General features: G+C 60.9%; 112 protein-coding genes, 4 tRNA genes and 1 riboswitch (2 of these 117 cut by a window edge). Of the genes, 61 read left to right on the plus strand and 55 right to left on the minus strand.

Annotation, left to right across the window (positions count from 1 at the left end; genetic code table 11):
• From J5M73_RS04110 to J5M73_RS04125, 4 genes are all read left to right on the plus strand, one after another.
• Window positions 1-82 carry the final stretch of a hypothetical protein gene (locus J5M73_RS04110; RefSeq protein ID WP_102860812.1) on the plus strand. Its footprint begins 239 nt before the window's first position, so the window shows 82 of its 321 coding nt (coding positions 240-321); its start codon lies beyond the left edge, outside the window; it ends in the stop codon at window positions 80-82.
• 74 nt (window positions 83-156) lie between these two features.
• On the plus strand, window positions 157-714 hold the full coding sequence (locus J5M73_RS04115) for a Smr/MutS family protein (protein ID WP_060840489.1): 558 nt from the start codon (window positions 157-159) through the stop codon (window positions 712-714).
• Window positions 715-791: 77 nt separating this feature from the next.
• Entirely contained in the window at window positions 792-1,337 is a 546-nt protein-coding gene (gene folE, locus J5M73_RS04120; RefSeq protein WP_011062625.1) for a GTP cyclohydrolase I FolE, read from the plus strand.
• Window positions 1,338-1,438: 101 nt separating this feature from the next.
• Complete coding sequence (locus J5M73_RS04125; RefSeq protein WP_102860811.1) at window positions 1,439-1,810, plus strand: glutathione S-transferase N-terminal domain-containing protein; 372 nt, start codon at window positions 1,439-1,441, stop codon at window positions 1,808-1,810.
• A 55-nt stretch (window positions 1,811-1,865) separates the two neighbouring features.
• Here the strand turns inward: J5M73_RS04125 and J5M73_RS04130 are convergent, their stop codons facing one another.
• Both J5M73_RS04130 and J5M73_RS04135 read right to left on the minus strand, forming a co-directional pair.
• Entirely contained in the window at window positions 1,866-2,468 is a 603-nt protein-coding gene (locus tag J5M73_RS04130; RefSeq protein ID WP_102860810.1) for a glutathione S-transferase family protein, read from the minus strand.
• Window positions 2,469-2,478: 10 nt separating this feature from the next.
• Window positions 2,479-3,645: a PLP-dependent aminotransferase family protein gene (locus tag J5M73_RS04135; protein WP_102860809.1), complete on the minus strand. Its 1,167-nt coding sequence runs from the start codon at window positions 3,643-3,645 to the stop codon at window positions 2,479-2,481.
• Between the two features lie 82 nt (window positions 3,646-3,727).
• On the opposite strand from J5M73_RS04135, the gene J5M73_RS04140 reads away from it, so the two are divergent.
• From J5M73_RS04140 to J5M73_RS04150, 3 genes are all read left to right on the plus strand, one after another.
• The gene (locus J5M73_RS04140; protein WP_102860808.1) at window positions 3,728-4,171 is read left to right on the plus strand and encodes a MarR family transcriptional regulator; all 444 of its coding nucleotides are present in this window, start codon (window positions 3,728-3,730) and stop codon (window positions 4,169-4,171) included.
• A 292-nt stretch (window positions 4,172-4,463) separates the two neighbouring features.
• Window positions 4,464-5,813, plus strand: coding sequence for an NCS2 family permease (locus J5M73_RS04145; RefSeq protein ID WP_102860807.1), 1,350 nt, complete (start codon window positions 4,464-4,466; stop codon window positions 5,811-5,813).
• Between the two features lie 63 nt (window positions 5,814-5,876).
• Window positions 5,877-6,503 (plus strand): LysE family translocator, encoded by a 627-nt coding sequence (locus tag J5M73_RS04150; RefSeq protein WP_102860806.1) that lies wholly within the window; start codon window positions 5,877-5,879, stop codon window positions 6,501-6,503.
• A 146-nt stretch (window positions 6,504-6,649) separates the two neighbouring features.
• Here the strand turns inward: J5M73_RS04150 and uraH are convergent, their stop codons facing one another.
• Complete coding sequence (gene uraH / locus J5M73_RS04155; protein ID WP_102860805.1) at window positions 6,650-7,003, minus strand: hydroxyisourate hydrolase; 354 nt, start codon at window positions 7,001-7,003, stop codon at window positions 6,650-6,652.
• A 425-nt stretch (window positions 7,004-7,428) separates the two neighbouring features.
• On the opposite strand from uraH, the gene puuE reads away from it, so the two are divergent.
• From puuE to J5M73_RS04190, 7 genes are all read left to right on the plus strand, one after another.
• On the plus strand, window positions 7,429-8,355 hold the full coding sequence (puuE, locus tag J5M73_RS04160; RefSeq protein WP_102860804.1) for an allantoinase PuuE: 927 nt from the start codon (window positions 7,429-7,431) through the stop codon (window positions 8,353-8,355).
• On the plus strand, window positions 8,352-8,867 hold the full coding sequence (gene uraD / locus J5M73_RS04165) for a 2-oxo-4-hydroxy-4-carboxy-5-ureidoimidazoline decarboxylase (protein WP_102860803.1): 516 nt from the start codon (window positions 8,352-8,354) through the stop codon (window positions 8,865-8,867). The genes puuE and uraD overlap by 4 nt, the downstream gene beginning before the upstream one ends.
• Before the next feature lie 100 nt (window positions 8,868-8,967).
• Window positions 8,968-9,963, plus strand: a complete 996-nt coding sequence (alc, locus tag J5M73_RS04170; protein WP_102860802.1) for an allantoicase — start codon at window positions 8,968-8,970, stop codon at window positions 9,961-9,963.
• A 96-nt stretch (window positions 9,964-10,059) separates the two neighbouring features.
• Window positions 10,060-10,563, plus strand: a complete 504-nt coding sequence (locus J5M73_RS04175) for an ureidoglycolate lyase (RefSeq protein ID WP_102860801.1) — start codon at window positions 10,060-10,062, stop codon at window positions 10,561-10,563.
• A gap of 51 nt (window positions 10,564-10,614) precedes the next feature.
• Window positions 10,615-11,928: a urate hydroxylase PuuD gene (locus J5M73_RS04180; protein WP_102860800.1), complete on the plus strand. Its 1,314-nt coding sequence runs from the start codon at window positions 10,615-10,617 to the stop codon at window positions 11,926-11,928.
• Window positions 11,929-12,100: 172 nt separating this feature from the next.
• Window positions 12,101-13,459: a nucleobase:cation symporter-2 family protein gene (locus J5M73_RS04185; RefSeq protein ID WP_102860799.1), complete on the plus strand. Its 1,359-nt coding sequence runs from the start codon at window positions 12,101-12,103 to the stop codon at window positions 13,457-13,459.
• Between the two features lie 637 nt (window positions 13,460-14,096).
• On the plus strand, window positions 14,097-14,882 hold the full coding sequence (locus J5M73_RS04190; RefSeq protein ID WP_102860798.1) for an outer membrane protein OmpK: 786 nt from the start codon (window positions 14,097-14,099) through the stop codon (window positions 14,880-14,882).
• Window positions 14,883-14,960: 78 nt separating this feature from the next.
• Here the strand turns inward: J5M73_RS04190 and J5M73_RS04195 are convergent, their stop codons facing one another.
• On the minus strand, window positions 14,961-15,746 hold the full coding sequence (locus J5M73_RS04195) for a FadR/GntR family transcriptional regulator (RefSeq protein ID WP_102861001.1): 786 nt from the start codon (window positions 15,744-15,746) through the stop codon (window positions 14,961-14,963).
• Between the two features lie 161 nt (window positions 15,747-15,907).
• Between J5M73_RS04195 and J5M73_RS04200 the strand changes: the two genes are divergently transcribed.
• Both J5M73_RS04200 and denD read left to right on the plus strand, forming a co-directional pair.
• The gene (locus tag J5M73_RS04200; RefSeq protein WP_102860797.1) at window positions 15,908-17,218 is read left to right on the plus strand and encodes an MFS transporter; all 1,311 of its coding nucleotides are present in this window, start codon (window positions 15,908-15,910) and stop codon (window positions 17,216-17,218) included.
• Window positions 17,219-17,234: 16 nt separating this feature from the next.
• A complete protein-coding gene (gene denD, locus J5M73_RS04205) occupies window positions 17,235-18,209 on the plus strand; it encodes a D-erythronate dehydrogenase (RefSeq protein ID WP_102860796.1) in 975 nt (324 codons plus the stop codon).
• Between the two features lie 44 nt (window positions 18,210-18,253).
• Here denD and J5M73_RS04210 read toward each other — a convergent pair whose 3' ends face one another.
• Together J5M73_RS04210 and J5M73_RS04215 are read right to left on the minus strand one after the other, a co-directional pair.
• Window positions 18,254-19,411 carry a patatin-like phospholipase family protein gene (locus tag J5M73_RS04210; RefSeq protein WP_102860795.1) on the minus strand — a complete coding sequence of 386 codons (1,158 nt, stop codon included), beginning with the start codon at window positions 19,409-19,411 and terminating at the stop codon, window positions 18,254-18,256.
• Between the two features lie 50 nt (window positions 19,412-19,461).
• Window positions 19,462-20,394: a lipid A biosynthesis lauroyl acyltransferase gene (locus tag J5M73_RS04215; protein WP_102860794.1), complete on the minus strand. Its 933-nt coding sequence runs from the start codon at window positions 20,392-20,394 to the stop codon at window positions 19,462-19,464.
• A 122-nt stretch (window positions 20,395-20,516) separates the two neighbouring features.
• Here J5M73_RS04215 and minC point away from each other — a divergent pair, with 122 nt between their 5' ends.
• The 7 genes from minC to J5M73_RS04250 all read left to right on the plus strand — a co-directional run bounded on the left by minC (window position 20,517) and on the right by J5M73_RS04250 (window position 27,205).
• Window positions 20,517-21,254, plus strand: coding sequence for a septum site-determining protein MinC (gene minC / locus J5M73_RS04220; RefSeq protein WP_102860793.1), 738 nt, complete (start codon window positions 20,517-20,519; stop codon window positions 21,252-21,254).
• 200 nt (window positions 21,255-21,454) lie between these two features.
• Window positions 21,455-22,267: a septum site-determining protein MinD gene (gene minD / locus J5M73_RS04225; RefSeq protein WP_011062650.1), complete on the plus strand. Its 813-nt coding sequence runs from the start codon at window positions 21,455-21,457 to the stop codon at window positions 22,265-22,267.
• Window positions 22,267-22,521 carry a cell division topological specificity factor MinE gene (gene minE / locus J5M73_RS04230; protein WP_007898843.1) on the plus strand — a complete coding sequence of 85 codons (255 nt, stop codon included), beginning with the start codon at window positions 22,267-22,269 and terminating at the stop codon, window positions 22,519-22,521. Before minD ends, minE begins: the two co-directional genes overlap by 1 nt.
• A gap of 92 nt (window positions 22,522-22,613) precedes the next feature.
• Window positions 22,614-23,249 (plus strand): RluA family pseudouridine synthase, encoded by a 636-nt coding sequence (locus J5M73_RS04235; protein ID WP_102860792.1) that lies wholly within the window; start codon window positions 22,614-22,616, stop codon window positions 23,247-23,249.
• Between the two features lie 140 nt (window positions 23,250-23,389).
• Window positions 23,390-24,679: a M18 family aminopeptidase gene (locus tag J5M73_RS04240; RefSeq protein WP_102860791.1), complete on the plus strand. Its 1,290-nt coding sequence runs from the start codon at window positions 23,390-23,392 to the stop codon at window positions 24,677-24,679.
• Between the two features lie 83 nt (window positions 24,680-24,762).
• The gene (locus J5M73_RS04245) at window positions 24,763-24,969 is read left to right on the plus strand and encodes a hypothetical protein (protein WP_102860790.1); all 207 of its coding nucleotides are present in this window, start codon (window positions 24,763-24,765) and stop codon (window positions 24,967-24,969) included.
• A 79-nt stretch (window positions 24,970-25,048) separates the two neighbouring features.
• Window positions 25,049-27,205, plus strand: a complete 2,157-nt coding sequence (locus J5M73_RS04250; protein WP_102860789.1) for a mechanosensitive ion channel domain-containing protein — start codon at window positions 25,049-25,051, stop codon at window positions 27,203-27,205.
• Window positions 27,206-27,244: 39 nt separating this feature from the next.
• Here J5M73_RS04250 and J5M73_RS04255 read toward each other — a convergent pair whose 3' ends face one another.
• The gene (locus tag J5M73_RS04255; RefSeq protein WP_102860788.1) at window positions 27,245-27,958 is read right to left on the minus strand and encodes a UTRA domain-containing protein; all 714 of its coding nucleotides are present in this window, start codon (window positions 27,956-27,958) and stop codon (window positions 27,245-27,247) included.
• Between the two features lie 363 nt (window positions 27,959-28,321).
• Between J5M73_RS04255 and J5M73_RS04260 the strand changes: the two genes are divergently transcribed.
• From J5M73_RS04260 to J5M73_RS04285, 6 genes are all read left to right on the plus strand, one after another.
• Window positions 28,322-29,389 (plus strand): ABC transporter substrate-binding protein, encoded by a 1,068-nt coding sequence (locus J5M73_RS04260; RefSeq protein ID WP_102860787.1) that lies wholly within the window; start codon window positions 28,322-28,324, stop codon window positions 29,387-29,389.
• Window positions 29,390-29,525: 136 nt separating this feature from the next.
• The gene (locus tag J5M73_RS04265; protein WP_102860786.1) at window positions 29,526-30,332 is read left to right on the plus strand and encodes an alkaline phosphatase family protein; all 807 of its coding nucleotides are present in this window, start codon (window positions 29,526-29,528) and stop codon (window positions 30,330-30,332) included.
• Window positions 30,329-31,174, plus strand: coding sequence for an ABC transporter permease subunit (locus J5M73_RS04270; RefSeq protein WP_102860785.1), 846 nt, complete (start codon window positions 30,329-30,331; stop codon window positions 31,172-31,174). Before J5M73_RS04265 ends, J5M73_RS04270 begins: the two co-directional genes overlap by 4 nt.
• Window positions 31,161-31,961: an ABC transporter permease gene (locus J5M73_RS04275; protein ID WP_102860784.1), complete on the plus strand. Its 801-nt coding sequence runs from the start codon at window positions 31,161-31,163 to the stop codon at window positions 31,959-31,961. The genes J5M73_RS04270 and J5M73_RS04275 overlap by 14 nt, the downstream gene beginning before the upstream one ends.
• Window positions 31,958-32,947, plus strand: coding sequence for an ABC transporter ATP-binding protein (locus tag J5M73_RS04280; RefSeq protein ID WP_102860783.1), 990 nt, complete (start codon window positions 31,958-31,960; stop codon window positions 32,945-32,947). Before J5M73_RS04275 ends, J5M73_RS04280 begins: the two co-directional genes overlap by 4 nt.
• Window positions 32,948-32,987: 40 nt before the next feature.
• The gene (locus tag J5M73_RS04285; protein WP_102860782.1) at window positions 32,988-33,641 is read left to right on the plus strand and encodes an HAD family hydrolase; all 654 of its coding nucleotides are present in this window, start codon (window positions 32,988-32,990) and stop codon (window positions 33,639-33,641) included.
• Window positions 33,642-33,763: 122 nt separating this feature from the next.
• Here the strand turns inward: J5M73_RS04285 and J5M73_RS04290 are convergent, their stop codons facing one another.
• A complete protein-coding gene (locus tag J5M73_RS04290; RefSeq protein WP_102860781.1) occupies window positions 33,764-34,726 on the minus strand; it encodes a zinc-binding dehydrogenase in 963 nt (320 codons plus the stop codon).
• Between the two features lie 138 nt (window positions 34,727-34,864).
• Here J5M73_RS04290 and J5M73_RS04295 point away from each other — a divergent pair, with 138 nt between their 5' ends.
• Together J5M73_RS04295 and J5M73_RS04300 are read left to right on the plus strand one after the other, a co-directional pair.
• A complete protein-coding gene (locus J5M73_RS04295; RefSeq protein ID WP_180988513.1) occupies window positions 34,865-36,949 on the plus strand; it encodes a carboxy terminal-processing peptidase in 2,085 nt (694 codons plus the stop codon).
• 135 nt (window positions 36,950-37,084) lie between these two features.
• Entirely contained in the window at window positions 37,085-38,917 is a 1,833-nt protein-coding gene (locus tag J5M73_RS04300) for a bifunctional diguanylate cyclase/phosphodiesterase (RefSeq protein WP_207815060.1), read from the plus strand.
• Here J5M73_RS04300 and J5M73_RS04305 read toward each other — a convergent pair.
• The 5 genes from J5M73_RS04305 to J5M73_RS04325 all read right to left on the minus strand — a co-directional run bounded on the left by J5M73_RS04305 (window position 38,862) and on the right by J5M73_RS04325 (window position 41,569).
• Window positions 38,862-39,284, minus strand: a complete 423-nt coding sequence (locus J5M73_RS04305) for a sel1 repeat family protein (RefSeq protein WP_102860778.1) — start codon at window positions 39,282-39,284, stop codon at window positions 38,862-38,864. The genes J5M73_RS04300 and J5M73_RS04305 overlap by 56 nt on opposite strands.
• Window positions 39,285-39,656 (minus strand): hypothetical protein, encoded by a 372-nt coding sequence (locus J5M73_RS04310; RefSeq protein ID WP_003179080.1) that lies wholly within the window; start codon window positions 39,654-39,656, stop codon window positions 39,285-39,287.
• A complete protein-coding gene (locus J5M73_RS04315; protein ID WP_102860777.1) occupies window positions 39,653-39,994 on the minus strand; it encodes a helix-turn-helix transcriptional regulator in 342 nt (113 codons plus the stop codon). Before J5M73_RS04315 ends, J5M73_RS04310 begins: the two co-directional genes overlap by 4 nt.
• A 114-nt stretch (window positions 39,995-40,108) precedes the next feature.
• Window positions 40,109-40,564, minus strand: a complete 456-nt coding sequence (locus J5M73_RS04320; protein ID WP_102860776.1) for a YkvA family protein — start codon at window positions 40,562-40,564, stop codon at window positions 40,109-40,111.
• Between the two features lie 291 nt (window positions 40,565-40,855).
• Complete coding sequence (locus J5M73_RS04325; RefSeq protein WP_102860775.1) at window positions 40,856-41,569, minus strand: FKBP-type peptidyl-prolyl cis-trans isomerase; 714 nt, start codon at window positions 41,567-41,569, stop codon at window positions 40,856-40,858.
• 267 nt (window positions 41,570-41,836) lie between these two features.
• Here J5M73_RS04325 and J5M73_RS04330 point away from each other — a divergent pair, with 267 nt between their 5' ends.
• Both J5M73_RS04330 and J5M73_RS04335 read left to right on the plus strand, forming a co-directional pair.
• Window positions 41,837-43,645: a di-heme-cytochrome C peroxidase gene (locus J5M73_RS04330; RefSeq protein WP_102860774.1), complete on the plus strand. Its 1,809-nt coding sequence runs from the start codon at window positions 41,837-41,839 to the stop codon at window positions 43,643-43,645.
• Window positions 43,642-44,811 (plus strand): catalase family protein, encoded by a 1,170-nt coding sequence (locus J5M73_RS04335; protein ID WP_102860773.1) that lies wholly within the window; start codon window positions 43,642-43,644, stop codon window positions 44,809-44,811. The genes J5M73_RS04330 and J5M73_RS04335 overlap by 4 nt, the downstream gene beginning before the upstream one ends.
• Window positions 44,812-44,951: 140 nt before the next feature.
• On the opposite strand, the gene J5M73_RS04340 is transcribed toward J5M73_RS04335, so the two are convergent.
• The 4 genes from J5M73_RS04340 to J5M73_RS04355 form a co-directional block, all read right to left on the minus strand.
• Window positions 44,952-45,028: transfer RNA gene (locus tag J5M73_RS04340), tRNA-Asp, on the minus strand.
• Window positions 45,029-45,047: 19 nt separating this feature from the next.
• Window positions 45,048-45,123: transfer RNA gene (locus J5M73_RS04345), tRNA-Val, on the minus strand.
• A 187-nt stretch (window positions 45,124-45,310) separates the two neighbouring features.
• Window positions 45,311-45,387, minus strand: a tRNA-Asp gene (locus J5M73_RS04350).
• Window positions 45,388-45,406: 19 nt separating this feature from the next.
• A tRNA-Val gene (locus J5M73_RS04355) sits at window positions 45,407-45,482 on the minus strand.
• Between the two features lie 160 nt (window positions 45,483-45,642).
• Between J5M73_RS04355 and rdgC the strand changes: the two genes are divergently transcribed.
• From rdgC to sugE, 3 genes are all read left to right on the plus strand, one after another.
• Window positions 45,643-46,563 carry a recombination-associated protein RdgC gene (gene rdgC / locus J5M73_RS04360; RefSeq protein WP_016967448.1) on the plus strand — a complete coding sequence of 307 codons (921 nt, stop codon included), beginning with the start codon at window positions 45,643-45,645 and terminating at the stop codon, window positions 46,561-46,563.
• A gap of 75 nt (window positions 46,564-46,638) precedes the next feature.
• A complete protein-coding gene (locus J5M73_RS04365; protein ID WP_102860772.1) occupies window positions 46,639-47,616 on the plus strand; it encodes a bile acid:sodium symporter family protein in 978 nt (325 codons plus the stop codon).
• Between the two features lie 106 nt (window positions 47,617-47,722).
• Window positions 47,723-48,040 carry a quaternary ammonium compound efflux SMR transporter SugE gene (sugE, locus tag J5M73_RS04370; RefSeq protein WP_016967450.1) on the plus strand — a complete coding sequence of 106 codons (318 nt, stop codon included), beginning with the start codon at window positions 47,723-47,725 and terminating at the stop codon, window positions 48,038-48,040.
• A gap of 63 nt (window positions 48,041-48,103) precedes the next feature.
• Here the strand turns inward: sugE and J5M73_RS04375 are convergent, their stop codons facing one another.
• The 3 genes from J5M73_RS04375 to J5M73_RS04385 all read right to left on the minus strand — a co-directional run bounded on the left by J5M73_RS04375 (window position 48,104) and on the right by J5M73_RS04385 (window position 51,631).
• Window positions 48,104-49,978: an MFS transporter gene (locus tag J5M73_RS04375; protein ID WP_102860771.1), complete on the minus strand. Its 1,875-nt coding sequence runs from the start codon at window positions 49,976-49,978 to the stop codon at window positions 48,104-48,106.
• A gap of 83 nt (window positions 49,979-50,061) precedes the next feature.
• The gene (locus J5M73_RS04380; protein ID WP_102860770.1) at window positions 50,062-51,213 is read right to left on the minus strand and encodes a TDT family transporter; all 1,152 of its coding nucleotides are present in this window, start codon (window positions 51,211-51,213) and stop codon (window positions 50,062-50,064) included.
• 106 nt (window positions 51,214-51,319) lie between these two features.
• Window positions 51,320-51,631: a cupin gene (locus J5M73_RS04385; RefSeq protein WP_102860769.1), complete on the minus strand. Its 312-nt coding sequence runs from the start codon at window positions 51,629-51,631 to the stop codon at window positions 51,320-51,322.
• Between the two features lie 272 nt (window positions 51,632-51,903).
• On the opposite strand from J5M73_RS04385, the gene J5M73_RS04390 reads away from it, so the two are divergent.
• Together J5M73_RS04390 and J5M73_RS04395 are read left to right on the plus strand one after the other, a co-directional pair.
• Window positions 51,904-52,053: a hypothetical protein gene (locus J5M73_RS04390; protein ID WP_180988512.1), complete on the plus strand. Its 150-nt coding sequence runs from the start codon at window positions 51,904-51,906 to the stop codon at window positions 52,051-52,053.
• Window positions 52,054-52,186: 133 nt separating this feature from the next.
• Window positions 52,187-55,660 carry a PAS domain-containing hybrid sensor histidine kinase/response regulator gene (locus tag J5M73_RS04395; protein WP_207815064.1) on the plus strand — a complete coding sequence of 1,158 codons (3,474 nt, stop codon included), beginning with the start codon at window positions 52,187-52,189 and terminating at the stop codon, window positions 55,658-55,660.
• A gap of 12 nt (window positions 55,661-55,672) precedes the next feature.
• Here J5M73_RS04395 and rmuC read toward each other — a convergent pair whose 3' ends face one another.
• The gene (gene rmuC, locus J5M73_RS04400; RefSeq protein ID WP_170001972.1) at window positions 55,673-57,040 is read right to left on the minus strand and encodes a DNA recombination protein RmuC; all 1,368 of its coding nucleotides are present in this window, start codon (window positions 57,038-57,040) and stop codon (window positions 55,673-55,675) included.
• A gap of 176 nt (window positions 57,041-57,216) precedes the next feature.
• On the minus strand, window positions 57,217-57,540 hold the full coding sequence (locus J5M73_RS04405; RefSeq protein WP_102880537.1) for a sel1 repeat family protein: 324 nt from the start codon (window positions 57,538-57,540) through the stop codon (window positions 57,217-57,219).
• A gap of 880 nt (window positions 57,541-58,420) precedes the next feature.
• On the opposite strand from J5M73_RS04405, the gene J5M73_RS04410 reads away from it, so the two are divergent.
• From J5M73_RS04410 to J5M73_RS04420, 3 genes are all read left to right on the plus strand, one after another.
• Entirely contained in the window at window positions 58,421-58,645 is a 225-nt protein-coding gene (locus tag J5M73_RS04410) for a hypothetical protein (protein WP_102860765.1), read from the plus strand.
• 271 nt (window positions 58,646-58,916) lie between these two features.
• Window positions 58,917-59,399 carry a hypothetical protein gene (locus J5M73_RS04415; protein ID WP_102860764.1) on the plus strand — a complete coding sequence of 161 codons (483 nt, stop codon included), beginning with the start codon at window positions 58,917-58,919 and terminating at the stop codon, window positions 59,397-59,399.
• A gap of 144 nt (window positions 59,400-59,543) precedes the next feature.
• Window positions 59,544-60,830, plus strand: a complete 1,287-nt coding sequence (locus tag J5M73_RS04420) for an outer membrane protein transport protein (protein WP_102860763.1) — start codon at window positions 59,544-59,546, stop codon at window positions 60,828-60,830.
• Window positions 60,831-60,918: 88 nt separating this feature from the next.
• Here J5M73_RS04420 and J5M73_RS04425 read toward each other — a convergent pair whose 3' ends face one another.
• The 14 genes from J5M73_RS04425 to cobO form a co-directional block, all read right to left on the minus strand.
• The gene (locus tag J5M73_RS04425) at window positions 60,919-61,470 is read right to left on the minus strand and encodes a redoxin domain-containing protein (RefSeq protein ID WP_102860762.1); all 552 of its coding nucleotides are present in this window, start codon (window positions 61,468-61,470) and stop codon (window positions 60,919-60,921) included.
• A gap of 55 nt (window positions 61,471-61,525) precedes the next feature.
• On the minus strand, window positions 61,526-61,648 hold the full coding sequence (locus tag J5M73_RS32035) for a hypothetical protein (protein WP_258008952.1): 123 nt from the start codon (window positions 61,646-61,648) through the stop codon (window positions 61,526-61,528).
• Complete coding sequence (locus J5M73_RS04430; RefSeq protein ID WP_102860761.1) at window positions 61,645-62,847, minus strand: MFS transporter; 1,203 nt, start codon at window positions 62,845-62,847, stop codon at window positions 61,645-61,647. Before J5M73_RS04430 ends, J5M73_RS32035 begins: the two co-directional genes overlap by 4 nt.
• 52 nt (window positions 62,848-62,899) lie before the next feature.
• Window positions 62,900-63,304: a MarR family winged helix-turn-helix transcriptional regulator gene (locus tag J5M73_RS04435; protein ID WP_102860760.1), complete on the minus strand. Its 405-nt coding sequence runs from the start codon at window positions 63,302-63,304 to the stop codon at window positions 62,900-62,902.
• Between the two features lie 70 nt (window positions 63,305-63,374).
• Entirely contained in the window at window positions 63,375-64,106 is a 732-nt protein-coding gene (locus J5M73_RS04440; RefSeq protein ID WP_102860759.1) for an adenosylcobinamide-GDP ribazoletransferase, read from the minus strand.
• A gap of 1 nt (window position 64,107) precedes the next feature.
• Window positions 64,108-64,683, minus strand: coding sequence for an alpha-ribazole phosphatase family protein (gene cobC / locus J5M73_RS04445; RefSeq protein WP_102860758.1), 576 nt, complete (start codon window positions 64,681-64,683; stop codon window positions 64,108-64,110).
• Window positions 64,680-65,735 carry a nicotinate-nucleotide--dimethylbenzimidazole phosphoribosyltransferase gene (gene cobT / locus J5M73_RS04450; RefSeq protein ID WP_102860757.1) on the minus strand — a complete coding sequence of 352 codons (1,056 nt, stop codon included), beginning with the start codon at window positions 65,733-65,735 and terminating at the stop codon, window positions 64,680-64,682. Before cobT ends, cobC begins: the two co-directional genes overlap by 4 nt.
• A complete protein-coding gene (gene cobU, locus J5M73_RS04455) occupies window positions 65,732-66,253 on the minus strand; it encodes a bifunctional adenosylcobinamide kinase/adenosylcobinamide-phosphate guanylyltransferase (RefSeq protein ID WP_102860756.1) in 522 nt (173 codons plus the stop codon). Before cobU ends, cobT begins: the two co-directional genes overlap by 4 nt.
• A gap of 35 nt (window positions 66,254-66,288) precedes the next feature.
• Window positions 66,289-67,740, minus strand: coding sequence for a cobyric acid synthase (locus J5M73_RS04460; RefSeq protein WP_102860755.1), 1,452 nt, complete (start codon window positions 67,738-67,740; stop codon window positions 66,289-66,291).
• The gene (cobD, locus tag J5M73_RS04465; RefSeq protein WP_102860754.1) at window positions 67,737-68,729 is read right to left on the minus strand and encodes a threonine-phosphate decarboxylase CobD; all 993 of its coding nucleotides are present in this window, start codon (window positions 68,727-68,729) and stop codon (window positions 67,737-67,739) included. Before cobD ends, J5M73_RS04460 begins: the two co-directional genes overlap by 4 nt.
• Window positions 68,722-69,630, minus strand: coding sequence for an adenosylcobinamide-phosphate synthase CbiB (gene cbiB / locus J5M73_RS04470; RefSeq protein ID WP_102860753.1), 909 nt, complete (start codon window positions 69,628-69,630; stop codon window positions 68,722-68,724). The genes cobD and cbiB overlap by 8 nt, the downstream gene beginning before the upstream one ends.
• The gene (gene bluB / locus J5M73_RS04475; RefSeq protein ID WP_102860752.1) at window positions 69,627-70,277 is read right to left on the minus strand and encodes a 5,6-dimethylbenzimidazole synthase; all 651 of its coding nucleotides are present in this window, start codon (window positions 70,275-70,277) and stop codon (window positions 69,627-69,629) included. Before bluB ends, cbiB begins: the two co-directional genes overlap by 4 nt.
• Window positions 70,270-71,610, minus strand: a complete 1,341-nt coding sequence (locus J5M73_RS04480; RefSeq protein ID WP_102860751.1) for a cobyrinate a,c-diamide synthase — start codon at window positions 71,608-71,610, stop codon at window positions 70,270-70,272. The genes bluB and J5M73_RS04480 overlap by 8 nt, the downstream gene beginning before the upstream one ends.
• Window positions 71,611-71,620: 10 nt before the next feature.
• The gene (gene cobO, locus J5M73_RS04485) at window positions 71,621-72,232 is read right to left on the minus strand and encodes a cob(I)yrinic acid a,c-diamide adenosyltransferase (protein ID WP_102860750.1); all 612 of its coding nucleotides are present in this window, start codon (window positions 72,230-72,232) and stop codon (window positions 71,621-71,623) included.
• A gap of 79 nt (window positions 72,233-72,311) precedes the next feature.
• A riboswitch (cobalamin riboswitch) is annotated at window positions 72,312-72,545 on the minus strand.
• A gap of 170 nt (window positions 72,546-72,715) precedes the next feature.
• On the opposite strand from cobO, the gene J5M73_RS04490 reads away from it, so the two are divergent.
• Both J5M73_RS04490 and J5M73_RS04495 read left to right on the plus strand, forming a co-directional pair.
• Entirely contained in the window at window positions 72,716-73,297 is a 582-nt protein-coding gene (locus tag J5M73_RS04490; RefSeq protein WP_102860749.1) for a hypothetical protein, read from the plus strand.
• 70 nt (window positions 73,298-73,367) lie between these two features.
• The gene (locus J5M73_RS04495) at window positions 73,368-74,687 is read left to right on the plus strand and encodes a sorbosone dehydrogenase family protein (RefSeq protein ID WP_102860748.1); all 1,320 of its coding nucleotides are present in this window, start codon (window positions 73,368-73,370) and stop codon (window positions 74,685-74,687) included.
• Window positions 74,688-74,689: 2 nt separating this feature from the next.
• On the opposite strand, the gene J5M73_RS04500 is transcribed toward J5M73_RS04495, so the two are convergent.
• The 6 genes from J5M73_RS04500 to J5M73_RS04525 all read right to left on the minus strand — a co-directional run bounded on the left by J5M73_RS04500 (window position 74,690) and on the right by J5M73_RS04525 (window position 79,998).
• Window positions 74,690-75,352 (minus strand): class I SAM-dependent methyltransferase, encoded by a 663-nt coding sequence (locus J5M73_RS04500; protein WP_102860747.1) that lies wholly within the window; start codon window positions 75,350-75,352, stop codon window positions 74,690-74,692.
• Window positions 75,353-75,374: 22 nt separating this feature from the next.
• Window positions 75,375-75,908, minus strand: a complete 534-nt coding sequence (locus tag J5M73_RS04505; protein WP_092311761.1) for a C40 family peptidase — start codon at window positions 75,906-75,908, stop codon at window positions 75,375-75,377.
• Window positions 75,909-76,072: 164 nt separating this feature from the next.
• Entirely contained in the window at window positions 76,073-76,693 is a 621-nt protein-coding gene (locus J5M73_RS04510) for an NlpC/P60 family protein (RefSeq protein WP_102860746.1), read from the minus strand.
• 223 nt (window positions 76,694-76,916) lie between these two features.
• On the minus strand, window positions 76,917-77,621 hold the full coding sequence (hda, locus tag J5M73_RS04515) for a DnaA regulatory inactivator Hda (RefSeq protein WP_007898944.1): 705 nt from the start codon (window positions 77,619-77,621) through the stop codon (window positions 76,917-76,919).
• Between the two features lie 215 nt (window positions 77,622-77,836).
• Window positions 77,837-78,910 carry an AI-2E family transporter gene (locus J5M73_RS04520; protein WP_102860745.1) on the minus strand — a complete coding sequence of 358 codons (1,074 nt, stop codon included), beginning with the start codon at window positions 78,908-78,910 and terminating at the stop codon, window positions 77,837-77,839.
• A 38-nt stretch (window positions 78,911-78,948) separates the two neighbouring features.
• A complete protein-coding gene (locus J5M73_RS04525; protein ID WP_102860744.1) occupies window positions 78,949-79,998 on the minus strand; it encodes a DUF2066 domain-containing protein in 1,050 nt (349 codons plus the stop codon).
• Between the two features lie 369 nt (window positions 79,999-80,367).
• Between J5M73_RS04525 and purM the strand changes: the two genes are divergently transcribed.
• The 4 genes from purM (at window position 80,368) to J5M73_RS04545 (ending at window position 83,283) form a co-directional block, all read left to right on the plus strand.
• Complete coding sequence (gene purM, locus J5M73_RS04530; protein WP_102860743.1) at window positions 80,368-81,426, plus strand: phosphoribosylformylglycinamidine cyclo-ligase; 1,059 nt, start codon at window positions 80,368-80,370, stop codon at window positions 81,424-81,426.
• Between the two features lie 11 nt (window positions 81,427-81,437).
• The gene (gene purN, locus J5M73_RS04535; protein WP_102861000.1) at window positions 81,438-82,088 is read left to right on the plus strand and encodes a phosphoribosylglycinamide formyltransferase; all 651 of its coding nucleotides are present in this window, start codon (window positions 81,438-81,440) and stop codon (window positions 82,086-82,088) included.
• An 8-nt stretch (window positions 82,089-82,096) separates the two neighbouring features.
• A complete protein-coding gene (locus tag J5M73_RS04540; RefSeq protein WP_102860742.1) occupies window positions 82,097-82,810 on the plus strand; it encodes a DUF3108 domain-containing protein in 714 nt (237 codons plus the stop codon).
• A gap of 284 nt (window positions 82,811-83,094) precedes the next feature.
• Window positions 83,095-83,283: a hypothetical protein gene (locus tag J5M73_RS04545; protein ID WP_011062706.1), complete on the plus strand. Its 189-nt coding sequence runs from the start codon at window positions 83,095-83,097 to the stop codon at window positions 83,281-83,283.
• 102 nt (window positions 83,284-83,385) lie between these two features.
• On the opposite strand, the gene J5M73_RS04550 is transcribed toward J5M73_RS04545, so the two are convergent.
• The 7 genes from J5M73_RS04550 to J5M73_RS04580 all read right to left on the minus strand — a co-directional run bounded on the left by J5M73_RS04550 (window position 83,386) and on the right by J5M73_RS04580 (window position 91,611).
• On the minus strand, window positions 83,386-83,925 hold the full coding sequence (locus J5M73_RS04550) for a DUF2058 domain-containing protein (protein WP_060840548.1): 540 nt from the start codon (window positions 83,923-83,925) through the stop codon (window positions 83,386-83,388).
• 26 nt (window positions 83,926-83,951) lie between these two features.
• The gene (gene mazG / locus J5M73_RS04555; RefSeq protein WP_102860999.1) at window positions 83,952-84,785 is read right to left on the minus strand and encodes a nucleoside triphosphate pyrophosphohydrolase; all 834 of its coding nucleotides are present in this window, start codon (window positions 84,783-84,785) and stop codon (window positions 83,952-83,954) included.
• 24 nt (window positions 84,786-84,809) lie between these two features.
• Window positions 84,810-87,053: a GTP diphosphokinase gene (gene relA / locus J5M73_RS04560; RefSeq protein ID WP_102860741.1), complete on the minus strand. Its 2,244-nt coding sequence runs from the start codon at window positions 87,051-87,053 to the stop codon at window positions 84,810-84,812.
• A 122-nt stretch (window positions 87,054-87,175) separates the two neighbouring features.
• Entirely contained in the window at window positions 87,176-88,528 is a 1,353-nt protein-coding gene (gene rlmD, locus J5M73_RS04565) for a 23S rRNA (uracil(1939)-C(5))-methyltransferase RlmD (protein ID WP_102860740.1), read from the minus strand.
• Window positions 88,528-89,430, minus strand: coding sequence for a cysteine synthase CysM (gene cysM, locus J5M73_RS04570; protein WP_102880559.1), 903 nt, complete (start codon window positions 89,428-89,430; stop codon window positions 88,528-88,530). The genes rlmD and cysM overlap by 1 nt, the downstream gene beginning before the upstream one ends.
• A gap of 116 nt (window positions 89,431-89,546) precedes the next feature.
• Window positions 89,547-90,902, minus strand: coding sequence for a sensor histidine kinase (locus J5M73_RS04575; protein WP_102860738.1), 1,356 nt, complete (start codon window positions 90,900-90,902; stop codon window positions 89,547-89,549).
• Window positions 90,889-91,611: a response regulator transcription factor gene (locus J5M73_RS04580; RefSeq protein ID WP_102860737.1), complete on the minus strand. Its 723-nt coding sequence runs from the start codon at window positions 91,609-91,611 to the stop codon at window positions 90,889-90,891. The genes J5M73_RS04575 and J5M73_RS04580 overlap by 14 nt, the downstream gene beginning before the upstream one ends.
• Before the next feature lie 218 nt (window positions 91,612-91,829).
• Here J5M73_RS04580 and J5M73_RS04585 point away from each other — a divergent pair, with 218 nt between their 5' ends.
• The 4 genes from J5M73_RS04585 to J5M73_RS04600 all read left to right on the plus strand — a co-directional run bounded on the left by J5M73_RS04585 (window position 91,830) and on the right by J5M73_RS04600 (window position 96,565).
• A complete protein-coding gene (locus J5M73_RS04585) occupies window positions 91,830-94,583 on the plus strand; it encodes a response regulator (RefSeq protein ID WP_102860736.1) in 2,754 nt (917 codons plus the stop codon).
• A gap of 63 nt (window positions 94,584-94,646) precedes the next feature.
• Window positions 94,647-95,636 (plus strand): 2-hydroxyacid dehydrogenase, encoded by a 990-nt coding sequence (locus tag J5M73_RS04590; protein ID WP_102860735.1) that lies wholly within the window; start codon window positions 94,647-94,649, stop codon window positions 95,634-95,636.
• 90 nt (window positions 95,637-95,726) lie between these two features.
• Window positions 95,727-96,164, plus strand: a complete 438-nt coding sequence (locus tag J5M73_RS04595; RefSeq protein ID WP_102860734.1) for a hypothetical protein — start codon at window positions 95,727-95,729, stop codon at window positions 96,162-96,164.
• On the plus strand, window positions 96,161-96,565 hold the full coding sequence (locus tag J5M73_RS04600; RefSeq protein WP_102860733.1) for an META domain-containing protein: 405 nt from the start codon (window positions 96,161-96,163) through the stop codon (window positions 96,563-96,565). Before J5M73_RS04595 ends, J5M73_RS04600 begins: the two co-directional genes overlap by 4 nt.
• Before the next feature lie 71 nt (window positions 96,566-96,636).
• Here the strand turns inward: J5M73_RS04600 and J5M73_RS04605 are convergent, their stop codons facing one another.
• On the minus strand, window positions 96,637-97,101 hold the full coding sequence (locus J5M73_RS04605) for a TlpA disulfide reductase family protein (RefSeq protein ID WP_102860732.1): 465 nt from the start codon (window positions 97,099-97,101) through the stop codon (window positions 96,637-96,639).
• A gap of 139 nt (window positions 97,102-97,240) precedes the next feature.
• Between J5M73_RS04605 and arsC the strand changes: the two genes are divergently transcribed.
• The 7 genes from arsC to J5M73_RS04640 all read left to right on the plus strand — a co-directional run bounded on the left by arsC (window position 97,241) and on the right by J5M73_RS04640 (window position 104,140).
• On the plus strand, window positions 97,241-97,594 hold the full coding sequence (gene arsC / locus J5M73_RS04610) for an arsenate reductase (glutaredoxin) (protein ID WP_102860731.1): 354 nt from the start codon (window positions 97,241-97,243) through the stop codon (window positions 97,592-97,594).
• Complete coding sequence (wrbA, locus tag J5M73_RS04615) at window positions 97,591-98,196, plus strand: NAD(P)H:quinone oxidoreductase (protein ID WP_102860730.1); 606 nt, start codon at window positions 97,591-97,593, stop codon at window positions 98,194-98,196. The genes arsC and wrbA overlap by 4 nt, the downstream gene beginning before the upstream one ends.
• The gene (locus J5M73_RS04620; protein ID WP_102860729.1) at window positions 98,189-98,611 is read left to right on the plus strand and encodes a DUF2069 domain-containing protein; all 423 of its coding nucleotides are present in this window, start codon (window positions 98,189-98,191) and stop codon (window positions 98,609-98,611) included. Before wrbA ends, J5M73_RS04620 begins: the two co-directional genes overlap by 8 nt.
• A gap of 125 nt (window positions 98,612-98,736) precedes the next feature.
• A complete protein-coding gene (locus tag J5M73_RS04625; RefSeq protein ID WP_102860728.1) occupies window positions 98,737-99,408 on the plus strand; it encodes a DNA-3-methyladenine glycosylase I in 672 nt (223 codons plus the stop codon).
• 433 nt (window positions 99,409-99,841) lie between these two features.
• Complete coding sequence (locus J5M73_RS04630) at window positions 99,842-100,507, plus strand: histidine phosphatase family protein (RefSeq protein ID WP_102860727.1); 666 nt, start codon at window positions 99,842-99,844, stop codon at window positions 100,505-100,507.
• A 242-nt stretch (window positions 100,508-100,749) separates the two neighbouring features.
• Window positions 100,750-102,501: a lipid IV(A) 4-amino-4-deoxy-L-arabinosyltransferase gene (arnT, locus tag J5M73_RS04635; RefSeq protein WP_102860726.1), complete on the plus strand. Its 1,752-nt coding sequence runs from the start codon at window positions 100,750-100,752 to the stop codon at window positions 102,499-102,501.
• A gap of 103 nt (window positions 102,502-102,604) precedes the next feature.
• Window positions 102,605-104,140, plus strand: coding sequence for a glycosyltransferase family 39 protein (locus J5M73_RS04640; protein WP_102860725.1), 1,536 nt, complete (start codon window positions 102,605-102,607; stop codon window positions 104,138-104,140).
• A 59-nt stretch (window positions 104,141-104,199) separates the two neighbouring features.
• Here the strand turns inward: J5M73_RS04640 and ttcA are convergent, their stop codons facing one another.
• Window positions 104,200-105,024, minus strand: a complete 825-nt coding sequence (gene ttcA, locus J5M73_RS04645) for a tRNA 2-thiocytidine(32) synthetase TtcA (RefSeq protein WP_102860724.1) — start codon at window positions 105,022-105,024, stop codon at window positions 104,200-104,202.
• Window positions 105,025-105,318: 294 nt separating this feature from the next.
• On the opposite strand from ttcA, the gene J5M73_RS04650 reads away from it, so the two are divergent.
• Window positions 105,319-105,921 carry a Yip1 family protein gene (locus tag J5M73_RS04650; protein ID WP_102860723.1) on the plus strand — a complete coding sequence of 201 codons (603 nt, stop codon included), beginning with the start codon at window positions 105,319-105,321 and terminating at the stop codon, window positions 105,919-105,921.
• Window positions 105,922-106,070: 149 nt separating this feature from the next.
• On the plus strand, window positions 106,071-106,565 hold the full coding sequence (locus J5M73_RS04655) for a SprT family zinc-dependent metalloprotease (RefSeq protein WP_102860722.1): 495 nt from the start codon (window positions 106,071-106,073) through the stop codon (window positions 106,563-106,565).
• A gap of 33 nt (window positions 106,566-106,598) precedes the next feature.
• Here the strand turns inward: J5M73_RS04655 and J5M73_RS04660 are convergent, their stop codons facing one another.
• A complete protein-coding gene (locus tag J5M73_RS04660; protein WP_102860721.1) occupies window positions 106,599-107,780 on the minus strand; it encodes a CaiB/BaiF CoA-transferase family protein in 1,182 nt (393 codons plus the stop codon).
• A gap of 147 nt (window positions 107,781-107,927) precedes the next feature.
• Window positions 107,928-109,259, minus strand: coding sequence for a dicarboxylate/amino acid:cation symporter (locus J5M73_RS04665; RefSeq protein WP_115580697.1), 1,332 nt, complete (start codon window positions 109,257-109,259; stop codon window positions 107,928-107,930).
• Between the two features lie 333 nt (window positions 109,260-109,592).
• On the opposite strand from J5M73_RS04665, the gene J5M73_RS04670 reads away from it, so the two are divergent.
• The gene (locus J5M73_RS04670) at window positions 109,593-110,591 is read left to right on the plus strand and encodes an AraC family transcriptional regulator (RefSeq protein ID WP_102860719.1); all 999 of its coding nucleotides are present in this window, start codon (window positions 109,593-109,595) and stop codon (window positions 110,589-110,591) included.
• A gap of 12 nt (window positions 110,592-110,603) precedes the next feature.
• Here J5M73_RS04670 and J5M73_RS04675 read toward each other — a convergent pair whose 3' ends face one another.
• Window positions 110,604-111,950: an ATP-binding protein gene (locus J5M73_RS04675; RefSeq protein ID WP_102860718.1), complete on the minus strand. Its 1,347-nt coding sequence runs from the start codon at window positions 111,948-111,950 to the stop codon at window positions 110,604-110,606.
• Window positions 111,947-112,487, minus strand: the 3' portion of a protein-coding gene (locus J5M73_RS04680; protein WP_102860717.1) for a response regulator. 137 nt of this gene lie beyond the right edge of the window; 541 of the gene's 678 nt are visible here — the last part of the coding sequence; the start codon falls outside the window, past its right edge — the gene reads right to left on this strand; the stop codon is at window positions 111,947-111,949. Before J5M73_RS04680 ends, J5M73_RS04675 begins: the two co-directional genes overlap by 4 nt.

The following is a 112,487-nucleotide window of genomic DNA, read 5'->3' on the forward strand; positions in this document are numbered from 1 at the left end:
CCTGTGGCGGCGTTGCCGGCGCCGAATGCGCCAGCCCCTGGCACTGAACATGGCGCCACACCTGATGAAAAAACACGACTGACGACCCTGGGCGCGATTTGCGCGCCTTAAGGTGTTCCGAGTTGGGTAAACTAGCCGCCCTTCGCGGAGGCTGACATGCAAGACGACGATTTTTCCCTGTTCAAAAACGAGATCCGCGGCGTCAAGCCGATCAAGCACGATCGGGCCGACACAGGCAAACCCAAGGCCGACCGCGCACAGATCGCCAAGCTGCGCCAGGCTGCCACAGTGCGTAGCGAGACCACGACGGTGGACGGGCTGTCCGATCAGTTCGTCATCGATGTGGGACCTGAAGATGAGCTGATGTGGGCCCGCGACGGGGTTCAGGAAAGCCAGATGCGCAAGCTGAAAATCGGCCAGATTCCCTTTGAAGGCAGCCTCGACCTGCATGGCATGACCGTGGAAAAGGCCCGCGAAACCCTCTGGGCGTTTCTCGCCGAAGCCACCCGATTCGAGATCCGCTGTGTACGCGTCACCCACGGCAAGGCCGTGCGCCTGGACGGCAAGCGCCCCATGATCAAAAGCCACGTCAACACCTGGCTGCGCCAGCATCCACAAGTGCTGGGCTTCACCTCCTGCCAGGCTAAACATGGCGGCACCGGCGCGCTGTACGTAATGCTCAAACGCACCATGATGGAAGGCCGCGACGAATAAAGCCGCTGCACTAAGCTTGCAGCGCCGTGTCTGCCACCGTACCCTTGCCCTTTGCGTAAAATCCCACAGGTAGTTTCATGTCCCTGGAACAGAATTACACCGCGATCCTCGGCCAACTGGGCGAGGACGTCTCCCGCGAGGGCCTGCTCGATACGCCCAAGCGCGCCGCCAAAGCCATGCAGTACCTTTGCCGCGGTTATGCCCAAACCCTGGAAGAAGTCACCAACGGTGCCTTGTTCAGCTCTGACAACAGCGAAATGGTGCTGGTCAAGGACATCGAGCTCTACTCGCTGTGCGAACACCATCTGCTGCCATTCATCGGCAAGGCTCACGTTGCCTACATTCCCAGCGGCAAGGTCCTGGGGCTGTCGAAAGTCGCGCGCATCGTCGACATGTATGCCCGTCGCCTGCAGATCCAGGAAAACCTCAGCCGGCAAATCGCCGACGCCGTTCAGCAAGTGACCGGCGCTCTGGGGGTTGCAGTGGTGATCGAGGCCAAGCACATGTGCATGATGATGCGCGGTGTGGAAAAGCAGAATTCGTCGATGATCACTTCAGTGATGCTGGGCGAGTTCCGCGAAAATGCCGCGACTCGCAGCGAGTTCCTCAGCCTGATCAAGTAACAGGCCCTGAGTGAAAAAACCGGCGTTGATCGCCGGTTTTTTTCGTCCGGCAAAAATCAGGTAAGCTGCCGCCCCTTCATTCATGGGCAAGAGGCAATACCGTGATCGTCAAAGCGCTGCGAGTCGGCCTGGGCCAACTCATCATTTTCATCGACTTCATCACCCGCCCGCGCAAGCAGAAGCGCGCTGCCGCCGCTCAAGCGCAGGTCGAGCAGGCCGCCAAGGGCCTGACCCTGTATCAGTTCCACGCCTGCCCGTTCTGCGTGAAGACCCGCCGTACCCTGCACCGCCTGAACGTACCGGTGGCCCTGCGCGACGCCAAGAACAACGAGCAGGATCGCCAGACCCTGCTGGAGCAGGGCGGCAAGATCAAGGTGCCATGCCTGCGTATCGAAGAGAACGGCCAGACCACCTGGATGTATGAATCCAAGGTGATCATCGATTACCTGAACCAGCGCTTCTCGGCGGCCTGAAGCCTCTCCCCGGGACGATGCTGTCCCGGGTCAGTTGCCCCCTCGGAAAATCCGCTCAATCGAACATCCCGACATGCCGCGGATGGCTCTGTACGCGCTGGACCCAGGCCTGGATACCCGGATAGCGGGTCAGATCGAAACCGCCTTCATGGGCCACATGGGTGTAGGCATACAGCGCGATATCGGCAATGGAATAGTGCTCGCCCACCAGATACGGCGTGCGGCTCAATTGTTTTTCCATCACATCCAGCGCCTTGTAGCCACGCTTGTGCAGCTTCAGGTATTCGTCCCGGCGCTCTTCGGGCAAGCCCTCGTACTGTTCAATGAAGCGCGCCACCGCGATGTAAGGCTCGTGACTGTACTGTTCGAAGAACTGCCATTGCAGGACCTGGGTGCGCAGGCGCGGTTCGCTGGGCAGGAATTCGCTGCCGTCGGCCAGAAAGTTGAGAATCGCGTTGGACTCCCACAGGCAGGTGCCGTCTTCCAGTTCCAGTACCGGTATCTTGCCGTTGGGATTCTTTGCCAGGAAGGCTTCGGTCTGGGTATCGCCTCCGAGAATGTCCACCGCCTGCCACTCATAAGGCAGCCCCAGAAGACTGAGCATCAGCTTGATCTTGTAGCAGTTGCCCGAACGGTAATCGCCATAAACCTTGTACATGGCCCTCCCCTTAGGCTGCCTGTGCAGCCTGTGCTTGACGTATCACGGTGGCCAGCCGCTTGAGGCCTTCGTCCAGCCGTGCCGGATCGATATGGCTGAAATTCAACCGCAGATGCCCATGATTGCGCTCCGGTTCAGAGAAGAACGGTTCGCCGGGCATAAAAGTCACGTCTTGTTCCAACGCGGACTTGAGCAAAGTGCGGGTATCCAGGGGTTGTTTCAAGCTCAACCAGAAAAACAGACCTCCCTGGGGCACCTGCCAGTCCGCCAGATCGGCGAAATGAGTCTGCAGCGCGATCTGAAAGGCATCACGGCGCAGACGGTAGAAACTGCGCAGTTCACCCAGGTGCTGCTGGAACTGATCGCTGCCGATCCATTGCATGGCCTGCCACTGGCCGACGCGGTTGGTGTGCAAGTCCGCGGACTGTTTCAGGCGCAGCAGATGAGGGAACAGGTCCGGACTGGCGATCAAGTAGCCAACCCGCAATCCCGGGAGCAGGGTTTTCGACACGGTGCCGGTGTAGATCCAACTGGCCTTTTTCAGGCGGCTGACAATGGGGGTCGCGCTGCCACCGTCGAAGGTCAGCTCGCGATAGGGCTCGTCCTCGATCAGGGTCACGCCGAACTCGTCCAGAAGGGCCGCCACCGCCTCGCGCTTGGCTTCGCTGTAGCGCACCGCCGAAGGATTCTGGAAGGTCGGAATCAGGTAGACGAAGGCTGGACGATGCTGTTCCAGGCGAGCGCGCATCTGCGCCAGATCCGGACCGTCCGCCTCCAATGGCACAGTCAGGCAGTCGGCACCGAACAACTGGAAGATCTGCAGGGCAGCCAGATAGGTCGGAGCCTCCAACAGGATCTGGGTGCCCTTGTCGATGTACAGCTTGGCCGCCAGGTCAAGGGTCTGCTGGGAGCCGCTGACCACCAGGACCTGGCTCGCCTCGCAAGGCACGCCGAGCTTGCGCGCCTCGGCAGCCAGGGCTTCACGCAACGACGGCTCGCCTTCACTCATGCCGTATTGCCCCATGGACAAGGGCATGTCTTGCCACTGCACCTTGGGCAGCATCACCTCGGCCGGCAGCCCGCCTGCGAACGACATCACTTCCGGGCGCTGGGCCGCGGCAAGGATTTCACGGATCAAGGAGCTTTTGAGGCGCGATACACGTTCGGAGAAGGCCATGGAGGTCACCGCTAGCAAAGGTCGGAGGAAATACGTCAAACTGCTTGACCGAAATTACGCCGACTCTCGCAGATACGTCAATATGCTTGACCTTAAAAACCAGACCTCGCAACAAGCCGCCATGGAAGCCTTCTTCTTTGGCTATCAGGCCTTTACCGCCAAGGCCGACGAAATGCTCGAACGCCGAGGCTTGAGTCGCGTGCACCAGCGCATCGTGTTTTTCATTGCCCGTTACCCCGGCCTGAGTGTGAAAGAACTGCTCACGCTGCTGGGGGTGAGCAAGCAGGCACTGAATACGCCTTTGCGCCAACTCATGGAAATGCACCTGGTAGACAGCATCGCCCCAGCCAGCGACAAACGAAAACGCCTGTTGCAACTGACCGACGATGGCGCGCGCTTTGAACACTCCCTGCGTCGCGAACAGGTAAAACTGCTGCAACGGGCCTTCGCCGAAGCCGGAGAAAGTGCGGTCAATGGCTGGCTGGCCGTAAACCAGGCCCTGGCGGGAAAACCTGCAGACGACTGATAGCCCCTTCCTCTCGGCGCGCCCTCCCAGACCGCCGAACAGACTCTGACCAACCCTCCGCACTGCCCGGCATAAAGGGCGATGGTGATATAGCCAAGTCCTCAGATTTTTCGCACACAAAACCAAAAACATTATTTGCTTTCTTTGTATACAAAAGCATAATTCGCCACGTGTGAGTTCTTGACCCAAAGGTCAACAAACCCCACAAGCCCTGCCTGCCTCAAAGAGCCGCTGCCCACCCTCCCGTGCCCGGTTCTGGAAAAAACAATAAAACTCTTGAGGAGTACTCGCTGTGGAAAGCCGCAAATCCGAAGCCTCTCCGCTGGACCTCTCGCCCTCGCTGAACAGCGGCTGGCTGGAGCGCATCTTCAAACTCAGGTTGCATGGCACCACGGTGAAGACCGAGCTGATTGCCGGTGTGACAACCTTCATCACCATGGCTTACATCATCTTCGTCAATCCCAACATCATGGCCGACGCCGGCATCGACCACGGCGCCGCCTTCGTTGCCACCTGCATCGCTGCTGCCCTGGGCTGCCTGCTAATGGGCCTGTACGCCAACTGGCCAGTGGGCCTGGCCCCGGGCATGGGTCTCAACGCCTTCTTCACCTACACCGTGGTCGGCACCATGGGCTACAACTGGGAAACCGCCCTCGGCGCGGTATTCATCTCCGGTGTGCTGTTCATGATCCTGACCTTGTCGCGGATTCGTGAATGGCTGCTCAACAGCATTCCGGTGAGCTTGCGCTTCGCCATGGGAGCGGGTGTCGGGCTGTTTCTCGGACTGATCGGGTTGAAAACGGCGGGCATCATCGTCGACAGCCCGGCCACCCTGCTCAAGCTCGGCTCCCTGCGTGAACCGGGTCCGCTGCTGGCGGCCATCTGCTTTCTGATGATCGCAGTACTCAGCTACCACCGAGTGTTCGGCGCAATCCTCATCAGCATCATCGCCGTGACCCTGGCCGGCTGGGGCCTGGGGCTGGTGCACTACAACGGCATCCTGTCCACCCCGCCGAGCCTGGCGCCCACCTGGATGGCCATGGATGTTGCCGGGGTGTTCAACATCAGCATGATCAGCGTGGTACTGGCCTTCCTCTTCGTGCACATGTTCGACACCGCCGGCACCCTGATGGGCGTGGCCCAGCGTGCCGGCCTGGTGAAGGCCGACGGCAAGATCGAGAATCTCTCGCGCGCCCTCAAGGCCGACAGTGCTTCAAGCGTCTTCGGCGCAGTAGTCGGGGTGCCGCCGGTGACCAGCTACGTGGAAAGTGCCGCCGGTGTGGCCGCGGGCGGGCGGACTGGCCTTACCGCCGTCACCGTAGGTGTGCTATTTGTTGCCGCCATGTTTTTTGCGCCGCTGGCAGGCATGATCCCTGCTTACGCCACAGCAGGTGCCTTGATCTATGTTGCGATGCTGATGATGGGCGGCATGGCCCATATCAACTGGGACGAAGCCACCGACAGCATTCCGGCGATTGTCACGGCAATCATGATGCCCCTGACCTTTTCCGTCGCCGATGGCATTGCCCTGGGTTTCATCACCTACGTGGTACTGAAGGCAGGAACGGGCAAGCACAAGGAAATTTCCATCAGCCTGTATGTGCTGTGCGCGATCTTCATCGCCAAGTTCATTTTCTTGTAAGCCACACCTGCTCTCACCCGCCCCATCCCTTCGGATGGGGTTTTTGTGTATTGGGAGAATGCAATGAGTCTGGAAACCTGGCTGCTGTTCAGTGGCGCTACCTTGGTAGTGATCCTGATTCCGGGTCCCTTGTCGTTGCTGATGATCAGCAACAGCCTGAACTATGGCCTGCGCCGCTCATACCCGGCTTTTCTCGGCGGGGTCCTGGCCTCGATCTGCCTGTTGAGCGCATCCGCGCTGGGCCTGGGCGCACTGCTACTGGCTTCGAAGCAACTGTTCAGCGCCCTGAAGATCGTCGGCGCCCTCTATCTGTTCTACCTCGCCTGGCAGAGCTGGCAGCAATCGCGGCAGCTTTCCCACGGCGCGGTGGTACCGGAAGTCGCACTGAAACCGCGCTTTCGTGCACTGTTCGGACGCGCTTTTGTCCTGGGGGCCAGCAACCCGAAGGACATTCTGTTCTTCGCCGCGTTCCTGCCGCAGTTTCTCAATGCCCAGCAGCCTTTCCTGCCCCAACTGCTGACCATGATCGCTACCTGGACCCTGCTGGACCTGAGCTGCAAGTTGGCCTACGGCTTCAGTGCCCATGGCGCCGCGCGTTACTTGCGCAGCGGCAAGGGCCAAAGCTGGTTCAATCGCATCAGTGCCGGGCTGTTCACAGGGGCTGGAGCCGCATCCCTGTTGAGCCGTTAAGCGCTTCGCCGACAAGCCGGCTCCTGCAGCACTCAGCCAGGAACCGACTTGCCAGCGACGACTTTATAACCGGCGAAAAAAAGCCCGCAGTGTGAGCGGGCAAGGACCAAAGAAGCTATTTGCGCAGGATTCTTGGGGGGAAAGTCCTAGCTTCCTCTGTAGGTCGAATAGCTGTACGGCGAGATCAGCAGCGGCACGTGGTAATGCTCCTGCTCGGCACTGATACCGAACCGCAGCACGACTACATCAAGGAACGCCGGCTGTGGCAGTTGTACACCCCGGGCGCGGTAGTAATCGCCAGCGTGGAAATGCAGTTGGTAAACCCCGGAACGGTAGTCATCGCCCTGCAGCAGCGGCGCATCGCAACGGCCATCGCTGTTGGTCAGGGTGCTGGCGACCAATTCCATCTGCGCCCCGTCAACCCGATACAGCTCAACCTTGATAGCGCTGCCAGGGCAGCCATGTGCGGCGTCCAAAACGTGTGTAGTCAAACGTCCCATTGATTCTGCGTGCCTGTCACAACTGGTGCGCCCAGGCCTCGCGCCTCCCGGAGTCAGTGATTGAAAGGGGGCCACAGCATTTCGGCGGGTGAAAAGCTGCGGCGAGGTCACGATTAAGACACTTTTCAAAAAAATTGTACACAATAATAATCACAAATATTCACTCCGGCAGCGCTGTACCCACAAGCCTGTGGATTGACCTCAACACCACAGCAGCAGACGACTTGCGATCCATTAGCTGACCATATAGGCAAGTTTCTTGCAGGTGCAGGCCATAGCGACAAAAGCAGAAAAATGCAAAAAATCAGGCTTACAAAGTGAATATAAACTTGTATACAATCAGCCCATCGCAGTGACGCTCACCTGGCTTTCCGGCTTCAGGTTCCGCCACGCCACCGTTATCACGAACAAGAAGGAAGACTGCAGTGAGCGCTGACTACCCTCGCGACCTGATCGGTTATGGCTCTACCCCCCCTCATCCTCACTGGCCAGGCAATGCTCGTGTCGCCCTGTCCTTCGTGCTCAATTACGAAGAAGGCGGCGAACGCAACATCCTTCATGGCGATAAGGAATCGGAAGCTTTCCTCTCGGAAATGGTTTCGGCGCAGCCGCTGCAGGGCGAGCGCAACATGAGCATGGAGTCGCTGTACGAATATGGCAGCCGCGCCGGCGTCTGGCGGATCCTCAAGCTGTTCAAGGAATTCGACATTCCGCTGACCATCTTTGCCGTAGCCATGGCTGCTCAGCGCCATCCGGACGTGATCCGCGCCATGGTCGAGGCCGGCCATGAGATCTGCAGCCACGGCTACCGCTGGATCGACTACCAGTACATGGACGAAGCGCAGGAACGCGAGCACATGCTCGAGGCGATCCGCATCCTTACCGAGATCACCGGTGAACGCCCACTGGGCTGGTATACCGGCCGTACCGGCCCGAACACCCGACGCCTGGTAATGGAGGAAGGCGGCTTCCTCTATGACTGCGATACCTACGACGACGACCTGCCCTACTGGGAACCCAACAACCCCACCGGCAAGGCGCATCTGGTCATCCCCTACACCCTGGATACCAACGACATGCGTTTCACTCAGGTCCAGGGCTTCAACAAGGGCGACGACTTCTTCCATTACCTCAAAGATGCCTTCGATGTGCTCTACGCCGAAGGTGCCGAAGCCCCGAAGATGCTGTCCATCGGCCTGCACTGTCGACTGATCGGTCGCCCGGCCCGCCTGGCATCCCTCAGGCGCTTCATCGAATACGTCAAAGGCCATGAACAGGTGTGGTTCACCCGTCGTGTCGATATCGCCCGCCACTGGCAACAGACCCATCCTTACCAGGGAGCGGCGAAATGACTGCTTTCCAGAGCCTCAAGCCATCGACCCTGAGCCGTGAAGCCTTCGTCGAGGCTTTCGCCGATATCTATGAACATTCGCCATGGGTGGCTGAAAGAGCCTACGACCTGGGTGTTGACGCCTCCGTCGACCAGATTGAAGGCCTGCATCAGCGCATGAGCGATATCCTGCTGAGCGCCGATCACGCCAGCCAGTTGGCACTGATCAACGCTCACCCGGATCTGGCCGGCAAAGCCGCCGTCCAGGGCCAGTTGACCGAAGCCAGCACCAACGAACAGGCTGGCGCCGGTATTCACCAATGCACAGCCGAAGAGTTCCAACGGTTCACCGAGCTGAACGATGCCTACAAGGCCAAGTTCAAGTTTCCCTTCATCATGGCGGTGAAAGGCAGCAACCGGCACCAGATTCTCGCCGCGTTCGAAACCCGCATCCACAACTCAGTGGACACTGAGTTCAAGTGCGCACTGGCGGAGATCAACAAGATTGCATTGTTCAGATTGCTGACCCTGTAGCGACCCGCTCCTGAGGATAGCCCCGAGAACCTGGATGCCCCCGCGCCACTCCCGGTTCTACGTGCATCCCAAGCCACCTATTTCAAGGCAGACAAGAAGAATGAAAGCTTACGCCGCCCCTTTCGAGAAGTTCGTCAACCTGGCCGACGCGCGCCTGGGCACCAAGATCATCTCGGTCACCGATGACTGGTTCGCTGACGCGAACCGGCTGTTCCAGCCAACCCCGGCTGTCTGGAAGGAAGGCGTGTTCGATGACAACGGCAAGTGGATGGATGGCTGGGAATCCCGTCGCAAGCGCTTCGAAGGCTACGACAGCGCAGTGATCCGCCTGGGCGTGCCAGGCTCGATCAAGGGCGTGGACATCGACACCTCGTTCTTCACCGGCAACTTCCCGCCATCGGCGTCCCTGGAAGCCTGCTTCCTCAGCGAAGGCGAACCTGGCGAAGACACCCAGTGGGTCGAAGTGCTGTCTGCTGTCGAGCTGCAAGGCAACAGCCATCACTACCACGAGATCAACAACGATCAGCCCTTCAGTCACCTGCGCTTCAATATCTATCCGGATGGCGGTGTAGCGCGCCTGCGGGTCTACGGTACGCCGTACCGCGACTGGTCGGCCATCGCTGACAACGAACAAGTCGACCTGGCTGCGGCCCTAAACGGCGGTCGTGCCCTGGCCTGCTCCGACGAACACTTCGGACGCATGGGCAACCTCCTCAACCCGGGCCGCGGCATCAACATGGGCGACGGCTGGGAAACGGCCCGCCGTCGCACTCCCGGCAATGACTGGGTGATCGTCGCCCTGGGCCATGCCGGCGAAATCGAGAAGATCATCGTCGACACCCTGCACTTCAAGGGCAACTACCCGGACAGCTGCTCGATCCAGGGCGCATTCGTCAAGGGTGGCACCGACAGCCAGATCGAAACCCAGAGCCTGTTCTGGCGTGAACTGCTACCCAGCCAAAAGCTGGAAATGCATGCCGAGCACAGCTTTGTCGAGCAGATCAAAGCCCTGGGGCCGATCACCCATATCCGCCTGAACGTGTTTCCGGACGGTGGCGTCAGCCGCTTGCGTCTCCTGGGCAAGGTCGCGAAATAGACGTCCCCCATCGCAGGCCAGCCCGCACCTGTTGGAGCAAACTGGCTCGCGATGACCGCAAAACAGACAAAACACACTCAAGATAAGAAGAACAGCATGCGCACATTGATGATTGAACCCCTGAGCAAAGAAGCCTTCGCCCCTTTCGGTGACGTGATCGAAACCGACGGCAGTGATCACTTCATGATCAACAATGGTTCGACCATGCGCTTCCACCGCCTGGCAACGGTTGAAACCGCCCAGCCGGAGGACCAGGCGATCATCAGCATCTTCCGCGCCGACGCGCTGGAAATGCCGTTGACCGTCCGCATGCTGGAACGCCATCCGCTGGGCAGCCAGGCCTTCATTCCGCTGCTCGGCAACCCCTTTCTGATCGTGGTCGCGCCACTTGGCGATGAACCTGTATCAGGCTTGGTCCGCGCCTTCGTCAGTAATGGCAGGCAGGGCATCAATTACCATCGCGGCGTCTGGCACCACCCGGTGCTGACGATCGAAAAGCGGGATGACTTCCTGGTGGTTGATCGCAGTGGCAAAGGCAATAACTGCGATGAGCATTTCTTCAAAGAGGATGAGTGTTTGATCCTCGCCCCCCACCAATAAGAGAAGGTCTGATCACCCGACAACAAGGGTGACAGGCAAGAGGTAAAGACTGTGGAAGCACATCTGTTGGAATGGCTCAACCTGAGCGTGCGTTGGGTACATATGATCACTGGTGTGGCCTGGATCGGCGCATCGTTCTATTTCGTCTGGCTGGAGAACAACCTCAATCGCGTCAACCCCAAGGACGGCCTGTCCGGCGACCTCTGGGCGATTCACGGTGGCGGTATCTATCACCTGGAAAAATACAAACTGGCCCCGCCCTCGATGCCGGAGAACCTGCACTGGTTCAAGTGGGAAGCCTACTTCACCTGGCTGTCGGGGATTGCCCTGCTGTGCCTGGTGTTCTACTACAACCCGATGCTCTACCTGGTTGCCCCCGGCAGCGGCCTGACCGGCCCTGAAGGCGTGGCCATCGGTATCGGCGCGTTGATTGCCGGCTGGTTCGTCTACGACTTCCTCTGCGATTCGCCATTGGGCAAGAAACCTGCCCTGCTCGGCTTCATCCTGTTCGTTCTGCTGATTGCCGCCGCTTACGGCTTCAGCAAAGTGTTCAGCGGCCGTGGCGCATACCTGCATGTGGGCGCCATCATCGGCACCATCATGGTGGGCAACGTGTTCCGCATCATCATGCCGGCCCAGCGCGCACTGGTGGCGGCGATCGCGGAAAACCGCACACCGGACCCGACCCTGCCGGCCAAGGGCCTGCTGCGTTCGCGTCACAACAACTACTTCACCCTGCCTGTGCTGTTCATCATGATCAGCAACCACTTCCCGAGCACCTACGGTAGCCAGTACAACTGGTTGATCCTGGCCGGGATCGCGGTCCTGGCGGTGCTGGTACGTCACTACTTCAACACCCGGCATGACAGCCACAAGTTCGCCTGGACCCTGCCCGTTGCTGCACTGGGCATGATCTGCCTGGCTTACGTGACTGGTCCGACGCCAGCTCCCAGCGCCCCCGAAGTAGCCAAGGCCGCCGGCCAGATCGAGTACCAGCCCCTGCCGGAAACTGCACTGGGCGGTGGCGCCAAACCCGCGGCGCCAGCCAGCGCAGAAGCCCCGGCGGCTCCAGCGGCAAGTCCGGCACAGGCATCCAGTGTCGGGCCATCCTTCGACAAGGTGCATAACGTGATCCAGGAGCGCTGCACGGTTTGCCATTCGGCCAAGCCCACCAGCCCCCTGTTCAGCACGGCACCGGCCGGGGTGATGTTCGATACCCCGGAACAGATCCGCCTGCAAGCCGCACGTATCCAGGCCCAGTCCGTCGCCAGTCAGATCATGCCATTGGGCAACATCACGCAGATGACCCAACAGGAACGTGAACTGATCGGTGCCTGGATTGCCCAGGGCGCCCAGACCAACTGATCAGCGCCTGTCGCCGGGCCGATTCGCGAGCAAGCTCGCCCCTACAGAACCGGATTCATCTGTAGGGGCGGGCTTGATTGCCATCAGCCGCTCAAGCTTCGCCCGTTGCAGACACGCTGCGCGTAAAGACGCAGCGGTTAAATCACAAGAATAAAAAGATCCGAGGTGTTGCATGTCCGATTCATCCGAACAGTGCGTCCCCGATGCGCCCGCCATTCAGCGTCTGCCCTTCTTGCAACTGATCCTGGTCGGTCTGCAACACGTTCTGCTGATGTACGGCGGTGCAATTGCGGTGCCGCTGATCATCGGACAGGCCGCGGGCCTGAGTCGTGAAGAAATCGCCTTCCTGATCAATGCCGACCTGCTGGTAGCGGGGATCGCCACCATCGTCCAGTCACTGGGCATCGGCCCCATGGGCATTCGCATGCCGGTGATGATGGGGGCCAGCTTCGCCGCCGTCGGCAGCATGGTGGCCATGGCCGGCATGCCCGGGATCGGCATGCAGGGGATTTTCGGTGCGACCATCGCCGCAGGGTTCTTCGGCATGCTGATTGCGCCGTTCATGTCCAAGGTGGTGCGTTTCTTCCCGCCCCTGGTCACTGGGACGGTCATCACCTCGATCGGTTTGTCACTGTTTCCAGTGGCGGTGAACTGGGCCGGCGGCGGCAGCGCTGCCGCGCAATTCGGGTCACCCATCTACCTGGCTATCGCCGCGCTGGTGCTGGGCACTATCCTGTTGATCCATCGCTTCATGCGTGGCTTCTGGGTCAATATTTCCGTGCTGATCGGCATGGGCCTGGGCTACATCCTCTGCGGCCTGATCGGCATGGTTGACCTCAGTGGCATGGCCCAGGCGCCCTGGCTGCAGGTGGTCACGCCGCTGCACTTCGGCATGCCGCAGTTCCATCTTGCCCCCATCCTGTCCATGTGCCTGGTGGTGGTGATCATCTTCGTCGAGTCCACCGGGATGTTCCTGGCCCTGGGCAAGATCACCGGCCAGGAGGTCACCCCGCGCATGCTGCGCCGCGGCCTGCTGTGTGATGCCGGGGCGTCGTTCTTCGCCGGTTTCCTCAACACCTTCACCCACTCTTCCTTCGCCCAGAACATCGGCCTGGTGCAGATGACCGGGGTGCGCTGCCGTTCCGTGACCATCGTCGCCGGTGGCCTGCTGATCATCCTCAGCCTGCTGCCCAAAGCAGCGTTCCTGGTGGCCTCGATTCCTCCAGCGGTACTGGGCGGCGCAGCCATCGCCATGTTCGGCATGGTGGCCGCCACCGGGATCAAGATCCTCCAGGAAGCCGACATCGCTGACCGCCGCAATCAGTTGCTGGTGGCTGTGAGCATCGGAATGGGCCTAATTCCCGTGGTCCGCCCGGAGTTCTTTGCCCACCTGCCGCTGTGGATGAGCCCCATCACCCACAGCGGCATTGCCATGGCGACCTTGAGCGCCCTGGTGCTGAACCTGCTGTTCAACATCCTCGGCGGCAGCGAGCGCGCGGCCAACAGCGCACACCACGCTCATCAGCATTGAGTCGCCCCCCCGGGCGCCGGTTCGGCGCCCGGGGGCTGCTACACCGTTCACGCTTGAATGCAGCGCTCGGCCCCCAGGACCGAGCGCCGCCCACAGACGCCGCGCCTTGACAATAAAAACAAACAGGGAGCACTCCTATGCAGCCTGCCCAGGCCCCTCTGGCGGTGGCCGCTCCATGGCCATTGGCGCCGGCCCATCGCCCCGATGGCCAGCGATCATTGCCCGGCTATTGCCCTTCATTGCGGATACCTGCCTGATATGGCCGGCCTGCCTGCCCCAAAGTGGTTGCAAGTGCGCCGTTGCGGCGCACTTGAGCCCTGCCGTGAGAGCCAGTATTCTCCGCGGCCGCGCAAATCTGGTCTAAAAAAAAGCCCGGATGAAAAACCTGACCCAAGAGCCAACTTATCCCGGCCTGGACAGGTAACAAGGCGCCCGAAAATATCGCGAAAACACTCTCGCCCGGCTGTATCGCTACAGCTGGACGGGAGTTTTTTGCTTTTTTTCGGCCTTGGCTCAGCTCTTGCTAAAAGCAACAAAGCTGACCGATCGGATGGTTTTTTTACAGCAAAGAAAAAAGGCGCCACACCAGAGCGTCAAGCCAAAAAAAACGTGGAACTACCTACTTGGGAGCAACCGAATGAAATCGATGTGCAAGAGCCTGATGTTGGCCACCAGTCTGCTGGCCGGGGGGCAGGCCGTGGCTGGCGACCTGTTGCAATGGCAGAACAACAGCCTGACTTACTTGTATGGCAAGAACTTCGAAGTCAACCCGCAGATTCAACAGACGGTCACCTTCGAACACGCCGACGCCTGGAAGTACGGGGACAACTTCTTTTTCCTCGACCGCATCTTCTACAACGGCAAGGAAGACGGCAATGTCGGCCCGGACACCTACTACGGCGAGTTCTCGCCACGCTTGTCGTTCGGCAAGATCTTCGACCAGAAACTGGAATTCGGCCCGATCAAGGACGTGCTCCTGGCGTTCACTTACGAATTCGGCGAAGGCGACAATGAGTCCTACCTGATCGGCCCGGGCTTCGACCTGGCAGTACCGGGCTTCGACTACTTCCAGCTGAACTTCTACCAGCGCCACACCGAAGGCAGCCGCCCGGGTGACAACGTCTGGCAGATCACTCCGGTGTGGTCCTACACCATTCCCGTGGGCCGCTCGGACATCCTGATCGACGGTTTCATGGACTGGGTGGTGGACAACGACCAGAACGCCAAAGGCACCTACCACGCCAACCTGCACTTCAACCCACAGATCAAATATGACCTGGGCAAGGCACTGAACTGGGGCGCCAAGCAGCTGTACGTCGGTTTCGAGTACGACTACTGGAAGAACAAATACGGCATCAAGGATTCGCGTAACTTCGAGACCAACCAGGACACCGCCAGCCTGTTGGTCAAATACCACTTCTGATACCCCCTGAGACGGCCGGCCCTCATGTTCCGATGAGAGCCGGCCACTCAGACTGATGGGCCAGCGCGACGCTGCCTATCAGGCAAGACGTGATCCGGAGTCCCGCCAGAATCCTGGATCGGCACTCTTGAGCCGCTCCACCGCATTGTGGATGTGGCTCAGCGCTGCTTGCCGCGCCCCTTCGACATCACGCGCGGCGATGGCCCCATAGACCGCGAAATGCTCATCGCGCACCGAGTGCGCCAGGTCCCGGCGCCGCTCCTCATTGGAACGGGTAATGCGGATCGCCTCCTTGATGAACTGGGCAATGAACTCATGCAATGAGGGATACAGCGGATTGCCGGTGGCCTGGGAAATCGACAAGTGAAACGCCAGGTCCTGCTCCACGCCGTCCTGGCCGGCCTGCTCGGCCACATCGATGGCCAGCAATGCCTGATGGATCGCCTGCAGTTGCTCGGGGGTGTGCCGCTGCGCCGCCAGCGCTGCCGCCTCGCCCTCGATACCACGTCGCAGTTCAGTCACCCGCAGAACCGCCTCGATCGACCCGCGTACATCCAGATCGATAGTGAAGGCCTTGATATGCGCGCCCTCGCTGACCACGGTGCCGCTACCTTGGCGCACCTCCACCAGCCCGGCCGACTTCAAGCGCGAAATCGCCTCGCGGATGACCGTACGGCTGACCCCGAAACGCTCGCACATGACCGGCTCGGTGGGCAGCCGCGAACCCGGCAGGGCCTCGCCACTGGCGATATGCGCCTTGAGTGCCGCAGTCACTTGATCCGCCAGGGTGCCCTTGGCCGCATCCTTGAGCGTCGCCAGGGAGTCGACAGCGAGGGAAGAGTTGTCAGGCTTGGACATGGGTATCTCTGTATTCAAAGTGGCTAACGGTACTGCATTTCATGCACGCCGTCCCGCTCGGTATCCGGCCGTTGAATTCGTATGATGTATTATGATATCTAAGACACCTCAGCAAGTCCGATAAAAACAAAATCACCCAAATACAAGAAAAAAGGATGGGTAAAGACATGACTGAATCACTGTCGCAAACTGCCGCCCGCTCCCCCACCGCTTCCTTTGAAGACCTGGCTTATCGCAAAGTCGCCTGGCGCATCCTGCCGTTGCTGCTGCTGTGCTACCTGGTGGCCTACCTGGATCGAGTCAACGTCGGCTTCGCCAAGTTGCAGATGTCCGAAGACCTGCAATTTTCCGAAGCGGTCTACGGGCTGGGCGCGGGGATTTTCTTCATCGCCTACTTTCTGGTGGAAATTCCCAGCAACCTGATCCTGCATCGGGTCGGTGCGCGCCTGTGGATCGCTCGCATCATGATCAGTTGGGGCATCATTTCCTCGTGCATGGCTTTCGTCAGCACCCCTACCTCTTTCTATGTGATGCGCTTTCTGTTGGGCATCGCCGAGGCCGGGTTCTATCCGGGGGTCATCCTCTATCTGTCGTACTGGTTCCCTTCCAACCGCCGCGGCAAGATGTACGCCCTGTTCGCTACCGCAGTACCGCTTTCGGGGTTGATTGGCGCGCCGCTGTCCGGTTGGATCATGAGTGCCCTCAATGGCCACCAGGGCTTTGCAGGCTGGCAATGGATGTTCTTCCTCGAAGGCTTGCCGTCGATCCTGGTGGGCGGCCTGGTGATCTACTGCCTCAGCGACCGTATCGCCGACGCGGGCTGGTTGACCCGCCAAGAAAAAAACCTGCTGCAGGCCCGAATCGAGGCCGAGGCCGACGGCCATCAGGTTCACAGCGTCAGGCAAGTGTTCGGGCAACCCCGGATCTGGCTGCTGACCGCCATCTATTTCTGCATGATCGCCGGCTTCTACACCGTTGGCTTCTGGCTGCCCTCGCTGATTCGCCAGGCCGGCGTCAGCGACGTGTTCGAGGTCGGCATGCTCACGGCGATTCCCTATGCCGCGGCAGCGCTGACCATGGTGCTGATCTCCCGCAGCGCCGACCGCTTGCGCGAACGCCGTTGGCATCTGGCGCTGACCGCCGTGCTTGGCGGTATCGGCCTGATGATTTCCGCCACCTGGAGTGACAACTTCACGGTATCGATGATCGGCCTGACCCTGGGGGCCATGGGCGCCTTCAGCACCCTGCCGCTGTTCTGGAGCCTGCCCACGGCCTTTCTCGGCGGCACCGCGGCCGCCGCCGGCATTGCCCTGATCAACTCCTGGGGCAACCTCGCCGGCTTTGTCTCGCCCTACCTGATGGGCTTTCTCAAAGACCTGACCCAAAGCACCACCATCGGCATGTACGTCATGGCCAGCGCGTTGTTCATCGGCGCCCTGCTGGTCTTCAAGATTCCCGGAAAACTCGTCAATCGCTGAACACTTGGAGCCACTCATGAATATTCTTGTCACCGGCGCGGCCGGCTTTCTCGGACGGCGGTTGATCGAAGCCTTGCTGCAACGGGGCACACTCACCGACCGTCACGGCCAATTGCAGCCCATCAAGCGCATTACCGCATTTGACCGCGAGCCCGTGCAGGGCCTCGATGACCCACGGGTGCAGGTCAAGGAAGGAGACATTAGCGATGAACAGGTGCTGGCCAAACTGATCGACGCCGACACCGATAGCATCTTTCACCTGGCCGCCGTGGTCTCCAGCCAGGCGGAAGGCGATTTCGAACTGGGCATGCGGGTCAACTTCAGTGCGACCCAAGGTCTGCTGGAACGGGTGCGTCAGCTGGGCTCCTGCCCAAAGTGGGTGATGACCAGTTCTGTGGCCGTCTTCGGTGGGCAACTGCCGGAGAACGTCGACGATGATCAGGTCTGGGCTCCGCAAAGCTCCTACGGGACCCAGAAAGCCATGAATGACCTGCTGCTCGCCGATTACAGCCGACGCGGCTTCGTCGATGGTCGCAGCCTGCGCATGCCCACCATCGTGGTGCGACCAGGCAAACCGAACCTGGCGGCGTCCAGCTTCGCCAGCGGTATCATCCGCGAACCCCTCAATGGCCAGGCCAGTGTCTGCCCGGTGGCCCCGGATACCCGACTCTGGTTGATGTCTCCAGCCCGGGCCATTGCCAACCTGATCCATGGTCATGAACTGGCCGCAGAGCGCTTGAGTCAGGGCCGAGTGATCAACATGCCCGGTCTGTCGCTGACCGTGGCGCAGATGATCGACGCGCTGCGGGAAGTGGCCGGAGACGAAGTTGCCCAGCGTATTCAGCTACGCCCGGACGCCAGGATCGAACGCATCGTCGGCTCCTGGCCGGGAGCCTTCAGTGCCAGATATGCCAGCGAGCTGGGTTTTACCGCGGACGAGGATTTTATCGGTGTGATCCGCCAGTTCATCCAGGACTACCTGCCTCACTGACCTCAGGCTGGGAAAATCCCGGGCTCATCGGCTGAGCCCGGGCTTCAACCCTTAAGGCCCAGAAACCGCGCCAACTCCTCGCCCTTGGCCAGGGCGTCACTGCGCCCCAGTTCGATCAACTCGCTGCAATACGACGCCTCGAACAGCAAATAGCTCAGGACCCCGGCACCACTGGTCCGGGTTGCCCCCGGTCCGCGCAGGAACAAGCGCAGTGCCGCTGGCAACTCCTGCCGGTGCCGCGCCGCTATTTCGTCGATCGGCTGACTCGGGGCAATCACCAGCACTTCCACCGGCGCAATACCCAAGCCGCGATCCGCCGCACTGCCAGGTAACAGTCGACTGAAATGATTGAGCCGCTCCAGCAGTTCGATATCGCTTTCCAGGCTGTCAATGAAGGTGCTGTTGAGCATATGGCCACCAATCTGCGCCAGAGTCGGCTGCTGCCCGGTGTAAGAACGCTGCCGGGTGGCGTCTGGATCATTGCCCCGCGGGTTGCCACTGACCCCCACCACCAGCACGCGGCTGGCCCCCAGGTGCAACGCCGGGCTGATGGGCGCCGACTGGCGCACGGCACCGTCGCCGAAATACTCCTGGTCAAGCTTCACTGGCGCGAACAGCAAGGGGATCGCCGCGCTGGCCAGCAGGTGGTCCACCGTCAGCTGCGTGGGAACGCCGATGCGCCGATGACGCAACCAGGGATCGATGACCCCACCACCTTGATAAAAAGTCACCGCCTGTCCGGATTCGTAGCCGAAGGCCGTCACCGCTACCGCATGCAGTTGGCCTTGGGAAATGGCCTGGTTGATGCCCGAAAGATGCATGTGCTGATTGAGCAGGTCGCGTAGCGGCGAGTTGTTGATCAGCGCCACCGGCACCTGTGCACCGAGCCCCAACAGGCTATGGCCGACAAAACGACTGGCCTGGCGAATCACTCCCGGCCAATCGCTGCGCATCACCTGATCGCTGCGAAAGCTGCGCCAGAATGCCGTGAGGCGTTCGATTGCCGCGGGAAAATCCGTGGCCCCACTGGCCAGGCTGACCGCATTGATAGCCCCGGCAGAGGTACCAACGATCACCGGAAACGGATTGCGCGCCCCAGGCCCCAACAGCTCGGCAATCGCCGCCAGCACGCCCACCTGATAGGCGGCCCGGGCACCACCGCCGGAAAGAATCAAACCTGTGATCGGTTGCGCAACACTCATCAACTCACTCCATCCGTGGCGCACAAGGTCCGGCAATCAATGCCAGGTGGTCAACCGCGCTTCTTGTAAAGCTTGGGCTCGCCCGGTGGCCGGCTCTTGAAGCGTCGATGGGCCCAGAGGTACTGCTCGGGACAGGCGCGCAACGCACTTTCCACCCACTGATTGATCCGCAGGCAATCCTCTTCTTCAGTGGCACCGGGAAAATCCGTCAGGGGTGCATGAATCACCAGGCGATACCCACTGCCATCGGCCAGGCGCTCCTGGGTGAAAGGCACGACCAGCGCCTTGCCCAGGCGGGCGAACTTGCTGGTGGCGGTCACGGTAGCCGCCTGGATGCCGAACAACGGCACGAACAGGCTCTGCTTGGCGCCATAGTCCTGGTCCGGTGCATACCAGATGGCCCGACCGGAACGCAGCAGCTTGAGCATGCCGCGCACGTCCTCTCGCTCCACGGCCAGGGAATCCAGGTTGTGTCGCTCGCGGCCACGACGCTGAATGAAATCGAACAGCGGGTTCTTGTGCTCGCGGTACATGCCATCGATGGTGTGCTGCTGCCCCAGCAGCGCCGCGCCAATTTCCAGGGTGGTGAAGTGCAGGGCCATGAGAATCACCCCGTGACCTTCGCGCTGGGCCTGCTTGAGGTGTTCCAGGCCTTCGACATGGGCCAGGCGCGCCAGACGCTGCCTGGACCACCACCAGCTCATGGCCATTTCGAAGAAGGCGATCCCGGTGGAGGCGAAGTTTTCCTTGAGCAGGCGCTTGCGCTCTGCGGCGGTTTTTTCCGGGAAACACAGTTCCAGATTGCGTCGGGCGATAGACCGTCGATCGCCAGCTACTCGGTACATCAACGCCCCCAGGGCGCGACCGATTTGCAGGAGCACGGGATAAGGCAGCTGGACGATCAGCCATAACACGCCAAGTCCCAGCCACAGCGGCCAGAAACGTGGAGACAAGAATGCAGCTCGAAAACGCGGGCGATCCATTACAGATTCCGGGACAGACAACAAGGTCGCGCATTCTACATCGGTTCGACCTGGCTTGCGGGGCGCGGGCGATCTCGTTATAAGTCTCGGCACTTTTAGTGACAAGCCGCCTTCTGCAGACCATGAGCCAAACCGAATCGCTAGACCAAGATCCTGTGTTCCAGTTAAAGGGCAGCATGCTCGCCATCACGGTGCTGGAACTGGCCCGCAACGACCTTGAAGGCCTCGATCGCCAACTGGCCGCGAAGGTCGCCCAGGCGCCAAACTTCTTCAGCAACGCGCCACTGGTACTGGCGCTGGACAAGCTGCCTGCTGCCGAGGGCTCGGTGGATCTGCCCGGGCTCATGCGTGTCTGCCGCCAGCACGGTCTGCGTACCCTGGCGATCCGCGCCAGCCGGATTGAAGACATTGCAGCGGCCATCGCCGTCGATCTGCCAGTACTGCCACCTTCCGGTGCTCGGGAGCGCCCACTCGATCCGCCGGAAAGCGAGGTCAAGAAAGTACCGGAAAAGCCGCCTGAACCAACCGTCAAACCGACCCGCATCATCACTTCGCCAGTACGCGGCGGACAGCAGATCTATGCCCAAGGTGGCGATCTGGTGGTGGTGTCCTCGGTCAGCCCCGGCGCGGAACTTCTCGCCGATGGCAATATCCATGTATACGGCCCAATGCGTGGTCGGGCGCTGGCTGGCGTCAAAGGTGACACCAAGGCACGGATTTTCTGTCAGCAATTGAGCGCTGAACTGATCTCCATCGCCGGTCAGTACAAGGTTTCCGAAGACCTGCGGCGCGACCCTTTGTGGGGCTCTGGAGTCCAGGTCAGCCTGTCGGGTGACGTGTTGAACATCACACGTCTTTAACGGATACTGCCGCATTTTCCAAGCATCTCTAAAACGTAGCGATTACGGCTCAAACGAAGTAGGAAATTGGCAATCAGCAGAGTTTATCGACGATAAACCCTGCCGCTGACCGAGCTCCAGCCAAGGCTGTCCGACTGCAGTAGTTTTCAAGAGATGTTTTTCAGGGGCTAAAAGTCCTTTTTCCTTAGGGGTGAAACACCTTGGCCAAGATTCTCGTGGTTACATCCGGCAAGGGTGGTGTGGGTAAAACCACCACCAGCGCCGCTATCGGTACCGGCCTCGCTCTGCGTGGTCACAAAACAGTCATCGTCGACTTCGACGTCGGCCTGCGTAACCTCGACCTGATCATGGGTTGCGAGCGTCGCGTGGTGTATGACTTCGTCAACGTGGTCAATGGCGAAGCCAACCTGCAGCAAGCCCTGATCAAAGACAAGCGCCTGGAAAACCTCTACGTACTGGCCGCCAGCCAGACCCGCGACAAAGACGCGCTGACCCTGGAAGGCGTGGAAAAAGTCCTGATGGAACTCAAGGAAACTTTCGAGTTCGTGGTCTGCGACTCCCCAGCCGGTATCGAGAAAGGCGCCCACTTGGCCATGTACTTCGCCGACGAAGCGATTGTCGTGACCAACCCTGAAGTCTCCTCGGTCCGCGACTCCGACCGTATGCTCGGCCTGCTGGCCAGCAAGTCCCGCCGCGCCGAAAAAGGCGAAGACGCGATCAAGGAGCACCTGCTGTTGACCCGTTACAACCCGGAGCGCGTCAGCAATGGCGAAATGCTTGGCGTTGAAGACGTCAAAGAAATTCTCGCAGTGACCCTGCTGGGCGTGATTCCAGAATCCCAGGCCGTGCTCAAGGCTTCCAACCAGGGCGTGCCGGTGATTCTCGACGACCAGAGCGATGCGGGCCAGGCCTACAGCGACGCGGTCGATCGTTTGCTGGGCAAAACCGTGGAACACCGGTTCCTTGATGTCGAGAAGAAGGGATTCTTCGAGCGCCTGTTTGGAGGTAGATAATGAATCTTTTTGACTTCTTTCGTGCCAGCAAAAAGGTCAGCACCGCGTCGGTAGCGAAAGAGCGTCTACAGATCATCGTGGCGCATGAACGCGGCCAGCGCAGCACCCCTGATTACTTGCCCGCCTTGCAGAAGGAACTGGTGGAAGTGATCCGCAAGTACGTCAATATCGGGTCCGACGACGTGCACGTCGCTCTGGAAAACCAGGGCAGTTGCTCGATCCTGGAACTCAATATCACCCTGCCTGATCGCTGATTGATCCGACGGGAGCCACGGCGGCTCGCTGACTTCATGCACAGCATTGAGGTCGGCGAGCCGCCGTTGGCGTTTGTTACGAGGCTGTTTTAATGCCGTTGTCGAATATCCACATCCTGCATCAGGACCCCGCCGTCCTGGTGGTGAACAAACCCACCCTGCTGCTTTCAGTCCCCGGTCGCGCCGACGACAACAAGGACTGCCTGATCACTCGCCTGCAGGAAAACGGCTACCCCGAAGCCCGTATCGTCCACCGACTGGATTGGGAAACCTCAGGGATCATTCTCCTGGCCCGGGACGCAGACACCCATCGCGAACTGTCGCGACAGTTTCATGACCGCGAAACCGAAAAAGCCTACACCGCCCTGTGCTGGGGCCAGCCGGAACTGGACAGCGGCAGCATCGATCTGCCCTTGCGCTATGACCCGCCAACCAAACCCCGGCATGTGGTGGACCACGAATTCGGCAAGCACGCCCTGACCTTCTGGCGAGTGCTGGAGCGCTGCGGCGACTGGTGCCGGGTCGAGCTGACCCCCATCACCGGCCGCTCTCATCAGTTGCGGGTACACATGCTGTCCATCGGGCACCCACTACTGGGCGATGGCCTCTACGCCCACCCGCAGGCCTTGGCCGCCTGGCCAAGGCTGTGCCTGCATGCCAGCATGCTCAGTTTCACTCATCCCCAGACCGGTGAGCGCCTGCGCTTCGATTGCCCCGCGCCCTTCTGACAGCGTTCTGCAGGAGCGGGTTTTCCGGCGAAGGCCCCCTGACGACCATCCCCCAGGTCGACAACCGCTTCGCCGGCAAGCCGGCTCCTACAGTGCCCTGCTATACGTTAAACTCGCGCCACTGCTGTCTGGAGCTACTTATGCGCGAAGAGTTGAACCAAGGCCTGATCGACTTCCTCAAGGCCTCCCCTACCCCTTTCCATGCCACTGCCAGCCTTGTTCAACGTCTGGAAGCGGCAGGTTACCAGCGCCTCGACGAGCGCGAGCCGTGGACCACCGAAGCCAACGGCCGCTACTACGTCACCCGCAACGACTCCTCCATCGTCGCCTTCAAGCTGGGCCGGCATTCGCCCCTGCAAGGCGGCATCCGCCTGGTGGGCGCCCACACCGACAGCCCCTGCCTGCGGGTCAAGCCTCAGCCTGAACTGCAGCGCCAGGGTTTCTGGCAACTGGGTGTGGAAGTCTATGGCGGCGCACTGCTGGCTCCCTGGTTCGACCGTGACCTGTCACTGGCCGGCCGCGTAACCTTCCGCCGCGATGGCAAGGTGGAAAGCCAACTGATCGACTTCAAGGCCCCCATCGCGATCATTCCCAACCTGGCCATCCACCTCAACCGTGAAGCCAATCAGGGCTGGGCGATCAACGCGCAGAACGAATTGCCGCCGATCCTTGCCCAGTTTGCCGGTGACGAACGTGTGGATTTCCGCGCGGTCCTGACCGACCAACTGGCCCGCGAACACGGTCTGAACGCCGATGTGGTGCTGGACTACGAGCTGAGTTTCTACGACACCCAGAACGCCGCGGTGATCGGCCTGCACGGTGACTTCATTGCCGGTGCACGCCTGGACAACCTGCTGTCCTGCTACGCCGGGCTGCAGGCCCTGTTGACAGCCGACAGCGAGGAAACCTGCGTACTGGTGTGCAACGACCATGAAGAAGTCGGCTCCTGCTCGGCTTGCGGCGCCGATGGCCCGATGCTCGAACAGACCCTGCGCCGCCTGCTGCCCGAAGGCGACGAGTTCGTCCGTACCATCCAGAAATCGCTGCTGATTTCCGCAGACAACGCTCACGGCGTGCACCCCAACTACGCTGACAAGCACGACGCCAATCACGGCCCGAAACTCAATGCCGGCCCGGTGATCAAGGTCAACAGCAACCAGCGCTACGCCACCAACAGCGAAACCGCCGGTTTCTTCCGCCATCTGTGCATGGCCGAGGAAGTCCCGGTGCAGAGCTTCGTGGTGCGTAGCGACATGGGTTGCGGCTCGACCATCGGCCCGATCACCGCCAGCCACCTGGGCGTGCGCACTGTCGACATCGGCTTGCCGACCTTCGCCATGCACTCGATCCGTGAACTCTGTGGCAGCCATGACCTGGCCCACCTGGTAAAGGTGCTGAGCGCCTTCTACGCCAGCCACGAACTGCCCTGAGTTGTCACCGCGGGCGCCCCTCAGGGGGCACCGCCGGTTTCTGATACACATCAACCCGGGGCGCGGTAAAGCGACCTAGACTTATGAGTACTCTTCCTGACAAGGCCGTCGCCATGATCTCGATGTCTGCGTTCCACTCCATGCTCATCCCGATTCTCACGGGCATGATTCTCCTGGCCATCGGCTTCAACTTCCGGGACAAGAACCTCGGTGTGTTCAGCATGTGGATCGGCATGCTGCTGATTCTCGGCACTGTGGTTTACAAAATCCTCGCCAAACTGGCGGAATAAATGCCGCGCTCGCCCTCGCATTGAATTTGGCGGCCTCGTACACTCGGTTGATCCGATTTTCTCCGAGGTTGACCGCCCAGTGTTCGCTCGTCTTTTCGCCCTGCCCTGCTTTGCGCTTGTCTGCCTGCTGACCCTCCTGCCCCTGAGCAGTGCGCAGGCGGTTGGCCTGCCGGGCCTGCTGGGCAACCAGAGCAAACCGCAACCACAGGCCGAAGAGCCCCTGGGGCAGTCTTTGGACGAGGTGATCAAGTCCCTGGAAAACGACCAGCAACGCGCCAAGCTGCTGGCTGATCTGAAAAAGCTCCGGGACGCCACGAAAAAAGCCCAGCCCGCCACTGAAGAAGGCGTGCTCGGCCTGATCGGCGGCACTCTGTCGAGCCTGGAGAAACAGTTCTCCGGCGCTGATAGCCCCTTGAACCGCTGGACCGACGAGTTCGATCAAGCCCAGGAAGAACTGTCGGCGTTGATGCTGCCAGCCAGCCAATGGCTACCGATCATTTTTGCCTTTGCCCTGATTCTCATGGTCTGGAGTCTGCTGGCGGCGGCGCTGATCTGGCTCAGCCACCGGGTGCGCCTGCGTTTCGGTCTCACCGAGGAACTGCCCCAGCACCCCAAGACCTGGGACTTGCTGCGCTTCGCCCTGCGCAAGCTCGGCCCCTGGCTGATCGCTCTGCTGATCACCGTCTACATGACCTACTCCCTGCCCTCGTCATTGGGCAAGGACCTGGCCATGGTCCTGGCCTACGCCCTGGTGGTGGGCACCTGTTTTTCGGCGATCTGTGTGGTGGCGTTTTCCGTCCTCGATGGTCCGCATCGTCATCGTGCCCTGTATATCCTGCGCCGCCAGGCGTTCCGACCACTGTGGTGGATCGGCAGCTTCGCCGCGTTCGGCGAGGCCCTGAGCGACCCTCGGATGGTGGCCAGCCTCGGCCAACACCTGGCCCATACCGCAGCGACTTTCGCCAATGTCATGGCGGCGCTGTCCACCGGGGTATTCATCCTGCGCTTTCGCCGGCCGATCGCGCACCTGATCCGCAACCAACCGTTGTCCCGGCGCCTGACCCGCCGCGCCTTGAGCGACACCATCGAAATCATTGGCACCTTCTGGTATCTCCCCGCCCTGGTGCTGGTGGGCATTTCGCTGTTCGCCACCTTCGTTTCCGCCGGCGACACCAGCACGGCCCTGCGCCAGTCACTGTTGTGCACGGTGCTGCTGGTGCTGTGCATGGTGATCAACGGCCTGGTGCGGCGCCACGCCCTCAAGCCCCAGCGTGGGCACAAGCGCCATGCGCTGTATTCCGAACGGTTGAAAAGCTTCTTCTATACCCTGGCCCATCTGGCGGTGTGGCTGGCGTTCATCGAACTGGGCCTGCGGGTGTGGGGCATGTCGCTGATCCGCTTCACCGAAGGCGACGGCCATGAAGTCAGCGTCAAGCTGTTCAGCCTCGCAGGCACCCTGATCTTCGCCTGGCTGATCTGGATCTTGAGCGACACCGCGGTGCATCACGCCCTGACCCGCTCGCGCAAGGGCCTGGCCAACGCCCGCGCACAGACCATGATGCCGCTGATCCGCAACGTGCTGTTCGTGGCGATTTTCATCATCGCCACCATCGTCGCCCTGGCCAACATGGGCATGAACGTCACACCGCTGCTGGCCGGTGCCGGTGTCATCGGTCTGGCCATCGGTTTCGGCGCCCAGTCGCTGGTGGCAGACTTGATTACCGGTCTGTTCATCATCATCGAGGACTCCCTGGCCATCGACGATTACGTGGATGTCGGCGGTCACCTGGGCACCGTCGAGGGCCTGACCATCCGTACCGTGCGCCTGCGGGACATCGACGGCATCGTGCACACCATCCCGTTCAGCGAAATCAAGAGCATCAAGAACTACTCCCGGGAGTTCGGCTACGCGATCTTTCGCGTGGCGATTCCCTACAACATGGAGATCGACGACGCAATCAAGCTGATGCGCGATGTGGGCCAGAAGATGCGTACCGATCCCTTGCAACGACGCAACATCTGGTCGCCTCTGGAGATCCAGGGAGTGGAGAGTTTCGAGTCCGGCAGCGCCATCCTACGGGCCCGTTTCAAGACCGCGCCGATCAAGCAATGGGAAGTGTCCCGGGCGTTCAACCTGTCCCTCAAGCGTCACCTGGACGAAGCCGGACTGGACCTGGCCACCCCGCGCATGAGCATCCAGGTGATCACCCCCGGCAGCGCCCCGGAAAAGCAATGACCCCGTAGGCGCCGTCTTGCCGGCCAACGGCACTGGCGTCTAAAGAACGTCAACGCCCACGTGAATTGCGTCATGCCGCCAGAATTCCAGATCACAGTCGATCAGCCGCTCGTGCTGGTCATAGTTGACCCGGGCGATGCGCAGCCCGGGGCTGCCCACCGACACCTTCAGGGCCGCCGCCGCTTCCGGCTGCAATGAGGTGGGCACGATCTCGAAGCGCACCCGCCCGTAATGCAGGTCGTAATGCCGGGCATAGAGCTCGGTGATCGACTGGTTCAAATCCAGGTCGAGAATGTGTGGAAAGTACTTGGGGTTCAGGTAGTGCTCCACATACAGCACCAGCCGGTCATCGATGCGCCGCGCTCGACAGATCTGGATCACGCTGGACAGTGCCGGTAATTGCAGCCAGGCGCAGACCGCCGCCGACGCCGGTTGCAGGCGCGCCGAGATCACCTCAGTGGAAGGCACTCGCCCCTGGGCGCTGACCATGGCGTGAAAGTGACTGCGCTGCATCAGGTTGTAGGCCAGCCGCGGCGGCGAAACGAACCAGCCCCGGCGCTCCTCGCGGTAGATCTGCCCCTGGGCCTCCAATTGCAGCAGGGCCTCACGCACGGTGATGCGGGTGGTGGCGAACAACTCGCTGAGCTTGCGCTCGGCCGGCAGCTTGCTGCCGGGTGCCAACAGACCATGGGCGATCTGCTCCTGCAGAACCTGGCCGATGGCTGTCACCGCTTTGGTTGCATCAATACGCATCAACGTTACCTATCTGGACTAGACCAGCACTGTTTCAGGGCAGCGCAGTGGTCGGGACAGCGCTCTGCAGCCGTGTCCAAAGCCTAGGCAATGCATATGACTGATAGATGACAACGCCGCTGAGCGAGCCTCTGGTGAACCTGCAAATTGCCCGCCAGAACCTTGCAGAACGGGTGTTTGGGCATGGTCTACGCTTATTTCGCAGCGCCGAACCTGCGCCCGAATCCATGCGCCGACCGTTGGCACCGACATCAAAGTGTCATCCAACACGCCTAAATTGGCTCAGGTATTGCTGACCTAGACCAACCCACCGCAAGACCGTCGATAACAACGCAGCGTTGAACACGCCCAAAGGAGCTTCGGATGAAACAGCTTTTCCTGGCATCACTGTTAGGTTCGACCATTGCCCTGTGCACCGCCGCCATGGCTGCTGACAACGATTTGAAAACCCTGGAAGCCGCTGCGAAAGCAGAAGGCGCGGTGAACAGCGTCGGCATGCCCGACGACTGGGCCAACTGGAAAGGCACCTGGGAGGACCTGGCGAAAATCTACGGCCTCAAGCACATCGACACCGACATGAGTTCGGCCCAGGAGATCGCCAAGTTCGCTGCGGAAAAAGACAACGCCAGCGCCGACATCGGCGACGTCGGCGCCGCCTTCGGCCCCATCGCAGTCAAGCAGGGTGTGGCCCAACCCTACAAACCCAGCACCTGGGCCCAGGTCCCGGACTGGGCCAAGGACAAAGACGGCAACTGGGCGCTGGCCTATACCGGCACCATCGCCTTCATCATCAATAAAAAGCTGCTGCACGGGTCTGAGGCGCCGAAGAGCTGGGCAGATCTGGAGAAAGGCAAGTACAAAGTCTCCATCGGTGACGTGAGCACCGCAGCCCAAGCCGCCAACGGCGTGCTGGCCGCGGCCATCGCCAAGGGCGGCGACGAAAAGAACATCCAGCCGGCGCTGCTGATGTTCGCCGAGATCGCCAAGCAGGGGCGCCTGTCCCTGGCCAACCCGACCATCGCCACCATGGAGAAAGGTGAAGTGGAAGTGGGCGTGGTCTGGGATTTCAACGGCCTGAGCTACCGCAACAAGATGGTCAACAAGGATGACTACGAAGTGCTGATCCCATCCGACGGCTCGGTCATCTCCGGCTACACCACCATCATCAACAAATACGCCAAGCATCCCAACGCCGCCAAGCTGACCCGCGAGTACATCTTCAGCGATGCCGGCCAGACCAACCTGGCTCGCGGCAATGCGCGCCCGATCCGGGCCGAGCATCTGACTCTGCCGGCGGACGTCCAGGCCAACCTGCTGCCCAACGAGCAATACAAGCACGTAACCCCAATCAAGGACGCCGATGCCTGGGAGAAAACCTCCAAGTCCCTGCCGCAGAAGTGGCAGGAAGAAGTGATCATCAACATGCCGTAATACTGCATCAGTCGTAGGAGTCGGCTTGCCGGCGAAGGCCTGTACGAGCGTGCAGGCACCTTCGCCGGCAAGGGCAATGCCGTCCGGCCGCTCCTACAGGTTCCATGCGTTGCCTGATCCCGGAGTTCCCCCGTTCATGAAGCACAACGTCATCCTTGTGGTGCTCGACGGCCTCAACCACGAAGTTGCCCGACACGCCATGGGCCACCTGCAAGCCTACGTCGGCGCAGGCCGCAGCGCCCTGTACAAGCTGCAATGCGAATTGCCGGCCCTGTCCCGGCCGCTGTACGAGTGCATCCTCACCGGTGTCGCGCCGATCGACAGCGGTATCGTCCACAACCAGGTCTCGCGCCTGTCCACCCAGCGCAGCATTTTCCACTACGCCCGCGAGGCCGGCCGCTCCACTGCCGCCGCGGCCTATCATTGGGTCAGCGAGCTGTACAACCGCAGTCCCTTCAATGCACCACGGGACCGGCACACCGCCAATCCCGAGTTGCCGATCCAGCACGGCCATTTCTATTGGAACGATCACTATCCCGACTCCCATCTCTTCGCCGATGCGGAGAGCCTGCGCCTGCGGCACCAACCGGATTTTCTCCTGGTGCACCCGATGAACATCGATGACGCCGGGCACAAGCACGGCCTCGACAGCACCCAGTACCGCAACAGCGCGCGTTCGGCAGACATCATCCTCGCCGACTATCTGCAAGGCTGGCTCGATGCTGGCTACCAGGTGTTGGTGACCGCCGACCACGGCATGAACAACGACCGCTCCCACAACGGTCTCTTGGCCGAGGAGCGGGAAGTTCCGTTGTTCGTTCTCGGCAATGCCTTCAGTCTCGACCCAGGTGCCACGCCAAAGCAGACCGAACTGTGCGGCACCATCTGCCAACTACTGGGCGTGGCCCATGACAAACCCTTCTGCCGGGAGCTGTTGCAGTGAATTCAGTCACCCGCGGCAAATGGCTGGCGGCACTCTGTCTGGTGCCTTTTGCCCTGTTCTTCATCGTGTTCCAGATCGCCCCGCTGGTGTGGGTGCTGATCAACAGCCTGCAGTCGGAAGAGCTCGGCTGGGGCCTGGCCAACTTCAGCAAGATCTTCAGCTCGAAGTTCTACCTGCAGGCCATCCAGCACAGCCTGGAGATCAGTTTCTGGTCCAGCGTGTTCGGCATCATCATTGCGGTGCTGGGCAGTTACTCCTTGCGCAGGGTGGACTCCAAACTGCGCAACTTCGTCAACGCCTTCGCCAACATGACCAGCAATTTCTCCGGCGTGCCCCTGGCCTTTGCCTTCATCATCCTCCTGGGCTTCAACGGCACCATCACCATCATGCTCAAGCAGTCGGGGATCATTCAGGACTTCAACCTGTACTCCAAGACCGGGCTGATCATTCTCTACACCTACTTCCAGATTCCCCTGGGGGTGCTGTTGCTGTACCCGGCCTTCGACGCCCTGCGCGAAGACTGGCGTGAATCCGCCGCGCTGCTGGGCGCCAACGGCTGGCAGTTCTGGCGCCACATCGGGCTGCCCGTGCTGACCCCGGCATTGCTGGGCACCTTCGTCATCCTGCTGGCCAATGCCCTGGGCGCCTATGCCACGGTCTACGCCCTGACCACCGGCAACTTCAACGTGCTGCCGATCCGCATTGCCGCCATGGTTTCCGGGGACATCTCACTGGACCCGAACATGGCCAGCGCCCTGGCCGTGGTGCTGGTAGCGCTGATGACCCTGGTCACCATCGTCCATCAGCTGCTGTTGAAGAGGAGCTACCATGTCTCGCGCTGAACCCGGCTCCGCCGCCCTGTACCACCGGGTGGTGGTCTACCTGCTGTTCGCCATCCTGTTGCTGCCGCTGCTGGGGACCCTTGTCTACTCCATCGCCAGCAGTTGGTCGGCCACCATCCTGCCCAGCGGTTTCACCTTCAAGTGGTACCTGCAGCTGTGGAGCGACCCGCGCTTCCTCAATGCTTTCGGCCAGTCGCTGCTGGTCTGCGTCGGCGCGCTGGTGCTGTCGGTGGTGCTGATCCTGCCGCTGCTGTTTGTGGTGCACTACCACTTTCCCAAGCTCGACGCCTTGATGAACATCCTGATCCTGCTGCCCTTCGCGGTGCCGCCAGTGGTGTCCTCGGTGGGCCTGCTGCAGCTCTATGGCTCAGGGCCCTTCGCCATGGTTGGCACGCCCTGGATCCTCATCGGCTGCTACTTCACCGTGGCGCTGCCGTTCATGTACCGGGCCATCACCAACAACCTGCAAGCGATCAACCTGCGCGACCTGATGGACGCCGCCCAACTGCTCGGCGCCAGCACCTGGCAGGCAGCCTTCCTGGTGGTCCTGCCCAACCTGCGCAAAGGCCTGATGGTGGCGTTGCTGCTGTCCTTCTCGTTCCTGTTCGGCGAGTTCGTGTTCGCCAACATCCTGGTGGGCACCCGCTATGAAACCCTGCAGGTCTACCTGAACAACATGCGTAACAGCAGCGGCCACTTCACCAGCGCCCTGGTGATCTCCTACTTCTTCTTTGTGCTGGTTCTGACCTGGGCCGCCAACATCTTGAACAAGGACAAAAGCCAATGAGCTTCGTCAGCGTCCAACACCTGCAAAAGAACTACGCAGGCACCACGGTGTTCAGCGATATCAATTGCGAAATCCAGAAAGGCGAGTTCGTCACCCTGCTGGGCCCGTCCGGCTGCGGCAAGTCCACCCTGCTGCGCTGCATCGCCGGACTGACCCCCGTGGACGGTGGCAAGATCCTTCTCGATGGCCAGGACATCGTGCCCTTGAGCCCACAGAAACGCGGGATCGGCATGGTGTTCCAGAGCTATGCATTGTTTCCCAACATGACCGTGGAACAGAACGTCGCCTTCGGCCTGCGTATGCAGAAGGTCAACGCCGACGACAGCCGCAAGCGGGTCCTTGAAGCCTTGCAACTGGTGGAGCTCAATGACTTTGCCAGTCGTTATCCACACCAACTGTCCGGCGGCCAGTGCCAGCGGGTGGCTCTGGCCCGCTCCCTGGTGACCCGGCCGCGCTTGCTGTTGCTGGACGAGCCGTTGTCGGCCCTGGATGCACGTATCCGCAAGCACCTGCGTGAACAGATCCGCAACATCCAGCGGGAACTGGGCCTGACTACCATCTTCGTCACCCACGACCAGGAAGAAGCGCTGACCATGTCCGACCGGATCTTCCTGATGAACCAGGGCAGGATCGTCCAGAGCGGCGATGCTGAAACGCTCTACACCGCACCGGTGGATGTATTCGCGGCGGGTTTTATCGGCAACTACAACCTGCTGGACGCCGAAAGCGCCAGCAAGCTGCTGCAGCGCCCGGTCAGCGGGCGTATCGCCATTCGCCCGGAAGCCATCGAACTCGGCAGAGAGGGCCAGCTTGATGCGCTGGTCCGCAGCCACAGCCTGCTGGGCAATGTGATTCGCTACCGGGTCGAGGCTCGCGGCGTGGAGCTGGTGGTGGATGTACTCAACCGTTCGGCCGATGACCTGCACGCTGACGGCCAACGTCTGGCGCTGACCATCGATCCTGCCGCCCTGTGTGAGGTAGCCTGATGGCTTTCACGCAATTGATCCTGAAGAGAGAGCTGTACTGATGGCCTTGGCAATTTTTGATCTGGACGAAACCCTGATCCACGGCGACTGCGCCACCCTCTGGAGCGCACAGATGGGCCGCCTTGGCTGGGTCGACAGCGAGTCGTTCATGCGTCGCAACAACGAACTGATGGACGCTTACAGTCACGGCAAGCTGGCCATGGAAGAGTTCATGAGCTTCAGCCTGGAACCCATGGCAGGGCGTACCCCGGAGGAGGTGGCGCACCTGGTGGAGCCTTGGGTGGAAGAGGTGATCGAGCCGATCATTTTCAGCGACGCCTGCAAGACTATCGCCGCTCACCGCCAGGCCGGCGACCGGATCCTGGTGATTTCCGCCTCGGGCACCCATCTGGTGAAGCCGATTGCCGCCCGCCTGGGCATCGACGAAGTGCTGGGCATTGAGCTGGAAGTACTGCACGGCGTATATAGCGGCAATACCCTTGGCACTCTGACCTACCGCGAAGGCAAGATCACCCGCCTGCTGGAATGGCTGGACGCCGAGGAAGAAAACCTGGAAGGCGCGACGTTCTACTCCGACTCGCGCAATGACCTGCCGCTGCTACTGCGGGTAGACCATCCCCAGGTGGTGAACCCGGACCCGATACTGCGCGAACATGCAGAGAAGTCCGGTTGGCCGATCCACCACTGGAAGTAACCCTTGGCCCTGAAATGCCCGGACAGCCAGCTTCTATAGAAGCTGGCTGGTGTAGGAGCCAACTTGCCAGCCAAGCGGATTGCAACACCCTTTCGCCGGCCAGCCGGCTCCTACGCCAGCAATCACGTCAGGCTGGAGTCGATCACCAGCACCAGCTTGCCCGAGACCTGATTGGTCGCCAGCTCGGCAAATGCCGCTTCGGCGTCCCTGATCGCAAAGGTTTTGGCCAACTGTGGGCTCAGGCGTCCTTCAGCGAACAGCGGCCAGACGTTCTGCCCGAGGTCACGGAAAAGGTCAGCCTTGAACTGTTCGTTGCGGCTACGCAGGGTCGAGCCCAACAGCTGGATACGCTTGGCCAGCACCTGAGCCAGGTCCAGTTGCGCTTCACGCCCGCCCATCAGACCAATCAGCACCCAGCGCCCATCAACGGCCAGCAGCTTGAGGTTGCTGACCGCGTAATTGGCCCCTACAGGATCGAGGATCACGTCAAATGGACCGAAGTCCCGCAGCGCTTCCAGCCCCTCAGTCCGCACCACACCGCCTTGGGCGCCGAGACTTTCGCAATAGGCCAGGCGATCGGCGGAGCCGACACTCACCCAGCATGGATTGCCAAACGCCTTGCACAGCTGGATCGCGGCCGAACCGACACCACTGGCTCCCGCGTGCAACAGCACCTTCTCGCCAGGCTTGAGCGCCGCCAGTTGGAACAGATTGAGCCAGGCCGTGCTGTAGACCTCGGGCAACGCCGCAGCTTCGGCCGAGGACAACCCCTCGGGCACCGGCAGCACATGACGTGCATCAACCACCACTTCCTCGGCCATGCCGCCACCGGCCAGCAGCGCGCACACCCGGTCACCGATCTGCCAGGAAGAACCCGGCCCCACTTCGCTGATAATCCCGGAACACTCCAGGCCCAGGATCGGGCTGGCTCCCGGAGGGGGCGGATAGAGCCCTGCACGCTGTAACAGGTCGGCCCGATTGAGACCCGCAGCCGCCACCCGAATGCGAACCTGCCCTACATCACAGGCAGGGCTTGGCTCTTCAACCCACTCCACATGACCTTCAACGCCTTGCAATGCTTTCACAGTGCCTCCATAGTGAGTCTGGACTGAGCCCGGAGCGGTAGCACCGGGCTTTTTGCATTATGCGACCGGTCCTTATGGAACCGGCGACTTCAAAGACGGCCTAATATGCGTTATCAATTGCCCCCGCGTCGAATCAGCATGAAGCATTTGTTCCCCAGCACCGCCCTCGCCCTTTTCATTGGTTTCGGCCTTCTGCCGATGTCGAGCAATACGTTCGCAGCCAATAGCTGGGATCAACTTCAGCCCGATCGCGATGAGGTAATTGCCAGCCTCAATGTTGTAGAACTGCTCAAACGCCACCACTACAGCAAACCTCCGCTGGATGATGCGCGCTCGGTGATCATCTATGACAGCTACCTGAAGCTGTTGGACCCATCGCGCAGCTACTTCATGGCCAGCGATATCGCGGAATTCGACAAATGGAAAACCCAGTTTGACGACTTCCTCAAGAGCGGCGACCTGAATGCCGGCTTCACCATCTACAAGCGTTATCTGGACCGGGTCAAAGCGCGTCTGGATTTCGCCTTGGCGGAGCTCAACAAAGGCGTCGACAAGATCGACTTCAACGCCAAGGAGACCTTGCTGATCGACCGCAAGGACGCCCCTTGGCTCAAGACCACCGCAGAGCTTGACGACCTGTGGCGCAAACGCGTCAAGGACGAAGTGCTGCGCATGAAGATCGCCGGCAAGGAGCCCAAGCAGATTCAGGAGACGCTGACCAAGCGCTACAAGAATCAGCTGGCGCGCCTGGACCAGACCCGGGCCGAAGACATCTTCCAGGCCTACATCAACACCTTCGCCATGTCTTACGACCCGCACACCAATTATCTGTCGCCGGATAACGCGGAAAACTTCGACATCAACATGAGCCTGTCGCTGGAAGGCATCGGCGCCGTGTTGCAGAGCGACAACGACCAGGTCAAGGTCGTGCGCCTGGTGCCGGCAGGCCCGGCAGACAAGACCAAGCAGATAGCTCCCGCAGACAAGATCATCGGTGTCGCCCAAGGCAACAAGGAAATGGTCGACGTAGTGGGCTGGCGCCTGGACGAAGTGGTCAAGCTAATCCGTGGTCCGAAAGGCACCCTGGTCCGCCTGGAAGTGATTCCGGCCAGCAATGCGCCAAACGACCAGACCAGCAAGATCGTGCCTATCACCCGCGAAGCGGTGAAGCTCGAAGACCAGGCAGTGAAGAAGTCGATCCTCAACCTCAAGCAGGATGGTAAGGATTACAAGCTCGGAGTGATCGAGATCCCGGCCTTCTACCTTGACTTCAAGGCGTTCCGCGCTGGTGATCCGGACTACAAGAGCACCACCCGCGATGTGAAAAAACTGCTGACCGAGCTGCAGAAAGACAAGGTCGATGGCGTGGTCATCGACCTGCGCAACAATGGCGGTGGCTCCCTCCAGGAAGCCACCGAACTGACCAGCCTGTTCATCGACAAAGGGCCGACAGTACTGGTACGCAACGCCGACGGTCGTGTGGATGTGCTGGAGGATGAAAACCCCGGCGCCTTCTATAAAGGCCCGATGGCACTGCTGGTAAACCGTCTCTCGGCCTCGGCCTCGGAGATTTTCGCTGGCGCCATGCAGGACTACCACCGAGCGCTGATCATTGGTGGACAGACCTTCGGTAAAGGTACGGTGCAAACCATTCAGCCACTGAACCATGGCGAGCTGAAACTGACCCTGGCCAAGTTCTATCGGGTTTCCGGCCAGAGCACCCAGCATCAGGGCGTTCTTCCGGACATCGGTTACCCGTCGATCATCGACACCAAGGAAATCGGTGAAAGCGCTCTGCCTGAAGCCATGCCCTGGGACACCATTCGCCCGGCCATCAAACCGGCTGTGGATCCGTTCAAGCCATTCCTGGCCCAGCTCAAGGCCGAACATGAAAGCCGTTCAGCGAAAGATGCGGAGTTCGTGTTCATCCGCGACAAGTTGGCCCTGGCACAGAAACTGATGGCGGAAAAAACCGTCAGCCTCAACGAAGCGGATCGTCGGGCACAGCATGCCGACATCGAAGCCAAGCAACTGGCTCTGGAAAATGCTCGTCGCAAGGCCAAGGGTGAAGAGCCGCTCAAAGAGCTGAAGAAAGAAGACGAAGATGCACTAGCAGCTGCCGAGCCAGACAAGACCAAGCCGGAAGACGACGCCTACCTGAGCGAAACAGGGCGCATTCTGCTGGACTATCTGAAGCTCAACACCTCGGTAGCCAAGCACTGAAGATGATGGCAATTTAATTCGATCGCTCCTCGGAGCGTCATTAAACAGTCATCATTCTGTCGTGAAATAAAGGACCGGGCGCCGCTCTTGAATCAGGAGCGGCGCCCGGTCCTTTTTTTATCGACAGAGATCGCCATGACCACGACCGAACAGCTGAGTGCATTGAGTTCAATCCTGGCTCAAAGCGGTTTGCACAGCCTGTTCCAGCCGATCATTTCTCTCTCGCAGCGACGTATCCTCGGATACGAAGCCTTGAGCCGTGGCCCTTCCAACAGCCCCCTGCACTCCCCGGTCGCCCTGTTCGCGGTGGCCCGCCAGGCCGGGCGCCTGAGCGAACTGGAGTTCGCTTGCCGCCACAGCGCCTGCAAACGCTTCAGCGAGCAGCAATTACCCGGCAAACTGTTCCTCAACGTATCGCCGGAATCCCTGCTGGAAGCGACCCATCAACCTGGCCGGACCCTGCAACTGCTACAGGACGTTGGCATTCCTCCAAGCCAGGTGGTGATCGAACTCACCGAACAGACCCCCATCGACGACTTTCAGCTGTTGCACAATGCCCTGCATCACTACCGGGACATGGGATTTTCCATCGCCCTGGATGACCTCGGCGCCGGTTACTCCAGCCTGCGCCTGTGGTCCGAGCTGCGACCGGACTATGTAAAGATCGACCGGCACTTTATCGATGGTATCCATCAGGACGCCCTAAAGCGCGAATTCGTCGGTTCAATTCTGCAGATCGCCAAGGCGTCTCGCGCCCAAGTGATAGCCGAAGGGATAGAGATGCTCGAGGAATTGGTGGTGCTCAGCGAAATGGGAGTGGATCTAGTCCAGGGCTACTTGCTGTGCCGGCCGCAGGAACAGCCGCCTCGGGATGCCCGGGCAATGATGCCCAAGCATGACCAAACCAGCGTGGCACTCAACGATGAAGGCAGTGACCTCAGCGCGCTGCTCAACGAACAGCCCGCCGTGGCCCGTAATACCCCGACAGCCAACGTGCTGGAAGCCTTTCGCCGGCAAGCCAACCTCAACTCTCTGGCAGTCCTCGACGAACAGGGCCACCCCTGCGGGATCGTCCACCGGCATTCGCTTTCAGATGCCCTGCTCAAGCCATTCGCTACCGATCTTTTTGCCCGCAAACCCATCAGCCGCCTGATGAATGACGACTTCCTTGCCGTCGAACTCAGCCAGTCCCTGCAGCAGGTGAGCCGCCTGATCACCAGTCGCGCCCGGCAACGCATCGAGGAAGACTTCATCATCACCCTCAACGGTCACTACCTGGGACTGGGACGGGTAATAGATGTGCTCAAGCTGATCACCGAACTGAAAATCCAGCAGGCGCGCTATGCCAATCCCCTGACCCTGTTACCGGGCAACGTGCCCATCCAGCAATGCCTCACCCGCCTGCTGCAACAAGGGCAAGAGTCAGTGATCTGTTACGTGGACATCGACAGCTTCAAGCCCTTCAACGATATCTACGGCTATGGCCGTGGCGATGAAGTGCTGCTGTGCCTGGCCCAATGCCTGAATGATCGGGTCGACCCGAGTCGTGACTTCGTCGGGCATATTGGCGGGGATGATTTCTTGCTGGTGCTCGGACCTGAAGACTGGCAAAGGCGCCTGAACCAGTTGCTGGACGACTTTCACAGTCAGTGCCGACGCTTCTACCGCAGCGAACACCTGGAGGCCGGTTGCTTTGTCGCCCCCAACCGTCAAGGAGTGCGTCAGGAGTTCCCCTTGTTGTCACTGTCCATCGGCGTCGTGCACTTGTATCCACAGGCTTGTGGACTACTGGATTCCAGCCAATTGGCAGAGCTGGCATCCCAGGCCAAGCATCATGCCAAGAATGTTCAGGGCTACAGCATCCACGTAATCGACAGTTTGGACGCTGCAGCCCGCATGGGAAGCGAGGCGCTCAACGAACCGATGCGGGATCGGAATCCGCCGCCTGATTCAGCTGCATCAGCTTGAGCTCCGCCAGTGGATGCCCGGCCTTGGCCGAGAGCGTCCACCAACGGCTTGCCTCGGCAGCATCAGGAGCCTTGCTGGCGGAGCCGGCGAGGCTGATCACCCCCAATTGATAGGCGGCTTTACCGTCACCGGCCAGAGCCGCCAGGCGCAGCAGGCGAATGCCCTCCTCCCGCGCCCCAAGCCCATGCCCACGAAAAGTCAGGATGTGCCCGTAGAAACTTTGCGCGTCGACATCCCCCAGATTGGCCATGCGTGCGAATTGCCCCTCCATCCACCGCCAACTGCGAGGTTCGCGGATAAACCACGGCCAATGAAACAACCGGCGCGCCAGCCAATAGCTGAGTCGTGCCTTGAGTCGCCAGAACATTCAAGCCTCCGCTGATTCGGGGTATTCATACTCGAACACGCGCACCACTTCCGATGCGTGCCATGACGCAGCGGCCACGCCATCGGATGGCCCGGAAAAACGTCCCAAGCGCTCCACACACTCAAAGAACCCGGTACGAGGTAAACGGCTAGCGCCTTGGCTGATCACCAATGAACTGCGCAATGGCTGTTCGGCCCGGGCATCCAGGGCCGCCAGATGCTCCAGCGCGGCCGTCAGGGTTTGCATGGCTGGGCTAGGCAGCTGCAATCGCTCAAGCAATGCCCGGTAGGTTAAAAGATGGCGTTGGCGACGGGCTTGATCCAATTCGCCCAACAGCCCATCCCAGTGCTGACGACTGATCCTTACACTCACGATTGCTCCCTCCACCCCGGCACCGTCAACTCCCAGGCCAGGCTGCGGCGAATCGCAGCGTCGGGTTGACGCTCGCCACTTTCAATCAGGGCCAGGTAAGACGGACTGATACCTACTTTGCGGGCCAGCGCCTCGATGGCGATGCCCTTCCCTTCGCGCAGATTGCGTAGTTGATCCAGGCCCGGAAGACTCTGGGCTGGTGGTGCCGCCTGAGAGGTTGCAGCGGCGTGTGGTTGTTGTTTGGTGAGGCCTGCGGCTGTCAATAAAGCTTGATACTGAGCCCACGGCAGAACCGCATATTCGGGCTCGCCATCGCGTTCAATAATCTGAATATCCATTACTACCCCGTAGGACAACGACTCTTACCGAGTCGGACTTTTCCCTTGAAGTGTAATCCTAACAGCGGCGGCGGTCGCGGGGAGCATGATTGTTGAGAGAGCCAGTCAATCGCCTCAGCTTTTCCGCGGCCCCTCCAGCTGCAGCTGTTCCGGTGTATCCGGCAGGCGTTCAACCACTGCCAGTTTTTCCGGCATCTGGCGGTTGCGCCAGGCGCGGAAGGCACCAAGTTCGTCATCCAGGGTCTTCATCAACCACGCCAGCACGGCGATGTCGTCGAGCATGCCGAATACCGGGAGAAAATCGGGGATCGCGTCCACCGGGCTGAGGAAATACATCAACCCTGCCACTACCGATAGCAAAGCCTTGGGGCTCACAGCGCGATACTCACCTCGCCAGTAAGCCAGACACAGTGCCTGGAGCAGGCGCAGATCCTCTTTGACCTTGCCCAGACGGCCACCCTGGCTGGCCCCCTTGCTGGCCACGGCAAACAACAGCGTCGGTAAACGACCGCGGCTCAGCAACCGACCAGCCAGGGGCAGGAATCGAGCAAAACTCCAGGGTGCTTTCATCATCACTCCACTGAAATGTTATCCACACAAATTGTGGATAACCTTGTGAACAGAGCTATTTTTCACAGCTGAAAGCCCCGTTTCATAAGGGCTTAGCTCAGATCGGGCGTTTTTTACTCACATAAAAAAACCCATAATTTCATTGACTTGGCGGCCTTCACAGACTACCCACCGCCGATACCCAGTTCTGACCACCTACGATGGCGCCGGTTCGGAATATTTACCAGCAGTGGCCCGCAGAAACGACAACGCCCCGTAAAAACGGGGCGTTGCTTCAGGCGCAGAGACAGGTTACTTGGCGGCGTCCTGCTTGGCTGGATCCTTGATACCCAGCAGCTCCAGTTCGAACACCAGAACCGAGTTGGCCGGGATCGACGGGCTTGGGCTTTGTGCGCCGTAGGCCAGATCGCTAGGGATGTACAGCTTGTACTTCTCACCCACGTGCATCAGTTGCAGACCTTCAACCCAACCCGGGATGACGCCACTGACAGGCAGATCGATCGGGCTGCCACGCTCTACCGAGCTGTCGAATACAGTACCGTTGGTCAAAGTACCGGTGTAGTGAACCGTGACCACGTCAGTCGACTTGGGCTGAGGACCATCAGCCTTCTTCAGCACTTCGTACTGCAGGCCGGAAGCAGTGGTAGTCACGCCGGTTTTCTTACCGTTTTCCTCGAGGAATTTCTTGCCGGCAGCAGCCGACTCTTCACTCATCTTGGCCATGCGCTCTTCGGCACGCTTTTGCAGCGCGGCAAAGGCTTCAACCAGTTCCTCATCCTTCAGCTTCTGTTCTTTCTTGCCGACGGCATCTTCGATGCCCTGGGCTACCGCTTTGGAATCCAGGTCATCCATGCCTTCTTGGGCGAGACTCTTGCCCATGTTCAGGCCGATACCGTAGGAAGCTTTTTGCGCCGGGGTTTTCAGCTCTACGCTGGTCTGCGAGTCACACCCCGCAAGTACCAGGCTAACCAGGGCCACCGCCGCCGCCAACCGATGCTGTTTCATGCTATTTCCTTGTTCATGCGCCTAAAGGGCAATCGAATAAAGCCGCGAGCTTATCAGGCGACCACGACCAATGGCTACCGGCGTAAGAGTAGTAAATGTCCGATAAGTTCACGTCTTTAAACACGTTTTATGCTTTGGGGAACGCCCGCTCAGGCGGCTCGGTGAGGCGCTGGAACGAGCGCGAATAACCATAGCGCAAGTAATGGCTACTTGCCGCGTCAGAGACGCTCAGGCATAAGGAAAGCAAATTCGACAAGGACGTACATCTTGCGCCTCATCTACCGTGTATTGCTGTTGATTGCCGTGTTGATCGGCATAGCCCTGGCCGTGGTTGTGTACTACATCGCCAACCCCAAGCTTCCCGACTATGTGCCCGTCGAGCAGGTGCACTATCTGGACCAGTGGGACGCTGCCGATCGCCAGACGTACTATTTCACCCCCCAAGGCACTCAAGTCAAAGGCCTGCGCTATGAATGGTTCACCGCCCTGGAGCTGCCCTTCTCCAAGCAGTCCTTTGCAGCGCCGGAGTACCTGGCACGCTTCGGGTTCCTGGTTCAGCCCGGACAGAAAGCCACCGCGCAGAATCCCGGCAACCTGCCAGTAGGGTTCGCCCGACACCAGAACCCAGGCAGCCCGGAACAGTACCTGGACATCACCTGCGCCGCCTGCCACACCGGGGAACTGCGCTTCAACCATCAGGCATTGCGAATCGATGGCGGATCGGCGCAACACGTCCTGCCCTCCAGCGTGCCAACCCTGCGCGGCGGCAGCTTCGGCCAGGCGCTGGTAGCCAGTCTGGCCACCACCTATTACAACCCATGGAAATTCGAGCGTTTCGCCCGCAAAGTGCTGGGCGCAGACTATGACGCGCAACATGAACAACTGCGCAAGGATTTCAAGGCCTCGCTGGACACCTTCCTCCGAGTCGCCTGGAACGACACCCATCGTGGCCTCTATCCCACCGAGGAAGGCCCGGGCCGTACCGATGCCTTCGGCCGCATAGCCAACGCCAGTTTCGGCGATGCCATTTCTGCGCAGAACTATCGGATCGCCAACGCCCCGGTGGATTACCCACAACTGTGGGACATCTGGACCTTCGATTGGGTGCAGTGGAACGGTTCCGCACAGCAACCCATGGCCCGCAACATTGGCGAGGCTCTGGGGGTCGGTGCCACCCTCAATCTGTTCGACAGCAACGGCCAGCCCCTCACCGGCGATGCCCGCTACCCGTCCAGTGTGCGGGTTCGCGACCTTAACCATATAGAAGAAACCTTGCAGCGCCTGAAGCCTCCCACATGGCCTGAGGCACTGCTGGGCACTGTCGATAAACCTCTGGCTGCCAAGGGCCGCGACCTGTTCGCCAGCCACTGCGCCGGCTGTCACCTACCGACAGTGAGCGAGAGCAACGGCCGCCCAGTGCAGCAACTGAAGATGCTCCCGGTTTCGGTGATTGGTACCGACCCGAACTCCGCCAGCAACATCGCCGACTTGCGCTATGACCTGAGCGCCCTGCAATGGGACACCGCCGAACTGGCCAAGTCCAACGTCGAACTGCACCCGACGCCCACTGAACCACTTGACCTTCGCCAACTCTCGGCCGCGAAGGGCCTGGCCTATATCACCGCCTTCGTCGAGGAACGTGCCTACCGAGATGCCAAGGTCACTCCCGAGGAACGGCCACGGCTGGATGGCTATGGCCTGCCGATCGGCGTACGGGAGCTGCGTGCCTACAAGGCCCGGCCACTGGCTGGGGTCTGGGCGACACCGCCTTACCTGCACAACGGCTCGGTGCCCAACCTGTATCAACTGCTTTCGCCCCAATCCGAACGCTCCACCACCTTCTATCGAGGCACCTTCGAATACGATCCCAAGCACCTGGGCTATCGCCCGGAAGCCTTCAAGAATGGCTTTGAATTCGATACCCGCATCAGCGGCAACCACAACAGCGGCCACGAATTCCGTGCCGGCCAGCGTGGCAACGGCGTCATCGGCCCTCTGCTGCAACCCGAAGAGCGCTGGGCGCTGCTGGAATACTTGAAAGTGCTAGGCGGACCGCTGGAGTCACAACTGCCATGAAACTCGATCTCGCAAGAAAACGACCGTCACTGCTGGCCAGGCTCTGGCTAAGCCTCAGTGCATTGCTGGGCAAGACTCTGTTATTGCTGGCTGGCATCGGCCTGCTGGGTTGGGCCCTGGGCAGCGCCTGGTTCGCCTGGCAGCACCGTGGTCCGGTGGCAGTGCAGGAGCAGATTCCCGCCGATGAAGCCGCACGCACCCAGGACATCATCCAGACCGCCGTACGCATCGTCGATCAACACCGCGAAGGCACGCGCTACCTGCGCGATGCCCACGCCAAGGCTCATGGCTGCGTGAAAGCCGAGGTCCAGGTGCTCAAGGACCTGAATTCGGAACTGCGCCAGGGTGTATTCGCCAACCCCGGCCAGACCTGGCAAGCGACCGTGCGTTTGTCCAACGGCAATGCCTATCCGCAGTTCGACAGCATTCGCGATGCCCGCGGCATGGCGATCAAACTGCTGGATGTTCCTGGGCAACAGCTGATCCCCGCGGAATCGGCGCGACGCGAGCAGGACTTCGTGATGTTCAATCATCCGAACTTCTTCGTCAGCGATGTGGCGGAGTATCAACAAAACATTGCCGCCCAAGCGGATGGCAAGAAAGTCGGCGCCTTCTTCCCTGGCTGGGATCCTCGCAGCTGGCAGATCCGCCATCTGTTCATCGCCTTGGCCACGTTGTCACCAGCACCAGCCAGCCCGACCCAGACGACCTACTTTTCGGTCTCGCCCTACAAGTTCGGTAACGCCAACGCCAAGTTCCGGGTCATGCCAGACCCGGACAGCTGCCCGGCCTACAGCTTGCCAGCGCAGAACCAGGACCTGCCCAACTTCTTGCGCAGTGCACTGACCCAGCAGCTCTCCACCGATCGGATGCCAGCCTGCTTCGTGCTGCAGATCCAGCGCCAGGATCCGAGCCGGTTCATGCCGATCGAAGACACCAGCATCGAGTGGAAAGAAAGCGACGCACCGTTTGAAACCGTGGCCCGATTGACGATCCCCGCCCAGGACTTCGACACTCCTGCGCAAAACCTCGCCTGCGACAATCAATCCTTCAATCCCTGGTTCGGCATTGAGGCCCATCGCCCTATCGGTGGTATCAACCGCTTGCGCAAAGCGGTCTACGAAGCTGTCAGTGACTACCGGCACAGCCGTAACGCCGAGCAGTAAGCCCTGAAACAAGAAAAGCGGCCTGCGGGCCGCTTTTTGGGGTGCCGGATTTGCCTAAAGCCAAACCCCAGACAGCAAAAAGCCCGCGTTAGCGGGCTTTCCGTGATGACCTGGCGTTCAGTGTTCCAGGTTATCGAATATGGCGCAGCGGACGGGACTCGAACCCGCGACCCCCGGCGTGACAGGCCGGTATTCTAACCGACTGAACTACCGCTGCGCGTAGCGTTGAAAGTAAGTGGTGGGTGATGACGGGATCGAACCGCCGACATTCTGCTTGTAAGGCAGACGCTCTCCCAGCTGAGCTAATCACCCTTTACCTTCGTTGCGGGGCGCATTATGCCACAGAAATTCTTAAAGTGTTGATTTAATTGATAATTTTATCAAAAAAATCTGAATTCCCATGAAATGCCGCACTACCCACAAACTCTTTACAGCAAAAAGCCCGCGCTAGCGGGCTTTCTGTGGTGACCTGGCGTTCAGTGTTCCAGGTTACCGAATATGGCGCAGCGGACGGGACTCGAACCCGCGACCCCCGGCGTGACAGGCCGGTATTCTAACCGACTGAACTACCGCTGCGCGTAACACTGAATGCGAATGGTGGGTGATGACGGGATCGAACCGCCGACATTCTGCTTGTAAGGCAGACGCTCTCCCAGCTGAGCTAATCACCCTTCACGTTCGGTGTGGCGCGCATTCTACGGAGCAGCCCCCACTCTGGCAAGCACTTTTTATAATAATTTTTTCAGGCCTTCCAAAGGCTTAGCGAAGGGTTGGCCTGAGCAGCAGCGAAGAGAATAATGCCCTCCTTTGTATAAAGGAGAGATTCACCCCATGTGGTTCAAAAACCTGCTGATCTATCGCCTGACCCAAGATCTGCCTTTTGATGCTGAGGCGCTGGAAACTGCACTGGCGACCAAACTGGCGCGCCCCTGTGCAAGCCAGGAGTTGACCACTTACGGTTTCGTCGCCCCTTTCGGCAAAGGTGAAGACGCCCCGCTGGTGCACGTCAGCCAGGACTTCATGCTGGTGGCAGCGCGCAAAGAAGAACGCATCCTGCCTGGCAGCGTGGTGCGCGACGCGGTGAAGGAAAAGGTCGAAGAGATCGAAGCCGAACAGATGCGCAAGGTCTATAAGAAGGAGCGCGACCAGATCAAGGATGAAATCATCCAGGCGTTCCTGCCCCGGGCCTTTATCCGCCGCTCCTCGACCTTCGCCGCCATCGCCCCGAAACAAGGGCTGATTCTGGTCAACTCCGCCAGCCCCAAGCGCGCCGAAGACCTGCTCTCCACCCTGCGCGAAGTCCTCGGCACCCTGCCAGTACGTCCACTGACCGTGAAGATCGCCCCGAGCGCAATCATGACCGACTGGGTCAAGACGCAAAAAGCCGCCGACGACTTCTTCGTGCTCGACGAATGCGAACTGCGCGACACCCACGAAGACGGCGGCATCGTGCGCTGCAAGCGCCAGGACCTGACCGGCGAGGAAATCCAGCTGCACCTGAGCACCGGCAAGGTGGTCACCCAACTGTCCCTGGCCTGGCAGGACAAACTGTCCTTCATGCTCGACGACAAGATGGTGGTCAAGCGCCTGAAGTTCGAAGACCTGCTGCAGGATCAGGCGGAACAGGACGGCGGCGATGAAGCCCTCGGCCAGCAGGACGCCAGCTTCACCCTGATGATGCTGACTTTCGGCGACTTCCTGCCGGCGCTGTTCGAGGCCCTGGGTGGCGAGGAGATTCCGCAAGGCATCTGACGCCTTGCTCCAATAGCCGCCCCGCTATAGACGCCACCGCCTTCGGTGGCGTTTTCACATAATAAGGAACAGGTCATGCGAGCACTGGCTGCACTGAGCCGCTTTGTCGGCAACACCTTCGCCTACTGGGTACTGATCTTCGCCGTCCTGGCATTCTTCCAACCTGGTTGGTTCATCGGCCTCAAGGGCGCCATCGTGCCGCTGCTGGGCCTGGTGATGTTCGGCATGGGCCTGACCCTGAAACTCGAAGACTTCGCCGAAGTGGCCCGTCATCCTTGGCGCGTCGCACTGGGAGTGGTCGCGCACTTCGTGATCATGCCCGGGGTGGCCTGGCTACTCTGCCAGGCCTTCCATCTGCCGCCGGAAATTGCCGTCGGCGTGATTCTCGTGGGTTGCTGCCCCAGCGGCACCTCGTCCAACGTCATGACCTGGCTGGCCCGGGGCGACCTCGCCCTGTCGGTGGCCATTGCTGCAGTCACCACCCTGCTCGCGCCACTCTTGACCCCTGCGCTGATCTGGCTGCTGGCTTCGGCCTGGCTGCCGGTGTCTTTCATGGAGCTGTTCTGGTCGATCCTGCAAGTAGTGCTGCTACCGATCGTGCTGGGCGTGCTGGCCCAGCGCTTGCTGGGCCATCGGGTACAACATGCGGTAGAGGTACTGCCGCTGGTTTCGGTGGTGAGCATCGTCATCATCGTCACCGCCGTGGTGGCGGCCAGCCAGGCAAAAATCGCCGAGTCCGGACTGCTGATCATGGCGGTGGTGATGCTGCACAACAGCTTCGGCTACCTGTTGGGCTATTTCACCGGCCGGCTCTTCAAACTGCCACTGGCACAACGCAAATCCCTGGCCCTGGAAGTCGGCATGCAGAACTCCGGCCTGGGGGCCGCCCTGGCCAGCGCCCACTTCTCTCCACTGGCGGCAGTACCCAGCGCCCTGTTCAGCGTCTGGCATAACATCTCCGGGGCCTTGCTCTCGACCTACTTCCGCGGCATGAGGGACAAAAGCGAGCAAAAACTGGAAACACAACGAGTCGGCAACCGAGCTGAAAACTGATCGACCGAGCCGCATTGAGCAGTATACTGCGCAGCGCGAGGACGACCTCGCGACTCAATCGAGTGACTTATTTGTGGGGACGACCCCATCAACCGATGAGGTCAGCATGTCCTGGATCATTTTGTTGTTTGCCGGTTTGTTTGAAGTGGGCTGGGCTGTCGGCCTGAAGTACACCGACGGTTTCAGCCGTCCGCTGCCCACCGCCCTGACCATCCTCGCCATGGCCATCAGCCTGGGCCTGCTCGGCCTGGCCATGAAGGAGCTGCCCCTGGGCACGGCCTACGCCATCTGGACCGGGGTCGGTGCTATTGGCACGGTGATCGCAGGGATCATCCTGTTCGGCGAATCCATGGCCCTGGTGCGCCTGGCCAGCGTGGCGCTGATCATCGCCGGCCTGGTGGGCTTGAAAGTCAGCGCCAGCTGACCGCCGCCGCACAGAAATGAAAACGCCCGCAATGCTGCGGGCGTTTTTGTATTCACTGCAATCCTAGCGACGACTGCCGCGCAACTGCCCCACCACCGCCTGCAACTGCGCGGGTTCGGTGGCCTCCACACTTACGACTGGCCCGGCCACCAAAGTCACTCGTGACCAGAAGCGATGGAAGAACCCTTTGTTCGGGTCGCGACTGAAGAAGCTGCCCCACAAGCCCTGCAGTGCCAGGGGAATCACCGGCACCGGGGTTTCTTCGAGAATCCGTGTCAGGCCGCCCTTGAACTCATTAATCTCACCATCGGCAGTCAGCTTGCCCTCGGGAAAAATGCACACCAGCTCACCGTCACGCAGATACTGGGCAATACGCTTAAAGGCCTTTTCGTAGATTTCCAGATCTTCATGCCGTGCAGCGATAGGAATGGTTCCGGCGGTGCGGAAGATAAAGTTCAGCACTGGCAGGTTGTAGATCTTGTAGTACATCACGAAGCGAATCGGCCGGCGCACCGCGCCGCCAATCAACAAGGCATCGACGAACGACACGTGGTTGCACACCAGCAACGCCGCCCCTTCATCGGGGATCTGCTCCAGATTGCGATGCTCGACGCGGTACATGGAATGGCTGAGCAGCCAGATCATGAACCGCATGCTGAACTCGGGCACCACTTTGAAGATATAGACGTTGACCGCGATGTTGAGCAGCGACACCACCAGGAACAGGTGGGGAATGGTCAGCTTGACCATGCTCAGCATGACGATGGAAACAATCGCCGATACCACCATGAACAGCGCATTGAGAATATTGTTGGCAGCAATTACCCGGGCCCGTTCATTCTCCGGAGTACGCGACTGGATCAGCGCATACAGCGGCACTATATAGAAGCCACCGAATACCCCCAGTCCCAGCACGTCGAACAACACCCACCAGGCATGCCCGAAGCCCAGCACTTCAAGCCAGCCATGACCATTGACACTCTCCGGGATACCACCGGAATGCCACCACAGCAGCAGGCCGAATACCGTCAGGCCAAAGGAGCCAAACGGCACCAGGCCGATCTCAACCTTGCGCCCCGAAAGCTTCTCGCACAGCATCGAGCCCACCGCGATACCCACCGAGAACACAGTGAGGATCAGGGTCACCACCGTCTCGTCGCCGTGCATCCACTCCTTGGCATAGGCGGGAATCTGAGTCAGGTAGATTGCCCCGACAAACCAGAACCAGGAGTTGCCGACAATTGACCGCGACACCGCCGGTGTCTGCCCCAAGCCCAGACGCAAGGTGGCCCAGGACTGACTGAAGATGTTCCAGTTCAGGCGCATGTCCGGGGTTGCAGCAGCCGCCCGTGGAATGGCCCGACTTGCCAGGTACCCCGACACCGCGACGCCCAGGATGGCAACCGAGACAATAGAGGCGTAATGAGCCGAGGACATCATGATCCCCGCGCCGATGGTCCCGGCCAGAATCGCCAGGAAAGTCCCCATTTCCACTAGGCCATTGCCGCCCACCAGTTCCTCTTCACGCAGGGCCTGGGGCAGGATCGAATATTTCACCGGGCCGAACAGTGCCGAATGGGTCCCCATGGCAAATAGCGCCAACAGCATCAGCCAGAGATGGTCGAAGACGAAGCCCACCGCTCCCACGGCCATGATCGCGATCTCCCCCAGCTTGATCAGGCGAATCAGCGCATCCTTGGCGAACTTCTCACCGAACTGCCCGGCCAGGGCCGAGAACAGAAAGAACGGCAGGATGAACAGCAAGGCACAGAGGTTGACCCAGATCGAGCGATCACCCTCGATGCTCAGCTTGTAGAGAATGGCCAGGATCAACGACTGCTTGAAGATGTTGTCGTTGAAGGCGCCGAGGGATTGCGTGATGAAGAACGGCAGGAACCGCCGCTTGCGGAGCAAAGTGAACTGCGAAGGGTGACTCATCTTCCATGTCCCTGAGTGGCGTGGATACTGTTATTGGAATGTCGAATATCGATCCAGGCCACAACCTTACCTATCTTTGGCGATTATTTCCGTAAGCCCGCAATGCACGGCGAAACAAACAGCTCTCCTTTATAGGCCCCCTGGACCGTACGCCTGGCCACGATCAGCCACATCAACGCCAGGGCCGCTACCAACACCGCACCAAATACGCTGAAGAATCCCAGGTGCAAAGTGCTACCCAGCTTCAAGGTGGCCAGCGAATACACACCCAGCGGGAAGGTAAAGCCCCACCAACCGAGGTTGAAGGGAATGCCCTCGCGCAAGTAACGGCGGGTGATCAGCACCGCCATCAACATCCACCACAGGCCGAAGCCCCATAAGGTCAGGCCCGCCACCAGCCCCAGGCCGGCGGCAATCTCGCCGACGCCGGACAGGCCATTGGCGGCAAAGATCGCCGGCGCATCGCCCCCCAGCACCAGCATGCCCAGGGCGCCGGTACCGATCGGGCCCAGGGCCAGCCAGCTCGAGGCCGCCATGCTTTCGTGGGGCAATTTGTGCAAGGCCATGCGCAGCAGCAGGATCGTCAGGATGCTGAAAGCCACCGGCAGCGAAAAAGCCCACAACACATAGCTGGTACTGAGCATCACCAGTTGGGCGTGAGCATCCGCCAGATGCGGCGCCAGCAAGCCGCCGCTGGCCGCCGCCACTTCAGCCGCCACCACCGGCAGCAACCAGACGGCGGTCATCTGATCGATGCTGTGCTCCTGCCGGGTGAACATCATGTAGGGAATCAACACCCCGCAAGCCAGGGACATGGCCACGTCCAGCCACCACAACACTTGCGCCAGATGCACCACCGCCTCGCCCCAGCGCGGAATGCCGAACAGCAGCAAGCCGTTGATGATGGTCGCCAGCCCCATGGGAATGGTGCCGAAAAACATCGATACCGTTGAGTGAGCAAAGATTCGCCGCGCCTCATCGAAGAACAGCACCCAGCGCGCGGTGTACATCGCGGTAAAGAGCAGGAACAGGACGATGGTCAACCACCAGAAGCCTTCAGCCACCTGATGCAGGCCTGGCACCGGCGCCGGCCATTGGGCCAGCGCCAGGGCCAGAACACCGGTGCCCATGGTGGCGGCGAACCAGTTGGGAGTGAATTGGCGAATGGCTTCACGGGGGTGCTGTAGATGACTCAAGGGCCGGCGGCCGGCTTTGACGCTGTGGGTGCATGGCATGACGTGTCTCCTGTCCTCTGATGAGGTGGAGCCCATGGTAGAACCTAATCGAATATCTATATAACGGGTAATTTCTCTATCTGTTATCTATTTTGCAGATATAAACCTAGACACTGCCTTCGGATTCGATCACCAACACCCTGGCAACACCCTGGGGATGAGCCACATGCTCGGTTCCCAGATCGGCATAAAAAATGTCGCCCACTTCCAGCAGCACCGACTGCTCCACCCCCTCAACGCGATAGCGCATCTGCACCTGGCCACCCAGCACCACGAACACCTCCTGACCGTCATTGACGTGCCATCGGTACGGCTGGTCAGTCCAGTGCAGGCGCGTGGTGATGCCGTTCATGTTGGCGATATCCAGGGCTGCCCAGGCCCGCTCGCCGGTAAAGTCAGCACTGCGAATGACCTTCATACCGCCCTCCCTGACACAAAAGGTTTTGAGCGGCCCAACTGGCCGCCCGTTAGCGCTGAATGGTCGTTGAAACACGACTGACGCGACTGCTTGTCGAGCAACCGATGACCAGACCCAGGAAACATAAGGCACTCCATGGCAGCAGGGAACAGGCGCCCATAGTGAACGTGAGCGGCCCTCTCGCCAACCGACAGAATTGCCCTTGGTTTCCATGAGCGTCGACCGCTGCGCCTCGCAATCAAGCAACTGCTCAGCCTCCCGAGCGCAGGACCTTGTCGGCCAAACGCTGGCGCAAGGAAAAGATCATCAACGCGCCACTAAGGGTCAGCACTGCCACCATGGCACCGCCAATCAGGTTCGAAGTGGAGCCGGTGGTGATGCTGGAACTCCATGAAATGATCGAGCTTGCCCTGCAACCCTAGCCCGCCCGAACGACCGTCCGGCCCTGCGACATCAGGCCACGCTGATACCTTGGTCGACACTGACGCCAACTCAACATCGTGCCAGACTGTCTGGCCGGGCTGACGTGCCCGGCGTCTTTGCTTCGGAGTTTCCATGTCGTTGTCCAGCGGGCTGATTGCCGCCGTTGCCCTGGCCTATATGGCCATCATGTTTGCCATCGCCTTCTATGGCGACCGTCGCAGCGCGCCCCTTCCGCCGCGGGTGCGGGCCTGGGTGTACAGCCTGTCGCTGGCCGTCTATTGCACCAGCTGGACCTTCTTTGGCGCCGTGGGCCAGGCGGCCGAACAACTCTGGGCTTTCCTGCCGATCTATCTGGGCCCCATCCTGCTGCTGGTGTTCGCCCCCTGGGTGCTGCAGAAGATGGTGATGATCAGCAAGCAGGAGAACATCACCTCCATTGCCGACTTCATTGCCGCCCGCTACGGCAAGTCCCAGTCCCTGGCGGTGGTCGTAGCCCTGATCTGCCTGGTGGGGGTGCTGCCCTACATCGCCCTGCAACTCAAGGGCATCGTGCTCGGAGTGAACCTGCTGATCGGCGCCGGAGCCGACGCCATGGGTACCCGCGCCCAGGACACGGCACTGATCGTGTCGCTGATCCTGGCGCTGTTTACCATTGTCTTCGGCACCCGCAACCTCGACGCCACCGAGCACCACCGGGGCATGGTGCTGGCGATTGCCTTCGAATCCCTGGTCAAGCTGTTTGCCTTCCTGGCCGTCGGCGCCTTCGTCACGTTTGGCCTCTATGACGGTTTCGACGATCTGTTCAACCAGGCCATGCTCGCGCCCCGCCTGGAGCAGTACTGGAAGGAAACCATCAACTGGCCGTCGATGGTGGTGCAGACCGGAGTGGCGATGATGGCGATCATCTGCCTGCCGCGGCAATTCCACGTCACCGTGGTCGAGAACATCGAGCCCCAGGACCTGCGCCTGGCCAAATGGGTGTTCCCCGCTTACCTGGCTCTGGCCGCACTATTCGTGGTGCCCATCGCCCTGGCCGGACAGATGCTCCTGCCCAGCAGCGTATTGCCGGACTCCTTCGTTATCAGCCTGCCTTTGGCCCAAGCTCATCCCGCCCTGGCCTTGCTTGCGTTCATCGGTGGCGCCTCGGCCGCCACCGGCATGGTGATCGTGGCCAGCGTGGCACTGTCGACCATGGTCTCCAACGACATGTTGCTGCCCTGGCTGCTGCGACATAAAAACGCCGAACGCCCCTTCGAAGTGTTCCGTCACTGGATGCTTTCGGTGCGCCGAGTCAGCATCGTGGTCATCCTGTTGCTGGCCTATGTCAGCTATCGCCTGCTGGGCTCCACCGCCAGTCTGGCCACCATCGGCCAGATTGCGTTCGCCGCCGTGACTCAACTGGCGCCGGCCATGCTTGGCGCGTTGTACTGGAAACAGGCCAACCGTCGAGGGGTGTTTGCCGGACTCGCCGCCGGCACCTTTATCTGGTTTTACACCCTGGTCCTGCCCATCGCTGCCCACAGCCTGGGCTGGTCCCTGAGCAGCTTCCCCGGCCTGGCCTGGCTGCACGGTAACCCGCTGGACCTGCCCATCACGCCACTGACCCAGGGCGTAGTGCTGTCACTGGCCGGTAACTTCACCCTGTTCGCCTGGGTCTCGGTGCTGTCGCGCACCCGGGTTTCCGAACACTGGCAGGCCGGACGCTTCATCGGCCAGGAAATCAGCGGTCGCCTCAGCTCACGTTCGATGCTGGCAGTGCAGATCGACGACCTGCTGAAACTGGCCGCGCGCTTTGTCGGTGAAGAGCGCGCCCGCCAGAGCTTCATCCGCTTCGCCTATCGTCAGGGCAAAGGCTTCAACCCGAATCAGAACGCCGACGGCGAATGGATCGCCCATACCGAACGCCTGCTCGCCGGTGTCCTTGGCGCCTCCTCGACCCGTGCCGTGGTTAAGGCCGCCATCGAAGGCCGGGAGATGCAACTCGAAGACGTGGTGCGCATCGCTGACGAAGCCTCTGAAGTGCTGCAGTTCAACCGCGCACTGCTGCAAGGCGCAATCGAAAACATCACCCAGGGCATCAGTGTGGTGGACCAGTCGTTGAAACTGGTGGCCTGGAACCGTCGTTATCTGGAGCTGTTCAATTACCCCGAAGGCCTGATCAGCGTTGGCCGGCCGATTGCCGACATCATTCGCCATAACGCCGAGCGCGGCCTGTGCGGCCCCGGCGAAGCGGAGGTTCACGTCGCTCGACGCCTGCACTGGATGCGCCAGGGACGAGCCCATACTTCCGAGCGGCTGTTCCCCAACGGCCGGGTCATCGAACTGATCGGCAACCCGATGCCCGGCGGCGGCTTCGTCATGAGCTTCACTGACATCACCCCGTTCCGCGAGGCCGAGCAGGCCCTGACCGAGGCCAACGAGGGCCTGGAACAACGGGTGGCGGAACGCACCCATGAACTGTCGCAACTCAATGCTGCGCTGACCGAAGCCAAGGGCACGGCGGAAGCGGCCAACCAATCCAAGACGCGCTTCCTGGCGGCCGTCAGTCACGACCTGATGCAGCCCCTGAACGCTGCACGGCTATTCTCCGCCGCCCTTTCACACCAGAATGACGGACTCTCTGTCGAAGCCCAGCAGCTGGTGCAGCACCTGGACAGCTCACTGCGCTCTGCCGAAGACCTGATCAGCGACCTGCTGGATATCTCGCGCCTGGAAAACGGCAAGATCACCCCCGATCGCAAACCCTTTGCCCTCAACGAGCTGTTCGACACCCTGGGGGCGGAATTCAAGGCCCTGGCCCATGAGCAGGGCCTGCAATTCCGGGTGCGCGGTAGCCGTCTGCGGGTCGACAGTGACAGCAAGTTACTGCGGCGGGTGCTGCAGAATTTCCTGACTAACGCCTTCCGCTATGCCAAGGGCCCGGTCTTGCTGGGAGTGCGTCGTCGGGGCGACTCATTGAGCCTTGAAGTCTGGGATCGGGGACCGGGCATTCCCCGGGACAAGCAGCAGGTGATCTTCGAAGAGTTCAAGCGCCTGGACAGCCACCAGACCCGCGCCGAAAAAGGCCTGGGTCTGGGCCTGGCCATCGCCGACGGCCTGTGCCGGGTCCTCGGCCATCCGTTGCAGGTACGCTCCTGGCCCGGCAAGGGCAGCGTTTTCAGTGTCAACGTTCCCTTGGCCCGCAGTAGCGTGGTCGCGCCGGGCAAAGCGGTGGAACTCAACGGGCAGTCCCTCAACGGCGGGCAGGTGCTCTGTGTGGACAATGAAGACAGCATCCTGATCGGCATGAACAGCCTGCTTACACGCTGGGGTTGCCAAGTCTGGACTGCCCGGAACCGCGAAGAATGTGCGGCGCTGCTCAAGGAAGGCATCCGTCCGCAATTGGCGCTGGTGGACTACCACCTGGACGATGGCGAAACCGGCACCGACGTCATGGCCTGGCTACGCACTCAGTTGGGGCAGCCGGTGCCGGGCGTGGTGATCAGTGCTGATGGGCGTCCGGAGATGATCGCCCAGGTGCACGCGGCAGGGTTGGACTATCTGGCCAAGCCCGTAAAACCGGCAGCCTTGCGCGCCCTATTGAGTCGTCATCTGCCTCTGGGCTGAGCCAGTGCCGGGCTACTCCGGCAATTCCAACTCTCGCCCGTCGGCATCGGTCATGGCCCGCTCCAGCAAATCTGCCGGCAAACTCTTGCTGGCCCGGGCCCCCAGCAACTTGAGCTGCTCACTGCGGCTGACCAGATTGCCCCGGCCTTCGGTGAGCTTGTTGCGCGCGGCGGCATATGCCTTGTCCAGTTGCTGCAGGCGGTTGCCGACTTCATCCAGATCCTGGATAAACAGCACGAACTTGTCATAGAGCCAGCCCGCCCGTTCGGCGATTTCACGGGCATTCTGACTCTGGCGCTCCTGCTTCCACAGGCTGTCGATTACCCGCAAAGTAGCGAGCAAGGTGGTTGGGCTGACAATGACGATATGCCGGTCGAACGCTTCCTGAAACAGGTTGGGCTCGGCTTGCAGGGCTGCCGAGAATGCGGCTTCGATGGGCACGAACAGCAGTACGAAGTCGAGGCTGTGCAAACCTTCCAGACGTTTGTAATCCTTGCCGGCCAAGCCTTTGACGTGATTGCGCAGAGACAGCACATGTTGCTTCAGGGCCGCCTGGGCAATCTGTGGATCGTCGCTGCCGACATACTGCTGGTAGGCCGTGAGGCTGACCTTGGAGTCCACCACCACCTGCTTGTCACCCGGCAGCATGATCAGAACATCGGGCTGGAAGCGCTCACCGTCCGGCCCTTTGAGGCTGACCTGGGTCTGGTATTCGCGTCCCTTCTCCAGGCCTGCGTGCTCCAGCACCCGCTCAAGAATCAGCTCCCCCCAATTGCCCTGGGTCTTCTGCCCCTTGAGGGCGCGGGTCAGGTTAGTGGCTTCATCACTCAAGCGCAGATTCAGTTGCTGCAAACGCTCCAGCTCCTTGGCCAGGGAAAAACGCTCGCGGGCCTCGGCCTGATAACTCTCTTCGACCCTTTTTTCGAACGACTGGATGCGTTCCTTGAGCGGGTCCAGCAACTGCCCAAGCCGCTGCTGGCTGGTCTCGGCGAAACGCTGTTCGCGCTCATCGAAGATCTTGCCCGCCAGCTCGGCGAACTGGGCCCGAAGCTCGTCCCTGGACCCTTGCAGATCGGTAAGGCGCTGCTGGTGGCTTTCCTGCTGCTCTCGTAGCTCAGCCTGTAACGAGGCAGCCTGGGCATCCAGACGCCGCAACTCGTTCTCTTTGGCGGCACGCTCCAGGTTCCAGGCGTGAGCAGCGTCACGGGCGTTGTCCCGTTCAATCTGCAGCAACTCGACCTCTCGACGCACAGCCGCCAGGTCCGCCTGCTTCAGAGCATTGGCCTGACTCAGGTCGCTGACTTCATCACGACTGGCATCCAGCTGTGCCATGAGTCCTTCCTGGGCCAATAGGGCCGTAGCCAGACGTTCTTCCAGCAGTGATAGCTCGGACTGGCTGGAACTGGCGCGACGCTGCAGTTGCCAGGCCAGCACCAGTAACGGCAGCGCCGCTCCCGCCAGGCCGAGCAGCAGGCTGGTCAAGTCCATAGCCATAGCAATTCCTGTCAGCGAAATAAGGAACGAAGGTTAACCAAGCCACCGGGCGTTGGACAGCCTCAGTCTTCGATACGGCCCAGCTCTAGTTGAGCACGACGGTCACCGGCGCGGGCTGCCTGGCGCAACAGGTCGTGACCGATACGGCGGTCCCGGGCGTTGCCACACTCGCGGCACATCAACTGACCCAGGCGACTTTGCGCCGCGACCACCCCTTCCCGGGCCGGCTGCTTGAGTAAACGTCCGGCAAAGTGCTTGACGTTAGGGTTGTGTCCCAGGCGCGGGCTGTCCAGCAACCACAGAGCCACACGTAAGGAAAAACGCTTGGGTTCGGTAACACTGTCAGGGAGGGCGGTAACAGAAGGTGATACTGAGCGAAACTTCATAAAGCACTGTGGGGCAGATCGGAAGGCGCGCCACTCTACTCCTTTTTTCGCTCGGGTAAAGTCAAAAAAGAGCCAGCACGCCCGTCCTAGAGCAAGCGCTTGGGACAATCCACAGAAGCTGTGGATAAGTCAGTGGACAACCCCTCTACAACCCTCTCAAAGCCCCATGAGACGGGCTCTGCAGTCAAACTGACGATTTTTTCACCAGTAAAAAAAGACGATGTTTATCATTGACTTAAATTCTCGAGACAGGCTATGGAGCAAGCCTTGGGGAAGGTGACAACCCGGTGACAGGTGGCACAACAAGTGTGCACAACTGGGCGGAAACTGACGTCGGCAATGCACCACTTTCGTACACCCCGCCGTGTCGGAGGTGACACAATCGTCACCCCGTGACGTCGTTGCCCAGGGAACATTTTTCCTAGCACACTTGCATTCCTACCTTCAACCCGATAGACTCCGCTCCGTTAGTACCAAGCTGAAAGTCAATTCTGGTCGAACAAGTCCCGCCGACACCTCTCCTAACGAGAACAACGTCGAACATCAAGGACCGACCACCTCGCTGGTTTCCAGGTAATTCTCAAACTGACACCGCCCTTGAAACGAAATCAAAGGCAGTGCCCAAGTTACTTACTCTGACCGAACCAACCTGCAAATTGATCAGGATCTCCACCCTGGGCCCAGAACCTTTGCCCTTGCTGTGTTGCCTGCCCTCCTAAGTACCTACCTGCCAGCCCCTAGCGCAACCTTATTAAAGCGCTGCAACTGGCTGCTTTGTTCCAGTCGGGTTCTTCGTCTGACCAATAGTGGTCGACGTTACTGGAACGTTTTAACGTTGCACGGTTCTTAACCGTGTCATTTGTAGGAACACCTAATAATTATGTCTACTCAAATCCATACTCAGGATGCCATTCGCACCCTAACCCACGCTTTTGCGCCGTTGAACTGCCTGATCATGGCCACTCGTAAAGGCTGCTTCAGCTTCACCCTGGTCAATGAACACGGCATCGCCCGTCACAGCGAACGCCTGTATCCCGATCAATACTCCAGCGCCGAACCGCTGCAGGCAGTGATCGAGCGTACACGCCAGGCCTTGGTGGCCTGATACGCCAGAGTGCTGAAAACCCAAGAGCCTCGCCTGATCGCGGGGCTTTTTATTGCCTGTGATTTACCAATCCACTCCTCCAACCAAAGTACCAATAGGTATAAGGCTTATAACAAGAGCTCGGAAATGTTTTAAAAACAGGCCTTTACAACATAGATATGACACTACACTTCAAGTCAGGCGGCCCGCGCCGCTTCCGGCAAACCTGATCCTTTCATTGCTGCCAAGCACCTTCGGGTTTCGCCGGCCACCTCCCCCCCTCGAGGGCATTATGGGTATCGCCGCCAGCGAGTTGTGCCGCTATGTCATTCGCCCGACGCTGATGTACCTGGGCAGTCATAGCAAAACCGCTGAAGCCTTGTTGCTGGGCATTGCCGCCAGTCAGTCGGCGCTGGGCTCGGCACTGCACGATCGCCGCGGCCACGGCCTGTACCGCATCACTGAAGTGCGCCACCAGGACCTCTGGGATCACTACCTGGCGCTGGACCCGGAACGGGCCAGCCTGGTGAGAGGACTGGCCAGCCAACATGCGTTCCTCGCCGGACCGCACCTGGAACTGACCGTCAATCTGCGTTATGCCACCGCCATCGCCTGGTTGCTGGTGGAACAACAACACACCCCGCTCCCCGCAGCCGACGATCTGCTCGGCATGGCCCGTATCTGGAGGAAGACCTTTCAACCACAAGGACGTTTGAGAGATTTCGCCTGCGCCTGGCAAACCTGCGTTTCACCGTTGAGCCAGCTCGCCTGCTGAAACCGACCTTTAGAAAATCGGAGAAAAACCCCGATTTTGGTCGGATTGTCCTACAAAACCGCTCTAAATCAACTGTTACAGCCTATAGCGCCGTAGCCGAAATGTTGGTAGTTTTCGCCTCGGTGATCATCAGGAGTTCTAATAATGAAAAAATTCATGCTCAAATCCACCATCAGTCTCGCGGTTGCACTTGCCTCTACCCAACTCTTCGCCAGCGGTTTTGCTCTTAACGAACAAAGCATCAGCGGCATGGGTACTGGCTTTGCTGGCCGCTCTTCCGCTGCCGATGATGCAAGTACTGTATTTGGTAACCCTGCCGGTATGTCGCGCCTGAAACGCCAGCAAGTCACTGGCGGTATGGCGGCTATCGATGCGTCCACTGACCTCAGGAACACCAGTGGCAGCCGCCAGGGCACCAACAAGGGCGATATGGTGCCCTTAACTGCTGTGCCTATGGGCTTCTACGTCAAACCAATCGATGACCAATGGGCGTTCGGCCTGGGGGTCTATGCTCCATTTGGTTTGGTCACCGACTATGAAAGCAGCTTCCAGGGACGTAACTTCGGCAGCAAAAGCGAAGTCAAGGTCGTAACGTTCCAGCCAACCGTAAGCTACGCCTTCAACGATAAGGTTTCGATCGGTTTTGGCCCGACCATCAACCGTATTTCCGGTGTATTGGAATCAGCCTTGACTACCCCTTTTTCGCCCAATGACGGCAAAGTCAAAATCAAGGGTGACGACGTTGGTTATGGCTACAACATCGGCGTGCTGGTCCAGGCTACCGACACCACCCGCGTGGGCCTGACCTACCACTCGAAAGTGAAATACAAACTGGAAGGCCACACTGATGTCACCGCCGGTGCCGGCACCAACCCAGGCTTCCTGAAAAGCAACCGCTACGACGCCTCCCTGAAAATCGACACTCCAGAGTCCTACGACCTCTCGGTCACCCAGGAACTGAACGATGCCTGGAAACTCTATGCCGGTACCACCTGGACCCGCTGGAGCCGCCTGAAAGACATCACCGTCAACAACGAGGGTGTCACTGCTGCAACAGGTGGCGCACTGGCCCCGACGCTGAAACTGGGCAGCATCAAGGAAGAGCAGAACTGGCATGACACCTGGGCTTACGCCATCGGTACGTCCTACCAGTTGAACAAACAGTGGGTCTTGCGTACCGGCCTGACCTTTGACCAGGCGCCAACCAACAACACTGACCGTTCACCACGCATCCCTACCGGCGACCGGACCATCTTCAGCCTGGGTGCCGGCTGGAGCCCAACCGAAGACCTGACCATCGACGTTGCCTACTCCTACCTCAAGGAAGAGAAAGTCAACGTCAACCGCAGCAATGCCCTTGGCCAGACTTACAACGCCCAGTACGACAACAGCGCGAACGGTTTCGGCGTAGGTGCAACCTACCGCTTCTAAATCGTTAAGAGGCCTGTGCCTCTAGAGCCGAAAGAAAAAGCCCCGCCTCTCAAGAGGCGGGGCTTTTTCATGTGCTGATCCGCAAAACTCAGGATTTGGACGCCAACGCCTTCTCTACCGCCTCAATGAACTCCGGGTTATCCGGCTTGGTCAGGCTGGAAAAGCTGGCAATCACATTGCCCTGGCGATCCACCACGTACTTGTAGAAATTCCACTTCGGCGCATTGCTCTGCTGCGCCAGGACCTTGAACAGATGCACCGCATCGGCCCCTCGAACCTTTTGCGGCTCGGTCATGGTGAACGTCACGCCGTAGTTGACGTAACAGACCTTGGCAGTCTCAGCGCCATCCTTGGACTCCTGCTTGAAGTCATTGGACGGAACACCCACCACTTCCAACCCCTGTTCCTTGTAACGCTGATACAGCGCCTCAAGGCCTTTGAATTGCGGAGCAAACCCACAGAAGCTCGCGGTATTGACCACCACCAGCGGCTTGCCGGCAAAGCGCTGGCACAGATCGATGGATTCCTTGGCGTGCAACTTGGGTACAGACCCCTGCAGTAACGCCGGACAATCCGCGGCCCAGACCGAACCTGCAAACAATGTGAGTAATGCCGGAACCACAAACCAGCGCTTAGCCATGTTCAGCGTCCTTCAATAGTCGTCGGATATCGACGTTACTCGCCCCTCTGGCCACCTAGCAAGCACCCATGCCCAACTGCATCAGCGCCAGCCCGCCGCGATGCCATCCCCACCAGGCCAGCCACAACAGCACAATGCCGACGCCCAGGCCGACACTCCAACCCAGCCATGACTTCACGCTGCACTCGCCTGCAAGCGCGCCACCGGCCGCTCGCGCACCGGCCAATTGAGAGCCGCGGCCAACAGACTGAGAAGAATCGCCACCTGCCAGATCAAGTCATAACTCCCGGTACGGTCATACACCACGCCCCCCAGCCAACCGCCAAGGAACGAGCCCAACTGATGGAACAGAAACACGATGCCGCCAAGCATGGACAGGTTCCTGACCCCGAACAAGGTCGCGACCGTGCCGTTGGTCAAGGGCACGGTGGACAGCCAGAGAAAGCCCATGGCCATGCCGAACAGGTAGGCACTGGCCTGGGTCACCGGCAGCCACAGGAACAGGCCGATCACCACCGCACGCAACAGGTACAGACCGGTCAACAGCCGTGGCTTGGACATCCGCCCGCCCAACCAGCCCGCTGTGTAAGTGCCAAAGATGTTGAATAAGCCGATCAGCGCCAGCACCGTGGTTCCGACTGTCGCCGGTAGATGCTGATCCACCAGATAGGCCGGCAGATGCACGCCGATGAACACCACCTGGAAACCACAGACAAAGAAGCCGAACGCCAGCAACCAGAACCCCGAGTGAGAACAGGCTTCACGCAGGGCCTCGCCCAGGCTCTGTTCATGCCCCAGCACCGGCAGCGGCTTGTCCTTGAGCATGCTGACCAGCGGCACGATCAGCGCCACCAGCAGGCCCAGCACCAGCAATGCCGTCGACCAGCCCAGCCAGCCGATCAGCCCCAAGGTTCCCGGGAGCATGGCGAATTGGCCGAAGGAACCTGCGGCACTGGCGATCCCCATGCCCATGCTGCGCTTTTCCGGCGGCAAGGCACGACCGACCACCCCGAGAATCACCGAGAAGGAAGTTCCGGACAAACCGATGCCAATCAGCAACCCGGCACTCAGGGACAGGCTCAGCGCCGAATCCGAAAGCCCCATGAACACCAGCCCGACCGCGTACAGTACGCCACCGACCAGCACCACCTTGGCCGCACCAAAACGGTCGGCCAGGGCCCCGGTAAACGGCTGTGCCAGGCCCCAGATCAGGTTCTGCAAGGCAATGGCAAAGGCGAAGACTTCACGGCCCCAGCCGAACTGCGCGCTCATGGATGGCAGAAACAGGCCGAAACCATGCCTAACCCCCAGCGACAGCGCCAGGATCAATGCGCTGCCGAGAAGTACCCAGCCGCAGGTGCGCCACATCGATGACATTTTTATTCTCCAGTTGCGGGTATATACCCGCTTGTAGTCGAACGAAACGCCTTCAGGCGAGTTCGTTCAGCAAGGCCAACAAGGTTTCACGCTTCTCCACCCCAAGCCGATCGATCAGCCGCTGCTGGGCTGCTTCCCAGGCCGGCAAAGCTGCCACCAAGCGCTCATGCCCCGCCTCGGTCAGTTGCACCAGACGGTTGCGCTGGTCGTCACCTTCCATCAACCGGACCAGGCCCGCAGCTTCCAGGACCCGCACATTACGCCCCAGCGTACTGCGGTCCAGGCCCATGGCCTCCGCCAGGCTGGAAATGCTCGGCTGATCGAGACGCAGCAGATTGTTCAGCAAAGAGTACTGGGCAACGTTAATCCCGAAGCCGTCGAGGGCGCCGTCGTAATACCTGCTGACGCCACGAGCGGCACGACGCAGATTGGTGCACAAACATTGAGAGGGAAGCATGATGCGTGTATATACCCGCTATTAATCCAAGGCAAGAAATTTCAGAAAAAGCAGCTACTGCAGAGCTTGCTCAAAGAAGCACCATCACCAGCAATACCGCCGTCTCCAGCAACTCCAGCAGAGCCCCCGCCGTATCGCCGGTAGTGCCACCCAGGCGCCGGATCATCAACTGGCGCAACCAGAAGAACAGCAACACCGCCAGCAGCACCACCCAAAGTCCGCTGTAGCCCCCCAGCAGCAAACAGACCAGGACACTCAAGCCCAGTACCTGTCGCCCTGCCAGTGGAGGCAGATGATCGGCCAGCGCCTGACCCAGGCCTCCCGCACGCACATATGGCGTGCAAAGGAACAACCCCAGCAATGAGGCGCGCCCAATCAGAGGTGCCAGCAACAAGGCAACGCCCTGCTGCTGTTCGATCAGCGCCACCAGTGCAACGAACTTGAGCAACAGCACCAGCACCAACGTCACCACAGCGATGGGCCCGCTCCGGGGGTCTTTCATGATGCTCAAGGTGCGCTCTCGATCACCGAAGCCCCCCAGCCAGGCATCGGCACTGTCTGCCAATCCATCCAGGTGCAATCCCCCGCTGAGCAATACCCAGGCGCTCAGCAGCAACGCCGCGTGTAGCAGCAAGGGGGTGCCAGCGAGCACGGCGTCCAGCAACCACAACAGCACACCGAACAACAGCCCCACCAGCGGATAGAACAGCAATGAGCGCCCCAGCTCTTCAGGCTGAGGCATGCCCGGCAGGCGAATGGGCAGGCTGCTGAGAAACTGCAGGGCAATCCAGAATGGCAGCATCTCAGCCCTCCTCGCTCAATTGCCCCGTAGAGGCGACTTTCAAGCTGAACAACGCACCGTGGCTGACTTCCACATTCAGCAACTGCTCCCGGGGCAGCCCCCGCGCCCGGGCCAGCAACAGGCGCATCACCCCACCATGACTGATCAACAGCACCCGCTGCCCGGCACAGTCCCGGTACAAGCCCTCGATCGCCCCCAGCACCCGCTGGGAAAAGTCCGCCACGGGCTCTCCCTGGGGCGGAGTAAAGCTATAGGGATCGGCCCAGAATCGGCCCAGGTCATCGGCATTGGTTTCCATCAGCGCCGCTGCGCTCTGCCCCTCCCAGGCCCCAAAATGCAACTCCTGCACATCAGGCTGCAGCAGCAGGGGCAACTGCAACTGCGCAGCCAGTTGCTCGGCAAAACGCGAGCACCGCTGCAAGGGTGAACTGACGATCAGATCCCAACTCCCGTGCCCCTGAACCCCGTCACGCATCTGTTGCCAGCCCCGCTCTGTCAGGGCGTCGTCCAGACTGCCGCGCAAACCACCGCCCAGTTCGGTTTCACCGTGGCGCAACAGGTCCAGATACAGGGTCATGCCGGGCGGTCCGCCACGGCCGCCTCGGCGAAGGTCGCCATCTGCCCGTGCAGATCACAGGCCAGGCGCAGCAATGGCACCGCCAGCGCGGCACCGCTGCCCTCCCCCAGACGCAAGCCCAGGTCCAGCAACGGGTCGGCTTGCAGAGCGCCCAGCACATGCCGGTGCCCGGGCTCGGCCCCTTGATGCGCAAACAGCAGCCATGGACGGCACGCCGGATTCAGGCGCACCGCCACCAGGGCCGCGACACTGCAGATAAACCCATCAACCAGTACTGCGACTCCTTCCTGAGCGCAGGCCAGATAAGCCCCCACCAACGCAGCCACTTCAAAACCACCGAGATTGAACAGCGTCTGCAAGGCATCGTCGCGGGACCGCGCATGCAGGGCCAAGGCCCGCTCGATGACCTCGGCCTTGTGATTGACCCCTTCGGCATTCAAGCCGGTGCCCGGTCCGGCCAACTGCGCCACCGGAATGTCCAGCAAGGCACAGGCAATGGCACTGGCGGCAGTGGTGTTGCCAATGCCCATCTCACCGCCGATAAACAGTTGGGCACCCTCGGCTCGGGCGCGCAACGCACTGTCGCGGCCAGCTTGCAGGGCCAGCTCCCCCTGAGCCGGGGTCATGGCCGGCCCCTGGACAAAGTTCTGCGTACCGGCACCCAGGTTAAGGTGGCGCACCCCCGGCAGGCTCAATCCTGGGGCCACTGTGCCCAGGTCCACCACCTCCAGTTGCGCACCCAGTTGCCGTGCCAGCACGCTGATAGCCGCGCCGCCGCTGACAAAGTTCAGCAGCATCTGCCCAGTCACTTCCTGTGGGTAGGCGGATACGCCCTCGGCAACCACCCCGTGATCCCCGGCGAAAATCGAAATCCATAACCGCTCAAGGCCTGGCTTGAGCTGACCTTGCAAACCGGCCAGACGTACCGCCAAGGGCTCCAGTTGGCCAAGGGACCCGGCCGGCTTGGTCAATTGCTGTTGACGCGCCAGGGCTTGCTCGACCATCCGGGCATCGACCGCCTTGCACGGGTTCAGCCACCAGGAGTTACTCATAACGCAGTTCCTTTCAAAGTCAGGGGCAGGCCGGCCACCGTCAGCACCACACGCTGACAACGTTCGGCCAGGGCTTGATGCAGCCAACCGGCTTCATCCACGTAGCGGCGAGTCAATTCGCCCAGGGGCACGACACCCATTCCAGTTTCGTTGCTGACAAAGATGATCTCCCCCGGCAGCGTCGCCACACACTGCAACAAGGCCTCGCGCTCAAACACCAGGCGCTGCTCGTCCTCGAGCATCAACAGATTGGTCAACCACAGGGTCAGGCAATCCACCAGCAGACAACGCCCGGTGCCAGCGGCCTGCTGCAGCACCCGGGCCAGCTCCAGCGGTTCTTCGATCAACCCCCAATGGGACGGGCGACGCTGACGATGATGGGCAATACGTTGATTCATCTCGCCATCCAGAGGCTGGCTGGTGGCGATGTAGATCACCTCAAGGGCGCTGTCGGTGGCCAGTTTTTCCGCCAGGCGACTCTTGCCGGAGCGGGCACCGCCGAGAATCAGTTGCAGCATGCTTGAGCACCTTTGAAAAGTAAGTCCACCGCGGCTTACAGGCCACAGAGCTTGAGCAGCGCGGCGGTATCCAGATGACGCTCCACCAGATCCGCCAGACGCTCGATATCGCGTTCGCGCAAGGCGTGGTAATCCACCTCCTGCACATCCTGCAGTCCCGCCCAGCGCAACAGCGCACCACAGGCTGCCGGAGTCTCGAACAGACCATGCAGATAGGTGCCGAGGATCAGCCCATCGACGCTGCAAGCGCCATCGCAGCGACCGTCCTCCAACTGCACCGCAGGCTGCTCCAGGGCCGGGCCGCGAGTGACCCCAGCGTGAATTTCATAGCCACTGACCGGCGCATTCTCCAGGGTCAGGTTGCCGCTGACGTTACGCAGCTGTTTCTCTGCTTCGAGCACGGTCTCAAAATCCAGCAAGCCCAGGCCCGGGCTGGAGCCCGCCGCGCCTTCCAAGCCCAGTGGGTCGTGCAACTGCTTGCCGAGCATCTGCAGACCACCACAGATCCCCAGCAGTTTGCCGCCATAACGCAGGTGCCGGTCGATGGCCCGATCCCAGCCGTTGGCTCGCAGATAGGCCAGATCGCCGCGTACGCTTTTCGAGCCGGGAAGAATGATCAGGTCGGCGGCGGGAATCACCTGCCCGGGGCCGATGAACTGCAAGTCCACCTGAGGATGCAGGCGCAACGGATCGAAATCCGTGTGATTGCTGATGCGCGGCAGCACCGGCACCACCACCTTCAGCACTTGCTCGACCTTGCCGGACTGGCGCTGGTCGATGCCGTCCTCCGCCTCCAGATGCAGGTCCATGACATAGGGCAGCACACCAATCACCGGCTTGCCGGTACGGGCCTCCAGCCAGTCCAGGCCCGGCTGCAAAAGCGCCAGGTCACCACGAAAACGATTGATGATGAAGCCCTTGACCCGCGCCTGCTCGCTGGGCGAAAGCAGCTCCAGAGTCCCAACCAGATGGGCGAACACCCCGCCACGATTGATATCGGCAATCAGCAGCACCGGACAGTCCACCGCTTCGGCAAACCCCATGTTGGCAATGTCGCCAGCCCGTAGATTGATCTCTGCCGGAGAGCCGGCCCCTTCCACCATCACCACGTCATAAGCGCCTCGCAGACGCTCATGAGAAGCCAGAACCGCCTGCATGGCGATGGCCTTGTAGTCGTGATAGGCCACGGCATTCATGGTGGTGACGGCCCGTCCGTGAATGATCACCTGGGAGCCGGTGTCGCTGTTGGGCTTGAGCAGCACCGGGTTCATATCGGTGTGGGGTGCCAGGTTGGCCGCCTGGGCCTGGACCGCCTGAGCCCGTCCGATCTCGCCACCGTCGGCGGTCACCGCACTGTTGAGCGCCATGTTCTGCGGCTTGAACGGCACCACGCTGACGCCCCGGCGCAGCAACCAGCGACACAGCGCGGTCACCAGCGTGCTCTTGCCGGCATCCGAGGTGGTGCCCTGTACCATCAGCGTGCTCATGAATAGTCCTTGCGATAAGCCTGCAGCGCCTGTTCCAGGCGCGCCCAATCGGCATCGTCGGCGGGCAGGCCGAAGCGCAGACTGCTGTTGTGGGCGAACAGCCGCAGGAGAATGCCGCGCCGCGCCATGAATTGATAAAGCCGCTCGGCCTCGGCGGTGATCAGCCACTGGAACAGCGCACAGCCGCCCTGAGGCTTGAAGCCGTAGCGCGCAAGAACTTCACTCAAGCGCTCGCTAGCCTCTTCACTGCGCAGACGTTGCCGGGCATGCCCCTCGACATCCCGCAGGCAAGCCTGCCCCAGCACCCGGGTCGGCCCGCTGACCGCCCAAGGGCCAACCTGCTCCGCCAACAGCCTGAGCAACCGGCGCTCGGCCAGGACAAAGCCCAGGCGTACGCCAGCCAGCCCGAAGAACTTGCCGAATGAACGCAGGACAATCAGCCCCACCTGATGGGCATGCCGGGCCAGACTCAGTTGCGGGGTGTTATCCATGAAGGCTTCATCCACCACCAACCAACCACCGCGCTGGGCCAAGCGGGCATGCCAATCCAGCAGGCGCTCGGGCGTGAGGCTCAAACCGGTGGGGTTGTTGGGGTTGACCACCACCAGCACATCGAGGCTGTCGAGAAAGAAATCCACTTCCTGCTCCAGTACCTCGCGCACCCGGTAGCCACTGCGCCGCCAGGCCTCGGCGTGTTCGGCATAACAGGGTGACAAGACCCCGACCTTGCCCGCCCGCCGCAGCCGCGGCAGTAATTGGATCGCCGCCTGGGAACCGGCCACCGGCAGCACCTCAGTCGCGCCGTAGTAGGCGCAGGCCGCCTGTTCCAGACCATCATCGGTTTCCGGCAGACGTGCCCAGGCAGGCAGGGGAATGGTCGGCAAGGGAAATGGCCAGGGCGCCAATCCGCTGGACAGATCCAGCCAGGCCTCTTCGGCGATCCCGTATTCCTGGGCCGCCTTGCGCAACCTTCCGCCGTGCTCAAGCATAGAATTCAGCCCCCAGGCACAAAATCAACAACCACAGCCAGACACCCCGCTGCACCAACAGCCAACCGCGATCGATGGAGTCGGCACTCGCCGGCTCGCCTTCGCCCAGTTGCGGACGCTGGTGCAACTCACCGTGATAAATCGCTGCGCCGCCCAACTCGACCCCCAGGGCGCCCGCTCCAGCCGCCATCACCGGACCGGCATTGGGGCTGTCCCAGGTCGGCCCCTGGCGCCACCAGCATTTGAGCGCCAGGCGGGTCTTGCCCAGCAAGGCATAGGTCAGGGCCACCAGGCGCGCAGGAATATAGTTGAGCAGGTCGTCGATTCGCGCCGCCGCCCAGCCGAAACGCTCAAAACGCTCGTTGCGATAGCCCCACATTGCATCCAGGGTGTTGCTCAGGCGATAGAGCACCACCCCCGGCGCACCGGCCACGGCAAACCAGAACAAGGCGGCAAACACGGCATCGCTGCCGTTTTCCAGCACCGATTCAGTGGCTGCCCGCGCCACTTCGGTGGCATCCAGTTCACTGGTCTGACGGCTCACCAGAAAACCGACCCGACGCCGGGCTTCATCCAGGTCTTCACTACGCAAAGCCTGAGCCACCGGCGCGACGTGCTCGCCGAGGCTGCGCAGGCCCAGGGCGCAATACAGTGCAATGATCTCCACCACCCAACCAATGTAGGGCAGCCAGGACAGGGCCGTGGCCAGCAGGGTCAAGGGCAGCACCGCCAGTACCCAGGCGGTGACCCCATGACTGCGCCAGCCTCGGCCGGCGGCGTTGAAACGTTGCTCGATACGATCCGCCATACGGCCAAAGGCCACCAGCGGATGCCTGCGCTTGGGTTCGCCCAGCAGCGCATCCAGCGCCACCCCGGCGACACTCAGCAACGCCACACTCATTGACTCACTCCCCAGTAATTCTCATACAGCAACTCACTCAATGGCCGGGGTTGCGCCCAACCCTGCAGCGCCAGCATCGGCGCCGGATAGAACTCGGTAACCGGGCCCAGGCACAACACGGCCAAGGGTTTGGCACCGGCGGGCAATCCCAGCAGGTCGGCCAGGGCCTGGGGCTCGAACAGCGAAACCCAGCCCAGGCCCAGGCCTTCGCTGCGCGCCGCCAGCCAGAGGTTCTGAATGGCACAGGACAGCGAAGCCAGGTCCATTTCCGGCAGAGTGCGCCGACCAAAGACATGCCGCTCACGCCCATCCATCAACGCCGCCACCAGCACCTCGGCACAGTCATTGATGCCTTCAACCTTGAGTTTCATGAACTCGTCGGAACGCTCTCCCAAGGCCTCGGCAGTGCGCACCCGCTCCTCTTCCACCAACTGCTGGATTCGTCCACGTAACGGGCGATCGCTGATACGGATAAAACGCCAGGGTTGCATCAACCCCACGCTGGGTGCCTGATGCGCCGCCTCCAGCAAACGCCGCAGCAGCTCGGGCGCGACACTGCCACCGGCGAAGTGACGCATATCCCGGCGCTCGGCAATGGCGCGATAAACCGCCTCACGCTCCGCCGTAGAAAAATCCTGCTCACTCACCTACCGCATCCTCTACAGGCGTTGGCTTGCCAGCGCGAGCTGGCACGAACAAAGCCGCCACCGCCGCCGGGTTGGACGGAAAGTAAAAGTGCACATAGGAGGCCGTCATCCGCCCATCGCGATACACCGCTTCCGCACCACGGCCACCATTGGGGCTGATGCCGCGGGCAATCGGCTCGAGTTGCGTGCTGGTCAGGGAATGATGATAGGTGTGACCACGCAAGCTGCCTTCCGGTAAATCCACCGCTTGCAAGGCCAGGGCCGCGAGGCGCTTTTGCATCACGGCATCACCGGGCAGCAGCCCCAAGAGATTGGCACGCTGCCCTTCGATGTCGGTCAGGGAGTCCAGCAAGTACAACATGCCGCCACACTCCGCGAGCAACGGCTTGCCCGCAGCATGATGGGCACGAATGGCACCCAGCATCGCGGTGTTTTGCGCCAGCGCCTGGTGGTGCAATTCAGGGTATCCACCGGGCAGATACAGACTGTCCGCCTCCGGCAGCTCAGTGTCATGAATCGGCGAGAAGAAGCTCAACTGCGCGCCCATGGCCCGCAACAGATCCAGGCTGGCACCGTAGGTAAAGGCAAATGCCTCATCCCGCGCCACGGCGATTCGCACACCGGCAAGCAAAGGCTCGCAGGGTACCGGCGTTGGTGCGGCAAAGCTCACTGCCGGCGGCAGTGCCACTTGGCAACTGCTGGCCAGGGCTTCAGCGGCAGCATCAAGGCGCAGGTCCAGATCATTCAGCTCGCTGGCCTGTACCAGCCCCAGGTGGCGACTGGGCAGTTCGATGTCAGTCTCTCGGGACAAGGCACCGTACCAGCGCAATCCCTCGGTGAGGCTTCCTTCGAGCAACTGCGCGTGGCGCAAGGTGCCTACCCGATTGGCCAGCACCCCGGCGAACGGCAGGTCCGGCTGATAGCGGGCCAGTCCCAGGGCCAGCGCACCAAAGGTCTGGGCCATGGCGGTGCCATCGATCACCCCCAACACCGGGACGCCGAAATGCCGCGCCAGATCGGCACTGGAGGGCGTGCCATCGAACAGCCCCATGACCCCTTCGATCAGGATCAGGTCTGCTTCGCCCGCAGCCTCCCACAACAAGCGACGGCTTTCCTGCTCCCCGACCATCCACATGTCCAGCTGGTACACCGGAGCACCGCTGGCTCGCTCAAGAATCATTGGGTCGAGAAAATCCGGACCGCACTTGAATACCCGCACCTTGCGCCCCTGGTTGCGGTGCAGGCGGGCCAGTGCCGCGGTCACGGTGGTCTTGCCCTGGCCGGAAGCCGGTGCGGCGATCAATACCGCCGGGCAATGACGAACATCGGTCATGAATTCACACTCACAGCTCAACACCTTTCTGCGCCTTGATACCGGCCTGGAACGCATGCTTGACCATGCCCATTTCAGTGACGGTATCTGCCAGCTCGATCATCTCCGGCTTGGCGCCGCGGCCGGTCACCACCACATGCTGCATGGGTGGCCGAGCCTGCAGATCACTGAGCACCTGGTCCAGATCCAGGTAGCCGTGCTTGAGCGCGATGTTCAACTCGTCGAGTACGACAAGACCAATCTCCGGGTCGCTCAACAGCTCCCTGGATACCGCCCAGGCCGCTTCGGCCGCAGCAATGTCGCGCTGGCGATCCTGGGTCTCCCAGGTGAAGCCCTCACCCATCACGTGAAACCGCACCTGCTCTGGAAAACGCCGGAAGAACAACTCTTCCCCGGTGCTGTTACGGCCCTTGATGAACTGCACCACACCGCACTGCATACCGTGGCCCATGGACCGCGCCAGCATGCCGAAGGCCGAACTGCTCTTGCCCTTGCCATTGCCAGTCAGCACCAGCAACAGACCACATTCGTTGGGCGAGTTGGCGATGCGCTCGTCGATCACGGCTTTCTTGCGCAACATGCGCGCCAGATGGCGCTCGTCACGATCGGGGGATTCACTCATGGGGCAGCTCTCCGTTGGGGCTGGGGAACGGCGGGCAGGAAAAAAAAGAGACGGCGCTAGCCTGGCATCGCCCACCGTGATGCCGTTGGATGGATCAGGCCGGTCTCCGGGCTCATGAGGGGCATCGCTGCCGGGCTGCGCGCCTTCCCATGTCATCGACACAGTGGCATGTGGCACAGCCTTGACTCATCTACCGTTGCGGGGGCAGCGCCGGAATCGTTGCCGTGTCCATCGCTGGAACAGGCCCTGACCGGCTTCCCTGTTTCACTCTGTCGACCATGGGCCACAGAGCACCTGAAACAAGTCGCGAAGGTTAGAGGGTTGGGGGTGGAGCGTCAATTAAAGCCAGCCGTCGCACATCACACAAAACTGCACTGCATCAACAAACTGACGCCAATCTTGTGCCACACTCAGAGCGGTGATATCAAAAAGCCATAACCCAGGACCCAAGGTCCTGCCGCACAACAATAAGGAGTGAGCTCGATGCAAGGCATGATCATCAGCAATCCAAAGCTGGAATTCCTGCGCCCGATGCTGGAACGCTGGTTCGATTGCATTGACCGCTACAACGCAGTCCGCGGCGATAGCGAAACCCCGTACTGGTTCGATGAAAAGGCCAACCTGGGATTACTTTCTGCGGCGGCCTGGATGGCGGAGATGATCAGCCTGGAACACAGCCCCAGCAAGAAGCAACAGGAAGACGGCGCCCGCAACGCTCGTACCGACCTGTACCTGGCCACCAAGGACGAACGCGCCTATATCCAGAGCACCCAGCGCTGGCCGCGGGTCAACAGCCTGCACCTGACCCAGCCATTGCTGGACATTGCCAGTGACGCCAGAAAGATCAGCTACCCCAGCGACCTGAGGCTTGGCTGCCTGTTTGTCGCCCCGCAAAAAGCCCAGCACAGCGCCTCTCCCGAAGAACTTCAGGACATGCTGGACGAACTGCAAAAGGAGCACTGCTGCGCCGTAGCCTGGTACTTCCCCTACGCCTACCGCAAGCTGCACAACGAAAGCGGCCACTACCATCCGGGGATTGCCGTACTGTTCAAGGAGGCCCGCTGATCAGGCGGAACCATCGACTGGCTATGCTCCTCTATGACTACGACGTTCGTGCACTCATAGGGAAATCAGCATGCTCAAGCTTCAACACACCTTGCTTATCGCTATCGCCGCCGGCCTCACCGCCTGCGGCGAAACCTCAAGCCTGCAAGTCTCGGACGGCACCGGACCGAACCCCAAACTGCCGCAGCCCAATCCCACGCTGATCCCCACGGTCAATATTGCCCCCGCCATCGGCTGGCCCGAGGGCGCAAAACCCACGGCAGCAGCCGGCACGCAGGTTGCCGCCTTCGCCGAAAACCTCGACCACCCACGCTGGCTGTATGTATTACCCAATGGCGATGTATTGGTAGCTGAAACCAATGCACCGCCCAAGCCGGATGACAGCCAGGGCATTCGCGGCTGGATCGCCGGAAAAGTGATGGGCCGCGCCGGCGCAACCGTCCCCAGCGCCAATCGCATTACCCTGTTGCGAGACCAGGATCACGACGGCGTAGCCGAAACCCGCAGCTTGTTCCTGGAGAACCTCAACTCCCCATTCGGCATGACCCTGGTGGGCAATGATCTGTATGTAGCGGACACCGACAAGCTACTGCGCTTCCCCTATCAGGCCGGTGACACCCACATCAGCGCAGCCCCCACCAAGGTGCTCGACCTCCCCGGCGGCACACTCAACCACCACTGGACCAAGAACGTCATCGCCAGCAAGGACGCAAGCAAGCTGTATGTCACCGTCGGCTCGAACAGTAACGTTGGGGAAAACGGCCTGGATAAAGAAGAAGGCCGTGCAGCCATCTGGGAAGTGGATCGAGCCAGCGGCAAGCATCGCCTGTTCGCCACCGGCCTGCGCAATCCCAATGGCCTGGCCTGGGAGCCGGTCAGTGGAGCGCTATGGACCGCCGTCAATGAGCGCGACGAAATAGGCAGCGACCTGGTTCCGGACTACATCACCTCGGTCAAGGACGGGGCTTTTTATGGCTGGCCCTTCAGTTACTACGGGCAACACGTGGACGTGCGGGTCAAGCCACAAAACCTCGAACAGGTGAGCAAGGCAATCGCCCCGGATTATGCCGTGGGCCCGCATACAGCCTCACTGGGCCTGACCTTCGCCGAAGGCAGCAAACTTCCCGCGCCCTTTACCGAAGGAGCCTTCATCGGCCAGCACGGCTCCTGGAACCGCAAGCCCCACAGCGGCTACAAGGTGATATTCGTGCCTTTCCGTGCAGGCAAACCCCAGGGACAACCGATCGACGTACTCAGCGGCTTTCTCAATGCCGATGAAAAAGCCCTGGGACGCCCGGTCGGGGTAGTCATCGATCAGCAAGGGGGGCTATTGGTCGCCGATGACGTCGGCAACAAGATCTGGCGGGTATCCGCCGCCAAAGCGCCCTGAGTTCAACGCTTGCGGCACAGGGTCAGGCCATCCCCCAAGGGAAGCAGCGACAGGTCGATACGCGAGTCATCCTTCAAGGCGCGATTGAGCGTCTGGATGGCTCGGGTATCCTCACTGGCGGCATTCGCCTCCAGCACTCGCCCGCTCCATAGCGTGTTGTCGAACACCGCCAGGCCCCCAACTCGCAGCAAACGCAGGGCAAACTCCAGATAGGCTGGATAATTGGCCTTGTCCGCATCGATAAAGATCAGATCGAAAGACTCAAGCTGGCCCGCCTGCTCCAGGCCAGCCAGAGTCTGCAGCGCGGGCGCCAGGCGCAGGTCAATACGCTGGTCGACTCCGGCGTCCTTCCAGTAACGACAGGCGGTGGCATTGTAATCGCCGGGAATATCACAACAGATCAACAAACCATCGTCGGGCAGCGCCTGGGCCATGCACAAGGCGCTATAGCCGGTGAAGGTCCCGACCTCGAGGATGCGGCGAGCACCGGTCAGCTTGATCAGCAGCGCGAGGAACTGCCCCTGCTCCGGCGCCACCTGCCAGCGCGCATTGGGCAGCGCCTGGGTTTCGTCACGCAAACGACGCAATAAGGGCGTCTCACGCAGTGAAACGTCCAGCAGGTACTGATAAAGGGCATCGTCGAGGTTGAGGGTACGAGCAGTCACGAGCACCTCGACCGGAGAAGTGTTATGGGTTGTGCGCCAGATGTTCCGGCTGCAGTACACGCTTGGCGCTCAGGTAGGCCTTCTGCCAATAGGCTTTGGACAGACTGTCGAGCTTCACGGTGCCACCTGTGGCCGGGGCGTGCACGAAACGCCCTTCGCCAACATAGATCCCGGCATGGCTGACCTGAGAACCGCCATTGGTGGCGAAGAAGATCAGGTCACCGGTCTGCAAGGCATTCTTGCCCACATCCGGCGCCTGCATGCCGATCATTTCCCGAGTCGAGCGCGGCAAGGAAATACCCGCCGCATCACGGTAGACATAACCAATCAAACCGCTGCAATCGAATCCGGAGTCCGGTGTATTGCCACCCCAGCGATAGGGCGTGCCTACCAGACCCAAGGCGCGAAACAGTACGTCTTCGGCAACCGGAGAAAAGGCCTGGGAGGAATTGAATACAGGAGCACGTACCACAGGCGCCGGAGGCGGTGTACGACTGGCGCAAGCACTGAGCAGTGCAGCGAGGGCAATAAGCGCGAAACGGGCCGAGGTCGACATAAGCTGAACAATCCTGATCGGGATGCGGCTTTCTCTGCCGTGGTACTGAAAACAAAACCGCGTAAGCAGGGCTTACGCGGTTAGTTTCAACAATAGATCAGGATTCTAGCGCCTACACGCCAAACTTCAAGTAAGACTTTAACTTCGCCCTACAAACAGTCAGCTTATTTACGTGCAGTGACCACAGTCGGTGCCATGGCGAGGGCTCGCTTGGCTTCGATGAAGGTCTTGCTCCAATAGCTGTCACCCAGGCTGTCTACTCGCACGCCGCCACTGCGACGGCTGCTGGAGTGGATGAACTGATCATCCCCCAGATAGATACCGGCGTGGCTGACGCGCCCGCGACCGTTGGTGCTGAAGAACAGCAGATCGCCCGGCTTGAGGTTGTTACGCGCTACCAGAGGAGCCTTGACGTTGATCATTTCGCGAGTGGAGCGCGGCAGGTTCATGCCCGCCTCTTCGCGAAACAGATAACCAATGAAACCGCTGCAATCGAAGCCGGCTTCCGAGGTACCGCCGAAACGGTAACGGGTACCGATCAGGGACATGCCGCGCTCAAGGATGCTGTCAGCCAGAACTGGCAACTGGTAAGGCTTGCTGTCAGAGAACTCTGCCAGTTCCTTTTCAGTTGCCAGCTCTTCCTGGTAAACAGCGGAAGACTGGTTTTTTGCGGAGACTTGAGCCTGTTGCACGGGTTGCTGCTGAGACACAGGGGTGTGAGAAGCGCAACCAAACAACAGGGTAACGAGTGCGAGAGGCACGAGGGGTGCGAAGCGATTTAGCATGGGCACGACCGTGGCTTGAAATAAAAGAAGACGCGACTATGCCTTCTATCGCCCTCATTTGCAAATTCAATCGATCAGAATGTGACTTATGAGTTTCTTCCGTACATCTAAGGCTTTAAGCCCATTTTAAGTCCGCCCGCCTCTGGAAACCCTTCCAAAGGTGCGTTTTCTGACGCCTGAAATATGCCGAACGCCTTCCAGCGAAGCGCTGCAGGCCTTGGTTTTACCAGCCCAGAGTCTCTTTCAGGAAAGGAATGGTCAGCTTGCGCTGAGCTTGCAATGAGGCCTGATCAAGGCGCTCGAGCAACTCGAAAAGTGCACTCATGCTGCGAGTCCCGCGAGTCAGAATAAAATGCCCGACTTCATCGGTCAGATGCAGCCCACGACGGGACGCACGCAGTTGCAGGGCACGCAATTTATCTTCATCAGAGAGCGGACGCATCTGGAATATCAGCGCCAGGGTCAGACGGGACTTCAAGTCCGCCAGTTTCACCGGCAACTCCCGGGGCGAGGTCGAGGCCGCGATCAGCAAGCGCCGACCACTGTCACGCAAGCGATTGAACAGATGGAACAGCGCCTCTTCCCAATCGGCCTTGCCGGCCACCGCCTGCAGATCATCCAGGCAGACCAATTCGTACTGTTCAAGATTGTCGAGAATCTCGATACCACGATCCAGCAACTCTGCCAGCGGCAGGTAAACTGCCGGCTCCCCCAACTGCTCGAAACGCAAACACGCCGCCTGCAGCAAGTGCGTACGACCTACGCCGTCCTTGCCCCAGAGGTAGATCAGGCTTTCGGTCCAACCGGCGTCGGCTTCGCATAGGCGCTCGACGTAGCCGAGTGCAGCGGCATTGGCGCCTGGATAGTAGTTGATGAAGGTGGCGTCATCACGCAGACGCACACCTAGGGGCAGCTGAATCGGTTTCATGCTGACTGAACAGTTCCAAAGGAACCGTTAGTGGCCTCTGTGTAAAGTTTGCAAAGTTTATACCCGTGACGCCGAGCGCACAATGCAGCAGACCACAAGCAAAATCAAAGGTTTGCGTCAGCCGAAGCGGGGCAAAGGGGATTCTTTGACAGCCCGGACAGCAACAGATGGACAGTCATGAATGGGCGCCCCTGCTCGTCGAGCCTTTTGCCCGCCTACAGTTCGGGGTCTTCAGCACCACTGTAGATGTCCGAGTCCTTGTACAGGTCATGCACATGGCGTACGAGCACCATGATCACCGCCGCCACCGGCAGAGCCAGCAGCACCCCGGTAAACCCGAACAGCTCGCCACCCGCAAGAATGGCAAAGATTACCGCCACCGGATGCAGACCAATGCGATCACCTACCAGCAACGGCGTCAGCACCATCCCCTCCAGCGCCTGCCCGACCATGAATACCGCAACGATGCCGAGCATCGGGTACAAGTCGCCACCAAACTGGAACAGACCGGCTATCAGCGCAGCTCCAATGCCTATGACAAAGCCCATGTACGGCACGATCGCTGCCAAACCGGCAATCAGGCCGATCAACAAGCCCAGCTCGAGCCCTACCAACATCAGCCCTGCCGCATAGATCACCCCGAGAGCCAGCATCACCAACAATTGCCCGCGGACAAATGCCCCCAGCACCTCATGACACTCACCCGCCAGGGACATCACCCGCTCCTCGCGATTGCGCGGCAACAGGCTCCGGATCTTGGCCATCATCAGATCCCAGTCCCGCAGCAGGTAGAAGCTGACCACCGGGATCAGTACCAGGTTGGCCAGCCAGCCGATCAGCGCCAAACCCGAAGCCGTGGCCTGGCTCAGCACCACACCCACGATGTCCGTGGTCTGCCCCATATGCTCGCTGATGGCAGCCTTGACCTTGTCGAACTTCCAGAAGCCATCCGCCAACCCCAGCCGGGACTGCACCCAGGGCATTGCCGAGTGCTGCATCCAGTCGAGCATTTGCGGCGCCAATTCATACAATCGCAGCAACTGCTTGGCCAGCATCGGCACCAATACCAGCAGCAGCGTCATCACGATCAGGGTGAACAGCGCAAACACAGCCACCACACCCCAGGTTCGGGACAGCCCCCATTTTTCCAGGCGATCCACCAAGGGGTCGAACAGATAGGCCAGCAACAGCGCCACCAGGAACGGACTCAGGATCGGGTGCAGCAGGTAAACCAACCCACAAACCAGGAGCACTCCACCCAACCAGACCCAACGACGCGTATCAGCCATAAACCACTCCTGCTTCTATATAGAAGGAAATCAACCTGCTACCAACGAAAACGCAACTGTGCCGGTGTCGCAGGCGCTGCGACCGGCGCGGTGCCTTGCCCGCCTTGCACAGACACCTGGGGAGCCGGCACCTCATCAGCCGGGATCTCTTGCAGCTTGGCCAGGGACAACTGCGCCCGCAGTTGCTCCGCGCTGCCATTGACCCGATAGACGACCCGGTCACCGTCGATACTCTGCAACTGCGCACCGAAAGGCTCCAAAAGGTGCCCCAAGGCGGCATAGTGCTCCAGGGTCATGCCCTGCACTTCCAGCAACTGCTCACTGGAAACACCGGGACGGGTAACGAAACGCGGTGCCAGACGCTGACTCACCGCAAGCAACACGCCATCTGCCAGGGCGGCGGTATCAGCCCCCTGAACAGTGCCTTGCTCTTTCTGATCGCCAAGCCACAACCGCCACTTGGCCTGCCATTGGCCGCCCTCTTCACGAGCATGTACCGCCAACAGCGCATCTGCGCCGTAGCGCTCAGAAGCTTCACGCAGCGGAGTCGGGTCGGCGCCTTCGAGATTCGGCGCCGTCGCGACGATCTGCTCATCCAGGTCGCCAAGAGGCAAACGCAGAGGCAGGCCACGATGCTGAGCGGCTCGCCGCAGGGGCGCGGCACTGGCCTGGCCATCCCCGACCAGGCTCGAGCCTTCGGTTGAGTCACTCAGCCACCAACCGAGGATCGACGGCCGATTGCTTCCCCACAATGGCAACCCCGCCTGACGCAGGGCACGATCGGTACTGACCGGATCGAAGTCCACCTGCAAGCTTTCCGGCGGCCCGGCGTCATAACCGTACTGACTGATGATCTGCTGCGGGTCCTTGCGGATCGCTGCCAGACCGGGACCCTGCGCAGCCTTGGCGTCACCAGTGAGACGCAGCACCAGGGTTTCCAGTGCTCGCTGGGTGGCCTGGTTGCGCTCTTCGGGCGACTGGCTGCTCACCGGCTCACGCACCTGATACAAGCCATTGAGGGTTTCGGCATGACTCGCCAGGCTGACCAATGACAAACAGCCCACAAATAGAAATTTACCCAGACGCATGGAAGATTCCCGACGACAAAAAACGATTGAAACAGTACCCATGAACCGCTGCGAGCAAGGCTGTGACCACAAGCCCCGGCAAAACATTCACCCGTCGCCCGATTGTTTTCGCACTGTCATAACGATAGCCACTTGAGCGCTATACCTTATACAGGCATGGGCAGGGGCACCAACACGGCCAATCGCAGTTTTTTAACCGGATATGCCTCTACCCGTCGGCCCGAGGATGGCCGCTGCCCCTCAAGCCTGATAAAATCGCGCGCCTTCGCAGACCGGCATCAGCTGGGCACCCTGAAACCCTTTTGCAGTGTTTCAGCAGGCTCTCTGGTTCGGTCGATACCCCCTGAATCCCCCCTAAAGGCCTGGATCATGAGCAAGCAACCCTCCCTGAGCTACAAAGACGCCGGTGTAGACATCGACGCCGGTGAAGCATTGGTCGAACGCATCAAGAGCGTCGCCAAGCGCACTGCGCGCCCGGAAGTCATGGGCGGCCTGGGCGGTTTCGGCGCCCTCTGCGAAATCCCGGCCGGCTACAAGCAGCCTGTACTGGTTTCCGGTACTGACGGCGTCGGCACCAAGCTGCGCCTGGCCCTGAACCTGAACAAGCACGACAGCATCGGCATCGACCTGGTGGCCATGTGTGTCAACGATCTGGTGGTCTGCGGCGCCGAACCGCTGTTCTTCCTCGACTACTACGCCACCGGCAAGCTCAACGTCGACACCGCAGCCCAGGTAGTGACCGGCATCGGCGCCGGCTGCGAACTGTCCGGCTGCTCCCTGGTGGGCGGCGAAACCGCTGAAATGCCAGGCATGTACGAGGGCGAAGACTACGACCTGGCCGGTTTCTGCGTCGGCGTGGTGGAAAAAGCCGAAATCATCGACGGCTCGAAAGTCGCCGCCGGTGACGCCCTGCTGGCCCTGCCGTCTTCCGGCCCGCACTCCAACGGCTACTCGCTGATCCGCAAGATCATCGAAGTATCCGGTGCCGACATCGAAAGCATCCAGCTGGACGGCAAGCCACTGACCGACCTGCTGATGGCCCCGACCCGCATCTACGTCAAGCCGCTGCTCAAGCTGATCAAGGACACTGGCGCGGTCAAGGCCATGGCCCACATTACCGGCGGCGGCCTGCTGGACAACATCCCGCGCGTGCTGCCAAAAGGCGCCCAGGCGGTGGTCGATGTGGCGAGCTGGAAGCGTCCGGCGGTCTTCGACTGGCTGCAAGAGCAAGGCAACGTCGACGAACACGAAATGCACCGCGTACTGAACTGTGGCGTGGGCATGGTCATCTGCGTCGCCCAGGACCAGGTCGAAAACGCCCTGAACGTTCTGCGCGAAGCTGGCGAGCAGCCTTGGGTCATTGGCCAAATCGCCACCGCAGCCGAAGGCGCGGCCCAGGTTGAGCTGAAGAACCTCAAGGCCCACTGATGCAAGAGCGGATGTCGCCGACCTGTGATGTTGTGGTGCTGCTGTCCGGCACCGGCAGTAACCTGCAAGCCCTGATCGACAACGCGCGGACCGACGACAGTCCGTTTCGCATCGCTGCCGTGATCTCCAACCGCGCTGACGCCTATGGCCTGCAGCGCGCCAAGGAAGCGGGTATCGCTACCCGCTTCCTTGATCACACCACCTTCGAAGGCCGCGAGGCCTTCGACCAGGGGTTGATCGAGCTGATCGATACCTTCCAACCAAAACTGGTGGTACTGGCCGGGTTCATGCGCATTCTCAGCGCTGGATTCGTCCGCCACTACCAGGGCCGCCTGTTGAATATCCATCCCTCGCTGCTACCCAAATATAAAGGGTTACACACTCATCAGCGGGCGCTGGAGGCCGGAGATACCGAGCACGGTTGCAGTGTGCACTTCGTCACCGAGGAACTCGATGGCGGGCCTCTGGTCGTACAGGCTGTGATCCCGGTAGAGTTGCACGACTCGCCGCAAAGCCTGGCGCAGCGAGTGCACGTCCAGGAACACCGGATTTACCCCATGGCCGTACGCTGGTTTGCCGAAGGTCGGCTGACGCTCGGCGATCAGGGTGCTTTACTGGATGGTCAATTACTGGCCGCCAGCGGCTATTTGATTCGAACCTAGGAGATTTTATGCGTCGCGCCCTGCTCTTCGCTTGTGCTCTGTTCGCCCTGCCGGTTGTGCAGGCGGCAGACCTTCAACCGTTCTCCGCCAGCTATACCGCCGACTGGAAGCAGTTGCCCATGAGCGGCACAGCTGAACGCAGCCTGGAAAAAACCGCCAACGGCACGTGGAAACTCAGCTTCAAGGCATCGATGATGATCGCCAGCCTGAGTGAAGAAAGCACCCTGACCCTGGACAAGGACACCCTGGTGCCCCAGTCCTATCACTTCGAACGCGGTGGTCTGGGCAAGGCCAAGAAAGCCGACCTGGACTTCGACTGGAGCGCGAAGATGGTCACCGGCACCGACCGCGGCGATGCGGTCAAGCTGCCTCTGAATACCGGCATGGTGGACAAATCCACCTACCAGCTGGCCCTGCAGCATGACGTAGCCGCCGGCAAGAAGACCATGAGCTATCAAGTGGTCGATGGCGGTGAAGTCGACACCTATGACTTCCGCGTCCTGGGCTCGGAGAAGGTCGACACCAAGGCCGGCCAGATCGATGCGATCAAGGTCGAGCGCGTGCGCGACCCGACACAGAGCAAACGCATCACCGTGATGTGGTTCGCCAAGGACTGGGATTACCTGCTGGTACGCCTGCAACAGGTGGAAACCGACGGCAAGGAGTACAACATCATGCTCCTCAACGGCACCGTCAACGGCAAGACAGTCAAAGGCAGTTAAGCCGCAGCACGATCAAAGCCTCGCGAAAGCGGGGCTTTTTTTTGCTTGAAATGTCACTCCATGTCCGCCTGCCAGACGCCGGGGCAAGCCCTCCTAGATGAAACTTTTGTCATGAAACTTCGCCGACTGCGGCGAAATGTCACGGTTTTCGCGGCCTGCGGGATTGTCGCCGATCCTGCAAAGGTCTGTTGCAGATCCAGGCAATTTACTTAGCAAGCTAACAAAATATATAAAAGAGCCCTGCACACGCCTTGCTGCAGATCAACCGAGATTGGAGCTAGCAGATGACTGTAAAAGTAACTGAACGCGACGATTCACATATGTCCCATGAAGGCGTAGCCGCGGGTGTACGGATCTGGGATGTACATCAACAAGACATGCTGGTGGGCATGTTCCACTCCGAGAGCGACGCCCACAGCTACAAGGCTGAACTGGAAAAACTCGAGCAGAACCGCGCGCCTCAGAGTTCCTGACTCAACGTCAGCGCAGGAGCACCGGGATCTCCACGCGGATTCCTACCTGCTCCCCATAAACGACCAACCCCGCCATGAGCGGGGTTGGTCGTTACCGGATGCTTACCACATCAGATCATCAGGGATCTGATAGGCCGCGTATGGATCATCCTCATCCGGCGCCTCGGTGGGAGTATTGAGCTGTACGATACGCCGCGGATCGCGCTCCTGAATCTTCAGCGCCGCCTCCCGCGGAATCACCTCGTAACCACCACCGTGGTGAACGATGGCCAGGGAGCCACTGCTGAGCTTGTTGCGCATCAGGGTGTTCACCGACAGACGCTTGACCTTCTTGTCGTCGACGAAGTTGTAGTAATCCTCGGTGTTCAGCTTGGGCAGACGCGAGACTTCGATCAGTTGCTTGATCTGCGCTGCACGGGCCTTCTGCTCGGCCTTCTCCTGCTGCTGACGATTGAGCTCCTGGTCACGCTTGACCTTCTCGGCCATGGCTTCCTGGGCTGCGCGCTGCTGGGAGTCATCGAGTTCGATCTGGCCTTTATGGGCCAGGCGCTGCTGCTTCTGCTTGTCTTTGCTGACCTGCTTGGCCTGCTTTTGGTTGACCAGCCCTGCTTTGAGCAACTGGTCGCGAAGGGAAAGGCTCATGGTGCTTACTCACTTAGGCAACGGCCTCAGCCACAGCTGGGCAAATTCTTTTCCTGACGCTTGGCTTCACCCCACAGGGCGTCCAAGTCTTCGAGGGTGCAATCTTCCACGGGACGGCCGGTGTCGCGCAATGCCTGCTCGATAAATCGGAAGCGCCGATCGAACTTGGCATTGGCACCGCGCAAGGCGGTTTCCGGGTCGACCTTCAGGTGCCTGGCCAGGTTGACCACGACAAACAGCAAGTCACCGATTTCATCAGTGATGGCTGCCGGGTCGTTGTCGGCCATGGCCTCCAGCACCTCGTCCAGTTCCTCACGAACCTTGTCCACCACCGGCAGGGCGTCCGGCCAGTCGAAGCCGACCTGCGCCGCGCGCTTTTGCAACTTGGCCGCGCGGGACAGGGCCGGCAGGGCCACCGGCACATCATCGAGCAGGGACAGCTGCTGCGGAGCGTCGGACTTCTCTGCCCGTTCCTCGGCCTTGATCTGCTCCCAGCGCTCCTTGACCTGCTCCTCATTGAGCCGCGGGATATCCAGCGGCGCGTACAAGTCGCCAGTAGGGAATACATGGGGATGCCGGCGAATCAGCTTGCGGGTGATGCTGTCCACCACCCCATCGAATTCGAAGCGCCCCTCCTCCCGGGCCAGCTGGCTGTAATACACCACCTGGAACAGCAGATCGCCCAGCTCACCCTGCAAGTGGTCGAAGTCGCCGCGCTCGATGGCGTCGGCGACCTCATAGGCCTCCTCCAAGGTATGGGGAACGATACTGGCGTAGTTCTGCTTGATGTCCCACGGGCAACCGTATTGCGGGTCCCGCAGGCGCGCCATCAGGTGGCGCAGGTCTTCAAGGCTGTACATCAGTTCATCCATTTCATGCGGGCATCACGGGGTTCGATTGCGCCGGGTCTCGATGATGTTCGGCAGCTGGGAGATGCGCCCCAGCAAACGTCCCAATGCATCCAGGCCCGGAATTTCGATGGTCAAGGACATCAACGCAGTGTTGTCCTCCTTGTTCGAACGAGTGTTGACCGCCAATACGTTGATGCGCTCATTGAGCAGCACCTGGGACACGTCACGCAGCAGGCCGGAACGGTCGTAGGCGCGAATGATGATGTCCACCGGATAGGTGAGCACCGGCACCGGCCCCCAGCTGACCTGGATGATCCGCTCCGGCTCGCGCCCGGCCAGTTGCAGCACCGAGGCACAGTCCTGGCGGTGAATGCTCACGCCACGGCCCTGGGTGATGTAACCGACGATCGCATCCCCCGGCAGCGGCTGGCAGCAACCCGCCATCTGGGTCATCAGGTTGCCCACCCCCTGGATCTGGATGTCGCCACGCTTGCCCGGCTTGTAGCCGGCGGCCTTGCGCGGGATCAGCTCCAACTGCTCGTTGCCGCGCTCGGGCTCCACCAGTTGCTGGGCCAGGTTGACCAGTTGCGCCAGGCGCAAATCGCCCGCACCCAGAGCCGCGAACATGTCCTCGGCAGTCTTCATGTTGGCCTTGTCGGCCAACTTGTCGAAGTCCACCTGAGGCAGGTCGAGACGATTCAGCTCGCGTTCCAGCAGGGTCTTGCCGGCGGCGACGTTCTGATCGCGAGCCTGCAGCTTGAACCAGTGGACGATCTTCGCCCGCGCCCGGGACGTGGTGACGTAACCCAGGTTCGGGTTCAGCCAATCGCGACTCGGGGTGCCGTGCTTGCTGGTGATGATCTCCACCTGCTCGCCGGTCTGCAGGCTGTAGTTGAGGGGCACGATGCGCCCGTTGATCTTCGCGCCACGGCAGTTGTGGCCGATCTCGGTGTGCACCCGATAAGCGAAGTCCAGCGGCGTGGCGCCCTTGGGCAGGTCGATGGCGTGGCCGTCGGGGGTGAAGATGTACACCCGATCCGGCTCGATATCCACCCGCAGCTGTTCGGCCAGGCCGCCGATGTCCCCCAGCTCCTCGTGCCATTCCAGCACCTGACGCAGCCAGGAGATTTTCTCTTCGTAATGGTTGGAGCCGGACTTGACGTCGGTGCCCTTGTACTTCCAGTGGGCACACACCCCCAGCTCCGCTTCCTCGTGCATCGCGTGGGTGCGGATCTGCACTTCCAGCACCTTGCCCTCGGGGCCGATCACCGCGGTGTGCAGCGAGCGATAGCCGTTTTCCTTGGGGTTGGCGATGTAGTCGTCGAATTCCTTGGGAATATGCCGCCACAAGGTATGCACGATGCCCAGTGCGGTGTAGCAGTCGCGCATTTCCGGCACCAGCACCCGCACGGCGCGCACATCGTAGATCTGGCTGAACTCCAGACCCTTGCGCTGCATTTTGCGCCAGATGGAGTAGATGTGTTTGGCCCGCCCACTGATGTCGGCGTTGACCCCAGTGGCCTTCAGTTCGTTCTGCAGCTGGTTCATCACGTCGCTGATGAAGCGTTCGCGATCCAGGCGCCGCTCATGCAGGAGCTTGGCGATCTGCTTGTATTGCTCGGGCTCCAGGTACCGGAAGGACAGGTCCTCCAGCTCCCACTTGATATGGCCGATGCCCAGGCGATGAGCCAGGGGCGCGTAGATGTCAAAGACTTCCCGGGCCACTCGATTGCGCTTCTCTTCGTCGGCGCTTTTCACCGCACGAATGGCACAGGTTCGCTCCGCCAGCTTGATCAGCGCCACCCGCACGTCATCGACCATGGCCACCAGCATCTTGCGCAGGTTTTCAACCTGCGCCTGAGTGCCGAGTACCAGGGACTGGCGAGGACTGAGACTGGCGGTGATGGCTGCCATGCGCAGCACACCATCGATCAGCTTGGCCACCACCGGACCAAAACGCTGGCTGACCGCCGGCAACTGGATCTGGCCCTCGCGGACGCCGCGGTACAGTACCGCGGCGACCAGGGAATCCTGGTCCAGTTTGAGATCAGCAAGAATCTCGGCGATCTCCAGGCCCGTGCTGAAACTCGACACGCCCTCGGAGCTCAGGCCTTTGGCGGCAATGTGTTGTAGCTCGGCCTCACGAGCGAACTCGCAGGCCTCTTTCAAGGCTTCACGGTCCAGTACCATGTCGACGCTGACCGTATGATCAAGCCATGCCTCGAGATTGATACTGCCGTCGGTGTTGATCGGCTGGTGCGCTCTCACCTGTACCATCTTGCTTTACCTTCCCTACGACGCACATTCAATGCGTCAAATCGCTGATCTTCAACGCTCGGGCACAGCTCGCAGGGCCAGCGAACCACACCAGAAAGATCAGTCGGATTAGACAAGCCATCCTAGCTCGCTTCGAATAACGCCATGGCCTCGACATGCGCCGTCTGAGGAAACATATCGAGGATCCCGGCACGTTTTAACCTATAGCCCTGCTTGATCAGTTCGACCGTGTCACGAGCCAAAGTTGCCGGATTGCATGACACGTACACCAACCGCTTGGCACCCAGGCTCGCCAAGTGGCGGACCACCTCGAAAGCACCGTCGCGGGGTGGGTCCAAGAGTACCGCAGAAAAGCCTTCATCAGCCCACTCGGCAGCACTCAGAGGTTGGGATAAATCGGCTTGAAAAAAGCGCGTGTTATGCAAATTGTTGCTGGCAGCATTTTCAGCGGCCCGCGCCACCATGGTCGCCACGCCTTCCACTGCCACCACTTCCCGCACCTGCCGAGCCAGCGGCAAGGCGAAGTTGCCCAGGCCGCAGAACAAATCCAGCACCCGCTCCTGAGCTTGCGGCGCGAGCCACTCCAGAGCCTGGGCCACCATCGCTTCATTGACCCCCGCATTGACCTGGACGAAGTCACCCGGCCGATACGCCAGGTGCAGATCCCAGGTCTCCAGGCGATAACCCAGTGACTGCGATGGATCAAAGGGTTGCGGCTCACCTTCACCGTGCAGCCACAATTGCGCCTGATGGAAATCGCAGAAGTCCTTGAGGATCGTCAGGTCGCTCTCGGACAACGGCGCCATATGGCGCAACAGCACCGCTAGCGCCGAACCACTGAACAACTCCACATGCCCCAGTGCCTGAGGCTTGCTCAAGCGTCGCAGCATAGCGGGCAAACGGTTCATGACAGGTTGCAAAGCCTGTACCAGCACCGGGCAATCGTCGATGGCGACAATGTCCTGGCTACCGGCAGCACGGAAACCCACCTCAAGTTGCTTGCCCTTGGCGTCCCAGCGCACCGCCACCCGGGCGCGACGCCGATAGCCGAACTCGGGACCGCTCAAGGGAGCGGCCCAGGCCTCGGGCTCGACACCCGCGACCTTGGACAACTGCTCGGCGAGCATGCGCTGTTTCAGGGCAAGCTGTTCGGCATGGGGCAGGTGCTGGACACTGCAACCGCCGCAACGCCCGGCGTGGGCGCAGGCCGCCGGGCGACGCAGATCACTGGCGTTGAAGATGCGCTCGGCACGGGCCTCCACCACTTTGCCATGGCTGCCCAACACCCGAGCTTCGACTTCTTCACCGGCCAGGGCACCGCTGACGAACCAGGTACGCCCTTCGACAAAGGCAATGCCACGGCCATCATTGGCCAGACGCTGGATAGCCAACCGCTGCTTCTTGCCCACCGGAATCTGTGGGGCCCGGCTACCGCCCGCAGGCTGGAAGCGCAGGCCTCTCTCGTGCTTAGCCATCAGTTGGGCGCATCGAAAATGCCGGTCGACAGGTAACGATCGCCACGGTCACAGATGATCGCGACCATGACCGCGTTTTCCACTTCCCGGGACAGGCGCAGCATCGCCGCCACCGCACCACCGGAAGACACGCCGCAGAAGATGCCCTCTTCCCGAGCCAGGCGCCGGGTCACGTCTTCAGCTTCGCTCTGGGCCATATCGACGATGCGATCGACCCGGCTGGCCTGATAGATCTTCGGCAGGTACTCCTCGGGCCAGCGGCGAATGCCGGGAATCGCCGAGCCTTCCATCGGCTGCAGACCCACGATCTGCACCTGGGGATTCTGTTCTTTGAGATAGCGCGAAGTGCCCATGATGGTGCCGGTGGTGCCCATCGAGCTGATGAAGTGGGTGATGCTGCCCTGGGTCTGGCGCCAGATTTCGGGACCGGTGCCAGTGTAGTGGGCCTCCGGGTTGTCGCCGTTGGCGAACTGATCGAGCACCTTGCCACGGCCTTCGGCCTGCATCCGCTCGGCCAGGTCACGGGCGCCTTCCATGCCCTCTTCCTGGCTCACCAGGATCAGCTCGGCACCATAGGCGGTCATTGCCGCCTTGCGCTCGGCGCTGGAGTTGTCGGGCATGATCAGGATCATCTTGTAACCCTTGATCGCGGCAGCCATGGCCAGGGCGATCCCGGTGTTGCCCGACGTCGCTTCGATCAGGGTATCCCCGGCCTGGATCTGCCCACGCAACTCGGCGCGGGTGATCATCGACAGTGCCGGGCGGTCCTTGACCGAACCCGCCGGGTTATTGCCCTCGAGCTTGAGCAGCAGGGTATTGCTGGTGGCGCCAGGCAGGCGCTGCAAACGAACCAGCGGGGTGTTGCCGACGCAATCGGCGATGGTTGGGTACTGCAAGGTCATGGCGTATTCGCAATCCAGACTGCGGGGGCGCCTATCATACCGGCAAACGCCCAAGCGCCATATCACGCAAAGTGCGGGGCTTATGGCTTATTGATATAAGGCGGCACAGGGTCGTCTCAAGCCTCCGGCAAGCGCATGTGAACACGCAAGCCATGGGCCGTGTTCTGCGCCCACAAACGACCTCCCTGGCGCTCCACCGCATTGCGCGCAATGCTCAGGCCGAGGCCGAAACCTCCATCTCCCGGCCGTGAACCGTCCAGACGGATAAACGGATCGAACATGCGCTCCAACGCCTCTTCCGCTACCCCCGGCCCTTGGTCGTCCAGCCACAGATGCCAATATTCAGCGTCACGTCGACCATCGAGGATGACCAGAGCCCCGGGTGGCGAATGCCGGATGGCATTGCGCAGGATGTTTTCCAGAGCCTGGGCCAGGGTATTGAGATGCCCGCGCACCCAGCAATCCGCCGGCAGATCACAGCGCAACTGCGCTGGCGACCAGCCGCTCTCGAAGCAGGCGTTCTCGCTGAGCATTTCCCACAAGGCCTGGACCTGAATCTGCTCCTCCGGCAGCGGCGCCCGCTCGGTGTCCAGCCAGGCCAGTTGCAGGCTGTCCTCCACCAGGCGCTGCATGGCGTCGACTTCCCGGGACAAGCGCTCACGCAATGCCCCCAGGCTCTGCTCGCTGTCGCAAGCCACCCGCAGACGACTCAAGGGAGTGCGCAACTCGTGGGACAGGTCCCGCAGCAACTGCTGCTGCACAGCCACGGTGCTTTGCAGCCGCTCGGACATCTGATCGAACGCTCGCCCCAACTCCCCCAACTCGTCCTTGCGCTGAGTGGTCTCGGTGCACAGCCGCACATTCAACTGCTCCGCACGCCAGGCATTGGCCTGCTCCCGCAACTGATTGAGCGGCACCACCAACAAGCGGTACAAGCCCACGCACAGCAGCAGCGTGAACAGTCCGGGGATCACGCCGTTGGTGATCACGCGCCAGAACACACGGTATCGCCCGGGCATGAAACGCTGCGGCAGCTCGATGACCAGACTGCCGAGAGACGGATCATCGGGGAACGGAATTTTCAGCCAGGGCAACCCGCGACTGTGCCGGCTCACCGGCCAATCCGCCCCCCGCAGGAACGTCAGGCGCTGAGCCTCGGCCGCTGTCAGCGGGTAGCTGCTCAGCGCTTGCAGATCACTGCCGATGACGCCGACCCAGGTGCTCTCACGGCCTGCCATTGCCTGGATCCAGACATCCACGCCGGCATGCTGGCCGGTCTTCCAGGCCTGTTCCGCTTCCTGCGCGTAACTGCGCAAGGTAGCCCGGGCTTCATCGGCGAGGTACAGGTTCTTCTGCTCAACATAGCGCCCCCAGGACCAGCTCAACCAGATCATCAACAGACAGAACGCCACCAGCAGGCAGGCCAGCTTCCAGAACAGGGAGTGCCGGCCCGGCAGATCAGACCAGCTCATCGAAGGCACTCAGCACATAGCCCTTGCCCCACACCGTACGCACTTCACGTTCGCTGTAGCCCAGCGCCTTGAGCTTGCGACGTATCTGACTGACATGCATGTCCAGACTGCGATCGTGGGCCGCATACCCGCGTTGCAGGACATGCTGATAAAGGAAGGCCTTGCTCAGCACCTCATCGACGTTGCGGTGCAGGGTTTCCAGCAGGCGGTATTCGCTACGGGTAAGGCCCGCCGGGCGCTCGGCAAAGAACACGTCACACAGCTCGTCATCAAAACGCAGGCTCTGCACGCTGCTGCTGAGTTTCGGTGGTGTCGGCCGCCGGTCCAGGGCCACTCGCCGCAGGATGGCTTCGATGCGTACCCGCAGCTCGGCCATGCTGAAGGGCTTGGGCAAGTAGTCGTCTGCGCCCAGGCGGAATCCACTGATGCGATCGGCCTCTGCTCCCAGGGCCGACATCAGCAGCACCGGCGTGGAGTGACTCCGGCGAAAGTGGGTCAGCACCTCCAGGCCGTCCATGCCCGGTAACAGGATGTCCATCAACACCACATCGAAGGCTTGCCGACGCGCGATCCCCAGACCTTCCTGGCCGTTCTGGCACCAGGTCACGGCAAAGCCGCAGCGCCCCAGCTGCTCATGCACATAGGCACCGAGCACCGGGTCGTCTTCAATTGCCAGGATACGGGGAGGCTCAACAGCTACGGGAGTCATTAGCTTCTGCAAGTCATTCTCAGTTGGGCGATTATTCAAGATTGCCCGGTTTGCGGCAACCAGCGCCTTGGTCGTAGCCCCCTATCCGCCCTCCGGCTGTCGGCTAACGGTCTGCAATTTGCCAAGATCAGCCCCTGGCAAATCGTTACACTGCGCAGGTGGCGCATCACGGACGTGCCCGTCGACCTTTCAAAACAGCGTGGAAGCAGGAGAGTTGCGTGCTCAAGAAACTGGGAATCAAAGGCCGCGTACTGTTGCTGACCTTACTGCCCACCAGCCTGATGGCTTTGGTACTGGGCGGCTACTTCACCTGGATGCAGCTCTCCGACCTGCAGACCCAACTGCTGCAGCGCGGCGAAATGATCGCCGAACAACTGGCCTCCCTGGTGGCGCCGGCGATGGGCAACCGCAACTCGCCGATGCTCGAACGCATCGCCACCCAAGCCCTGGAACAGCAGGACGTACGCGCGGTGTCATTCCTTGCCCCCGATCGCACGCTCATGGCCCACGCCGGCCCCAGCATGCTCAATCCACCGCCCAGCGATAACAGCACCCACATCATGCAACGCAGTGGGAATGACGCGACCCGCTACCAACTGCCGGTCTTCGGCCGCCACCGCAATCTGGCCGGTGACCTGATCCCCGATGAATCAGACCGTTTGCTGGGCTGGGTGGAACTGGAGCTGTCCCACAGCGGCATGCTGTTGCGCGGTTACCGCAGCCTGTTCGCCAGTCTGCTGTTGATTGCCGCCGGCCTGGCCGGTGCTGCCCTGCTGGCAGTGCGCATGGGGCGGACCATCAACAACCCGCTGACCCAGATCAAGCAGGCCGTGGCGCAACTCAAGGACGGCAACCTGGAAACCCGCTTGCCGCCCTTGGGCAGCCAGGAGCTGGATGAGCTGGCCTCGGGCATCAATCGCATGGCCAGCACCCTGCAGAATGCCCAGGAAGAACTGCAGCACAGCATCGATCAGGCCACCGAAGACGTGCGCCAGAACCTGGAAACCATCGAGATCCAGAACATCGAGCTGGACCTGGCGCGCAAGGAAGCCCTGGAAGCCAGCCGCATCAAGTCGGAGTTCCTGGCCAACATGAGCCATGAGATCCGCACGCCCCTCAATGGCATTCTCGGTTTCACCCACCTGCTGCAGAAAAGCGAGCTGACACCGCGCCAGCTGGATTACCTGGGCACCATCGAAAAATCCGCCGACAGCCTGTTGGGGATCATCAACGAGATCCTCGACTTCTCGAAAATCGAAGCCGGCAAGCTGGTGCTCGACAGCATTCCCTTCAACCTGCGGGACTTGCTGCAGGACACCTTGACCATCCTCGCGCCGGCAGCCCACGCCAAGCAGCTGGAACTGGTGAGCCTGGTCTATCGGGATACGCCTTTGTCCCTGGTGGGCGATCCACTGCGGCTCAAGCAGATCCTCACCAATCTGGTGAGCAACGCCATCAAGTTCACCCGCGAAGGCACCATCGTCGCCCGGGCGATGCTGGAAGAAGAACACGAAGACAGCGTGCAACTGCGCATCAGCATTCAAGACACCGGCATCGGCCTGTCCAACCAGGATGTTCGCGCTCTGTTCCAGGCCTTCAGCCAGGCCGACAACTCGCTGTCGCGGCAACCCGGCGGCACCGGGCTGGGGCTGGTGATCTCCAAACGCCTGATCGAACAGATGGGTGGCGAAATCGGAGTCGACAGCACCCCGGGCGAAGGCTCGGAATTCTGGATCAGCCTGAACCTGCCGAAAACCCGCGATGACGCCGAGGACCTGCCGGGTCCGCCATTGCTGGGGCGACGCGTAGCGGTGCTGGAGAATCACGAACTGGCCCGTCAGGCCCTGCAGCATCAACTGGAAGACTGCGGCCTGGAAGTGACCCCGTTCAACACCCTGGACGCCCTGACCAATGGCATTACCGGCGTACACCAAAGCGACCAGGCCATTGACCTGGCCGTGCTCGGCATCACCACCAACGACATGTCTCCCGAACGCCTGAGCCAGCACATCTGGGACCTGGAACACCTGGGCTGCAAAGTCCTGGTGCTGTGCCCGACCACCGAACAGACGCTGTTCCACCTGTCGGTCCCCAACCCCCACAGCCAGTTGCAGGCCAAGCCGGCCTGCACCCGCAAACTGCGTCGCGCCCTGTCTGACCTGGTCACCCCGCGCCGGGCCCGCAGCGAGCCGGAGGAAAGCCTCTCCAGCCGTGCGCCACGGGTCCTGTGTGTCGACGACAACCCGGCCAACCTACTGCTGATCCAGACCTTGCTGGAGGACATGGGCGCCAAGGTGCTGGCGGTGGACAACGGTTACGCAGCCCTGAACGCGATCCAGAACGAACCTTTCGACCTGGTGATGATGGACGTGCAAATGCCGGGCATGGACGGCCGACAAAGTACCGAGGCGATCCGCCAATGGGAAAGCGAGCGCCATGGCACGCCACTGCCCATCGTGGCCCTGACCGCCCATGCCATGGCCAACGAAAAACGCGCCCTGCTGCAAAGCGGCATGGACGATTACCTGACCAAGCCCATCAGTGAACGGCAGCTGGCCCAGGTGGTACTGAAATGGACTGGGCTGGCCTTGCGCAATCAAGGCCCGGAGCGAGCCAATGAACGCTCGGAACTGAACCTGGAGCTGCAAGTGCTGGATCAGGACGAAGGCCTGCGCCTGGCGGCCGGCAAGGCTGATCTGGCGGCGGACATGCTGGCCATGTTGCTGGCCTCACTGGAGGCCGATCGCGAGGCGATCAACGCCGCTCGTGCAGCCAACGACCACAGCGCCCTGATCGAACGGGTCCACCGCCTGCACGGAGCCACCCGATATTGCGGAGTGCCGCAGTTGCGCGCCGCCTGCCAGCGCAGCGAAACCCTGCTCAAGCAGGAAGACGTCAAAGCCTTTGCCGCTCTGGATGAGCTGGACCACGCCATCAGCCGTCTCGCCGCCGAAGCGCGGATCAACGCCTGATCCAGGACAAGACCTGCCCGGCGCCCGGCCTGCATGCTGGGCGTCCCGACCAAGGATGCAAGCATGCGTACGATTCTTTTCAGCAGCCAGACCTACGACCGTGAAAGTTTTCTCGGCGCCAGCCTGCCCACGGGTATCGAACTGCAATTCCAGGCCGCCCGCCTGAGCCTGGACACCGCGGCCCTGGCCGAGCGCCATGAAGTGGTCTGTGCCTTTATCAACGACGACCTGAGCGCTCCGGTGCTGGAGCAACTGGCCGCCGGCGGTACCCGGCTGATCGCCCTGCGTTCAGCCGGCTACAACCATGTCGACCTGCCCGCCGCCAAGCGCCTGGGCCTGGATGTGGTCCGGGTCCCGGCCTACTCGCCCCATGCCGTGGCGGAACATGCGGTGGCCCTGATCCTGGCGCTGAACCGACGCCTGCATCGAGCCTACAATCGCACCCGTGAAGGCGACTTCACCCTTCACGGCCTGACCGGCTTCGATCTGGTGGGCAAGACCGTGGGCATTGTCGGCACCGGGCAGATCGGCGCCACCTTCGCTCGCATCATGGCCGGCTTCGGCTGCCAATTGCTGGCTTACGACCCCTTCCCCAACCCTGCCGTCGAGGCCCTGGGGGCCCGCTACCTGAGCCTGCCGGAGCTACTGGCCCAGGCGCAGATCATCAGCCTGCACTGCCCACTCACCAACGACAGTCGCTACCTGATCAATCAGGACAGCCTGGCGCACATGCAGCCCGGGGCCATGCTGATCAATACCGGGCGTGGCGGCCTGGTGGATACACCGGCGCTGATCGACGCGCTCAAGAGCGGCCAACTGGGTTACCTGGGGCTGGACGTCTATGAAGAGGAAGCCCAGCTGTTCTTCGAGGACCGTTCCGACCTGCCCCTGCAGGATGACGTGCTGGCCCGGCTGCTGACCTTCCCCAATGTGATAGTCACCGCGCACCAGGCCTTCCTGACCCATGAGGCCCTGGCGGCCATCGCCGACACCACGTTGCACAACATCGCCAGCTGGGCTGCGGGCCAGCCGCAAAATCAGGTCCGAGGCTGAAATCCCGGTCACGGCCTGATCGAAGGTCGCCTGCCCGCAACCTGCGGCGCAGGGGCCCGTGCTAGCATACGCGGCAGATTTGGAGGACCCATGGTCGAACACGATTTCCGCTACAACCTGATGAACCCGCAACACACCCTGATCGAATGCCGCGCCCTGGTACCGGGTCGTTATCAAGTCACCGGCAACGGTGGTTCGATCCGTACCGACGACGTGCTGCTGGTCACACTCAAGGGCAGCAAGGACCTGTCCATGCGCCTGACAGTGGACACCGTCCGCCACCTGATCAATCCGGTCGGCCAATGGGTCGCCGTGGCCCGTGGCCCGGTATTCGGCGAACTGGCGATTCATCAATGGCAAGTCAACTGCGACAGCTGCACAGCAGAGCTCAACTTCGAGTTCGCAGTGGACGCCAAGCTCGGCACCAAGGCCCAGAAACCTGCCGCCAGCGCACGCATTGCCGAGCTGGGCTGGGCCAGTGAGGGTGAACGCCACCTCTGCCCGAAATGCCAGCAGGCCGGCCAATGAAACGCCTGGCGCTGACTGCGGCACTGGGGGCCGGCCTGATGGGCTGCGCCGCCGAGCCGCTGAAGCTGCAGCAGGATCGCAGTTACGTCCTGGAGTGGATCGGCGAACGGCCACTGATCGATTACAGCCACCTGACCATCACCTTGGGTGAAGACGGTCGCGCCTATGGCAATGGCGGCTGCAACCACTGGTTCGCGCCTTACACTCTGGACGGCGAAAAGCTCCGTTTCGGCAAGGTAGGCAGCACCCGCAAACTCTGTGCTCCAGCCTTGATGGAGCAGGAACGGCGCTTCCTCCAGGCCTTGGAAAGCGTGGAGCGCTGGGATGTTTCGCCGATCGAGCAAGTGCGCTTCTGGCCTGCCGAAGGCAAGCCGCTGCGCTGGTGGCTGGAAGAAGGCTGATCCGAACCGGGGCAGGTTGACCCCAACGCCTGCGGCCGCCGACGCTATCAGCGGCTGCAGGCAGTCCCCCATCAATGACCGCGCAGGGCCTGCAATTTTGCCAGTACACCCGCGGCGGTCTGCTCGCCCAGCAGTTGCTCACGCACCTTGCCCTTGTCGTCAATGATGTAGGTCACCGGCAGCGCCTCGCTGCGTGGCAAATCGAAGAGTTGCTCGGGATTCTGCGCCAGCACCGTGAACTTGATCCCCAGCTTCTCACTGGCGTTCTTGAGCTCCTCGCCCTGCACATTGTCAAAATTGACCCCCAGCACGGTGGCCGACTGCCCTTTGAGCTGCTCGTTCAGGGCATTCAATTCCGGCACTTCTGTGCGGCAAGGCCCGCACCACTCCGCCCAGTAGTTGAGCACCAGCCATTGCTTGTCGAGGCGCTCGACGGCGACTTTCTGGCCGTATTGGTCGACCCCGTAGTCATTCCCGCAGCCGCCCAGCAATAGGGTGGTGAATATCGCCAATGCTGCTGCCAATTGCCTTGCCATGCCGTGTTTCCTGTGTTGAAGGGGGCCTTGAAAAATGATCGATGACCGATAATCGCTGCGACCTATCGACTCCCAAGGTTCAGGAGAGTCCGTCGCGCGGGTAGAATAGCCGCCACCTTACGCAAGATGCGACCCGCACATGACCGATCTGACGCTTTATCACAACCCGCGCTGCTCGAAATCCCGCGGTGCGCTGGAACTCCTGGAACAACGCGGCCTGGCGCCGACCGTGGTCCGCTACCTGGAAACCCCACTGGACGCCACCCAGTTGCACCGCCTGCTGGGCAAGCTCGGCCTCAGTGCGCGCCAACTGTTGCGCACCGGCGAGGATGAGTACAAAGAGCTCAACCTGGCGGACACCCGCCTCAGCGAAGAACAACTGATCGCTGCTATCGCCCAACACCCGAAACTCATGGAGCGGCCGATTCTCGAAACCGCCGACAAGGCCATCATCGGGCGCCCACCGGAAAATGTGCTGGAGATCCTGCCTTGAGCGCGCCGTACATCCTGATCCTCTACTACAGCCGCAACGGTTCGACCAACGAGATGGCCCGGCAGATCGCCCGGGGCGTCGAACAGGCCGGCCTGGAAGCGCGCCTGCGCACCGTGCCGGGAGTTTCCACCGAGTGCGAAGCCGTGGCACCGAGCATTCCCGAAAGCGGCGCGCTGTACGCCAGTCTCGACGACCTGAAGCACTGCTCGGGCCTGGCCCTGGGCAGCCCGACTCGCTTCGGCAACATGGCAGCCCCACTGAAGTACTTTCTCGACGGCACCAGCAACCTCTGGCTGACCGGCGCCCTGGTGGGCAAGCCCGCCGGTGTCTTCACCTCCACCGCCAGCCTGCATGGCGGCCAGGAAGCCACCCTGCTGTCGATGATGCTGCCGCTGTTGCATCACGGCATGCTGATCACCGGCCTGCCCTACAGCGAGTCGGCGTTGCTGGAAACCCGCGGCGGTGGTACGCCTTATGGCGCAAGCCATCATGCCGGGGCGGACGGCAAGAGCCCGCTGGACGAACATGAAATCGCCCTGTGCCGGGCCTTGGGCCTGCGCCTGGCGAAAACCGCTCAGCAATTGGAGAACGGCCGTGGCTAAAAAGCCGAAGATCCTGCCCCCGGTGGAATGGCTGGAACCTCGGGTCCGGATAGCCCGAATCCTCAGCCTGATCTGTTTTTTCGGCCTGATAGGCCTGCTCTGCGTTTACTACCTGCTGCTAGCCGACCTCCACGGCGCCCGGCCCTGGGTGATCCTGCTGATCGAACTGGTGCCCCTGCTGTTGATGGCACCGGGCATGCTCAGCGGCAGTGCTCGCGGACACGCGTGGATGTGCTTTGTGGTCAACCTGTACTTCATCAAGGGGGCTCTGGCGGCCTACGACCCGAATCGCCAGCTGTTCGGCCTGCTGGAAATGTTCGCCAGCCTGGCGGTATTCACCTCGGCACTGCTCTACGTACGCTGGCGCTTCCAGCTCAATCGCCGGCTCGCTGGCGAAGGTGCCAACCCGGCCTGACGCCCCGCTCCCCTCTGGTTTCCCCGGGCATGACATCGCCCGGGGACCTTGCATCGCCGTTTCGGCGCCCCCACCTTGGTCAGCAGACTTCTTGACCCATACTCCCGAACCAACCCGGAGCAGGCATGCACGATTACAAATGGTTGAACGAATACTGTCTTAATCGCTTCGGTTGCGCCGCAGCCCTGGAAGCCCAGTTGCCGACGCCAGCGAACAACGACTACCTGCGTTCATTGAGCGCTGATCGCTACTTGTCGACCCTGGCGTTGCGGGTTTTTCGCGCCGGGTTGAAACACAGCCTGGTGGACGCCAAATGGCCGGCGTTCGAACAAGTGTTCTTTGGCTTCGATCCAGACAAAGTGGTGCTCATGGGCGCCGAGCATCTGGAGCGACTGATGCAGGACACACGGATCATTCGCCATCTGGGCAAGCTCAAGAGTGTGCCGCGCAATGCCCAGATGATCCTGGATGTCGAAAAGCAGCACGGCAGTTTCGGCGCCTTCATTGCCGACTGGCCGGTCCAGGACATCACTGGGCTCTGGCAATACCTGGCCAAGCACGGCAACCAGATGGGGGGGCTTTCCGCCCCACGTTTCCTGCGCATGGTGGGCAAGGATACGTTCATCCCCACGTGGGACGTCGTGGCGGCCCTCAATGCCCAGAACATCATCGACAAGGTGCCCAGCAGCAAGCGTGACCAGGCCCTGGTTCAGGAAGTATTCAACCAGTGGCAGCAAGAAAGTGGTCGACCACTGTGCCAGCTGTCGGCGATGCTGGCCTACACCGTCAATCACTGATCCCCCGTCACCAACATGGCTCTCTGCCCGGCACAACGGGCAGGGAAACATCCGCTCTCAAACTCCTCCTCCAGCTCAAGCTGACAATAAGCTGAACTAAACCTAGGTTTTTTCTTCCGCTGTTTATTATCGGATAAAGTTCACTTCGCACTTGCCGCAACGATAAGAGCGATAGATAGACAGTTAACTGCAGCCACATTCTGCGGGCCAATAGATGAATAAGGCCTGACCACAAAGCACTGATCAGGCCAACAACCTGAACCCAGGCTGTCAGGTTTAAAAGAACTGTCGCCATTCATTCGTTTTTTTCACATTGCTTTCACTCTCCGCCCACCTGGCCCGACCTAAATTGGCCCCAGTTGCGGCGAGGGCAGCGGTGAGCGCATGCCGTTCTTTTCAGAACTCCTGGCAAAAACCTAATCAGGTAAACGACGTGGTCAATACTGCTGAATCCGGTACTGGCGGCAAGACAACCCGCAGCGTGCGCATCCTGGCTGGCGTCTGTGGGGCAGCCCTGGCAATCCTCGTCTGCGGCTTTGTCCTGTGGCCAGCCACACCACTGGACCTGGGTGTCGACAACCAGATGCAGCAAGCCGGCTTCTATCGCCACTGGCAAGACGGCGAGGTGATTGCCCTGGTGCGACATGCCGAGCGCTGCGACCGCTCCGCCAATCCCTGCCTGGGGCCTGCCGATGGCATCACCCTGCCTGGAAGCCGCATGGCAAGCGACGTGGGCCAGGCATTCCGTACTCTGGGCATGGCCTCCACCGACGTCATCAGCAGCCCGGCAACCCGTACCCGGCAAACCTCGGAATTCATGTTCAAGCGGCCGGTGCAGACCCAGGACTGGCTGAGCAACTGCGGCAAACACTTCGAAGACCAGATCAAGACGCACAAGTTGTTCAAGCGCAACCTGATCCTGGTTACCCACAGCGATTGCATCAGTGACCTGGAAAGCCAGCTGGGCTTTGAACATGCACTGGCCAGTCATTACGCCAGTTCGCTATTTGTCACCCTGAACGTGAACGGAACCATGGAAGTACTGGGCATTATCAATGCTGAAAGCTGGCGACAAACTCTTAAGGGCCCTCTCGAGTAACTTTCAACTATTTTTAACAACTTCCCAACAGACTTCACTCAAAAAGCGGACACACTCACTCGCCGACTAATTGAGCTTATAAGTCCCTAAACCAATAGAGCGCCCCTCTCACTTACAACAAGGTCTATCAAACAGGCGAAGCCAAGTATATTTTTTAAAACTTGAGAACCCCGAGCACTCGACAACAATTTACAGTTCATCAGTCATACCTGATGAATGTAGCGAAGTACCGTTTTCAACACATGACTCAGAGGACACAAATGCAGCGCACTTTACCGCCCCAGGCTTATGGAACAAGCGCCACGCCTTCCGGCTATACCGTGGGCGGGAGCACAACCAGCGGCATCCAGCGCTGGGCACTACCCTTTTTGCTGCTGGCCTTCGCCCTGTTCTACCTGCTGCCACTGACCAGCCACGGCCTGTGGATTCCGGATGAAACCCGCTATGCACAGATCAGCCAGGAGATGCTGCTTCGCGGGGATTGGGTGTCTCCGCACTTCATGGGCATCCGCTATTTTGAAAAGCCCATTGCCGGCTACTGGATGATCGCCATCGGCCAGGCACTGTTCGGTGACAACCTGTTCGGCGTGCGTGTTGCCTCAGCCCTGAGCACCGGTCTGAGCGTACTGCTGGCTTACCTGATCACTCGCCGGATCTGGAACGACCCGCGCAAGAGTTTTGCCGCCGCCCTGCTTTACATGAGCTTCGGTCTGATCGCCGGGCAAGCCGGATACTCCAATCTCGATCCCCAATTCACCTTGTGGGTCAACCTCAGCCTGGTGGCGCTCTGGTTCGCCCTGGACAGCCAGACACCAGGCGGCCGCTTGCTGGCCTGGGGCACCTTGGGCGCCGCCTGCGGCATGGGTTTCATGACCAAGGGGTTCCTGGCCTGGCTGCTGCCGGTACTGATCGCCCTGCCCTACATGCTCTGGCAACGGCGTTTCGGCGAGTTGCTGCGCTTTGGCCTGGTGGCCGTGCTGGTGGCGATTGCCATCAGCCTGCCCTGGGTCTTGAGCATTCATGCCCATGAACCCGATTTCTGGCGGTTTTTCTTCTGGCATGAGCATATCCGCCGCTTTGCCGCCGACAATGCGCAGCACACTCGCCCCTGGTGGTTCTACCTGCCGTTGCTGGTGGTTTCGAGCCTGCCCTGGGCGGCCTTGCTGCCAGGCACCCTGATTCAGGCCTGGAAGGACAAGCACCAAGCGGCCACCGGTTACCTGCTGTTGTGGTTGCTGCTGCCGCTGGCGTTCTTCAGCCTGAGCCGCGGCAAGCTGCCGACCTACATCATGCCCTGCCTGCTGCCCTTGGCCGTGCTCATGGGCCATGCACTGATCCAGTGGATCAGCGCAGGCAAGACCAGAACTGTTCGCCTCAACAGTCTGCTCAACCTACTGATCGGCGTCGCTGCATTAGTGGCGCTGGTGGTGATCCAGATCACCCGGCCGGTGTACGGCCACGACGAAATGCTCAGCCTGTCCCTGGTGTTCATCATGCTCATGGGCTGGATCATCGCCAACCTGCTGCCGGCCTCCAGGCCGCTCAACTACTGGGCAACGCCGGCCCTGGGCATCTGGCTGCTGGTAGCGCTGCTGCCTGCGGGAATGCCCGGTTTGATCGTGCACAACAAGATGCCGGACCAGTTCATCAAGGAGCACCTTGCGCAACTCCAGCAGACCCACAGCCTGTTGAGCAATGACCTGGGAGCGGCCTCAGCACTGGCCTGGCGCCTGCAACGCCCGGACGTGGCGCTGTACAACACCGAGGGCGAACTGAAATACGGCCTGGCCTACCCTGAATCGGCCCAGCGCAAGGTCAGCATGGCCGACGTTGGCCAATGGATCAGCGACGCACGCAAACAGGGATCGGTGGGTGTGGTGATGCGGGTCAAGGACGTACTGGAGAACGAAGAAGTCGCCCTGCTGCCGCCGGGCGGCAAGCGCTACGAGCAAGGCAATATGCTGATCCTGATCCTGCCGGCTACTCAACCCTGACCAAGCTGCCCAAACGCCTGCCTGAGAGCGTCAGCGTCGACCACCATCGGCGCTGGCATTCCTGGCCCTTTCCTTCCACCACCCGGCCTGCGCAAACCCACCCATGAAAATCTGCAATAGCGAACGCAAGGATCTGATCCTGCTTCTGGGCGTCAGCGCCCTGATCCTGCTCCTCGGCCTGGGCTCCCGTGAGCTGTGGGGGGCGGAAACCCGCTGGGCCAACATTGCCTTGCAGATGCTGCAGAGTGGCGACTACTTCGACCCCTACCTCAAGGGCGCTCCCTATTACGACAAACCCCTGCCGTCCTACTGGTTGATCACCGCCAGCGCCTGGCTGACCGGGGGCCTGGGGCACTGGTCGCTGCGGCTGTCCTCGGTGCTCGCCGGGTGGCTGAGCATCTGGCTGGTATACCTGCTTGGCGAGCAGCTGTTTCACAAGGGCACAGGGCTGATCGCCGGCTGGATGCTGGCCACCACCTTCTACTTTGCATTTTGGGCCCGGGTGGCCACCGCGGACATTCTCACCGTGTGCGGGGTCTTGGCAGCAGTGTGGTGGTACTGGCGAGGGCCAGAAGACACTCGCTTGAGTCGCTATTGCCTGTTCTTCCTGCTGTTGGCGGCGACCTCGCTGCTCAAGGGACTGATCGGTTTCGTCCTGCCGGGGCTGATCCTGCTGCCACACCTGCTGAGCCAAGGACGCTGGAAGCGTCACCTCAATCCGCGCCTGTGCCTGGCGTTACTGACGGCTGCCCTGCTGTACATGGTGCCGTTCGTGCTCTCGCACCTGTATGGCGCCCCGACCTACGCTGAAAGCGGGCTGAGCCTGGTATTCCGGGAGAATGTGCAACGCTTCTTCGATCCTTTCGACCATATCGGACCGATCTATACCTACCTGATCTACCTGCCGGCCTACACCTTGCCCTGGGCGCCCTGCTGGGTACTCGGCCTCTGGGTAGCGGCGCGTCACTGGCGCCAGCTACAACCCAATGAGCGCTGGCTGGTCTGGGCCCTGGGTTTGTTGTTCCTGTTCTTCACTGCCAGTGGCAGTCGGCGCAGCTATTACGTCCTGCCTCTGGTGCCCTTCGCCCAGCTGTTAGGGGCCTGGTGGCTGAACCGCCACCTGCTCCAACGACGCGCCAGCGGCAAGCCCGGCGAACGCAGCTGGGCCATAGGCTTTGCCAGCGCAGCGGTGATTCTGCTGCTGGTGCTGGGGGTGGCCTACCCTTGGAGCAATGGCGCGGGCGGTGTCATCCAGTTCGGCACGCAGGTCAGAGCCGAGGCAAGCCGGATTGCCCCCTGGCATCAATGGCGCATGGTGATGGTCGAGGTGGATAACAAAGTGCCGCTGTACCTGCAGAATCAGGGAGCGCCCTTCTACTACGTCGCCGAAACCCAGGACTTCCCACGCTCCGGCACCAGCGCAGACTTCATGGCCTGGCTGGACAGGACCAGCGGCCAGCATTGGGACCCCCAGCGCACGCTGATCCTGGTGCAACAGCATGAGAATGAACCGTCGATGCTCGGCTACCTGGGCAAGGATCATCAACTGGTGCGCACACTGCCGACCAACGGTGAACGGCTGGCGAAAAGAAAAGCCGAGGGCAGTGTTGCTTTCATTCCTCAGGCTCTCGGGGACTGAAGCCCCCTCGCCACGCCGGATAGCAACCGGCATGGCGATATAGACTCAGCGAGAGCGGATCAGAGATTGACCACGTTGACGAAACGCGGCGTGGCACTGTCGTCGATGCGCAGGCTGGCGAAGTCGAACAGATTGCGATCCGCCAGTTGCGAAGGGATCACGTTCTGCAGGCCGCGGAAAATGCTCTCAGTACGCCCCGGGCTCTTGCGCTCCCAGTCCTGGAGCATCTCCTTGACCACCTGACGCTGCAGGTTCTCCTGGGAACCGCAGAGGTTGCAGGGAATGATCGGGAATTGCTTGAGATCGGAGTAGGCCTGAATGTCCTTCTCGCTGCAGTAGGCCAGCGGGCGGATCACCACATTGCGCCCGTCATCGGCCAGCAGCTTGGGCGGCATGGCCTTGAGCGAACCGTTGTAGAACATGTTGAGGAAGAACGTCTCGACGATGTCGTCACGATGGTGACCGAGGGCCATCTTGGTGGCGCCGATCTCGTCGGCGAAGGTGTACAGGGTGCCACGACGCAGGCGCGAGCACAGCGAGCAGGTGGTCTTGCCTTCCGGGATCAGCTCCTTGACCACCGAGTAAGTGTCCTTCTCGACGATGTGGTACTCGATCCCCAATTCCTTGAGGTAGACCGGCAGTACATGCTCGGGAAAACCGGGTTGCTTCTGGTCCATGTTCACCGCGACGAGCTCGAACTTGATCGGCGCCACCTTCTGCAGGTGCAACAGCACGTCGAGCATGGTGTAGCTGTCCTTGCCGCCGGACAGGCAGACCATGACCTTGTCGCCCTCTTCGATCATGTTGAAATCGGCGACCGCTTCGCCCGCCAGTCGGCGAAGGCGTTTCTGCAGTTTGTTCTGGTTGACCGTAAGAGTGCCCATGGCGCTTGGAATCCGCGAGGTATGTGACGAAAAGCCGGGCATTTTACGCAAAAACCCCGCCCCCTTGAAAGCGTCGAAACGTAGCGCCCCCCCGGGGCCGCGCTGACAGACAGGACAGCGATTACCCTGGGGTTTTACAGCGCGATTTGCTCTAAAGGTGCGCACATCTGACGAAAACTCCTCCCTATACTGCGACATAAGGTCGCATGCATATATAGACCTATACTGACTGTGCCACTTGGCTGTAAGCGCTCCGTTGGGGGGCGATGGCAACAATGAAAGGAGTGACTGACCATGATTCATCATGTCGTAGGACTCTTCACCCACCCCGATCAGGAATGGCGAGAAATCCGTGGCGATGCAGAAGAAAGCATCAGCCACATGTACCTGACCCACACGCTGATTCTGGCGGCGATCCCCGCGATCTCGGCCTTTATCGGCACCACCCAGGTCGGCTGGGTCATTGGCAACCGCGCGCCGGTGATGCTGACCATGGAAAGCGCCCTGTGGATGACCATCATGTCGTACCTGGCCATGCTTGGCGGCGTGGCGGTGATGGGTGCTTTCATCCACTGGATGGCCCGGACCTATGACGCCAACCCGAGCCTGGCGCGCTGCGTCGCCTTTGCCACCTACACCGCGACACCGCTGTTCGTCGGCGGCCTGGCGGCGCTGTATCCGCATATGTGGCTGGGGATGATCGTCGGCACGGCGGCGATCTGCTACACGGTGTACCTGCTCTACGTCGGGCTACCGACCTTCATGAACATCCCATCGGACGAAGGATTCCTGTTTTCCAGCTCGGTCCTGGCGGTAGGACTGGTGGTGCTGGTAGCGATCATGGCCTTCACCGTGATTGTCTGGGGCCTGGGCGTCGGCCCCGTGTACACCAACTGACGCCGCACCAATAATAATCCTCCATCTGCCAACACAGGCCGCCGCAAGGCGGCCTTCTTAATGGGCGCTCCTGCGACCATTCGGCGCCTGGGCGATTCGGATTAGCCGCTCTTTGCGGCATACTCAGCCGCTCTGGAGAGCCGTTAAGCATGCCCGAGCAACTCAATACCCGCGTCGAAGACTGTTTCCTACTCGCTGAATCCTTTTTCAAACGTCCTTTCAAACGCCCGGTGGTCAGCCTCAAATTACGAGGCCAGAAAGCCGGCGTTGCCCACTTGCACGAAAACCTGCTGCGCTTCAATCCCCAGCTGTACCGGGAAAACAGCGAAGACTTTCTCAAGCAGACCGTGGCCCACGAAGTCGCGCACCTGATCGCTCATCAGTTGTTTGGCGAACGCATTCAGCCCCACGGCGAGGAGTGGCAACTGATCATGCGCGGGGTGTATGAACTGCCGCCCAATCGTTGCCACACTTATGAAGTCAAACGCCGCCGCGTGACCCGCTACATCTACCGCTGCCCCTGCGCCGAGAGCGATTTTCCGTTTTCGGCGCAACGCCACAAGCTGGTGGCCCAGGGACGTCGCTACCTGTGCCGACGCTGTCGGCACACCCTGGTGTACAGCGGCGAAACCCGGGTCGAGTGATGGCATCAACGCGCTTCGCCGGCAAGCCGACGCCTAGGCAATGACCTGGCTGCGTCGCAGTTCCTCGATACGTTCAGCGCTGTAGCCAAGCTCCGCCAGCACCTGATCGGAATGGGCGCCCAGCCTGGCGCCGATATGCCGCGGTTCGGGCAAACCGTCGGAGAATTTCAGCGGACATGCCATCTGGGTCTGGGGGCTACCGTCTTCCCGGGGGACCTGGCTTAGCAGTTGCCGAGCCTGCAATTGGGGGTGCTCCACCGCCTCAGCCAGGCTGAGCACTGGTTCGACACAAGCGTCGAGCCCGGCGAACAACTGGCACAGCTCGGCAAAGTCATGTTTCTCGAACTCGATCTGCAAGGCCTGCTTGAGGGCCCTTTGCTGCTCGGGCATGGGAGACAAGCCCTGGACCGCCAGTTCCGGCCGCCCCAGGGCCTGACACAGCTGCTGCATGAACACCGGCTCCAGGCTGCCCACCGATAGCCAACGACCATCCCGGCTGCGGTAGTAGTCGTAGAAGCTGCCGCCATTGAGCACCTGCTGTTCCATCCCCGGCTCTACCCCGCAGGCCAGGTAACCGGCTCCGGCCATGGCGTTCAGGCTGAACACGCAATCGGTCATGCTGATATCCAGATGCTGGCCCTGACCGCTATGCTGCCGGGCGATCACTGCCGCCAGCAGGCCGATCACGCCGTGCAGCGAGCCCCCGGCGATATCCGCTGCCTGGATGCCCAGAGGCAGCGGGCCCTGGTCGCGGCGTCCGGTCTGGCTGGCGAGCCCGGCCAGGGCCAGGTAGTTGATATCGTGCCCGGCGCGGTCCTTGTAGGGTCCGGTCTGGCCATAACCGGTAATGGACACGTAGATCAGCCGCGGGTTGATCGCCTTCAAGGCCTCGTACCCCAACCCCAGGCGCTCCATCACGCCTGGGCGAAACTGTTCGAGAACGATGTCGTGGTCCTGCAGCAGTTGCCGGATCACCTCCAGCGCCTCGGGCCGCTTGAGGTCCAGTGCCAGGCTGCGCTTGTTGCGGTTGAGATAGGCGTGACTGGCGGATACACCGTGGTCGTGGGGTGGCAGCACCCGCAGCAGGTCCATGCGGGTTGGCGACTCGATGCGCAATACCTCGGCCCCCATGTCCGCCAGCAGCAGCGAGGCGAACGGCCCCGGCAACAGGGTGGAGAAATCCAGTACCTTGAGTGACGCCAACGGCCCTTGCATGTGCCCTCTCCTCTTGATCGATTGCTTCAGAGTAGGCAGCCGCGAGCAGCGCAACAATTACCACAACGGTCAGCCGGACTGACCGTTGTGCTCAACCTCCAGGCAATAAAAAACCCGCCGTAGCGGGTTTCTTATATTCAGCAAGACTTACTTGATGCTCGGTGCCGGGCCTTCAGCCACACCCAGATCGTCGGTTTCACGGGTGTCGATGATCGCACGACCACCAGACGCCAGCTCGACCTGCAGTTTGTCTTCGTCCAGTTCCTTGACCCACTTGGCAACGACCAGGGTAGCCACGGCGTTGCCCACCAGGTTGGTCAGGGCACGGGCTTCGGACATGAAGCGGTCGATACCCAGAATCAGCGCCAGACCGGCCACCGGCAGGTGCCCCACAGCCGACAGGGTGGCGGCCAGGACGATGAAGCCGCTGCCGGTCACGCCCGCGGCGCCTTTGGAGGACAGCAGCAGCACCAGCAGCAGGGTGATCTGGTGAGTGATGTCCATGTGGGTGTCAGTTGCCTGGGCAATGAACACCGCCGCCATGGTCAGGTAGATCGAGGTACCGTCCAGGTTGAAGGAGTAACCGGTAGGAATCACCAGGCCGACCACCGACTTCTTGGCACCCAGGCGCTCCATCTTGATCAGCATGCGTGGCAGGGCCGATTCCGAGGACGAGGTACCCAGCACGATCAGCAGCTCTTCGCGGATGTAGCGGATCAGTTTGATCACGCTGAAGCCGTGGGCGCGGCAGATGCCCCCCAGGATCACCAGCACGAATACCACGCAAGTGATGTAGAAGCAGATCATCAACTGGCCCAGTTGCACCAGGGAGCCGACGCCGTAGGCACCGATGGTGAAGGCCATGGCACCCAGCGCACCCAGGGGCGCCAGCTTCATGATCATGTTGATGATGTTGAACATCACGTGGGCGAAGCGGTCGATGAAGTCCAGCACCGGCTTGCCGTAGGCACCCAGGCGATGCAGGGCGAAACCGAAGATCACCGAGAACATCAGCACTTGCAGGATGTCGCCGGTGGCGAAGGCACCCACGATGGTCGACGGGATCACGTTGAGGATAAAGCCGACAATGCTCTGGTCATTGCCCGCAGTCACATAGGCAGCGACTTTTGAAGCATCCAGGGTCGAGGCGTCGATGTGCATGCCAGCACCCGGCTGCACCACATTGACCACGATCAGGCCGATGAGCAGGGCAATGGTGGAGACGATTTCGAAGTACAGCAGCGCGTAGCCGCCAGTCTTGCCCACCGATTTCATGTTCTGCATGCCGGCGATACCACTCACCACGGTGCAGAAAATGATCGGCGCAATGACCATCTTGATCAGTTTGATGAACCCATCACCCAGGGGCTTGAGGGCCACGCCGGTCTGAGGATAGAAGTGACCGAGCAGGATGCCGATGGCGATGGCAACGATCACCTGGAAATACAGGGATTTGTACAGTGGCTGACGAGTCGTCATTGCAAAGTTCCTCAAGAGCCCCGGCATACAGCTTCCGTCGATGCATGCGGTGCCTAAAGTGCGAACCCTCCTGCGCTGGAGGGATTTGTTGTGTCGAACTGCGTGCTGGCAGATCTTCCGGCTCTATCGCAAAGCCCGTGCCACCTTGTAAAAAAGCCCTACAGGCCTTTAGACATCAGGGGGACAGGCCGATCTTGGCTTCCACTGCACCCGGCGCCGCTGGCGGATTTCCGCCCATTCACCGAGTCTCGTCCTACAATTTGGCGGATATCCGCCTTGTTCCCTCATAGGGGGCTGGCTAACATCCGCCACTCAATGGACGGACCAGCCTTCATGCGCGAACGCACCATCGCCAGCCACTTTGCCCGTGCCGCCTTGGGCGGTGCACGTCGTCGCGGCTACGATTACGGGCCGCTTCTGCAGCAGCTGGGCATCAGTCCAGAACTGCTGAGCCAGCCCAAGGCACGCATCGCCCCCGAACAATTCACCCGTCTGCTGCAGCAACTGTGGCTGGCGTTGGACGACGAGTACCTGGGTTTCGGCCATGGCCCCAGCAAACGCGGAACCTTCGCCATGATGTGCCACGCGCTGATCCACTGCCGCACCTTGGAAAAAGCGCTCAATCGCGGCTTGTTGTTTTACAGCCTGTTTGCGCAAGCACCGCGCCTTCGTCTGACGCACGAAGGAGAAATGGCCCGTCTGAGCCTGGATGATGCTGAGTTATGGGACCCGGAGCACTTTCTTAGCGAAAGCCTGCTGGTGATCTGGCATCGCCTGGGCAGTTGGCTGATCGGCCAGCGCATACGCCTTGAACAAGCCTGCTTCAGCTACCCGAAACCCGAACACGGCGCAGAATACGATTTGCTGTTCCCCTGCCCACTGCTGTTCAGCCAGGAGCACAGCAGCCTGTTGTTCCACAGTCGCTACCTGGGCATGCCGCTGCTACAGGATGAACGTACCCTCAAGCACTTTCTTGAGCGCTCCCCCGCCGATCTGCTGTCACGCCCGGACCAGGGCGACAGCCTCAGCAGCCAGTTGCGGCGTCTGCTCAGCCGCGACCGGGAGCGCTGGCCCGACCTGGAAAGCGTTGCCCAGCACCTGCACGTCAGCCCGCAGACATTGCGTCGCCATTTGCGCGAAGAAGGTTCGAGCTTTCAGGCACTCAAGGACGAACTGCGCCGTGACATCGCCATCTACCACCTGGGGCGGGCTGACCTCTCATTGCAACAGATCGCCGAGCAATTGGGCTTTTCCGAACCCTCGGCCTTTCATCGGGCATTCAAGAAATGGACTGGCCTGACCCCAGGCGCCTATCGCGCCCGGGAGCAGTAGCCAAAGCGCCCTTTACAGGGCCGGGAAGTGAATCCTGAAGGCCGCACCGCCCAAGGCTGAATCCCCCAGGGTCAACTGCGCGCCATAACTTTCGATGATGTCCTTGACCACCGCCAGGCCTATGCCCTGCCCTGGGTGCTGGCGATCAAGACGCTCGCCACGTTGGAGAATCCGCGCCCGCTGATCGGGTGGCACACCAGGGCCATCGTCCTCCACACACAGCTCTGAGCCATCCAGAGTCTCGCGCACACTGATGCGTACCGAGCTCAGGCACAGGCGGTAGGCGTTCTCCAGCAGGTTGCCAAGCAATTCCAGCAAGGCCCCGTGCTCGATCGGCACATAGCAGCGCTCGGGCAAATCGAAGGACACGCGCACCTGCTTGTCGCGATAGACCTTGTCCAGGGTGTCGCACAGGCTTTGCAGCACCGGCCGCAGACGCACCTGATGGCGCACCAGGCCACTTTTGCGCAGGCTGGCACGCTGCAACTGGTAGCTGATCTGCTGACTCATGCGCTCGATCTGCGCCTGCAGGACCCAGGCCTGCTCCCGATCCTGAGGCCGTTGCGCCATGTCCTCGCTGACCCCTTGCAACACCGTCAACGGGGTTTTCAGGCTGTGGGCCAGGTCATCCAGGGAGTCGCGGTAGCGGCTACGCTGCTCGCGCTCGCTTTGCAGCAGACGGTTCAAGGAGCCGGTCAGGCGCAACAGCTCTCGCGGATGCTCCTCACTGAGGCTTTGGCGGGTACCGCTCTCGATCTGGTCCAATTCCTGGCTCAAGCGTCGCAGGGCCTGCAAACCCCAGGTCAACCCCAGCCAGAGCAATGCCAGCAGCACCAGCAACGCCGCACCAAAGCCTAGATAGAGGTTTTCCCTGACCCCTTCCAGAGTCTGCTGGTACTCACGCACCGGTTGCAGTGCAACGATACTGAAAGCCGCGTTCTTGCCCCCCAACAACTTGATCTCGACGTCGTAGACGAAGAACTCCTGGCCATTGGCTTCACGGATTCTGGCGAACTCGTTACCGCGCCCGTCGTACCGCGGCCGGTAATTGATGTTCTCTTCCTGGGTGGCCCGGGAGCGCCAGACCAGGTGCCCCTCTCGGTCATAGATGTAGCCCAGCAAGCGACTGTCGGCGAGATTGAAGCGCTCGTCCGGCAGTTGTGCGGGCATCTGCAGGCGGTTGTTTTCAATCCGCGCCGCCGAAATCAGGGTGGTGACGTCGGAAGCCAGGCGCTGCTCGATGGAGTCCTGCAGCGCCAGGCTGAAGGCCCCCTGCATGGCCGGCAGCAACGCCAGCATGAACAGCACCGCCAAGGTGGTCGCCGCCAGCATCAGCCGCAGCCGCAGCGATCGAATCATCGGCAGCGCTCGTTGAACAGATAGCCCAGGCCGCGCACCGTATCAATCGGCTTGAAGCCCGACGGCCCCTCCAGCTTGCGCCGCAGCCGCCCCACCAGCACCTCGATGACGTTCGGATCACGCTCGTCATCGTCCGGGTACAACTGCTCCATCAGCCGGTCCTTGGCCACCACCTGCTGGTGATGGAGCATCAGGTACTCGAGGATCCGGTATTCGTAGGCGGTCAGGGCCAGGGGTTGATCATCCATGGACGCCTGCTTGCGATTCAGGTCCAGCAGCAAAGGGCCGGCAATAATGGTGGACTGGGTAAAACCGCTGGAACGCCGCAGCAACGCATTGAGCCGTGCATCCAGCTCTTCGAACTGAAACGGCTTGACCACATAGTCGTCGGCACCGGCGGCCAGGCCTTCGACCTTGTCCTGCCAATTGCCGCGGGCGGTGAGGATGAGGATCGGAAACGTCTTGCCACGGGCACGTAACTGACGGATCAGGTCCAGTCCGCCCATGCCGGGCAATCCCAGGTCGATCACCGCCAGG

It is taken from the genome of Pseudomonas sp. 50_B (assembly GCF_017491625.1).
Taxonomy (GTDB): Bacteria; Pseudomonadota; Gammaproteobacteria; order Pseudomonadales; family Pseudomonadaceae; genus Aquipseudomonas; species Aquipseudomonas danubii.

What these genes read in the sequence shown, in the direction of transcription:
- J5M73_RS04395 (WP_207815064.1), top strand. Translation starts at nt 52,187, where the DNA reads ATGTCGTTGTCCAGCGGGCTGATTGCCGCCGTTGCCCTGGCCTATATG.
- purM (WP_102860743.1), top strand. Translation starts at nt 80,368, where the DNA reads ATGAGCAAGCAACCCTCCCTGAGCTACAAAGACGCCGGTGTAGACATC.
- J5M73_RS04430 (WP_102860761.1), bottom strand. Translation starts at nt 62,847, where the DNA reads ATGTCATCGATGTGGCGCACCTGCGGCTGGGTACTTCTCGGCAGCGCA.
- J5M73_RS04490 (WP_102860749.1), top strand. Translation starts at nt 72,716, where the DNA reads ATGCAAGGCATGATCATCAGCAATCCAAAGCTGGAATTCCTGCGCCCG.
- cobT (WP_102860757.1), bottom strand. Translation starts at nt 65,735, where the DNA reads ATGAGTAACTCCTGGTGGCTGAACCCGTGCAAGGCGGTCGATGCCCGG.
- J5M73_RS04425 (WP_102860762.1), bottom strand. Translation starts at nt 61,470, where the DNA reads ATGGCTAAGCGCTGGTTTGTGGTTCCGGCATTACTCACATTGTTTGCA.
- J5M73_RS04300 (WP_207815060.1), top strand. Translation starts at nt 37,085, where the DNA reads ATGACCACGACCGAACAGCTGAGTGCATTGAGTTCAATCCTGGCTCAA.
- J5M73_RS04200 (WP_102860797.1), top strand. Translation starts at nt 15,908, where the DNA reads ATGACTGAATCACTGTCGCAAACTGCCGCCCGCTCCCCCACCGCTTCC.
- J5M73_RS04380 (WP_102860770.1), bottom strand. Translation starts at nt 51,213, where the DNA reads ATGCCATGCACCCACAGCGTCAAAGCCGGCCGCCGGCCCTTGAGTCAT.
- J5M73_RS04245 (WP_102860790.1), top strand. Translation starts at nt 24,763, where the DNA reads ATGAGTACTCTTCCTGACAAGGCCGTCGCCATGATCTCGATGTCTGCG.
- cobD (WP_102860754.1), bottom strand. Translation starts at nt 68,729, where the DNA reads ATGCTTGAGCACGGCGGAAGGTTGCGCAAGGCGGCCCAGGAATACGGG.
- J5M73_RS04375 (WP_102860771.1), bottom strand. Translation starts at nt 49,978, where the DNA reads ATGAGTCACCCTTCGCAGTTCACTTTGCTCCGCAAGCGGCGGTTCCTG.
- J5M73_RS04190 (WP_102860798.1), top strand. Translation starts at nt 14,097, where the DNA reads ATGAAATCGATGTGCAAGAGCCTGATGTTGGCCACCAGTCTGCTGGCC.
- relA (WP_102860741.1), bottom strand. Translation starts at nt 87,053, where the DNA reads ATGGTACAGGTGAGAGCGCACCAGCCGATCAACACCGACGGCAGTATC.
- J5M73_RS04650 (WP_102860723.1), top strand. Translation starts at nt 105,319, where the DNA reads ATGATTCATCATGTCGTAGGACTCTTCACCCACCCCGATCAGGAATGG.
- J5M73_RS04545 (WP_011062706.1), top strand. Translation starts at nt 83,095, where the DNA reads ATGACTGTAAAAGTAACTGAACGCGACGATTCACATATGTCCCATGAA.
- J5M73_RS04255 (WP_102860788.1), bottom strand. Translation starts at nt 27,958, where the DNA reads ATGCGTATTGATGCAACCAAAGCGGTGACAGCCATCGGCCAGGTTCTG.
- J5M73_RS04175 (WP_102860801.1), top strand. Translation starts at nt 10,060, where the DNA reads ATGCGCACATTGATGATTGAACCCCTGAGCAAAGAAGCCTTCGCCCCT.
- J5M73_RS04460 (WP_102860755.1), bottom strand. Translation starts at nt 67,740, where the DNA reads ATGAGCACGCTGATGGTACAGGGCACCACCTCGGATGCCGGCAAGAGC.
- cobU (WP_102860756.1), bottom strand. Translation starts at nt 66,253, where the DNA reads ATGCTGCAACTGATTCTCGGCGGTGCCCGCTCCGGCAAGAGTCGCCTG.
- rlmD (WP_102860740.1), bottom strand. Translation starts at nt 88,528, where the DNA reads ATGGCTAAGCACGAGAGAGGCCTGCGCTTCCAGCCTGCGGGCGGTAGC.
- J5M73_RS04305 (WP_102860778.1), bottom strand. Translation starts at nt 39,284, where the DNA reads ATGTTCTGGCGACTCAAGGCACGACTCAGCTATTGGCTGGCGCGCCGG.
- J5M73_RS04550 (WP_060840548.1), bottom strand. Translation starts at nt 83,925, where the DNA reads ATGAGCCTTTCCCTTCGCGACCAGTTGCTCAAAGCAGGGCTGGTCAAC.
- cobC (WP_102860758.1), bottom strand. Translation starts at nt 64,683, where the DNA reads ATGACCCTGTATCTGGACCTGTTGCGCCACGGTGAAACCGAACTGGGC.
- J5M73_RS04295 (WP_180988513.1), top strand. Translation starts at nt 34,865, where the DNA reads ATGAAGCATTTGTTCCCCAGCACCGCCCTCGCCCTTTTCATTGGTTTC.
- arsC (WP_102860731.1), top strand. Translation starts at nt 97,241, where the DNA reads ATGACCGATCTGACGCTTTATCACAACCCGCGCTGCTCGAAATCCCGC.
- J5M73_RS04285 (WP_102860782.1), top strand. Translation starts at nt 32,988, where the DNA reads ATGGCCTTGGCAATTTTTGATCTGGACGAAACCCTGATCCACGGCGAC.
- J5M73_RS04410 (WP_102860765.1), top strand. Translation starts at nt 58,421, where the DNA reads ATGTCTACTCAAATCCATACTCAGGATGCCATTCGCACCCTAACCCAC.
- J5M73_RS04575 (WP_102860738.1), bottom strand. Translation starts at nt 90,902, where the DNA reads ATGAGCTGGTCTGATCTGCCGGGCCGGCACTCCCTGTTCTGGAAGCTG.
- J5M73_RS04625 (WP_102860728.1), top strand. Translation starts at nt 98,737, where the DNA reads ATGCACGATTACAAATGGTTGAACGAATACTGTCTTAATCGCTTCGGT.
- J5M73_RS04420 (WP_102860763.1), top strand. Translation starts at nt 59,544, where the DNA reads ATGAAAAAATTCATGCTCAAATCCACCATCAGTCTCGCGGTTGCACTT.
- J5M73_RS04140 (WP_102860808.1), top strand. Translation starts at nt 3,728, where the DNA reads ATGCTTGACCTTAAAAACCAGACCTCGCAACAAGCCGCCATGGAAGCC.
- J5M73_RS04150 (WP_102860806.1), top strand. Translation starts at nt 5,877, where the DNA reads ATGAGTCTGGAAACCTGGCTGCTGTTCAGTGGCGCTACCTTGGTAGTG.
- folE (WP_011062625.1), top strand. Translation starts at nt 792, where the DNA reads ATGTCCCTGGAACAGAATTACACCGCGATCCTCGGCCAACTGGGCGAG.
- J5M73_RS04605 (WP_102860732.1), bottom strand. Translation starts at nt 97,101, where the DNA reads ATGGCAAGGCAATTGGCAGCAGCATTGGCGATATTCACCACCCTATTG.
- J5M73_RS04640 (WP_102860725.1), top strand. Translation starts at nt 102,605, where the DNA reads ATGAAAATCTGCAATAGCGAACGCAAGGATCTGATCCTGCTTCTGGGC.
- J5M73_RS04275 (WP_102860784.1), top strand. Translation starts at nt 31,161, where the DNA reads ATGTCTCGCGCTGAACCCGGCTCCGCCGCCCTGTACCACCGGGTGGTG.
- J5M73_RS04590 (WP_102860735.1), top strand. Translation starts at nt 94,647, where the DNA reads ATGCGTACGATTCTTTTCAGCAGCCAGACCTACGACCGTGAAAGTTTT.
- mazG (WP_102860999.1), bottom strand. Translation starts at nt 84,785, where the DNA reads ATGTACAGCCTTGAAGACCTGCGCCACCTGATGGCGCGCCTGCGGGAC.
- cobO (WP_102860750.1), bottom strand. Translation starts at nt 72,232, where the DNA reads ATGAGTGAATCCCCCGATCGTGACGAGCGCCATCTGGCGCGCATGTTG.
- ttcA (WP_102860724.1), bottom strand. Translation starts at nt 105,024, where the DNA reads ATGGGCACTCTTACGGTCAACCAGAACAAACTGCAGAAACGCCTTCGC.
- minC (WP_102860793.1), top strand. Translation starts at nt 20,517, where the DNA reads ATGAGCCAAACCGAATCGCTAGACCAAGATCCTGTGTTCCAGTTAAAG.
- rdgC (WP_016967448.1), top strand. Translation starts at nt 45,643, where the DNA reads ATGTGGTTCAAAAACCTGCTGATCTATCGCCTGACCCAAGATCTGCCT.
- J5M73_RS04660 (WP_102860721.1), bottom strand. Translation starts at nt 107,780, where the DNA reads ATGCAAGGGCCGTTGGCGTCACTCAAGGTACTGGATTTCTCCACCCTG.
- denD (WP_102860796.1), top strand. Translation starts at nt 17,235, where the DNA reads ATGAATATTCTTGTCACCGGCGCGGCCGGCTTTCTCGGACGGCGGTTG.
- J5M73_RS04495 (WP_102860748.1), top strand. Translation starts at nt 73,368, where the DNA reads ATGCTCAAGCTTCAACACACCTTGCTTATCGCTATCGCCGCCGGCCTC.
- J5M73_RS04480 (WP_102860751.1), bottom strand. Translation starts at nt 71,610, where the DNA reads ATGACCGATGTTCGTCATTGCCCGGCGGTATTGATCGCCGCACCGGCT.
- J5M73_RS04320 (WP_102860776.1), bottom strand. Translation starts at nt 40,564, where the DNA reads ATGAAAGCACCCTGGAGTTTTGCTCGATTCCTGCCCCTGGCTGGTCGG.
- J5M73_RS04440 (WP_102860759.1), bottom strand. Translation starts at nt 64,106, where the DNA reads ATGCTGCCATTCTGGATTGCCCTGCAGTTTCTCAGCAGCCTGCCCATT.
- J5M73_RS04240 (WP_102860791.1), top strand. Translation starts at nt 23,390, where the DNA reads ATGCGCGAAGAGTTGAACCAAGGCCTGATCGACTTCCTCAAGGCCTCC.
- J5M73_RS04405 (WP_102880537.1), bottom strand. Translation starts at nt 57,540, where the DNA reads ATGAAGTTTCGCTCAGTATCACCTTCTGTTACCGCCCTCCCTGACAGT.
- J5M73_RS04520 (WP_102860745.1), bottom strand. Translation starts at nt 78,910, where the DNA reads ATGGCTGATACGCGTCGTTGGGTCTGGTTGGGTGGAGTGCTCCTGGTT.
- J5M73_RS04675 (WP_102860718.1), bottom strand. Translation starts at nt 111,950, where the DNA reads ATGATTCGATCGCTGCGGCTGCGGCTGATGCTGGCGGCGACCACCTTG.
- J5M73_RS04525 (WP_102860744.1), bottom strand. Translation starts at nt 79,998, where the DNA reads ATGCGTCTGGGTAAATTTCTATTTGTGGGCTGTTTGTCATTGGTCAGC.
- J5M73_RS04665 (WP_115580697.1), bottom strand. Translation starts at nt 109,259, where the DNA reads ATGACGACTCGTCAGCCACTGTACAAATCCCTGTATTTCCAGGTGATC.
- J5M73_RS04210 (WP_102860795.1), bottom strand. Translation starts at nt 19,411, where the DNA reads ATGAGTGTTGCGCAACCGATCACAGGTTTGATTCTTTCCGGCGGTGGT.
- J5M73_RS04235 (WP_102860792.1), top strand. Translation starts at nt 22,614, where the DNA reads ATGCCGTTGTCGAATATCCACATCCTGCATCAGGACCCCGCCGTCCTG.
- cbiB (WP_102860753.1), bottom strand. Translation starts at nt 69,630, where the DNA reads ATGAGTGTGGCGTTGCTGAGTGTCGCCGGGGTGGCGCTGGATGCGCTG.
- J5M73_RS04130 (WP_102860810.1), bottom strand. Translation starts at nt 2,468, where the DNA reads ATGTACAAGGTTTATGGCGATTACCGTTCGGGCAACTGCTACAAGATC.
- J5M73_RS04115 (WP_060840489.1), top strand. Translation starts at nt 157, where the DNA reads ATGCAAGACGACGATTTTTCCCTGTTCAAAAACGAGATCCGCGGCGTC.
- J5M73_RS04415 (WP_102860764.1), top strand. Translation starts at nt 58,917, where the DNA reads ATGGGTATCGCCGCCAGCGAGTTGTGCCGCTATGTCATTCGCCCGACG.
- J5M73_RS04580 (WP_102860737.1), bottom strand. Translation starts at nt 91,611, where the DNA reads ATGACTCCCGTAGCTGTTGAGCCTCCCCGTATCCTGGCAATTGAAGAC.
- uraD (WP_102860803.1), top strand. Translation starts at nt 8,352, where the DNA reads ATGACTGCTTTCCAGAGCCTCAAGCCATCGACCCTGAGCCGTGAAGCC.
- minE (WP_007898843.1), top strand. Translation starts at nt 22,267, where the DNA reads ATGAATCTTTTTGACTTCTTTCGTGCCAGCAAAAAGGTCAGCACCGCG.
- sugE (WP_016967450.1), top strand. Translation starts at nt 47,723, where the DNA reads ATGTCCTGGATCATTTTGTTGTTTGCCGGTTTGTTTGAAGTGGGCTGG.
- J5M73_RS04435 (WP_102860760.1), bottom strand. Translation starts at nt 63,304, where the DNA reads ATGCTTCCCTCTCAATGTTTGTGCACCAATCTGCGTCGTGCCGCTCGT.
- J5M73_RS04670 (WP_102860719.1), top strand. Translation starts at nt 109,593, where the DNA reads ATGCGCGAACGCACCATCGCCAGCCACTTTGCCCGTGCCGCCTTGGGC.
- purN (WP_102861000.1), top strand. Translation starts at nt 81,438, where the DNA reads ATGTCGCCGACCTGTGATGTTGTGGTGCTGCTGTCCGGCACCGGCAGT.
- J5M73_RS04185 (WP_102860799.1), top strand. Translation starts at nt 12,101, where the DNA reads ATGTCCGATTCATCCGAACAGTGCGTCCCCGATGCGCCCGCCATTCAG.
- J5M73_RS04325 (WP_102860775.1), bottom strand. Translation starts at nt 41,569, where the DNA reads ATGAAACAGCATCGGTTGGCGGCGGCGGTGGCCCTGGTTAGCCTGGTA.
- hda (WP_007898944.1), bottom strand. Translation starts at nt 77,621, where the DNA reads ATGAAACCGATTCAGCTGCCCCTAGGTGTGCGTCTGCGTGATGACGCC.
- alc (WP_102860802.1), top strand. Translation starts at nt 8,968, where the DNA reads ATGAAAGCTTACGCCGCCCCTTTCGAGAAGTTCGTCAACCTGGCCGAC.
- cysM (WP_102880559.1), bottom strand. Translation starts at nt 89,430, where the DNA reads ATGACCTTGCAGTACCCAACCATCGCCGATTGCGTCGGCAACACCCCG.
- J5M73_RS04540 (WP_102860742.1), top strand. Translation starts at nt 82,097, where the DNA reads ATGCGTCGCGCCCTGCTCTTCGCTTGTGCTCTGTTCGCCCTGCCGGTT.
- J5M73_RS04215 (WP_102860794.1), bottom strand. Translation starts at nt 20,394, where the DNA reads ATGGATCGCCCGCGTTTTCGAGCTGCATTCTTGTCTCCACGTTTCTGG.
- J5M73_RS04335 (WP_102860773.1), top strand. Translation starts at nt 43,642, where the DNA reads ATGAAACTCGATCTCGCAAGAAAACGACCGTCACTGCTGGCCAGGCTC.
- arnT (WP_102860726.1), top strand. Translation starts at nt 100,750, where the DNA reads ATGACTCAGAGGACACAAATGCAGCGCACTTTACCGCCCCAGGCTTAT.
- J5M73_RS04385 (WP_102860769.1), bottom strand. Translation starts at nt 51,631, where the DNA reads ATGAAGGTCATTCGCAGTGCTGACTTTACCGGCGAGCGGGCCTGGGCA.
- J5M73_RS04600 (WP_102860733.1), top strand. Translation starts at nt 96,161, where the DNA reads ATGAAACGCCTGGCGCTGACTGCGGCACTGGGGGCCGGCCTGATGGGC.
- J5M73_RS04315 (WP_102860777.1), bottom strand. Translation starts at nt 39,994, where the DNA reads ATGGATATTCAGATTATTGAACGCGATGGCGAGCCCGAATATGCGGTT.
- J5M73_RS04595 (WP_102860734.1), top strand. Translation starts at nt 95,727, where the DNA reads ATGGTCGAACACGATTTCCGCTACAACCTGATGAACCCGCAACACACC.
- uraH (WP_102860805.1), bottom strand. Translation starts at nt 7,003, where the DNA reads ATGGGACGTTTGACTACACACGTTTTGGACGCCGCACATGGCTGCCCT.
- J5M73_RS04265 (WP_102860786.1), top strand. Translation starts at nt 29,526, where the DNA reads ATGAAGCACAACGTCATCCTTGTGGTGCTCGACGGCCTCAACCACGAA.
- J5M73_RS04510 (WP_102860746.1), bottom strand. Translation starts at nt 76,693, where the DNA reads ATGCTAAATCGCTTCGCACCCCTCGTGCCTCTCGCACTCGTTACCCTG.
- J5M73_RS04505 (WP_092311761.1), bottom strand. Translation starts at nt 75,908, where the DNA reads ATGTCGACCTCGGCCCGTTTCGCGCTTATTGCCCTCGCTGCACTGCTC.
- J5M73_RS04280 (WP_102860783.1), top strand. Translation starts at nt 31,958, where the DNA reads ATGAGCTTCGTCAGCGTCCAACACCTGCAAAAGAACTACGCAGGCACC.
- J5M73_RS04655 (WP_102860722.1), top strand. Translation starts at nt 106,071, where the DNA reads ATGCCCGAGCAACTCAATACCCGCGTCGAAGACTGTTTCCTACTCGCT.
- J5M73_RS04260 (WP_102860787.1), top strand. Translation starts at nt 28,322, where the DNA reads ATGAAACAGCTTTTCCTGGCATCACTGTTAGGTTCGACCATTGCCCTG.
- J5M73_RS04135 (WP_102860809.1), bottom strand. Translation starts at nt 3,645, where the DNA reads ATGGCCTTCTCCGAACGTGTATCGCGCCTCAAAAGCTCCTTGATCCGT.
- J5M73_RS04365 (WP_102860772.1), top strand. Translation starts at nt 46,639, where the DNA reads ATGCGAGCACTGGCTGCACTGAGCCGCTTTGTCGGCAACACCTTCGCC.